At 35.5% G+C, this 115343-nt stretch carries 93 protein-coding genes, 4 tRNA genes, 1 pseudogene and 1 other annotated feature (1 of these 99 running past the window's edge); of the genes and pseudogenes, 53 read left to right on the top strand and 45 right to left on the bottom strand.

The window, feature by feature from the left end; translation table 11 throughout:
* The 4 genes from dusA to ACGH47_RS07845 all read left to right on the top strand — a co-directional run.
* A protein-coding gene (dusA, locus tag ACGH47_RS07860) for a tRNA dihydrouridine(20/20a) synthase DusA (RefSeq protein ID WP_267359622.1) crosses the window boundary here: on the top strand, positions 1-200 show its 3' portion. The gene continues 763 nt to the left of window position 1, outside the view; only the last 200 of its 963 coding nucleotides appear in the window; the start codon falls outside the window, past its left edge; it ends in the stop codon at positions 198-200.
* Positions 201-310: 110 nt separating this feature from the next.
* Positions 311-2326, top strand: a complete 2016-nt coding sequence (rep, locus tag ACGH47_RS07855) for a DNA helicase Rep (protein ID WP_411623144.1) — start codon at positions 311-313, stop codon at positions 2324-2326.
* A gap of 298 nt (positions 2327-2624) precedes the next feature.
* A tRNA-Arg gene (locus ACGH47_RS07850) sits at positions 2625-2701 on the top strand.
* Positions 2702-3835: 1134 nt separating this feature from the next.
* A complete protein-coding gene (locus tag ACGH47_RS07845; RefSeq protein WP_267350741.1) occupies positions 3836-4135 on the top strand; it encodes a DUF6694 family lipoprotein in 300 nt (99 codons plus the stop codon).
* Positions 4136-4222: 87 nt separating this feature from the next.
* Here ACGH47_RS07845 and ACGH47_RS07840 read toward each other — a convergent pair whose 3' ends face one another.
* The 8 genes from ACGH47_RS07840 to ACGH47_RS07805 all read right to left on the bottom strand — a co-directional run bounded on the left by ACGH47_RS07840 (position 4223) and on the right by ACGH47_RS07805 (position 18546).
* Entirely contained in the window at positions 4223-5086 is an 864-nt protein-coding gene (locus ACGH47_RS07840; RefSeq protein ID WP_411623143.1) for a hypothetical protein, read from the bottom strand.
* Positions 5087-5596: 510 nt separating this feature from the next.
* Positions 5597-10540, bottom strand: coding sequence for a DNA repair ATPase (locus ACGH47_RS07835; RefSeq protein WP_411623142.1), 4944 nt, complete (start codon positions 10538-10540; stop codon positions 5597-5599).
* A gap of 119 nt (positions 10541-10659) precedes the next feature.
* Positions 10660-12771: a hypothetical protein gene (locus ACGH47_RS07830; RefSeq protein ID WP_411623141.1), complete on the bottom strand. Its 2112-nt coding sequence runs from the start codon at positions 12769-12771 to the stop codon at positions 10660-10662.
* 30 nt (positions 12772-12801) lie between these two features.
* Positions 12802-13455, bottom strand: a complete 654-nt coding sequence (locus tag ACGH47_RS07825) for an OB-fold-containig protein (protein WP_065558192.1) — start codon at positions 13453-13455, stop codon at positions 12802-12804.
* Between the two features lie 73 nt (positions 13456-13528).
* Positions 13529-14221, bottom strand: coding sequence for a PspA/IM30 family protein (locus ACGH47_RS07820; protein ID WP_267350749.1), 693 nt, complete (start codon positions 14219-14221; stop codon positions 13529-13531).
* 36 nt (positions 14222-14257) lie between these two features.
* On the bottom strand, positions 14258-14887 hold the full coding sequence (locus ACGH47_RS07815) for a YjfI family protein (RefSeq protein ID WP_267359604.1): 630 nt from the start codon (positions 14885-14887) through the stop codon (positions 14258-14260).
* A 367-nt stretch (positions 14888-15254) separates the two neighbouring features.
* Positions 15255-17558: a TonB-dependent receptor domain-containing protein gene (locus ACGH47_RS07810; RefSeq protein WP_411623140.1), complete on the bottom strand. Its 2304-nt coding sequence runs from the start codon at positions 17556-17558 to the stop codon at positions 15255-15257.
* A 136-nt stretch (positions 17559-17694) separates the two neighbouring features.
* Positions 17695-18546, bottom strand: a complete 852-nt coding sequence (locus ACGH47_RS07805) for a hemin ABC transporter substrate-binding protein (protein WP_411623139.1) — start codon at positions 18544-18546, stop codon at positions 17695-17697.
* Positions 18547-18885: 339 nt separating this feature from the next.
* Between ACGH47_RS07805 and hutW the strand changes: the two are divergent.
* The 8 genes and pseudogenes from hutW to ACGH47_RS07765 form a co-directional block, all read left to right on the top strand.
* Positions 18886-20199: pseudogene (hutW, locus tag ACGH47_RS07800) on the top strand (heme anaerobic degradation radical SAM methyltransferase ChuW/HutW); the annotation flags it as partial.
* A gap of 125 nt (positions 20200-20324) precedes the next feature.
* Complete coding sequence (gene hutX, locus ACGH47_RS07795; RefSeq protein WP_065558198.1) at positions 20325-20825, top strand: heme utilization cystosolic carrier protein HutX; 501 nt, start codon at positions 20325-20327, stop codon at positions 20823-20825.
* Between the two features lie 18 nt (positions 20826-20843).
* Positions 20844-21482: an NAD(P)H-binding protein gene (locus ACGH47_RS07790; protein ID WP_411623138.1), complete on the top strand. Its 639-nt coding sequence runs from the start codon at positions 20844-20846 to the stop codon at positions 21480-21482.
* Positions 21483-21588: 106 nt separating this feature from the next.
* Positions 21589-22515 (top strand): FecCD family ABC transporter permease, encoded by a 927-nt coding sequence (locus ACGH47_RS07785; RefSeq protein ID WP_411623151.1) that lies wholly within the window; start codon positions 21589-21591, stop codon positions 22513-22515.
* 16 nt (positions 22516-22531) lie between these two features.
* Entirely contained in the window at positions 22532-23305 is a 774-nt protein-coding gene (locus ACGH47_RS07780) for a heme ABC transporter ATP-binding protein (RefSeq protein WP_411623137.1), read from the top strand.
* An 84-nt stretch (positions 23306-23389) separates the two neighbouring features.
* On the top strand, positions 23390-24391 hold the full coding sequence (gene zntB, locus ACGH47_RS07775; protein ID WP_065558201.1) for a zinc transporter ZntB: 1002 nt from the start codon (positions 23390-23392) through the stop codon (positions 24389-24391).
* Between the two features lie 377 nt (positions 24392-24768).
* Positions 24769-25038: a GNAT family N-acetyltransferase gene (locus tag ACGH47_RS07770; RefSeq protein ID WP_411623136.1), complete on the top strand. Its 270-nt coding sequence runs from the start codon at positions 24769-24771 to the stop codon at positions 25036-25038.
* A gap of 15 nt (positions 25039-25053) precedes the next feature.
* Positions 25054-26946, top strand: coding sequence for a DNA topoisomerase III (locus ACGH47_RS07765; RefSeq protein ID WP_411623135.1), 1893 nt, complete (start codon positions 25054-25056; stop codon positions 26944-26946).
* An 84-nt stretch (positions 26947-27030) separates the two neighbouring features.
* Here the strand turns inward: ACGH47_RS07765 and ACGH47_RS07760 are convergent, their stop codons facing one another.
* Positions 27031-27720 (bottom strand): hypothetical protein, encoded by a 690-nt coding sequence (locus tag ACGH47_RS07760; protein ID WP_411623134.1) that lies wholly within the window; start codon positions 27718-27720, stop codon positions 27031-27033.
* A 699-nt stretch (positions 27721-28419) separates the two neighbouring features.
* Here ACGH47_RS07760 and mgtA point away from each other — a divergent pair.
* Entirely contained in the window at positions 28420-31128 is a 2709-nt protein-coding gene (gene mgtA, locus ACGH47_RS07755) for a magnesium-translocating P-type ATPase (RefSeq protein ID WP_411623133.1), read from the top strand.
* Between the two features lie 476 nt (positions 31129-31604).
* On the opposite strand, the gene ACGH47_RS07750 is transcribed toward mgtA, so the two are convergent.
* On the bottom strand, positions 31605-31817 hold the full coding sequence (locus tag ACGH47_RS07750) for a YdcH family protein (protein WP_411623132.1): 213 nt from the start codon (positions 31815-31817) through the stop codon (positions 31605-31607).
* 106 nt (positions 31818-31923) lie between these two features.
* Between ACGH47_RS07750 and ACGH47_RS07745 the strand changes: the two genes are divergently transcribed.
* Positions 31924-33441, top strand: coding sequence for a helicase HerA-like C-terminal domain-containing protein (locus ACGH47_RS07745; protein WP_411596577.1), 1518 nt, complete (start codon positions 31924-31926; stop codon positions 33439-33441).
* Positions 33442-33511: 70 nt separating this feature from the next.
* Positions 33512-34594, top strand: coding sequence for an AI-2E family transporter (locus ACGH47_RS07740; protein ID WP_267350769.1), 1083 nt, complete (start codon positions 33512-33514; stop codon positions 34592-34594).
* 21 nt (positions 34595-34615) lie between these two features.
* On the opposite strand, the gene bcp is transcribed toward ACGH47_RS07740, so the two are convergent.
* Together bcp and hemL are read right to left on the bottom strand one after the other, a co-directional pair.
* The gene (gene bcp, locus ACGH47_RS07735; protein WP_065558209.1) at positions 34616-35092 is read right to left on the bottom strand and encodes a thioredoxin-dependent thiol peroxidase; all 477 of its coding nucleotides are present in this window, start codon (positions 35090-35092) and stop codon (positions 34616-34618) included.
* A gap of 70 nt (positions 35093-35162) precedes the next feature.
* On the bottom strand, positions 35163-36458 hold the full coding sequence (gene hemL, locus ACGH47_RS07730) for a glutamate-1-semialdehyde 2,1-aminomutase (RefSeq protein ID WP_267380637.1): 1296 nt from the start codon (positions 36456-36458) through the stop codon (positions 35163-35165).
* 157 nt (positions 36459-36615) lie between these two features.
* Between hemL and erpA the strand changes: the two genes are divergently transcribed.
* Positions 36616-36954, top strand: coding sequence for an iron-sulfur cluster insertion protein ErpA (erpA, locus tag ACGH47_RS07725; RefSeq protein WP_065558211.1), 339 nt, complete (start codon positions 36616-36618; stop codon positions 36952-36954).
* A gap of 393 nt (positions 36955-37347) precedes the next feature.
* Here erpA and ACGH47_RS07720 read toward each other — a convergent pair.
* Both ACGH47_RS07720 and ACGH47_RS07715 read right to left on the bottom strand, forming a co-directional pair.
* Positions 37348-37435 (bottom strand) — tRNA-Leu (locus ACGH47_RS07720).
* A 203-nt stretch (positions 37436-37638) separates the two neighbouring features.
* On the bottom strand, positions 37639-37944 hold the full coding sequence (locus ACGH47_RS07715; protein WP_065558212.1) for a hypothetical protein: 306 nt from the start codon (positions 37942-37944) through the stop codon (positions 37639-37641).
* Between the two features lie 772 nt (positions 37945-38716).
* On the opposite strand from ACGH47_RS07715, the gene hcp reads away from it, so the two are divergent.
* The gene (gene hcp, locus ACGH47_RS07710) at positions 38717-40387 is read left to right on the top strand and encodes a hydroxylamine reductase (protein ID WP_411623150.1); all 1671 of its coding nucleotides are present in this window, start codon (positions 38717-38719) and stop codon (positions 40385-40387) included.
* Between the two features lie 173 nt (positions 40388-40560).
* Positions 40561-40977, top strand: a complete 417-nt coding sequence (locus ACGH47_RS07705; protein WP_267350772.1) for an Rrf2 family transcriptional regulator — start codon at positions 40561-40563, stop codon at positions 40975-40977.
* Between the two features lie 55 nt (positions 40978-41032).
* On the opposite strand, the gene ACGH47_RS07700 is transcribed toward ACGH47_RS07705, so the two are convergent.
* Positions 41033-41683: a DUF421 domain-containing protein gene (locus tag ACGH47_RS07700; RefSeq protein WP_081298988.1), complete on the bottom strand. Its 651-nt coding sequence runs from the start codon at positions 41681-41683 to the stop codon at positions 41033-41035.
* A gap of 316 nt (positions 41684-41999) precedes the next feature.
* Here ACGH47_RS07700 and ACGH47_RS07695 point away from each other — a divergent pair, with 316 nt between their 5' ends.
* Positions 42000-42209, top strand: a complete 210-nt coding sequence (locus ACGH47_RS07695; RefSeq protein WP_065558216.1) for a hypothetical protein — start codon at positions 42000-42002, stop codon at positions 42207-42209.
* 302 nt (positions 42210-42511) lie between these two features.
* On the opposite strand, the gene ACGH47_RS07690 is transcribed toward ACGH47_RS07695, so the two are convergent.
* Positions 42512-42784 carry a DksA/TraR family C4-type zinc finger protein gene (locus ACGH47_RS07690; protein WP_065558217.1) on the bottom strand — a complete coding sequence of 91 codons (273 nt, stop codon included), beginning with the start codon at positions 42782-42784 and terminating at the stop codon, positions 42512-42514.
* Positions 42785-42884: 100 nt separating this feature from the next.
* Here ACGH47_RS07690 and msrA point away from each other — a divergent pair, with 100 nt between their 5' ends.
* Genes msrA through msrB form a run of 3 tightly spaced genes read left to right on the top strand, consistent with a single transcriptional unit; the run spans position 42885 to position 44469 of the window.
* Positions 42885-43433, top strand: coding sequence for a peptide-methionine (S)-S-oxide reductase MsrA (gene msrA, locus ACGH47_RS07685; RefSeq protein WP_267350773.1), 549 nt, complete (start codon positions 42885-42887; stop codon positions 43431-43433).
* 3 nt (positions 43434-43436) lie between these two features.
* On the top strand, positions 43437-43961 hold the full coding sequence (locus ACGH47_RS07680; RefSeq protein WP_411623131.1) for a cytochrome b: 525 nt from the start codon (positions 43437-43439) through the stop codon (positions 43959-43961).
* 58 nt (positions 43962-44019) lie between these two features.
* A complete protein-coding gene (gene msrB, locus ACGH47_RS07675) occupies positions 44020-44469 on the top strand; it encodes a peptide-methionine (R)-S-oxide reductase MsrB (protein ID WP_267350775.1) in 450 nt (149 codons plus the stop codon).
* A 78-nt stretch (positions 44470-44547) separates the two neighbouring features.
* On the opposite strand, the gene lptG is transcribed toward msrB, so the two are convergent.
* Positions 44548-45612: an LPS export ABC transporter permease LptG gene (lptG, locus tag ACGH47_RS07670; protein WP_411589731.1), complete on the bottom strand. Its 1065-nt coding sequence runs from the start codon at positions 45610-45612 to the stop codon at positions 44548-44550.
* An 11-nt stretch (positions 45613-45623) separates the two neighbouring features.
* The gene (gene lptF, locus ACGH47_RS07665; protein WP_267350777.1) at positions 45624-46727 is read right to left on the bottom strand and encodes an LPS export ABC transporter permease LptF; all 1104 of its coding nucleotides are present in this window, start codon (positions 46725-46727) and stop codon (positions 45624-45626) included.
* A gap of 143 nt (positions 46728-46870) precedes the next feature.
* Between lptF and ACGH47_RS07660 the strand changes: the two genes are divergently transcribed.
* The 13 genes from ACGH47_RS07660 to ACGH47_RS07600 all read left to right on the top strand — a co-directional run bounded on the left by ACGH47_RS07660 (position 46871) and on the right by ACGH47_RS07600 (position 63887).
* Positions 46871-48352, top strand: a complete 1482-nt coding sequence (locus ACGH47_RS07660) for a leucyl aminopeptidase (protein WP_411623130.1) — start codon at positions 46871-46873, stop codon at positions 48350-48352.
* A gap of 18 nt (positions 48353-48370) precedes the next feature.
* Positions 48371-48826: a DNA polymerase III subunit chi gene (locus ACGH47_RS07655; protein ID WP_411623129.1), complete on the top strand. Its 456-nt coding sequence runs from the start codon at positions 48371-48373 to the stop codon at positions 48824-48826.
* A gap of 144 nt (positions 48827-48970) precedes the next feature.
* Positions 48971-51829: a valine--tRNA ligase gene (locus ACGH47_RS07650; protein ID WP_411623128.1), complete on the top strand. Its 2859-nt coding sequence runs from the start codon at positions 48971-48973 to the stop codon at positions 51827-51829.
* Between the two features lie 281 nt (positions 51830-52110).
* A tRNA-Lys gene (locus tag ACGH47_RS07645) sits at positions 52111-52186 on the top strand.
* Between the two features lie 199 nt (positions 52187-52385).
* Entirely contained in the window at positions 52386-52718 is a 333-nt protein-coding gene (locus ACGH47_RS07640) for a DMT family transporter (protein ID WP_065558273.1), read from the top strand.
* Positions 52719-52999: 281 nt separating this feature from the next.
* Positions 53000-53719, top strand: a complete 720-nt coding sequence (locus ACGH47_RS07635) for an epoxyqueuosine reductase QueH (RefSeq protein WP_411623127.1) — start codon at positions 53000-53002, stop codon at positions 53717-53719.
* 256 nt (positions 53720-53975) lie between these two features.
* On the top strand, positions 53976-58250 hold the full coding sequence (locus ACGH47_RS07630; protein ID WP_411623126.1) for an acyl-CoA dehydratase activase-related protein: 4275 nt from the start codon (positions 53976-53978) through the stop codon (positions 58248-58250).
* Between the two features lie 65 nt (positions 58251-58315).
* Positions 58316-58924 (top strand): CDP-alcohol phosphatidyltransferase family protein, encoded by a 609-nt coding sequence (locus ACGH47_RS07625; RefSeq protein WP_411623125.1) that lies wholly within the window; start codon positions 58316-58318, stop codon positions 58922-58924.
* 13 nt (positions 58925-58937) lie between these two features.
* A complete protein-coding gene (locus ACGH47_RS07620; RefSeq protein WP_411623124.1) occupies positions 58938-60689 on the top strand; it encodes a bifunctional alpha/beta hydrolase/class I SAM-dependent methyltransferase in 1752 nt (583 codons plus the stop codon).
* Positions 60690-60701: 12 nt separating this feature from the next.
* The gene (locus ACGH47_RS07615; RefSeq protein WP_411623123.1) at positions 60702-62018 is read left to right on the top strand and encodes a phosphatase PAP2/dual specificity phosphatase family protein; all 1317 of its coding nucleotides are present in this window, start codon (positions 60702-60704) and stop codon (positions 62016-62018) included.
* Positions 62005-62490 (top strand): hypothetical protein, encoded by a 486-nt coding sequence (locus ACGH47_RS07610; RefSeq protein ID WP_411623122.1) that lies wholly within the window; start codon positions 62005-62007, stop codon positions 62488-62490. The genes ACGH47_RS07615 and ACGH47_RS07610 overlap by 14 nt, the downstream gene beginning before the upstream one ends.
* Before the next feature lie 58 nt (positions 62491-62548).
* A complete protein-coding gene (locus ACGH47_RS07605) occupies positions 62549-63487 on the top strand; it encodes a phosphatidate cytidylyltransferase (protein WP_411623121.1) in 939 nt (312 codons plus the stop codon).
* Between the two features lie 136 nt (positions 63488-63623).
* On the top strand, positions 63624-63887 hold the full coding sequence (locus tag ACGH47_RS07600) for an HPr family phosphocarrier protein (RefSeq protein ID WP_065558280.1): 264 nt from the start codon (positions 63624-63626) through the stop codon (positions 63885-63887).
* 124 nt (positions 63888-64011) lie between these two features.
* Here the strand turns inward: ACGH47_RS07600 and ACGH47_RS07595 are convergent, their stop codons facing one another.
* Both ACGH47_RS07595 and ACGH47_RS07590 read right to left on the bottom strand, forming a co-directional pair.
* The gene (locus ACGH47_RS07595) at positions 64012-65373 is read right to left on the bottom strand and encodes an APC family permease (protein ID WP_411589746.1); all 1362 of its coding nucleotides are present in this window, start codon (positions 65371-65373) and stop codon (positions 64012-64014) included.
* 732 nt (positions 65374-66105) lie between these two features.
* Positions 66106-67791: an amidohydrolase gene (locus ACGH47_RS07590; protein ID WP_411623120.1), complete on the bottom strand. Its 1686-nt coding sequence runs from the start codon at positions 67789-67791 to the stop codon at positions 66106-66108.
* A gap of 148 nt (positions 67792-67939) precedes the next feature.
* Here ACGH47_RS07590 and matP point away from each other — a divergent pair, with 148 nt between their 5' ends.
* From matP to cysB, 3 genes are all read left to right on the top strand, one after another.
* Entirely contained in the window at positions 67940-68404 is a 465-nt protein-coding gene (matP, locus tag ACGH47_RS07585; RefSeq protein ID WP_220215114.1) for a macrodomain Ter protein MatP, read from the top strand.
* A 29-nt stretch (positions 68405-68433) separates the two neighbouring features.
* Positions 68434-71034 (top strand): type I DNA topoisomerase, encoded by a 2601-nt coding sequence (topA, locus tag ACGH47_RS07580; protein ID WP_411623119.1) that lies wholly within the window; start codon positions 68434-68436, stop codon positions 71032-71034.
* Between the two features lie 169 nt (positions 71035-71203).
* Complete coding sequence (gene cysB, locus ACGH47_RS07575; RefSeq protein WP_411623118.1) at positions 71204-72175, top strand: HTH-type transcriptional regulator CysB; 972 nt, start codon at positions 71204-71206, stop codon at positions 72173-72175.
* A gap of 82 nt (positions 72176-72257) precedes the next feature.
* On the opposite strand, the gene hisIE is transcribed toward cysB, so the two are convergent.
* The 8 genes from hisIE to hisG are packed head-to-tail and all read right to left on the bottom strand — an operon-like array spanning position 72258 to position 79326.
* The gene (gene hisIE / locus ACGH47_RS07570) at positions 72258-72884 is read right to left on the bottom strand and encodes a bifunctional phosphoribosyl-AMP cyclohydrolase/phosphoribosyl-ATP diphosphatase HisIE (protein WP_411623117.1); all 627 of its coding nucleotides are present in this window, start codon (positions 72882-72884) and stop codon (positions 72258-72260) included.
* Entirely contained in the window at positions 72878-73654 is a 777-nt protein-coding gene (gene hisF, locus ACGH47_RS07565) for an imidazole glycerol phosphate synthase subunit HisF (protein WP_411589751.1), read from the bottom strand. The genes hisIE and hisF overlap by 7 nt, the downstream gene beginning before the upstream one ends.
* Entirely contained in the window at positions 73636-74388 is a 753-nt protein-coding gene (gene hisA, locus ACGH47_RS07560) for a 1-(5-phosphoribosyl)-5-[(5-phosphoribosylamino)methylideneamino]imidazole-4-carboxamide isomerase (RefSeq protein ID WP_411623116.1), read from the bottom strand. Before hisA ends, hisF begins: the two co-directional genes overlap by 19 nt.
* 2 nt (positions 74389-74390) lie before the next feature.
* Complete coding sequence (gene hisH / locus ACGH47_RS07555; RefSeq protein WP_220215109.1) at positions 74391-74978, bottom strand: imidazole glycerol phosphate synthase subunit HisH; 588 nt, start codon at positions 74976-74978, stop codon at positions 74391-74393.
* The gene (gene hisB / locus ACGH47_RS07550; RefSeq protein WP_411623115.1) at positions 74978-76045 is read right to left on the bottom strand and encodes a bifunctional histidinol-phosphatase/imidazoleglycerol-phosphate dehydratase HisB; all 1068 of its coding nucleotides are present in this window, start codon (positions 76043-76045) and stop codon (positions 74978-74980) included. The genes hisH and hisB overlap by 1 nt, the downstream gene beginning before the upstream one ends.
* Positions 76046-76053: 8 nt before the next feature.
* Positions 76054-77112: a histidinol-phosphate transaminase gene (gene hisC / locus ACGH47_RS07545; RefSeq protein WP_411623114.1), complete on the bottom strand. Its 1059-nt coding sequence runs from the start codon at positions 77110-77112 to the stop codon at positions 76054-76056.
* A 9-nt stretch (positions 77113-77121) separates the two neighbouring features.
* Positions 77122-78423, bottom strand: coding sequence for a histidinol dehydrogenase (hisD, locus tag ACGH47_RS07540; protein ID WP_411623113.1), 1302 nt, complete (start codon positions 78421-78423; stop codon positions 77122-77124).
* A 3-nt stretch (positions 78424-78426) separates the two neighbouring features.
* Complete coding sequence (gene hisG / locus ACGH47_RS07535) at positions 78427-79326, bottom strand: ATP phosphoribosyltransferase (protein ID WP_220215105.1); 900 nt, start codon at positions 79324-79326, stop codon at positions 78427-78429.
* 38 nt (positions 79327-79364) lie between these two features.
* Positions 79365-79490 (bottom strand) — a sequence feature (His leader region).
* Between the two features lie 241 nt (positions 79491-79731).
* On the opposite strand from hisG, the gene ACGH47_RS07530 reads away from it, so the two are divergent.
* On the top strand, positions 79732-80022 hold the full coding sequence (locus tag ACGH47_RS07530) for an isochorismatase family protein (RefSeq protein WP_411623112.1): 291 nt from the start codon (positions 79732-79734) through the stop codon (positions 80020-80022).
* 179 nt (positions 80023-80201) lie between these two features.
* Here ACGH47_RS07530 and ACGH47_RS07525 read toward each other — a convergent pair whose 3' ends face one another.
* On the bottom strand, positions 80202-80612 hold the full coding sequence (locus tag ACGH47_RS07525) for a DoxX family protein (RefSeq protein ID WP_220215103.1): 411 nt from the start codon (positions 80610-80612) through the stop codon (positions 80202-80204).
* 660 nt (positions 80613-81272) lie between these two features.
* Here ACGH47_RS07525 and ACGH47_RS07520 point away from each other — a divergent pair.
* Positions 81273-81920, top strand: coding sequence for a DUF421 domain-containing protein (locus tag ACGH47_RS07520; protein ID WP_411623111.1), 648 nt, complete (start codon positions 81273-81275; stop codon positions 81918-81920).
* A 74-nt stretch (positions 81921-81994) separates the two neighbouring features.
* Here ACGH47_RS07520 and ispE read toward each other — a convergent pair whose 3' ends face one another.
* Together ispE and lolB are read right to left on the bottom strand one after the other, a co-directional pair.
* A complete protein-coding gene (ispE, locus tag ACGH47_RS07515) occupies positions 81995-82828 on the bottom strand; it encodes a 4-(cytidine 5'-diphospho)-2-C-methyl-D-erythritol kinase (protein WP_411623110.1) in 834 nt (277 codons plus the stop codon).
* A 12-nt stretch (positions 82829-82840) separates the two neighbouring features.
* Positions 82841-83458: a lipoprotein insertase outer membrane protein LolB gene (gene lolB, locus ACGH47_RS07510; RefSeq protein ID WP_411623109.1), complete on the bottom strand. Its 618-nt coding sequence runs from the start codon at positions 83456-83458 to the stop codon at positions 82841-82843.
* Positions 83459-83627: 169 nt separating this feature from the next.
* Between lolB and hemA the strand changes: the two genes are divergently transcribed.
* The 4 genes from hemA to ACGH47_RS07490 all read left to right on the top strand — a co-directional run bounded on the left by hemA (position 83628) and on the right by ACGH47_RS07490 (position 85739).
* Positions 83628-84899 (top strand): glutamyl-tRNA reductase, encoded by a 1272-nt coding sequence (hemA, locus tag ACGH47_RS07505; protein WP_411623107.1) that lies wholly within the window; start codon positions 83628-83630, stop codon positions 84897-84899.
* A gap of 37 nt (positions 84900-84936) precedes the next feature.
* On the top strand, positions 84937-85194 hold the full coding sequence (locus ACGH47_RS07500; RefSeq protein ID WP_411623106.1) for a DUF1289 domain-containing protein: 258 nt from the start codon (positions 84937-84939) through the stop codon (positions 85192-85194).
* 116 nt (positions 85195-85310) lie between these two features.
* Positions 85311-85553 (top strand): zinc ribbon domain-containing protein, encoded by a 243-nt coding sequence (locus ACGH47_RS07495; RefSeq protein ID WP_267359936.1) that lies wholly within the window; start codon positions 85311-85313, stop codon positions 85551-85553.
* A gap of 99 nt (positions 85554-85652) precedes the next feature.
* A tRNA-Leu gene (locus ACGH47_RS07490) sits at positions 85653-85739 on the top strand.
* Between the two features lie 474 nt (positions 85740-86213).
* Here ACGH47_RS07490 and dsdA read toward each other — a convergent pair.
* From dsdA to ACGH47_RS07475, 3 genes are all read right to left on the bottom strand, one after another.
* Complete coding sequence (gene dsdA, locus ACGH47_RS07485; protein ID WP_411623104.1) at positions 86214-87545, bottom strand: D-serine ammonia-lyase; 1332 nt, start codon at positions 87543-87545, stop codon at positions 86214-86216.
* A 22-nt stretch (positions 87546-87567) separates the two neighbouring features.
* On the bottom strand, positions 87568-88905 hold the full coding sequence (dsdX, locus tag ACGH47_RS07480) for a D-serine transporter DsdX (protein ID WP_411623102.1): 1338 nt from the start codon (positions 88903-88905) through the stop codon (positions 87568-87570).
* A gap of 399 nt (positions 88906-89304) precedes the next feature.
* Complete coding sequence (locus ACGH47_RS07475; RefSeq protein ID WP_411623100.1) at positions 89305-90189, bottom strand: LysR family transcriptional regulator; 885 nt, start codon at positions 90187-90189, stop codon at positions 89305-89307.
* Positions 90190-90327: 138 nt separating this feature from the next.
* Between ACGH47_RS07475 and ACGH47_RS07470 the strand changes: the two genes are divergently transcribed.
* Positions 90328-91290, top strand: coding sequence for an aldo/keto reductase (locus tag ACGH47_RS07470; protein ID WP_411623149.1), 963 nt, complete (start codon positions 90328-90330; stop codon positions 91288-91290).
* A gap of 81 nt (positions 91291-91371) precedes the next feature.
* On the opposite strand, the gene ACGH47_RS07465 is transcribed toward ACGH47_RS07470, so the two are convergent.
* Both ACGH47_RS07465 and ACGH47_RS07460 read right to left on the bottom strand, forming a co-directional pair.
* Positions 91372-92094 (bottom strand): hypothetical protein, encoded by a 723-nt coding sequence (locus tag ACGH47_RS07465; protein WP_411623099.1) that lies wholly within the window; start codon positions 92092-92094, stop codon positions 91372-91374.
* A gap of 14 nt (positions 92095-92108) precedes the next feature.
* Positions 92109-92882: an RHS repeat domain-containing protein gene (locus tag ACGH47_RS07460; RefSeq protein ID WP_267350857.1), complete on the bottom strand. Its 774-nt coding sequence runs from the start codon at positions 92880-92882 to the stop codon at positions 92109-92111.
* A gap of 242 nt (positions 92883-93124) precedes the next feature.
* Here ACGH47_RS07460 and ACGH47_RS07455 point away from each other — a divergent pair, with 242 nt between their 5' ends.
* From ACGH47_RS07455 to ACGH47_RS07440, 4 genes are all read left to right on the top strand, one after another.
* Positions 93125-93949, top strand: coding sequence for a MetQ/NlpA family ABC transporter substrate-binding protein (locus ACGH47_RS07455; protein ID WP_411623098.1), 825 nt, complete (start codon positions 93125-93127; stop codon positions 93947-93949).
* 417 nt (positions 93950-94366) lie between these two features.
* Positions 94367-95296 (top strand): hypothetical protein, encoded by a 930-nt coding sequence (locus tag ACGH47_RS07450; RefSeq protein ID WP_411623096.1) that lies wholly within the window; start codon positions 94367-94369, stop codon positions 95294-95296.
* Positions 95297-95578: 282 nt separating this feature from the next.
* On the top strand, positions 95579-96490 hold the full coding sequence (locus ACGH47_RS07445) for an endonuclease/exonuclease/phosphatase family protein (RefSeq protein WP_411596614.1): 912 nt from the start codon (positions 95579-95581) through the stop codon (positions 96488-96490).
* 185 nt (positions 96491-96675) lie between these two features.
* On the top strand, positions 96676-97581 hold the full coding sequence (locus ACGH47_RS07440; protein ID WP_411623095.1) for an endonuclease/exonuclease/phosphatase family protein: 906 nt from the start codon (positions 96676-96678) through the stop codon (positions 97579-97581).
* Between the two features lie 40 nt (positions 97582-97621).
* Here the strand turns inward: ACGH47_RS07440 and ACGH47_RS07435 are convergent, their stop codons facing one another.
* Positions 97622-98572 (bottom strand): arsenic resistance protein, encoded by a 951-nt coding sequence (locus ACGH47_RS07435; RefSeq protein ID WP_411623094.1) that lies wholly within the window; start codon positions 98570-98572, stop codon positions 97622-97624.
* 604 nt (positions 98573-99176) lie between these two features.
* On the opposite strand from ACGH47_RS07435, the gene ACGH47_RS07430 reads away from it, so the two are divergent.
* Positions 99177-101090 carry an enterotoxin gene (locus ACGH47_RS07430; protein ID WP_411623093.1) on the top strand — a complete coding sequence of 638 codons (1914 nt, stop codon included), beginning with the start codon at positions 99177-99179 and terminating at the stop codon, positions 101088-101090.
* 479 nt (positions 101091-101569) lie between these two features.
* Entirely contained in the window at positions 101570-103909 is a 2340-nt protein-coding gene (locus ACGH47_RS07425; protein WP_411623092.1) for a TonB-dependent hemoglobin/transferrin/lactoferrin family receptor, read from the top strand.
* A gap of 67 nt (positions 103910-103976) precedes the next feature.
* Here the strand turns inward: ACGH47_RS07425 and ACGH47_RS07420 are convergent, their stop codons facing one another.
* The 7 genes from ACGH47_RS07420 to nikA form a co-directional block, all read right to left on the bottom strand.
* Positions 103977-104720: an SDR family NAD(P)-dependent oxidoreductase gene (locus tag ACGH47_RS07420; protein WP_411623090.1), complete on the bottom strand. Its 744-nt coding sequence runs from the start codon at positions 104718-104720 to the stop codon at positions 103977-103979.
* Between the two features lie 151 nt (positions 104721-104871).
* Positions 104872-106197, bottom strand: a complete 1326-nt coding sequence (locus tag ACGH47_RS07415; protein ID WP_411623089.1) for an MATE family efflux transporter — start codon at positions 106195-106197, stop codon at positions 104872-104874.
* 3 nt (positions 106198-106200) lie between these two features.
* Complete coding sequence (locus tag ACGH47_RS07410; protein ID WP_411623088.1) at positions 106201-106980, bottom strand: ABC transporter ATP-binding protein; 780 nt, start codon at positions 106978-106980, stop codon at positions 106201-106203.
* Positions 106981-107847, bottom strand: coding sequence for an ABC transporter ATP-binding protein (locus ACGH47_RS07405; RefSeq protein ID WP_294827413.1), 867 nt, complete (start codon positions 107845-107847; stop codon positions 106981-106983). It abuts the gene before it with no gap.
* Positions 107840-108673: a nickel/cobalt ABC transporter permease gene (gene opp1C / locus ACGH47_RS07400; protein WP_411623087.1), complete on the bottom strand. Its 834-nt coding sequence runs from the start codon at positions 108671-108673 to the stop codon at positions 107840-107842. The genes ACGH47_RS07405 and opp1C overlap by 8 nt, the downstream gene beginning before the upstream one ends.
* A complete protein-coding gene (opp1B, locus tag ACGH47_RS07395; protein WP_220217247.1) occupies positions 108670-109614 on the bottom strand; it encodes a nickel/cobalt ABC transporter permease in 945 nt (314 codons plus the stop codon). The genes opp1C and opp1B overlap by 4 nt, the downstream gene beginning before the upstream one ends.
* 24 nt (positions 109615-109638) lie before the next feature.
* The gene (gene nikA / locus ACGH47_RS07390; protein WP_411623086.1) at positions 109639-111204 is read right to left on the bottom strand and encodes a nickel ABC transporter substrate-binding protein; all 1566 of its coding nucleotides are present in this window, start codon (positions 111202-111204) and stop codon (positions 109639-109641) included.
* 295 nt (positions 111205-111499) lie between these two features.
* Here nikA and ACGH47_RS07385 point away from each other — a divergent pair, with 295 nt between their 5' ends.
* A complete protein-coding gene (locus ACGH47_RS07385) occupies positions 111500-112822 on the top strand; it encodes a DEAD/DEAH box helicase (RefSeq protein ID WP_411623085.1) in 1323 nt (440 codons plus the stop codon).
* Positions 112823-112839: 17 nt separating this feature from the next.
* Complete coding sequence (locus ACGH47_RS07380) at positions 112840-113175, top strand: YggL family protein (RefSeq protein ID WP_220217244.1); 336 nt, start codon at positions 112840-112842, stop codon at positions 113173-113175.
* Positions 113176-113260: 85 nt separating this feature from the next.
* On the opposite strand, the gene ACGH47_RS07375 is transcribed toward ACGH47_RS07380, so the two are convergent.
* Positions 113261-114853 (bottom strand): ABC-F family ATPase, encoded by a 1593-nt coding sequence (locus ACGH47_RS07375; RefSeq protein ID WP_267359707.1) that lies wholly within the window; start codon positions 114851-114853, stop codon positions 113261-113263.
* Between the last annotated feature and the right edge of the window lie 490 nt (positions 114854-115343).

The raw sequence follows: 115343 nt of genomic DNA, 5'->3' as shown, positions 1-115343 counted from the left end.
CGGCAATACGATGTCTTTATCCTTATATCGAACAACAACTTTTACAAGGTGCTCAACTTAATCACATTATGCGTCATACATTGGGTATTTTTAATGGACAAAAAGGTGCAAAACAATGGCGACGCTATCTTAGCGAAAATGCACATAAAAAAGGGGCAGGGATTGAAGTTGTCGAACATGCTTTAAACTTTATTCAGTAACATTGTCAGCGTCATCCTGTTGTTATGGTTGTTTAAAAATTAAGCGTAATTGCAGGTGACAAGCAAATCGTTATATACTATTAAGCCATTTTCATAAAGGTCTAAATTCTGTGCGGTTAAATACAAGTCAGCAACAAGCTGTTGAATATGTTTCTGGCCCTTGCCTGGTCTTAGCCGGTGCAGGTTCGGGAAAAACACGGGTTATAATAAACAAAATTGCTTACTTAATTCGTGTTAAGGAATATTTGCCACGCCATATTGTTGCTGTGACTTTTACTAATAAAGCCGCGCGTGAAATGAAAGAGCGTATTGCTCAATCACTCAGCAAACAAGAGGCAAGAGGGCTTAAAATCTCGACTTTTCATACACTGGGTTTGGATATCGTTCGTCGAGAATATAAACATCTTGGCATTAAAGCTAACTTTTCTTTATTTGATGATCATGATCAAACGGCATTACTCAAAGAACTGACTCAACAATGGTTAGATGGTGATAAAGATCTCATTAACCAACTACGTTCAACTATTTCGAATTGGAAAAATGATATTGTCGACTCAACAATAGCCATGGCTAGGGCTCAAACCAACAAAGAAAACTTATTTGCTCATTGTTATCAGCTTTATGAAAAACAATTAAAAGCTTGCAGTATCTTGGATTTTGATGATCTTATCTTATTGCCTACCTTATTATTAAAAAATAATGAAGAAGTTCGAGAAAAATGGCAAAATCGAGTTCGTTATCTACTCATTGATGAATATCAAGATACTAATACCAGTCAATATGAATTCATTAAATTATTAGTCGGTAATCGAGCCAAATTTACTGTTGTAGGCGATGATGATCAATCGATCTACTCATGGCGAGGAGCCCGCCCTAAAAATTTAGTTTTACTCCAACAAGATTTTCCTAATCTAGAAGTTATAAAACTCGAACAAAATTATCGATCTTCCGGGCGAATTTTAAAAGTTGCCAATATTTTAATTGAAAATAATCCCCATATATTTGAAAAAAAACTATTTTCAGAACTGGGTTATGGTGAAGAGCTTAAAGTTATCTCTGCCGATAGCGAAGAGTCCGAAGCGGAAAAGGTGATCAATGATTTAATTGGTCATCGATTTGCGAATAACAGCCAATATGGTCAATATGCAATTTTATATCGTGGAAATCATCAAGCCAGATTGATCGAAAAAATGTTAATGCAATACCGGATTCCTTATCGAATTTCGGGGGGGACTTCCTTTTTTGCTCGAACTGAAATTAAAGATCTCATGGCCTACTTGCGATTATTGACAAATCCCGATGATGATAATGCGTTCATACGCATTATCAATACGCCAAAACGTGAAATAGGGCCAGTCACGATCCAAAAACTAGGGGAATGGGCAAATCATCGAGCTGTCAGTTTATATCAAGCAAGTCATGATATGGGACTTACGGAAGTATTATCTGGCAAACGAATGGAAACGCTACAACTCTTTATTCAATGGTTTGATTCACTAATTCAAAAATCCCATAATGAACCCATGGAAGCTATTCACGAGTTACTGCATGGAATCCATTATGAAAGTTGGATTTATGAAACATCGCCTTCACCAACCGCAGGACAAATGCGAATGCGCAATGTAGAGCAATTAATCAGTTGGTTAAATGATATGTTACAAGGTGATGACATTGACGAAGGCATGACACTTGAACAAGCTGTAGCAAGATTTACCTTACGGGATATGCTAGAACGCAACGAATCCGAAGAAGAACTCGATCAAGTTCAGCTTATGACGCTTCATGCATCTAAAGGACTAGAATTTCCTTATGTTTATTTGGTCGGCATGTCTGAAGGGGTTTTACCGCATCAAAACAGTATTGATGAGGACAATATAGAAGAAGAGCGCCGTCTTGCTTATGTTGGCATTACCCGTGCACAACAAGAACTCACTTTTTCCTTTAGTCGTCAACGCAAACAATTTGGCGAAACAGTTTACGTAGAGCCAAGCCGTTTTTTGCTGGAACTTCCTCAAGATGATCTCAATTGGACAGATGAACGAACAAAATTATCCCCTGAGAAGAATATGCAACAAGGACAAAGCAGACTTGCTATGTTAAAAGCGCAGATAGCCAATGCTAAATAAATATCAATTACAATTAAACTTGATTCGAAAAAATTTAAAAACAGGCGGAAAAAAGCAGATAGAAATTTAAAATTAAAATTTCCAAATAGAAAATGTTTAAGTGATCGATAGAAGTTAAATAAAACCGATAAACAGGTAACCTAAAAATACCGTTATAACGATTAGCAAATATAGACAAATAAAACGATAAATTGATGATATTTTGATAATCTAAGCAGACAAACGACTAAAAATCATTGACGGATCGAAATAGCTTTATATAATACACAGCGTTAAATCAACAAATCAATGATAACATGTCTCCTTAGCTCAGCTGGATAGAGCAACGGCCTTCTAAGCCGTAGGTCACAGGTTCGAATCCTGTAGGGGACGCCATTTCATCAATGACTCACAATGCCCGACCACGATTAAATCCCATTGATACTTGATTTTTAGAATTTTTAACACGATCTAATATGATTCTATAGGATTGACAACACCAATCTATTAACGGTGTCGTTACGGTATATTCTAATTCAGCAACAAAAAAATACTGTAAATAGGCTAATTGTAAAAGCCATTGAATCTGCAAAACCTAGGATAAACATCCAGTAGAACAAGCCAAATAATCCACCTAAATTCACCACGTATGTGCAAAGTAAGGTGAAAATTAATTTCGCAGTTTATTAACTCATAAACTTTCTAAAACCTATCTTTGATTTTCACATTAACAAAATTTTTTTAGTCATAATCATCTCTAAAAAAGCCCTCAAAAGAAGGCAAAGTATATAAGATGCTCGCCTTTTCGAGCTATCAGTATTCATAAATTCACCCGTAAATAATTTTGTGAATAATGTATTTGGCTGTATAGTGTGCTTTATTTATACACGAGAAACAGATATGAATATATTTAAGAGATTAGTGAAAGGTGATCTAGGCCTAGCTGTAACTTTTTGGGTGTTCGGTGTTTTATTTAGTGTGATTCTAATTGTAATTTATTTTGCAATTACTTCTATTTTCAACGCATATCACGTTCCAACATCGTTTAGAATTAGCGTAATTTTATTTATTTATTCAATTAATTTTTTAAATTCGATTATGGTTCTTGTTGGTTTATTTAATCTATTAAAAAATAATGGCGTTACTTATTGGAGAGTGATAGCTTTGGTTGTCTGGTTATGCGCGACAGCATATTCAGTCTATGATGACAGCTGTGACATACTACATTTAGTTACGCAGTAGCCTTACAACCGTTTACACCTGTATTTTTAACCTGTAAACACACTGAAGTGTTATAAATCGCAATTACCAGCAGTTCCCTAAAATATTAAGCCAACAGTTGAGGCTGATTGACTGCCGTTAATTTTGGTCCGCCGAGCATTTGGTGCATGAATTTGCGTTTTCTTCGATGATAATACAATGATAAGGGCATTATTACCTATTTATTTTTGTTGGATAAAATAATCGATATTCCTTCGATGGCTAATTTTGTATAATTAAAAAAAATCAATTAACAAAAGGAAATTATACATGTTCAAGAAGTTACTAGCTGTATTTGTTGTTAGTTTTGTTTTAGTTGGATGTGGTGATGGTTCACCTAAAGTTGACGCTTCATCTAAGTCAGCATTTCAAACATCAATGAAAGAAATATCGGAAACTTTAAAAGGAGAGGATAGCGATAATTTCAAAAAGGCAATATTTAACATTGTTTTCGCCGCTAGTTTTGAAACTGGAGGTGACGAAGCTAAAATTCAGCAAATATTGAAAGAAAAACTTGATGGTAAAACGGCAAAAGAAATCCTAAAAGAGTATAGCAAAAGTCAACCATAGTAAAAGATTAAAAGCTCGTTAAAAGCGAGCTTTTTTGGGAAAAATAAATGACTAAAAAGTAAAAATATATAATTTTGTCATGATTACCTATCTTATTACTTCTAATGGTGCATTAGGATAAGGGCGATGGAGATAGATTTGATATGAGTAAATATCATTTTTATCTTCTGCAAACAGCGGAGTTTCGCCTTTTTTGTCTTCTAATGTCACTAATCTTCCATTTCCATAAAACATAATATTATAATTTTTGATCGGTTGTATATTTCCTATACTTTTAGATAATCTATTGTCTATATATTGTTCATCTTCTTTAATTAATTCAGTATCATTATATAATGATTTAAAGACTTCGGAATCTCTTACTTTCATAATGGCCAAGAAAGATTTTTTATCGCCTTTATTAATTATATTAGCTAAATGGTTATAATAATCTACGACTTCTTTAAGTAACTTATCCTTATTTTCTTTTCTCAAATCTATGCTGTGTTCCCAATTTTTTAGTTTGTACGGAACATCAATATTGAAAATCCATTCTTTGGTGATTAGTGGCATTTCTGCATGTGGATCATCCAATTTAAATTCGTAAATTAAAGTCGATTTTTGTTCTGAATAAGATGAATATCCATTATTATATTTATAAATACTTAATGTTAGGTAATCAATACCCAATTTATCTACCGTTTTATTTCCATCATTTGGTAATAAGACAATTTGTAATTTTTGTTTTCCCGATTTTAATATAAGATCATTAATAATTAATTCACTATCACTCGAACCTGCTAAATAATTTTTTTCCAAAACCATGTTATTTATGTAAGATTCATACGGATTACCGGAAGTAACTTTTAAAGTATAGATAGTTTCTTGAATTATTTGTTTATCTGTTTTTTGTGCTTGTCCGCAAGAAAACAGAAAACTACTAAGTAAAAAAACGTTTATTAATTTTTTCATGATTACCATACCTTCAACTCATTGCTACCTTGTGGCATATATAAAAAAATACCTCATCCTCATAAGGAGACGTCATTTTTTCTAAAGATTCTTAATTATAATTACCCTTAAATTTAGATGAAAAGATATCGATAGGTACGGAAAAATCGAGGTGTCTAATATCAAAAGGTTTTCCATTGATGATTTTAGAACTTTTTGGTTGCAGGACTTGATTGCATCCGATCCTCAAAATAGGTCATACAAATAATAAGTTTTTTTAAGTAGCTTCAATGTATTCTTTTCCGGAATTATAAATTTTTCTTTCATTAGATAATTTAATATGTTTTCTTTATATAAGTTATATGTTTTCCTTAATACTCATTTGTATATTTTTATCGTTATTTTAGCCCTCCAAAAATTATTGTCTGGTTTAATTGTTTATCAATTTTGTTTTAACCTAATTGAATCATGATCATCATTTCTAACAAAAAGCGGAAAATTAATTTCCGCTTTTTTAATAAAATAACCAGTTTATAACTTTAATGCTTGAACACTTTGTACTAAGTCAGCTAGTTGGGTAACAATTTGGTTACCGGTATTCGCTTCGTCACCACCTAGTGTTTTATTGCGCATAAAGTCAGCTTTGATTTGTTGCCAACGTTTAGTTTGTTCTTTTGTTAACACCCCTCGAATTTCAGCAAGTTTAAGCAGATTTTCTTCTGCGCCGTTGGTCAGCAGTTGTGCCTCGCCCAAGTAGTGATCTTCAATAATTTGATTGAGTTCTTCATCATTCATTACGGAAGAAATTTTTTCGGCTAATTTGTTCATGTTTCGATAACTACCTTGTAGCTTGAACGGCGGTTCTGTTCGGTACTTATCGGATTGCGCTGCGCTAATAATGTATTGCTGATTGACTTTAAAGACCACTTCTCGAATTTTCAGTAAATGACGCAGTACGGCTACAATTTCGCTAATTTCCGCTTGGCTATAGGCATAGCTAAGTTCGTTGGTGTTAAGCGGTTTTCCTTGCGCATGGTCGATAAACTGATATAGGTCATTAAGATCACGTAGTGCCAATGGCGATAATATTGGATTTGATGTTAAGCAGTTTTCAATGTAACTTGATGAAAACACTTCATCCATGCCACCTAAAACTTCACCTAAGTTATAAATATCTGCACGGTTGGCTAACATGTCAGGGATTTTGAAAACCTCACCCGATTCGGTATAAGGGTTGCCAGCCATAATGACACAGAATTTTTTACCCCGTAGGTCATAGGTTTTGGTTTTTTCTTTCCATACCCCTTCAATTCGGCGAGAACCATCACATAACGAAATAAATTTTTGTAAAAATTCTGGGTTAGTGTGTTGAATATCGTCAATATAAAGCATGACGTTATTACCCATTTCGAGCGCTAAATTGAGTTTTTCAAGTTCTTGTCGTGCGGTGGCATTTGGCGCTTGCTGTGGATCGAATGATAATACGCTGTGTCCTAGTGCCGGGCCGTTAATTTTCATAAATATTAAGCCAAGTCGATTAGCCACATATTCCATTAAGGTTGTTTTACCGTAACCTGGTGGCGAGATAAGTAGTAATAACCCCATTAAGTCAGTACGGCGACTTTCACCGACAGTGCCCATTTGTTTTGCTAAATTGTCCCCAATGATTGGTAAATAAACTTGGTTGATTAGTTTATTACGCACAAATGAACTGAGTGGTTTAGCTTTGAATTCTTCAAGATGTAATTGCTCACGTTGTTCATCCAGCACTTCTTGACGCAGGCTTTGGTAATGTTGGAATTGCGGTATAACGACACGTGATTGTTTACGCATGCGACTAAAGAAGTCATCAAGATTGATTTGTAACACCCCTTGCGTAATTGAAGGGTGTTCACCTAATAAATCATTGACGGTGATATCAAGTTCAATTTCGCTGATTGCTAAAGTGATGTTACTTTCTTTATCCAACATGCATAGTAAAGTGGCTTCGGCAATGTATTCACTCAATTTTTGATATTGGGGTAGGGTACAAAGCCCTTTAAACCAACTTTCAATAAGATTCCAACGGTCAGCCAGTCGTTTTTTAAGATTTAATTGCGATTGGTTAAAATCACTCCACATGTGCGATTCTTCTAATCGAGTATTTAATCCTTCATATAAATAATGGCTATATTTGCTTAACGTAAATTGTTGTGGAATTTCAGCTAAGACATAGCTTAAGTATTCGCTTGCCTGTTTAATATGGTAAGGTTCATGTTCGATTGGCTGTTTTTGTAAGAATAGAGTGAGTTCAACCGATATTTCGTTTTGTAGATTTTTTAATCCTTCTTCATGTCCGAATAATGCTTGTATATCCTTACACGTTTTGGCACGTTCTGGCCATAATCTGACGATATCATTTTTTTGATTATGATACCAAAACAGTATCGCCACGCTACGTGCTAATGGATTGTATCTAAGTAGTTTGGCGGCTTCACCAAGAGGGATGATTTTCGATAATATTTTTACCGCATCGTGATCATGTATCCCTTTTTCATAACCTTCTCGATAGCGTAAGGCAGCGTAGTCACGTACCGTTTTATTTAGAATTTCGGGTTGATTAAGTTGGCTGATTAAATCTTCATAACTTAAATTATGTTCTTTTTTTAATGCCGAGTTGATGATCGAATAGGCAAGATACTCTGCTCGATAGACAGTAGGGGATTCAGATTCAAGCGAAATAGTCCAAAAAGGTTGATAACTTTCTAATTTTGGATGGACTATTTTTTCTTGGTAATCGGTACCCGTTAATTGTAAGTAAAGATGATGTTCTTTTGGTACAATGGTTAGGTCAAGTTCTTGTGTGTTGACGCTAAATTTATGTCTTGGCCCTAATTTAATGACATTTCCACCCGATTCAAAAATTTCGGATTTGTCACGTAAAGAACGTATTGCTTGATCTCTGGCACTTTTGAAGCGTGATTCAATATCATCAGCTTTGACATTATCAAAAAGTGCACGTAATTTTTCGACTATTTCACGAATTTTCAGCGCTAAAGGATCGGCAACAAAAAAGGCATTGAGTTCGTTTTGATCTGAAAATTTAGCGGTTCGTCTTGGAATACTGTCTAAAATTCTATCAGCAGCAGTGAGTAGCGATTCCGTTCGTCTTGTTCGATCTTCCAGTAGCGCTTGTTTGTGCGTTTCGAATGATTCTAAAATTTCTTCACGTTTTGCCAGTATGTCATTTAAAAACTCTTCACTTTCGCTAAACTGATTTTCCAGTTCTTCAAGTTGAACTAATAGCCTTGATAGTTCATCGTCACATTTTTCAGGTGTGGTGGCTAAGCTTAATGCACTGGCAATACTTTGACTAAATAGTTTGAATTGCGCACCAAATTGCGCCACCATTTCAACGCTGGATAGATTTTTCCGTTTTTGGTTAATGCGTGCTTTGGTTTGATTGAGTTTGGCATAAACTTCGGCGATCGATTCAATGATTTTGGTTTGTAGTGTTACATCATCAAATTTTAATGATGCCATTAATTGTGAAAGCATATCTAAGTTTTCAGACATTTGGTCAGCGGTTTTTATCGGTTCGATAAGCTTGGCGACTGTGTCCGCTTTAGTAAGATACTTTTCAATTTCATCTATTTGGGTGATGAACGGTTCGAGCGCTTTGTCACTGCCTAAAAATTCGGCTGTCGCTAATGAAACGATAGATTGGCGTTCTTTTAAGGCTTTTTCCATTATGTCGATCTGATTCAAATCAATATAACGGTAGGTTCTTAATGTCACTAAACTACCTAACTGCATTTTTATCGCATTTAGCGCATCGACATATTCTTGTGTTTCTTGCCAGCTGTCGGGATAGAGTTTGGCTAATAAGTCTTGTTGATTTGAAATCGCTTCACGCATGGCGCTTTCAGATTGTCGGCGTATGCTTTCCACTTTTTCATATTCATCTATCACTAATTCACTCGTTTGTATAATGTTACGTAGTACAGGCGTAAAAGATAGATTTTTCTCGTCGTTGAGCCAAAAATAGCTGTCAAATAACCGTTTTGTGTCTTCACTTAGTTTGCTGTATAGTTGGGATGAAACCGATTGGTTATCAATTTCACGTGCAATAAAGTAAAGATCTGAAATCCCTCTGACCAGTTCCGCATTACCAATCTTGCCTAAAAAACTGTTGTTAGTTGGTTGTGTTGCTGCAAATTCGTCACTATAAAAGGGGGTTTGCCAAATTTGCATTGGATGAACACGAGTCGGGTCATTATTTTCACCTTCAAATACCACCATTCGACCGTCTTCAAACACTGCATAACCATGACCTAAAATTGGATTATCAAGTTTTCGTTCGATCATGTTGTAGTTGAACAATGCTAAGCGACCTGAACTTGGTTCATAAAATATGTAGAGAACATCTTCGCCATTGGGTGAACGTCTGATACGTCTAAATCGCATACCCGACCTGGATTGATCGAAAGTTTTATATTCCCCATTTTGTAGATAATATCCACCAGGAAAGATCACACCATGATCTTCCGGTAGCTGAATACAGGCTTGTCCAATAAAATCGATACGTTGGGCTTTTTGAGTGAGGGTGTTATAGATTAAATAGCGCCAGTTTTCTTCACGATACGGTAAGACTTTTAGCAAAATTAAGGATCCGACTTTTGCGTATTCAATTTTGGCATCGTTAATGGATTGATTTTTGTCGAGTACTTCTTCACTGTAGATTCCCAGCCCGTCATTGGTGTTGTTTTCACATTTTATGGTTAAGTCACCGCCAATGGTTTCAACAAAGACTGTATCTAAAATATTTACATGAGGGAATCGTCCATTGACGATATTGTCACGTGTGGTTTCAATCCATTCAAAATCGTAAGCTGGTGGTAGCGCTATATCACGTTCACCACGATTATCAATGTAATCAATGGTTTTTTTATCACTCGAAATTGACCAACGAAAAACACGAATGTCACTGACTCGCTCACCAATTTGGAAACTGGCAAGTAGCTTTCCATCTCGTTCAACTAATTGAAGTAATTGTGCATTTTTATAATAGGTGTAGAGTTCATTAAAATCTTGAACAAAACGATCAATATTTAAAAAGGTATTGGATAGATCAACCGAATCGGCTTCGTAATTGCTATCTCGTTCTACAAGTTGATAAAGCGAAAATACGTCTTCGATTTTGGTTTCTTTTTTTAATCCTAGAAAGACGTTGTAACCAAAAAGTAACCAATCACCAAATCGAACGATGTCTCTGGCGATACAGTTATTTTCAGTTCTGATGCGAATACGTCCGATAATTGACATGTCACTTTTGCCAAATTCGGTCAGTCGTTGTTGGTTTAAGACTTCGGTTTTTTGGTTTAGTTCTTGTCCTAGCGAAGTCAAACGTTTACGAAGGATTTCATAAGCACCGCCTTCGGCGACCGCTTTATCGAGTGTTGTTTGTTGTTCGTTTTCTTGTTCTATTTCTGCCATTTTTAACTCTTGATCATTATCCAGAAAGGCGACAGTTTTCGGTAGGCTATGATTGCCTTACCGAAAACAGTTGATAGTAATAATGTTGTTTTAACCATTATCAGTAAAGTGCAGTTGGGTTAGCTGTCACTTTCTTTATTACTATCAGATGGTAAAAATTGTTTAGCTAAAGCTTTTAAGTCAGTATTTTTTAATGTGTCTTTGATATCAATGTCTTTATTTCCGGATAGACGTGATAAGACTGATTGTAGTGCAGATTGCAGAACAGGGCTTTGGTTAACTGTTCCTTCAATTGCTTTACCTACGCTAATGGCTTTCGAGAAGCTGTTAAAGAAGTTGTCATTACCGCCAACAATTTCAATATTTGCTTTACTAAATGCAGCTGCAAGTACGTCTGCTTGTTCTTTAGCGATTTCTTTATTCGCTGCAATTGCTGCCATTGCTTGTTCAAAACCTTTTTCGAGTGCCAAGCGGAACTCTTCGTGATTTTTAGATTGTTCACTCATGGTGCCCATTGCTTGGAATTTTTCAATTAAACCATTTGCTTCAGCAGTTAGGCGTTCACGTATGATCAGTGCTTCAGCCAGACCTTGTTCTTTCATTGCAGCGGCTTTAGCAAATCCAATGCGTTCATCACCACGTGCTTGAGCAGATAGTTTTTCTTCCAATATTTTCGCTTCGGTCAGACCTTGTTTTTCAGTTGCTGTCGCTTTCGCTTCAATGACTTTTGCTTCAGATAATCCTTTTTCTTGATTTCCTCTTGCTTCTGCTAATAAGGTTTCAGCGGTAATGTTGGCTTTGACTAATCCTTCTTTTTCTTCCGCTTCGGCACGTGCTTTACGTACTTTTGCTTCAGCAAGTCCAATTGCTGCTTCTTCTGCTTCAATACCTTGAGCAAGTTGTTTTTTCGCTTCGGCTTGTTTTGCAGCAGCTTCAAGTTCGGCTTGTGCCATGGTGCTAAGTTCGACCGCACGATGTTTCGATGCTTGTTCATCCGCTTCGGCTTGTTTAACTTGTTTGACTAATTCTTGCTCTGCTCGTGCTTCGGCTTCGATAATTGTTGTTTGTTTTTCTCGATCCGCTTTGGATACTTCACGCACTTCTTTGATGTTTTCTTCTTCAATCGCAACGGTTTTTTCAACGGCAACACGTTCACGAATCACATTGGCAATATGTTTCTTTTCTTCTTCAAGAACTTTATCTTTTTCGATTCGTTGTAATTCAACTTCACGTTCACGAGCGACGATTTCAAGTGAGCGAGCACGTTCAACACGTTCTTCTTCAATGGCAATTGCACGTAAGCGGTTTTGTTGTGCAACTTCTACTTCACGTAGACGATTTTCTTCACGAACTTCAATTTCTTGTTGCGATTGAATTCTTGCTTGTTCGGCTTTTAATCGCTCTTCTTCTTGAACTTTTAATGTTTCAGCTTGTTCACGTGCTCGAATCGTTTCAATTTCACGTTTTTGACGGGCTTCGGCATCGGCTTGTTGACGCTCAAGTTCTAATTTAGCTTCAATCGTTTCTGTGTCTTTTTTCTTTAAGGCTAATTCAAGATCTCTTTCTCGTTTGTTGGTTTCATCTTTATGGATAGCGGTGATAGCCGTGATTTTATTAATCCCTTCTGCATCAAAAATATTATCCGGATCAAGCGATTTAATCGGTGTTTGCTCTAAGTAATCGATAGCGACATCTTCTAAAGCATAACCGTTAAGATCTTTTCCAATCACATCAATGATTCGTTCACGGAAATTCATCCGATCTTCAAAGAGTTTGGCTAGTTCGAATTGTTTACCAACCGTTTTTAACGCTTCCGAGAATTTAGCACTAAATAGGGTGCTGACGGCTTTTTGATCTGATGCACGATCAACGCCGATCGATTTTGCCACTTTTAACACATCTTCTGTGGTTTCGTTGACACGTAAATAAAAGGCAACACAAATATCTGCACGTAGATTATCTTTACAGATTAATCCGTCTTTGCCTCGACGTTCCACATCAAAAGTAATCAATGATATTTTCATAAATTCTTTTTTGTAGATTACAGGATAGACTAACGCGCCAGTAAAGTGTACCTTCGGTCTTGACGTCATATCGTTAACAATAAGTGCAGTACCTTGCGGCACTTTTATATAAAATGCTTTGAATAATAAGAAAAATCCAACAATAACAAGGAATATAATTCCGATTGTTAACAAGAAAAATATGACTGTATCTTGATTGATTGACATGATTTGTTTTTCTCCAAAAAAATAATTTTGTTATCCATTAAACTCGTCGAGGCTAATAATTTCATAGCTATTATTTGTTTTATCATAGCTTAGCAAAATGGCTTTATCGCCACGTTTGAATTGATATGATTCGTTACATCTAACTTGTAAGATTAGACCTGCTCCACCGTCTTCATACGTTGCTTCACCTTTGGTTTCGCTGACAGTACTGGAACGGATTTCAACAGTTTGACCTAATAATGATTGATGACTATTGGCTGTATTGAGTTTGCTAAAAATAGGGCGTAGAGGTTTTATTGTAAATGCGGTTAAGTACACCGCCGCGATGAAGGCAGTTATGAAAATTATTAATCCTAATAAGTAGTAAATTAGCGCATAATGACTAATTGGTATCATGAAAAAACGAAAAGAAAAATAGCAGATTGACCATCCAAATAAAGAGATTAGGGTAATGACTAATGTCATGGGGACTTCGTTGAATCCTAACTTCATGAGTAGGCCGCTAAATCCTGAAGCTGGATTATCAGTTGATAGTTGTTTGACATCTATATCAAAATCAATGTCTAAGCAATCAACCGTTAAAACGCCAATTGATGCAACCAACCAATACAGTACGCAAATCGTGACTAATCCACTAAAGATGACGACTGGAAAAGAAAAAAAGATTCCCCAGAATAGATCCATTATATTTCCTTAAATTTCATTCTTCCAAATAGCTATATTTATAATTTTTAAGTTTAAAAAATAAATAACTATTTTAGTTTGTTTGTTTTTCTTTTAATCTGGCTAAAATTGCCATCGCGCTTTGATTGCCTGTTTTAATTCCTGCTGCTTCGAGCTTGTTATCAAGTGAACTTTCATTTTCTGCTGTTGCCAGTTCATTTTTTGCTTCAATAATGGCAGCATTTTTTTCCTGACGTTTTTTGATACGTTCTAAAGAATCTAACGCCGTTTGTAATTTAGCGGTCGAACTTCCATAACGTTGAGCAATCGCAGTTTGAGCTTTTTGCACGCTTTCGGTCGCTTTGACAATATCAACTTGTTGTTTTAAATTGCGAATGTTAATTTCAGTTTGTGAAATGGTTTGACGCAAGTTTTTTACACTGTCAGAAAAATAGGTCACCTGTTTTTGGTAGTTATCATGTTCGTTTTCAAGTGTCACTAATTTTTCAGCAATTTCTAATGCAAGTTCTTCATTATCTGAATCTAATGCTTTTACTGCGTAGCCTTCGTATTCAGTAATTTGAGTTTTAACTCTTTTTGCTTCTTTTTCCGCTATTTTTTGTTGAGCAAGAACGTTAGCTAGCGACTCTTTTGCTTGTTTAAGTTCTGCATCGGCGTCTCGGATTTCTTGATCCAATATGCGCAAAGCTTGGGTATCGATAATGGATTCACCGGCTTCGTTAATACCGCCTCGTAGTGCCGTAATCAGTTTTTTGAAAATGGTCATTGTTTAATCTCCTTATTGTTGATATTTATTCTGTAGTTAAATATTAAAGTAATGTTCGTAAGCTTCGGTCGCTTTGATCACATTATCGGATAAGGTTTCTAATTCATAAATGACATTACTTAGTATCGATGTCGCACTAAGCGCACCATACATAATATAGTTAACTGAGCCATCTCCCGTTTTTTCAATCGCAATGGTTGATAATGGGAAAAGTTTACGAGTGCATAAAATTTCTTCGTTAAATTGGGATTGTTGTTTAATTATATTAACAGGCCAAAGTAGCGCTTCAACAATAATTTGTTGATTTGATACACTTAAAAATAGTGGTAAGTCACCATATTCATGCATGATAATATGCAAACAAGCATCAACACCATCAATGATTTCGATACTTGCAGAACCTTGTTTAACTAATTCAGAATTGTTTAATTCATCATAAAGATCTGTAATTAACCAAACTTTATTATTTTTCATTTCATTATATTCCTGTTTATCATTAAAACGCTGGTTGTTTATTACCAAAGGTTGTCGAAATTGCTTTTCAATGTCGAGTAACCTTGAAGTATTTTCTGGCAAAATCCAAACTTCTTTTTTGATTAAGCCCTGATCACGCAGACGTTGTCGATACTGCTGCTGATAAAAAGCTGAGCTTTTTGTCTCTTTCATTTTTTTCATAAAAATTAGTTAAGATTTTGTTAGTGTTTAATGTGAACAATATTATCATAAAAATATTACATGTAAATATTACATGTAATATTTTTTATGATGATTATTTATTCATGAAAAATTGAGTTATTTTTAAATAATTATTTGATTAATTGTACTTTATTAATAGTTGTCTGTTGAGTAGCCATTAACGATAGGATAATTAATCTTTATTAAGCGCAGTATTATCAAATATATTTAATAAGTGTTCAATTTAATTTGTTGTTTTTTTTAGTTTAATATAGTTTTAAATTATATTAATCATTTTTTAACAAAAAAACCCGCACAAGCGGGTTAGTTGTCAATGTTATTTAGTAACAAGGCTGTTTTAAAAATCGATATCTAAGCCGAGTTGGAATGTTCGACCTGGTGCAGTAAATAGGTCGAGGTATTTACGATCGGATGTACGATATAACTTGTTATTACTTAAATAATCCCAGTATTTTTGGTCAGTAAGATTATAAATACCACCACTTAACTTGACGTTTTTAGTGATGTTAACATAGCTGGTTAAGTCAATGACACCATGTCCTGCGATTCTAAAATATTCTTCTTTTGAATCAGGAATGGGGTTACCATCATTGTTATAGGATTCCCGTGAAGTTGGGGTGGTTTTTTTGCCTTTTTGGAAAGTTGCATTAATTGCAATACCATAAAATTTATTTGGATCATCCCATGCTAAACCAATGGTACTTTTGAGTGGGGCAATAGAGTCCATTTCAATGTATTTATCACCTAAATAGCTCGATTTTGATTTACCTTGGTTGTAGCCAATTGCAAATTTAGCTGTTAAGCCATTAGCTTGGTCGAACCATGAACCAAAATTAAATTCACTGCTTAATTCAGCACCATAGATATACGCTTTATCACGGTTTTCAGCTTGATAAACCAGTCGATTACCGGTTCCGACAAAATCTTTTTTATAGCGAGTGTAAGCGATAAAGTTTTTGTATTTATTGTAAAAAGCTGCCGTTGATAAGGTTATTCCTGTCATGGGATGACCTTTAACACCTAATTCAAAATTGTCGCTTGTTTCGGTTTTGAGATTAGAGTCACCAACCAGTACATACATGGTGCTATGCGCTAAATAAGAACCATAAAGTTGATTTTGGTTTGGCATTTGTGCGCTACGCTTATATTGAAGGTAAGCTGTAAAATTAGGATTGATGTCGTACATCAAAGCGAGTGAAGGTAATAGTTGAAAATCACTGTTACTTTTATATTGTTGACTTAGTTTAGATGCATCAGCAATGGTGACAGCCATATTTTCTAAATGACGTGGCTTTGTTTTTTGATAAATTGCTCGAATGCCAGGTACTAAGTAATAGTTATGATGATCATTAATATTGAAGGCGATTCGGTCTTCAATAAATCCACCAAGTTGATAAGTACGGCTGTCAGCTTGGGGTTTAGTGTAATCTCCGTCAGGGAAAATCTTTCCATATCTTGGTTTGGCTGATGTATAAAATGGCGATTCGTCCTCACTCCATTTACCATTTAAACCAGCACTTATTTTTTGATTATTATATTGTTTTAGCAAGGTGGTAATAAAATTATAGGCTTTAGTATTGTAATTGGTTTGAATGTTATATTGACCATTTGTTGTGTGATTTAGATAAGTGCTGTCATACACATTCGTGCGTTGATAATTTAATTGCGTTGTCAGGCTATCTATCCAATTAATATTGGTTGGTGTCCATATATCTTTTATCGCCAAATTGAAGCGGTTGTTTTTACTTCGTTGCTTATCATGCGATTCAATTTTTTTACCATTTTTGTCCCATGTATCATAATGAGAATGTTTAGTTTTATTATTGTAATCGATAGTTGTGTTAAGTTGATGCTCATCAGTCATTTGCCAGCTGAAACCCGCAAGGATTGAATTTGAATGGTAGTTTTCCGGATAGTTATTAATTGAGTTTCCGTAATTTCTTCCTTGCTGTCCATCACGACGACTTAATACGATAATTCCGTTTAGTTCATCATCACCGCCTGCTAATGTGATACCTTGATGATAGCTTCTGTCGGTGCTGTCATAATTATTTTGGAATCCAAAATAGCTGGTTTTTCCGGGATAGAGGTAATAGCTAGCAGTTTTAGTTTGAAACGACACCGATCCACCAAGTGCATTATTGGCATTACTTACCGAAGTTGCGCCAGATTGAATATCGACTTTGTTATACATATAGGTATCGATGTAATCGCGTCCTATTCCATACGAGCCAAAACCCGCTCGCCCGACAGAATTAACGCGTCCTTGTGCAATAGGCAGTGGCATTCCGTCAATATCGATAGAAACGCGATTAGCATCTAATCCTCGAATGTTGTAACCTGTAAAGCCTCCTCTGTCCCAACTACTTTTACCACTGCCAGAACCCGATATGTTGCCCGATGCTGAAATCAATGGTTGGTAGCGCATAAGCGTGCCAAAATTAGTCCCGCCGTCTCGTCGAATATCTTGTTCGGAAATTTCAGTATTGATACCCGGCTGTTTGATTGATTCGTGTGCCGTTACTGTCATGACATCGTTGATTTTTTCATCATCATGTTTTTCAGTTGCTATGGCAGGCATAACGAATGTTAAGCCTAAAGCTAGTGTGCCCGTTTTTTTTAAATTCTTAATGTATAACATGTTTAACCTTCAATCTTACTAATCTAAATTAAATGATTTTTATCATTCGTTAAAAACAGTTTTCGTGATGTTTGATTGTTTTATCGTTACTGTTAAATGCCTTTAATGCTGAATAATCTAAAGTACTTTCAATTGATTATTCTGGGTAAAAAATTTGATAAAGCTGGGTAGCAACTTCATCCACTCGTGGCCCAATGCCAAAAAGATAACTGTCATCAATGGTTTTAATTCGATTATTTTTGTAAGCCGATGTTTCGGTTATGCCAGATATCGTTTGTAATTTATTCATACCCCCTAATTGTTGTATGGAATGGCTGTTTAATAAAATAACATCAGGATTCATCGCAATTAGCGATTCGGCGCTGTAATTTTTATAGCTGTTATGCGTCGCTAGATTTTCACCGCCTGCAATGGTGATTAAGGCGTCAGCAGTGGTATTTTTACCGGCAATGGCATTACTTCCTCCCATTGTCATCATGAATAATACTTTGGTTTTTTGGGGATGCGTTTTAATCTTGTCTTGTAGCTTGGAAAGATGGGTTTTTATTTTTGTAATTAATTGATTACCTTCATGTTGCTTGTTAAGTTTTTGAGCAATTTTGTCAATGTTTTGATAAAGTAATTCAACCGTACCGGGGACGCGTGGTAATGCCAATACGTCAACGTTAGCTTGATGCATTTGTGTTAAAACGTTGTCGGGTTCAATATCATTAAAGGCAATAAATAGCGTTGGTTTAAGCGATAATATACCTTCTATGTTGAGCAGTTTCCAATATCCAATTTGGGGTAGATGTTGAGTTGTTGCCGGATACGTACTGGTTTTATCAACACCGACCACTTGTTGATCTTCTCCCAAAGCATAAACAATCTCTGTTAACGATCCCCCAGCAATGACAATTCTTTGATTAGCTGAACTGATATTTATTAAACCTGATAATGTAAGCATAAGTAAAATAACACTCAGGTTTGTATATATTTTTTTAATCATTACATAATTCCTATAGCTAAAATACAGTTGCATTACACTATATTGAAAATGAGAACTATTATCAATAGTGATATGGTGATATTTTTACGTTTTAGTTGGATATTCGCTTTAAAACTAAGGGGAATAGAGTAAGAACAATGAATGTTATAAGTGATTATTTTGTTAAAAATGGCAAAAAATTGAAAAAAGGAGATTCAAATTGGTAGTAAAAGAATCTCATCACTCATTGAAAAAATAAAAATATCTATCAAAGTATCAAATGGTTAATAAAAAATTAAATAAAATATATTGATAAATGATAATAATTATTATTTAATCTTTACAGAATATTTAATCAGAATGGCAGTTATGAAATCTTTAGATGTTAGTCCTTTTTATGCGTTAAATTCAGCACTTCCTTTTAAGGATCGCTGGGCGGTTATGCCCTTACAGGCAAGTTTACCCGTTGCCCCACACGAAATTGAACAAAAATGGCAAGAAATTCAAAATGCTGATTTGCGTGGTCGAAAGCGTCTTATTTATATTCATATTCCTTTTTGTGACATTCATTGTCAATTTTGTGGCTTTTATCAAAACCCCTTGCGTAAATTTGATACAAGTACTTATATCGATTATTTATTGAAAGAAATTTCATTGGAAATTAATAATAAAGCCATGCAATCCGCCCCCGTTCATGCCATTTATTTTGGCGGTGGTACGCCTTCGGCTTTAGCTGCTGGGCAATTAGCACGCGTTATCCGTTATCTTAAGCAATATGCGCCTTTAGCCCCCGATTGCGAAATTACGGTAGAAGGGCGTATTTCTGATTTTGATGATGAAAAAGTGGATAGCTATATTGAGGCGGGTGCTAATCGATTTTCAATTGGCATACAAACCTTTAATACGACAATCAGACAGAAGTTAGGTCGTCAATCAACAGAACAAGAAATTATCAAAAATTTTGAGCGTATTGCTTCACGTGATAGTGTGGCATTAGTCTGCGATTTGATGTTTGGTTTACCTAATCAAACTATTGAAACTTGGCAACGTGATCTTGAAATCGTCAATGATCTTCCGTTAGATGGTGTTGATCTTTATTCACTAAATTTACTACCTACCACACCGTTAGCAAAAGGGGTAGAAAACAACCGTATAGCGTTGCCGTCAGTAAGTGACAAATGTCATTTTTATCATCAAGGTGCTGAGTTTTTAGCTAAACAGGGGTGGGTTCATTTGACCAATGCGCATTGGGCTAAAACAAGTCGTGAACGTAACTTGTACAACTTTTTGATTAAGCAAGGTTCGCATTTTTTTGGTTTTGGATCGTGTGCTGGTGGTAAATTAGATACGCATTCGTATATGCTTCATCGTGACTTAAACCAGTATTATATGCAACTTGATCAGGGCAAAAAACCCCTAATGATGTTAACAGGTAAATCCTTATTAGGGGATTGGTTACATCAATTACAAGCAGGCATTGAGAAAGGTCGAGTGGATTTGACTAAATTGACCGAGCATAGTCATTTATTTGATCCTTTAATTAAACAGTGGCATCAAGTTGGTTTACTTCAAGATGAGGATCATTGTTTACGACTGACATTATCTGGTCGTTTTTGGTCAAGCAATATTTTACAAGCTTTGCAGCAGTTGTTATTACAACTGAACAACCCCGAACATATTGAATTACAGCATAAAATGGCAAAGGCTAAACTAGCAATGAAAGGTCATCCTGCTATGCCTGGTGCACATTCTGAAAAGAAAAATAATCAACCTATTTCACATCATTAAAGGATATTAACATGGTAGATAAGCAAACTCATCTCAGTAATCTTTCAACTTATATGCAAACCAATCCCGAGGAGTTATTAGAAAAAATTGCTCAAGATCATCAAGTGACTTTGACGCAAGTTATTCAAGCCTTACCGGATGCGAAAATTGTTGATGGTTCTTATTTTGATATGATTTGGGATGAAGTGACAACTTGGGGCGATGTGTTATTTTTGATCCATACCGGAGATGTGATTGCTGAAATTTCAGGTGAATTACCGCCAGGTTCGCATAGTCAAAAATATTTCAATTTACGTCATCAAAAAGGATTAAGTGGTCATATTAAAGCTGAACATTGTCAATATATTGCTTTTATTGAACGTAAATTTATGAAAATGTCGACAGCTTCGATGATCTTTCTTAATCATATGGGACAATCAATGTTTAAAATTTTTGTGGGTCGTGATGAAAAACATCAGTTAAAACAAGATCAGTTAGAAAAATTTAGAGCATTAGCAAATAAAATTAACTAATGTTGAGATGATAATAGCATGAAAACAATATTAGTTTTTGGTGTCAGTCCAAAATTGGGTACGGGTTATCAGATTTGTCAGTTAGTTAAACAGTGCCAACCAAGTTGGCGTTGTATTGCATTGGTACGAGACGAAACTTTTGCCAAGCAGTTAAGTGAGCAAGGTATTGGGTGTCATGTCGGTGATGCGACCGACTCATCTATGGTTAGCCAGCTTTGTGCATTAGCCGGACCTGACGCCACAATTATTTCAACACTGGGTGGGGAAACCGGAAATTATCTAGCACAACGTATTATTATTGATTGTGCTGAACAAGCCAATATAAGGCAGATGGTGTTAGTCACATCCTTAGGTTGTGGTGATACATGGTCAACATTATCTTTACGAGCTAAACAAGCGTTTGGACATGCGGTACGTGAAAAATCGTTAGCGGAAGTTTGGTTACAAACTAGCACGCTAAAATACCTTATATTAAGACCGGGTGGATTACAAAATGGGGAACTAACAGGTAATGCAAAATGCTATTTTCAGCAAGAGGTACATGGACTGATTCATCGTATCGATTTAGCGAAAGTCATTATTGATAAAATAGCGCATCAGCAACTTGATAATAAAGCTTATACTGTTATTGATCCGAATCTTAAATTTGAACATTAAAATAGCATGAATGTAATTAAATCCATATTTTTAGCGAGGATAGTGAGTGCAACGTTATAGTCATCGTTCATTGTTATGGGGACTGTTTATCGTGCTGTTGGTTTTGATGGTTTTATCAGCTAATACGGGTGCTTTAACATTTCCAGTTTCTCAGTTATTGTCATTATCATTTGATGATCCATTGATGAATATTTGGTTGAATATACGTTTACCTCGTATTTTATTAGCAGTGATTGTCGGTATGGCATTAGCAACTTCAGGCGCTGTCATGCAAGGATTATTTCGTAATCCTTTAGCGGATTCAGGTTTGTTGGGCATCAGCAGTGGCGCTGGTTTATTGGTTGGTTTGTCAATTTTATTTCCGACTATCTTTCCACCAATTATGATGCTGTATGGAAAAATGTTTGCTGCTTTTTTGGGTAGTTTATTCATCTGTTTTCTGATCTATCTTTACAGTCTTCATGCCGAGTGTAATTTGGCCAAAATGGTGTTGTTGGGTGTAGCAATCAATGCCATTATCGGAGCAGTAATGGGATGCCTAAGTTATATTAGTGATGAAGCACAATTAAGACAAATGTCACTTTGGTCAATGGGGCATTTGGGTAAAGGATCGTGGGAATTAGTGTTAGTTGCTACTTCGTTAATTATCCCTGCTTTGTTAGCCATTTTGGTCCTTTCTCATCAGCTCAATATATTGCAATTGGGGGATGAAGATGCGCACTATTTAGGTATTAATGTTATTCGTTTGAAGCAATATTTGTTGGTGTTTAGTGCCATTTTAATCGGTACATCGGTTGCAGTAAGTGGCATTATTGCCTTTGTTGGTTTGGTGGTTCCTCATATGATTCGATTACGTATTGGGGCTAATCATAGTGTGTTATTACCTGCATCGGCATTGGCAGGTGGCTGTTTATTACTTTCTGCCGATACTCTGGCAAGAACGGTTGTTGCACCGACTGAAATACCGGTAGGGTTATTGACAAGTTTAATTGGTGGACCTTATTTTCTTTGGCTCATTTTAAGGCACAAATAACGGGTATAATTTGACGATGTTGACAGCAAAAAACTTAACTTTTTATTGTGGTACTCGGTGTTTAATCGATGATGTGTCTTTAGATATTCAAGCTGGCGAAATTGCCATTATCATTGGTCCTAATGGTGCAGGTAAATCAACTTTATTACGGCTTTTAACGGGTTATCAGACACCATCATCTGGCGATATTTATCTTTTTGATAAAACGATGACACAATGGTCTGCTAAGCAATTAGCTAAAGTGAGAACGGTGATGTTACAGCATAGCCAGATGACGTTTCCTTTTACGGTAAAAGAAGTGGTGGCAATGGGGCGAGCACCTTACGGTAAACTTCATTTCGAGCAAGCCATTCACGAAACTATGCAACAAACTGATTGCTTGAAGTTGGCTAACCGTGATTACCGTAGCTTGTCAGGCGGAGAACAGCAACGTGTCCAATTGGCTCGCGTTTTGGCACAATTATGGCAAGAGGAGCCAACTGAAAAGCTACTTTTTTTAGATGAACCCACTTCAGCATTAGATTTGTATCATCAGCAACATACATTGCGATTATTAAAGCAACTCGCCAAAGAACAGCAACTGGCAGTGTGTTGTGTGTTACATGATCTTAATTTGGCTGCCTTGTATGCGGATAAAGTGTTGCTTCTTAGTCAGGGAAAAATCGTTAAGCAAGGTGTACCTGCTGAAGTATTAACTGTTGAAAATATTAATCATTGGTATGGGGTTGAATTAGGTATTATTCCGCACCCTAGTAATGCTATGGTTCCGCAACTCTATTTAATGCCTTAATTTTGATAAATTAAGTTAATCAATCGCTCCATTTTTAAGCAATTTCAGTATATAATTAAGAAAACTTAACAAATGGGGCTTATAATGACGAATGAAAATAGTGAAAATTCCGTTCCTGTTTCAGATCTTATATCAGCAAAACCTGTTTTTAGTTGTCAATTTGATGGTAAAGGTAAAGCCAATCCTTTAAGTAATGATTGCCAAGCGACGGTGCAAAAGCCATGTTGGATCCATCTGGATTTTGCTAAATCCGAAACGATTAAGTGGATTAATCAGACAAAATTGATTCCGGATTTAGTGAAAAATGAGTTAATTAAACCCAACCAAATATCGAAAGAAATTCGTTTTGATACGGGTATTTTAGTCGTATTAAAAGGTGTCAATTATACGCCAAATGAATTACCCGATCCGATTGTAACCTTCCGTTTTTATATTACCGATAATCTAATTGTTTCGACCCGACATCAACAAATCGATGCGATTTTCCAATTAAAAGATAATTTAGAAAAAGGGATAGGGCCTGTTGATGTTGCTGATTGGTTAATTCAAGTATCCGAACTCATTAGTGATCAAGTCAATTTATCATTTGATAGTGTACATAACAAAATTGTTAAACTTGAAGACTTAGTATTAAATCAGCGAATTCTTTCACATAAAGAAATTGGTCGAGTACGTAAACAGTTGATCATTCTTCGTCGATTATTATCTCCGCAGCGGGATATTTTTGTTAAAATTTCAACCGAAAGGATTTCTTGGATTGATGATAACGATCGCCAACGTCTACATGATATTTCTAATCAACAAAGCCACTATGTGTCAGATATCGATAGTTGCTTATTGCGTCTTGCCTCGATTATGGAGCAAATTAATAGCTTTTTGGCAGAATCGACCAATAAACGAATCTATTTAATGTCACTATTTACCATTATATTTACACCAATCACGTTTATAACCAGTTTACTTGGTGTCAATCTTGCCGGTATTCCTTTTAGTGAGCATCCTTGGTCTTTTGTTGGGTTAATCTTGATTCTTATTGTTATTTCTATTGTGTCTGCCATTTGGCTTAAGTTCAAAAAGTGGTGGTAAAAACCCGTTTTAAAATCACGACAACTAAAAAATGATAAAGCTGAATCTTGTAACATAATTAATCAATTAAATGATATTTTAAAAGCTTTAACATGCATTGTTGACGAGGTATTGGCAAAGTGATAAGTGTTGTGCTTTCAATCTTAGTTGATTTCAGCCTTGTGATAAGATTATAAATAACAACTGTCCTCTTTAGGGTATTAGGATTACTTAAACAGACTAAGCTTAGTCCTGTTCTTTTAATGCATTGTAAAGATTAGGTTATTTTTGTGTTTATTGTTGAGAATGATTTTCTGCAAATTATTGCGCTTGAATGGCGTTAAGACTTATGTAACAATTTTCAACCTTATTGAGCATTAATAACAGACTCAGCAGGATTGGAAATTTTAAAGGATAATATGATAATTTATGGAGCCTTACCGTATTTGGCCTATCACACTGGTTTTAAGATTGAATGGTACTCGACAAAGCAAAAAAGTCGAAAAGAACAAGGTTTGATGTGTTTAGACAAACATATTTTAATTTGTTTTTATTGTCGCATTCTGCCTTGTAGGGATGCTGACAAGGCATTGTTATTGAAGATGTTAAATCATTTAAATTTTAGCGTTAAATCATCCTATCAAACTTATTTTGTTTCAAATTTATGATTAAGACTAATAATTATGCAATCTAATCAAACTTATCGTCTGTTTATTGCTGAAAAGCCCAGTCTAGCAAGGGCTATTGCCGATGTTTTGCCTAAACCACATCAAAAAGGAACGGGTTTTATCAAAGCCGCTAATGGCGATATTGTGAGTTGGTGTATCGGACATCTTTTAGAACAAGCCACCCCAGAAGTGTATGATGATCGCTTTAAAAAATGGGTGATCGATGATCTTCCGATAGTTCCGGAAAAATGGATTTTGATGCCAAAAGGGAGTACAAAAAGCCAATTTGATATTTTAGTCGAATTGATTAAATCTGCCGATCAGATTGTACATGCAGGCGATCCAGATCGAGAAGGGCAATTATTAGTCGATGAAGTTTTGAATTATTGTCAACTCACACCCGATAAACGCAAAACAATTAAGCGTTGCTTGATTAGTGATTTAAATACCAGTGCAGTTGAAAAATCGCTTGAACAATTACGCAGTAATCAAGATTTTATTCCGCTCTCTACGTCAGCGCTTGCAAGAGCCCGTGCTGATTGGTTGTATGGTATTAATATGAGTCGTCTTTGTACGCTGGTGGGGCAACGAGGCGGGTATCGAGGAGTGTTATCCATTGGACGGGTACAAACGCCTATTCTTGGTTTAGTGGTAAGGCGTGATTTAGATATTGAAAAGTTTGTTCCCAAACCGTTTTATGAAGTTTTTGCTGTACTTGAAACCCAGCATAATGAAATATTTAAGGCCAAGTGGCAACCTAGTGAAGCTTGTGCTCCCTATCAAGATGAAGAAGGGCGAGTTTTAGTCAAAGCATTAGCCGAAAATGTTTGTCAAAGAATTAAAGATCAAACCGGTATTATTGAGAAAGTCAGTAACAAAAAGAAAGAAGTTGCACCGCCTATGCCATTTAATTTATCCGCTCTTCAAATTGAGATGGCTAAAAAAAGTGGATTAAGTGCACAAGATGTGCTCGATATTTGCCAGTCATTATATGAAAAGCATAAACTGATCACCTACCCGAGATCCGATTGCCGTTTTTTACCCGAAGAGCATCTTAACCAAATAATCAGTGTAAAATTAGCAATGGAAAATAATTGCCCGGATTTACAGCCTGCTATTGAAAACGCTGATTTTAGTCTGCGGACAAAAGCTTGGAACGATAAAAAAGTTGAAGCGCACCATGCCATCATTCCAACACAGCGCAAGGCTAAAATGGACAATTTAACGGATAATGAAAAATTAGTTTATCAGGTGATTGCAACCCAATATTTAGCACAATTTTATCCTGTATATAAATACGCTGAATTACAAATTGATGTTGATATTCAAGGTGGAAAATTTATTGCTAGAGCAACGCAAATGCTTGAAGCAGGCTGGAAAGCGTTGTTTGGAACGAAAACTTTACAAGCTGATCAATCCGAAGCGGATGCAGAGAGTAATGGATTGTTAACTAAATTAGTGAAAAAAGGGGAGGCAGTGCAATGTATCGATGCTGAACTTATCAGTAAAGAAACACAACCCCCTAAACCTTTTAATGATGCAACTTTACTTTCCGCAATGACAGGTATTGCAAGATTTGTTAAAGATCCAGAGATTAAAAAAATATTGCGGGAAACCGATGGTTTAGGCACAGAAGCAACCCGAGCAGGAATAATAGAACTGTTATTTAAACGTCAATTTTTAACACGACAAGGCAAAACAATTCGTGCCACTCCAGTTGGACGTAAGTTAATTTTATCGTTACCAGATATTATGTCTATCCCCGATATGACTGCGCATTGGGAACGACAATTAGATGAAATCAGTAAAAAGGCGTTTTCTTACCAACAATTCATGAATCAGTTAAATCAATCATTGCTTGAACTTGTAGAGCATCTTAAAAATGCCCGTTTAAATATACGTGCTTAGTTCCCATATAACTATTAAGGCGACGTAAAGCTTAGATTTGTCGCCTTATTTATTACCACAGCAGATAAAACCTTCGAAATTGGGTTATGATTGATGCGATTCTTCTTTACTCATTATGGATTTATCAAAACCAGGATTACTATTATTACTTTCTTGAATAATGCGAACTAGTTGGTCATTAGCACGCTTTAAAAAAGTGTCGTCTTTCAAAATCAATCGATAGGTATTAAGCCTTTTTAAAGGTGCTATGGCGAACTGAGTTGCAATCAGTAAGATAATTAAAATGGTTATCGCGGCAATGATTATATTAATTATTGAATTTGATCTAAAAACGGTATCAAGATTCGATATCACCGTAATAAAAGCGAGAATGAACCCAACACATAATAGGATGACTTCTTTAACTAAAAAAGGATTGACTGCCGTTATTTTATTTTGTCTGATACAAAAGTATTGGGTTAGTGAATTTAATTGTAATAAATTGATGATGTTTTTAATGTCAGCATTAATTAACGAAATTGCGATTCTTTCTTTATTCATGTCACCGGTTTGATAAAAACAGACCTTGTCCCAAAGAAGTTTACTTTTAATATTATTCAAGTAATCCTTTTGGTATTTTGGCTTAGGTGTCTTTTCTAAAATATCAGCATATATAATGATATTATCGAGGTATTGATTGGGTGATCTTTTTCGATTGAAAAACCATAAAAATGAAAGTGCGAAAATGATCACGAAATTTAACCAATTAGTGTCGAGTAATGTTATGAGTTCCACTTTCGTTTTCCTTGCGTTGAATAGTATTAGTTATTGTAAATGATATTAAGTTTTGTGTGTATTATTTATATACAAAAAACCATTTATTGGGGCGATAAGTGCTGTTTTTAAGCTGTTATGACCTTTTTAAAGGATTATTGGTTGACTTATTTTGGCTAAAGGCGTATAAATTGCCCGCCTTTGAGCTTTTCTTACTTTTTTAACTATTAGGTGGTTAAAAATGAGGGTTAAGAAAAGTTGAAATACAAAGTGTTGAGTTCAATTTTATAGGAGAACTATGGACGCTCAATCGGGTCACCCCATATATGGGGAGATGTATTCAAACACAAATCATTATCGGTTAATGAACCTGTCTAAATAATCATTTTTTCAGTTCACGCGCCGAAATTGATCGAACGGTAACGGTGAACGATATGCAATTTTTTACACGCTATCACACAAATTCAAAACATCATGGTGCGCACATCTTAATGTTGTGTTCATTACTTTTTTCAGAAAAACATTTAGAACCACCGAGTTGTATCTAATTCTTAATTAAATTATCTCGCTAAATTATTTTTTGCTCAGCCATCGCTTTGAGTGCGGTCATGCTGTGGCATTAAAGTCTTAACTATTCAATTAGTTACTTTGCTTATTGTTATTTTTTAACAGTGAGTAGGCATATTTTTGTCTAAAAAATTATGAATATAGGTACATAAGATGACCAAAAACACTACAAAAATTCATTCACAAACAAGCTCAGATATTAAAGCAATTCATGAAGCTCAACATAGCTTAGATAGCATTTTATCTAAATTTCAATCGAGCTTGTCCGGTTTAACGCAAGAAAATGCAAAATCAAGATTAGAAGAGTATGGTAAAAACGAAGTAGCCCGAGAAAAAGTCCCTTCATTATTTATGCAACTATTAATGGCGTTTAATAATCCATTTATTTTTGTGTTACTTATTTTAGCGGTGGTTAGTTTTGTCACGGATTTCTGGTTACCTTTACAAAAGGGGGAAGAAACCGATCTAACTAGTATCATTATCATTTTAACCATGGTTTCATTAAGTGGTTTATTGCGTTTTTGGCAAGAGTTTCGATCTAATAAAGCCGCTGAAGCGCTCAAATCGATGATTCGAACAACGGCAACGGTATTAAGACGTCCGCATAAGGATATGAATCCTGAACATTTTGAAATTCCGTTAAGCGAGATTGTGCCTGGCGATATTGTCTTTTTATCGGCAGGGGATATGATTCCTGCGGATATCCGCTTAATTGAATCACGGGATCTTTTTGTCAGCCAAGCGGTACTGACAGGTGAATCTATACCTGTTGAAAAATATGACACTTTAGGCGCCGTTTCACAAAAGACAACCGATGAAATTAATGCATCGGATATTGATAAAGATAATGTTCTTGATGTGAATAACGTCTGTTTTATGGGGACGAATGTGGTAAGTGGAACGGCTAAGGCAATTGTGGTTGCCACAGGTGCAGACACGCATTTTGGCTCATTAGCTAAATCCATTGTTGGTTCCCGTGCTGAAACGTCATTCGATCGAGGTGTGAATAGTGTTAGTTGGTTACTGATCCGTTTTATGCTTATTATGGTGCCAATTGTTTTTGTGATAAATGGTATTTCAAAAGGAGATTGGGGCGATGCGGCTTTGTTTGCTTTGGCGGTAGCGGTTGGATTAACCCCTGAAATGTTGCCGATGATTGTCAGTGCTAACCTGGCTAAAGGTGCGGTTGGAATGGCAAAGCGTAAGGTTGTTGTGAAACGTCTTAATGCGATTCAAAATTTTGGTGCAATGGATATTTTATGTACCGACAAAACGGGTACATTGACACAAGATAAAATTATCCTTGAACATCATCTTGATAGTCATGGTCAAATTGACCCAGCTGTATTAGAACTCGCTTGGTTAAACAGCTATTATCAAAGTGGTATGAAAAACCTAATGGACAAAGCCATTATCCGTTTCACTGAAGAGAAAACCAGTGTTAAAAAAGTCGGGGTTGGACTTTATAAAAAGATTGATGAATTGCCATTTGATTTTGTTCGTCGTCGTTTATCGGTTGTGGTGCAAAATGGTAATGATGATCATTTGATGATTTGCAAAGGTGCCGTTGAAGAGATGCTGTCTATTTCTCGTTATGTTTATCAAGACGGTGAATATTTGCCATTAGATGAAAAACGCAAACAAGAGTTAATCGAACTTGCTCATAACTACAATAAAGAAGGATTCCGAGTTTTAGCGGTGGGATTAAAAAATATTTCTGCTTCACAAACAAAAACGCAATACAGTGTCCAAGATGAGACTGATCTTGCAATTCGAGGGTTCTTAACGTTTTTAGATCCGCCAAAAGAGAGCGCATACGAAGCCATTTCTGCATTAAATGAACATGGTGTAGGGGTAAAAGTTTTAACTGGTGATAATGAAATTATTACCATAAAAGTGTGTCGTGAAGTGGGTCTAGAGCCAGGAACTCCCTTACTGGGTACCGAAATTGAAAAAATGGATGATGATGAACTCAAAGAACAAATTGAGCAACGTACTATTTTTGCTAAATTAACACCTTTACAAAAATCACGAATCATCCGTTTATTACAAGAAAATGGTCATACAGTGGGCTTTTTAGGCGATGGTATCAATGATGCGCCTGCATTACGTGACGCCGATGTTGGTATATCGGTGGATACTGCAACCGACATTGCGAAAGAATCAGCGGATATCATTTTGCTTGAAAAGAGTTTAATGGTGTTAGAAGAAGGGGTAATTTGCGGTCGAGAAACATTCGGTAATATTATGAAGTATTTGAATATGACTGCCAGTTCAAACTTTGGTAATATTTTTTCGGTGTTAGTTGCCAGTGCATTTTTACCTTTTTTACCTATGCTAGCAATTCATTTGTTGATCCAAAATTTATTGTATGATATTTCACAATTATCATTACCTTGGGATAAAATGGATGATGAGTTTTTACAAAAGCCTCGTAAATGGGATGCGCAAAATATCAAACGATTTATGATTTGGATTGGACCAACATCTTCTATTTTTGATATTACTACCTATGCGTTAATGTGGTTTGTGTTCAGTGCAAATAGTGTCGAAGTACAATCATTATTCCATTCTGGTTGGTTTATTGAAGGGTTACTTTCACAAACTTTAGTTGTGCATATGTTAAGAACACAAAAAATTCCATTTGTTCAAAGTACAGCAGCGTTTCCGGTCATTGTGATGACATTATTGATAATGGTCGTAGGTATTTATATCCCATTTTCTCCAATAGGAAGTTTGATTGGTCTTGCTCCTTTACCTTGGTCATATTTCCCATGGTTAATTGCCACACTACTATCTTATTGTTTTGTTGCGCAGTTAATGAAACGAATTTATATAAAACGTTTTGGGCAATGGTTCTAAATTTGTTGGTAGCGCAAGTAGGCGATATGGAAGTCGCTTACTAAATAACCAAAATAATTGGTAATACCGTTAATTTATGCTAAAGTAACTACCATTATTGGAGATGGCGAGTATTTTATACAAAATACCTGATAAGGATATTGCTAGTCACTCTTTAAAAATTCCATACATTTTCGTGGTGTGATAACTATAACAAAAAGAGGAAATTAAAATATGAAAACTCCACATAAAAATATTATTGTATTGATTAAAAATCGTAAAAAAAGAACGACAAAAGAACAATTAAACAAGTAAAAATTCGCTTTATTATTAAATTTTTTAGTTTTTGTTTTATCTGTTATCATCATAAACCCCTTGTTTGGGGTTTATTTATATTTATTGCTTTTGATAAAAGCACCTACATCAACATTGTTTTCACAACACTAATTTTTTGAATAAAGATTGACTAATACGCTATTGATGTTTTTATCCCGTATTTATGCTTGATTTTTTAAGATTGTGTGTATTTCATCTTTAAGTTTAAGTTTCTGTTTTTTTAAGTTTTCGATAGTTTCGGATGTGTCGATTTTGATACCTGACTCAATATTTTTAATTTTTTGATCCAAAGCATTATGTTGATCAAATAATTTTTGAAATCGTAAATCTGTATTTTTTAATTTTGAAATTAATTCTCGATATTCTGGAAACATAGTGGCTCCTTAATGTTGGCTAATGAATGGTTAAATCGTCGATATTGCATTCTTAGCTTACAATATTACTGATTGTTTTAATAGCAATTTAATGAGGATTTAATGTATGAGTGAATCTATCGTTATAGCCAAAAGCAATGGCAAGGATTTATCTATTATCAGCGCATTAGCCAATCGTCATGGTCTCATTTCTGGTGCAACAGGTACCGGTAAAACAGTGACGCTTCAAAAAATGGCAGAGAGTTTTTCTCATATAGGTGTACCGGTATTTTTGGCTGATGTTAAAGGGGATTTGACCGGTTTGGGTGAGAAAGGGATTTTAACAGATAAACTTAAAGCACGCCTAACAAGCATTGGGGTAACTGATTGGCAACCTGAAGCCTCGCCCATTGAATTGTGGGATGTGTTTGCTGAAAAAGGGATTCCGGTGCGAAGTACCGTTTCGGATATTGGTCCAATTTTATTAGCACGATTATTAAATCTTAATGATATTCAATCAGATGTATTACAACTGGTATTTAAAATTGCCGATGACAATAATCTTTTATTACTGGATTTTAAAGATTTACGAGCCTTAGTGCAGTTAATTGGTGATAATGCAAAAAAATTTACGTCTGAGTACGGCAATATTTCTTTATCATCGATTGGTGCCATACAACGCAGTTTATTATCGCTTGATCAAGAAGGGGCAGAATATTTTTTAGGTGAACCTATGCTTGATATTCAAGATTTAATGAAAACCGATGCCAACGGTCACGGTATGATTAATATTTTAGCTGCAGATAAATTATATAACTCACCTAAATTGTATTCTGTTTTTTTGTTGTGGTTGCTGTCAGAACTGTTTGAACATATGCCTGAAATTGGTGATCCTGATAAACCTAAATTAGTCTTCTTTTTTGATGAAGCGCATTTACTATTTAATGATATTACCCCCGCTTTATTACAGAAAATTGAGCAGGTAGTCAGACTGATTCGTTCTAAAGGCGTTGGTATCTATTTTGTTACTCAAAATCCTACCGATATTCCCGATACCGTTCTTGGTCAGCTTGGCAATCGTGTCCAACATGCGCTTAGGGCATTTACGCCTAAAGATCAAAAAGCAGTAAAAGCCGCGGCTCAAACTATGCGAGCTAATCCCAATTTAGATACCGAAAAAGTGATTATGGAATTAGCTGTCGGCGAAGCCTTAATTTCTTTTTTAGATGAGAAAGGGCGTCCTAATATGGTTGAGCGTGGTTTTGTTATTGCACCAAATTCTAAAATTGGTCCAATTACACCTGAAAAAATTCCTGAGATTATTAAACAATCGCTATTTTATGATAAATATGCTAAAACTGTCGATCGGCAATCCGCTTATGAGAAAATAAAAGCAGGTTTTTCATTGGATAATTCAGCTAACGTTCAATCAGCTGATGATGATAATTCAACAGAACCAGCTGAAAAATCCAGTAGTGGTGGTTGGTTAGATATGCTAAGTTCTCTGTTTTTTGGTCATAAAGGCCCAAGAGGTGGTCAACAAGATGGCTTTGCGCAAAAAGTTGCTCGAAGCGCAACGCGACAAGTAGCCAATGAAATCGGTCGACGCATTACTCGTGGTATTTTAGGTGGATTTAAACGGTAAATGCATTGGGCTTATAATTTATCGTATTGAAACTTAATCTAATATAAACAGCAAAATAGGAGTGTTTGCAATGTTTAAATTGTTTGTGGAATGGTATAAAAGACGATTCAGTGATCCGCATGTGGTATCGTTGATAGTGGTTTTAGTCTTCCTGTTTTTAATTATTTATTTTTTTAATAAAATTCTTTTACCCGTTTTCATTGCAATCGTGCTTTCCTATTTGCTTGATACCCCAGTCAATTTTTTGTATCGAAAGGGCATTCCACGCACTTTTGCGGTTATCATTGTATTACTCATTTTTCTTCTTGTTGTTTTAGCATGTTTTATGATTCTGGTACCTTTAGTTTGGCAACAAAGTATTAGTTTGATAACCAATATTCCAAACATGCTCAATTTTGCTAATAAGTTTTTGACATCACTGCCGGAACACTACCCCGAACTGATTGATGTTGGATTATTTGATTCTATTATTCAAGGCATTACTAGCAGAGTCGTGCAAACCGGAAATTCGTTATTACAATTCTCTATTGTTTCCCTGTTTGGTCTTGTTTCAGTTGCAATTAATGCCGTGCTAGTCCCTATTATGATGTTTTTCTTTTTGAAAGATAAAGCAAAAATATGGGGATATTGTTCTCGTATTCTGCCTAAAAATCGAGGAGTGTTAAATAAAGTCGCCGCTGAAATGGATACGCAAATTGCTAACTATATTGTAGGCAATGTTTTGCATATTCTTATTCTAGGTATTAGCGTGTATATTCCATTTTGGTTTTTTGGTTTAGATTATGGATTATTATTGGCGGTAATTGTTGGGCTTTCGGTGTTGATTCCTTATATTGGGATTATTATTTCAAGTATTCCGGTTATTCTTATTGCTCTATTCCAATGGGGCATCAGTCCAGAATTTGGGTATTTGATTTTCTTTTATGTGCTTATTCAGGCTTTAGACGGTAATTTGTTAGTTCCTTGTCTATTTTCTGAGAAATTGAATCTTCACCCATTAGTAATTATTTTAGCGGTGATTGTATTTGGTGGATTATGGGGATTTTGGGGAATATTTTTTGCTATCCCACTTGCCACTTTAGTCAAAGCAATTATTAATGCTTGGCCAAATCCGGATGAGATTAATAGTTTTGATAAAGTAAAAGCAGATTAGGTTAATCTGCTTTTAAGATGTCTATTTTGAGTGGTTTTTGAGGTAATCTAAAACCACTTCATGGTGATTACTGGTTTTGAAATCATCAAAGACTTTTTCGATTTTTCCATCAGTCCCAATTAAGAAACTAATACGGTGAATGCCGTCATAGGTTTTTCCCATAAACTCTTTTTCACCCCATGTGCCAAAAGCTTCACATAATTCATGATTTTCATCAGAAAGCAACGTAAAGTTTAATAATTCTTTTTCTGAAAATCTTGATAGCTTTTCTGGCTTATCTGTACTAATGCCAATGATTACCACATTGTATTTTTTGAGGTCATCAGCACAATCCCGTAAATTACAAGCTTGAACTGTACAGCCAGGTGTCATGGCTTTGGGATAGAAATAGATCAACATACGTTGACCTTTAAAGTCTTTAGAGCTTATTAGCTCTCCATCTTGGTCAGGCAACGAAAATTGAGGTGCTTTTTCACCTTCTTTAAGTGGATTAACCATAAATTAATTACCTATGTTAATAGTTTAATATTTTAATCGCTAATGGTATCAAAAACTTTGTGTCATCAATTTAACTTATCTTACTAAAAAAACGACTTGCTGCATCAATAGTATGATTGATTTCTTTATCTGTGTGCATAAGTGACATGAAACCTGCTTCAAAAGCTGACGGTGCAAAGTAAACACCTTCAGTGAGCATATGATGATAGAATTTTTTGAATAATTCAATATCACAATTCATTACATCTTGATAACTGCTTACTTCGGAAGCATTTGTAAAGAAAAATCCAAACATCGCACCCGCTTGATTGACCGCAAAAGGAACTTTATGCTGTCTGGCAGCGGATAAAAGTCCGTTTGTTAGCGTTTTAGTTTTCTCCTCTAATTCTTGATAAATACCTACGTCCATCAATTTGGTTAAGGTTGCATATCCGGCTGCCATGGCAACAGGATTACCCGAAAGCGTACCAGCTTGATAAATTGGTCCGGTTGGCGCTAATTGTTGCATGATATCTGCACGACCACCAAATGCGCCCACAGGCATTCCCCCTCCAATGATTTTACCTAAACAAGTCAAATCGGGGACAATGTCATAATAATCTTGCGCTCCACCTAGTGCTACCCTAAATCCTGTCATCACTTCATCAATGATTAACAATGCCCCATATTCATCACAAAGCGCTCTTAATCCTTGTAAAAACGATTTTTTAGCCGGGATACAATTCATGTTGCCGGCAACGGGCTCAATAATAATCGCGGCAATTTCATTTGGATATTGTTCAAACTGTTTTTTAACTGATTCAAGATTGTTATAATCACATACTAAAGTATGCTTAACAAAATCATTAGGTACGCCGGGTGACGTCGGATGTCCAAAAGTAAGGGCTCCTGATCCTGCTTTTACCAATAGATAATCAGCATGGCCATGATAGCATCCTTCAAATTTAATGATTTTATCACGCCCGGTAAAACCCCGTGCCACGCGTATTGCACTCATGGTTGCTTCAGTACCTGAGTTGACCATGCGTAGCATCTCTATCGATGGCATAAGTTCAGTGACTAAATTGGCTACTTTAGTTTCAATTTCGGTCGGAGCACCAAAACTGAGTCCATTACGCACAGCGTGAATGACTGCGTCAGCTACGTCTGGATCATTGTGTCCAAGGATCATTGGACCCCATGAGCCTACATAATCGATATAGGCTTTTTCATCAACGTCATAAATATAAGCACCATTGGCACGCTCAATAAATAAGGGTATTCCACCCACGCCATTAAAAGCCCGTACTGGTGAATTTACGCCACCAGGTAAAACGGATAAAGCTTGATGAAAGAATATTTCGGATTTTAATGATTTTGTAAACATATGTTGTATTCTCATTGAAGAAATATGGTGGTATTTATTCATAGTTTCAAAATTATTTCAAGCAACTAAACAAAAATTTAAATAATAGAGTTTTTCATTTTGTAATTTCTTTTTTACACAGTATATAATAAGCAGATCAAGACAGTAGGAGAATAAAATGGGCAATGCTTTACCAATTAATTTTACTGATGCTGCAGCGAATAAAGTAAAAGCGTTAGTCACCGAAGAAGAAAACCCAAATCTTAAATTAAGGGTTTATATTACAGGTGGAGGATGTAGTGGATTTCAGTATGGGTTTACTTTTGACGAGAAAGTAAACGAAGATGATTTAGCCATAGAGAAAAATGGGGTATCGTTGGTTATCGATCCTATGAGTTTACAATACTTAGTTGGCGGTACCATTGATTATGTAGAAGGATTACAAGGCTCACGTTTTGTGGTTGATAATCCTAATGCAACAACTACTTGTGGTTGTGGTTCGTCATTTAGTGTTTAATCTTCAGACCCAAAAATTTTGGGTCTGCGTTCTAAGCAATAATTCATTTTAGAGTTGTTAATATCATAGATAAAAGTTACTCCAATAACATTTCCTTACCAAACTAATCTTGTCACTAAAAAGTTTAATTATAGCGCTATTTTTTGAGCATACTCAGCCGTTAGCTATTGATCCATTAAACATTATGGATGATTACATTATTTTTGTTCAAGCAGTGGATCTGACTTATCTAAAAAATTGAATTTTATTAAACAACTAAAACATCTTTAATTAAATGATTGATAAAGTTTTTTAGTAAAATGTTGATATAAGTTAGTAATAATATGCTTACAAAGGTGTCGTTAAGACAGTGATAAAATAAGTCGATGAAAGAAGGATAAAGAGAGATAGATGTGGTGCCCGGGGCGAGACTTGAACTCGCACGGCCAAAAAGGCCGAGGGATTTTAAATCCCTTGTGTCTACCGATTTCACCACCCGGGCTCAAAACGATTCGTTAAAAATAAATGCGTTTCGAATGCAGTGCATTTTACCCATCTTAATTTCTACGTCAATAGAAATTTAAAAAAAATTGATTAACCGCTCAATGTTTATCATATTTCTGTTTTATTTTAGTCTGTTTCTCTATAACCTTATCGTTGCGTTATAGAATTATTCTGTAAAAGTTGGTCTTGATTAATTCCTTATTAGGAATCTAATTTATTGGTGATCCATTTAACTAATTTCATTTTCCTTTCTCTTGAACAATAGACCCAATAACCTTTTATCACTGAGGGTATAGTTAATTTTATCAGCCATCTGTCATCTTTTTCGATATCATTAGGAAGAACAATGTCCCGTAACACAATATCGATGTCTGAATTAAGTTTTTTTACAATCCAGTCTGATAACGTCATATTGGCTTTTTTGGCTAATTTTTTCCATTTTATAAATTTTTTTTTCTGAGTATGAAAACAAAAACTTATTTGTTTAGTGTTTGAATCAGTAAACATATTTCTTTCCTGTTAAAACTTTATTAATTTTAAGATTTTAACCTCTATTCCTTAATAGATTAACGCATACTAGGTTAAGATTTTATTTTTGAGATTATTTTTTTGTTTTTAATGGCATTAAATTGATGCTTAAATAACAACAATTACTTGTCATTTGACTGGGTTCGGTCAACTTGAGGAACAACCAAGGATATTTACTCCATTAACATTTGATGTCATCTTTTATGGTTTGTATTTATAACAAACTGCTTACCCGTCTAAGTATATTGTAGTTCACCTTTTTTATAATGACATGAATATCAATTAATATTTAATCAATAATTATGCATGATTAAAATAATCGGTTTAGCATTATTTCTGATTTTAATCACTTAATCAAATTTATTTTGGCGATTAATATTTGATATTTCTTACATGTAACCTATTGAATTAAGTTAAAATAAGTAAATAATTTTAATATTTTATTTAAGAAATGAATGGAAAAGCAAATTTTCGATCTGACTTGAAAACCGATTTTTATCGAAATCATCAGACAATATCCTAACTAGGCTTAGGATGAGCGAAGCGTTTCTAGTATTCCTTAATTGTAATTATCAAACTGTCTATCTTTTAAGTGGTATAACAATATGAATTCTGACTCTTAGTTTCAATATAAGTTCAAATTTTTCATGTTTATTAAAAAAATTAAATTGGTAAATTCACTTTTCTTTTTTATTTTAAACATGTATTTTATATACCTGTTTTAGTAAGAGGAAAGAAAACAGGAGTAATGATGTTTTGTATTCAGTGTGAGCAAACAATAATAAAATCAAATGAAAAAGGGTGTAGTTATTCTAAAGGAATGTGTGGTAAAACAGCAGAAGTTTCTGATCTTCAAGATGTTTTAGTCGCCAGTTTGCAAAAGGTTTCATTTTGGGCGGCCATTTGTCGTAGACATGACATTGTGGACAGACAGATCGATAGATGGTGTGCACAAACATTTTTCTCAACGTTAACTAATGTGAATTTTGATGCAGACAGAATGTTGGCGTATCTTGCAGAAGCCGATATCTATTCTCAAAAATTAGAACAGCTAGCCAAAGTTGCTGTACTACAATTTAATGAACATTTACCTGCGTTAACCTATGTAGCCCAATTAAATTTTCCTAAAACTAAGCAAGAATTATTGGATTTTTCTTCTTTAGTGATGTTAAAGCACGATCAAGATAAAGTCGGAAAGGATGTCATTGGACTGCGCTTATTAGCACTATATGGATTGAAAGGTGCAGCTGCTTATATGGAACACGCTGCTGTTTTGGGGCAATTTAATCAAGATATTTACACCGAATATCATGAAATGATGAGTTTTCTTGGCGATAATCCTTCTGACATTAATAAATTATTTCAATTATCCATGCAAATAGGACGATTGAATTATAAAGTAATGGGGATGCTTGATGCCGGCGCTACCAATACATTTGGCGATCCTATCCCGACTAAAGTCAATACTAGACCTGTTGCAGGTAAATGTATCCTTGTCTCTGGTCACGATTTTCATGATTTGCGTTTGATATTAGAACAGACTCAAGATAAAGGCATTAATGTGTATACACACGGCGAAATGTTACCGGCTCATGCTTATCCTGAATTAAAAAAATATTCACATTTAGTTGGAAACTACGGTACAGCTTGGCAAAATCAACAGACTGAATTTGCTAATTTTCCTGGCGCTATCGTCATGACGTCTAACTGTATTATTAATCCTTTTACTAAAGGCTATGCAGAGCGCATCTTTACCCGAAGCATGGTAGGCTGGCCAGGTGTCACTCATATTGAAACAGATGATTTTAGTTCCGTTATAGAGTGTGCATTGAACCAACCCGGATTTGATTATACGGAATTAGAGCATTTTATTACTGTCGGCTTTGCCCGTAATACTTTATTAAATGTAGCACCAACGGTTGTCGAACAAGTTAAAGCAGGTAATATTAAGCATTTCTTTTTAATTGGTGGATGTGACGGCAGTAAAAGTGAACGGCATTATTATACCGAAATGGCAAATCAAGTCCCTAAAGATAGTGTTATTTTAACTTTAGGTTGTGGTAAATATCGGTTTAATATGCAAAATTTCGGCAATATCAACGGCATCCCTCGATTAATTGATATTGGGCAATGTAATGATGCTTATTCCGCAGTGCAATTAGCATTGGCGTTGGTTGAAGCTTTTGGATGTGGCGTGAATGAATTACCATTGACTTTGGTTTTATCATGGTTTGAACAGAAAGCTATAGTTATATTATTGACATTATTGTCGCTAGGTATCAAAGGAATTTATGCAGGGCCTTCAATGCCTGAATTTTTAACCGACAATATATTGAATATTTTACAAGATAAATTTGATCTTCGTATGACTTCTCAAGCCAGTAAAGATCTAAATCAAATACTAAATTATTGTGCAGCATAACAAAACTTAAACTGATTGTTATCCTCATGTTGTTGATGAGGATAACACCATGATAATTTAGTTTTTTAACTTGGTAATAAAAATTCAATTAGTCATAAAAAGAGGGTTAATTTAATCATTGATATTGCCTATAATGTGAGATGATAAGTTTTTTAAGTAGATAGGAAAAATCAGTGCAATTATCAAGTTTTACCGATTACAGTATACGTGTGCTTCTTTATTTATCCACGGTAGATGGTGATCAGCTAGTCAGTATCGCAGATATTAGTCATTATTTTAAAATTTCTAAAAATCATTTGGTTAAAGTCGTTTATAATTTAAGTAAATTAGGTTATGTCGAGACCAAGCAAGGAAAAAATGGTGGCATTAAATTAAAAATAGAAAAAAAACTGATTAATATTGGTACTGTGGTTAGACAAATAGAACCGCTAAATCTTCTTAATTGCAGTTTATCATTTTGTCATATCAGTCCTGCTTGTCGTTTAAAATACTATCTGTCGGATGCTAAAGAAGCATTTTTGAAAGAGCTCGAAAAGTATACGATAGAAGATATTATGGATCCTAATGTGCAATTAAATAACTTTAACTAACAAGTTTAATTAGCTAAAGTTAATTTAATTAGGTGGTTATTTTTTTAAGTGGGTTTTAAGCTGACTTATCTTCAGTTTTATCATATGGGTAGATGATGAGTTTATTATCAAACCATTCTGCACAAAAAATGTCTTCGACTTTTTCATATCCTTGTTTATGGATTTCCTGCATGAGCCAATCTTCATCTTTTTTGAGTTGTTCAAGATTATCTTGACTAATACAGCCATTTTCGATGATCAGTTCAGCAATATCTTTTTCACCTTTCTTAATAATGGTTAGCGAACCATTTAATTCATACCAAACTTGTTTTAATTGACTAAATGAGGATATTCCTTGTATGTTCACTAAAGTTTCAAAATCACGTACAGGCAAGTTTGCCTTGGCAAAATTATCTGTTAATAATTTTCCGTTTTTAACTAACTGAATTGCTTCACCGTCAATCGCATCTCTTAATCGAGAATTTTTTGATTTAATAAAGCGAATTAAAATTAATAACGCTGCCCAAATTGCGACAAGCCCAGCGGCTTCCCAAGCTGAAACGGTTGGACTGAGTAAAGCTCCCCCGACTAACGCACCGATTACCATACTACCAACCTGATCTAACTGAGACATCGGGGCAATTTGACTTTTACCCGATAGTTTCACGTAAATAAGTAAAATGATGAGTGCAAGTAAAAATTTCGGTGCCATTTGTAGTAAATACATTTCCAACCTCCAAATTAAAAAGTTATTTTAAGTGGCATTGATCCATGCCTTTTTAGAGAAATAAAAAATTAAATTTAAAATGGTCGAGATTAAATTTAGTGAGTTCTAATTTATGAAGAATTTTTGTTAAAAACGTGTTTTTTCTTGAAATGCAGGTTTTATTATATCTGATTTTTGAAAAATTAATGAGAAAATTATTGTCAGTTGGATTGTAAATTAATCAAATCTAAACTTGATTTTTTACTGATAGACGTTTATATATAATAGTGATAAGTAATGTGCTTATCACTAACCTACAACATACGAGGAGCTAATAATGGTACAAAAATTTGCTTCATACGGTAGTGATGTTTCAGCTGGCACTTATAAGTGTGCTGATTGCGGTTATACTTTTTCCAATCAAAGTAAAAAATCCTTGCCACCATGTCCGGATCATAACAAAAAACCACATATCAAAAATGGTTGGTATATTGTTTCAGGACAGGGCGATTCAGTAAAAGATCCTCATCCAGATAAAAAAAAGTAGACGACCATTGCTAAAATACATTCGCTATCTATGTGTTTTGGTTATGAATAGTATAAAAAAAGGAGCGTTGCTTGTTTTTCTACTTATGAAAGCTGCATGATGAAATCAGTAACGCTCTAATCATGATTTAATCCTTATCTTTATATGTAAGCTGATCTAAAAAAAGTGATTAACTTAAAGGTGTTAATAAGCGCAAAACGTGTTATCTTTTATAAGATAACGATTTTATTAAATCGAAATAGTTGCGGATTTTCAGTTTTCAACATCACAATGAGTTTTATAATTAGGCAATAAACAAAATATTAACGTAGTTGACTGTCTTTGCTGCCTCGACGATTATATAAAATCGCCGCTTTAGCAGACTGTTTATCCAGTTCTTGTTGGCAGTTTAAACAATATTGTACGCCAGGTAATGCAAGCTTTCGTGCTTTTGGAATAGGATCACCGCATTCAATGCAGAAATCAGCACTTTGAGCACCTTGTTTAAGTTGGCGTCTAGCATTTTCGATAGCATCTGCAATGGTGCTTTCAATTTGTTGATTAACGGCATCGTCAGATGCCCAACCACTAGCCATATTCGATCCTCCTAAAACTGAGATGGTTAGCTTGTGAGATGGTGATTTTTTAAGCTTTTTCAAGGGGTGTCTTTTAAAATCATTTTTATTGGAGATTATTATGCAACAATATGAGCAAGCAACATTCGCCGGCGGTTGTTTTTGGTGTATGGTCAAACCGTTCGATCAATACGAAGGTGTTATTAGTGTGGTGTCGGGTTATACGGGTGGGCATGTAGTAAACCCTACCTATGAACAAGTATGTCAAGGTGATACCGGACATACTGAAGCCGTTCAAATTACGTTTGATCCCAAGAAAATTAGTTATAAAAAGTTATTAGATATTTTTTGGCAACAAATTGATCCTACGGATCAACATGGTCAGTTTGCTGATCGAGGAGATTCTTACCGTCCGGTTATTTTTTATCATAATCAATTCCAACATAATTTAGCACTAGAATCGAAAAAAGAGTTAGAGGCAAGTGGTCGTTTTACTCACCCGATTCAAGTCGCTATTGAACCCGCTGTCGCTTTTTATCCAGCTGAAGAGTATCATCAAGACTTTTATAAAAAACAGTCACAACATTACAATCGTTATTATCAATTGTCTGGGCGTTCGTCATTTTTGTCACAGCATTGGCAAGATAAATCTAAACCTAAAAGTGAGTAAGTTATGCAAGATTACCCTCAGTATCGAAGTCAACAAAAATTAATACATTGGCTATCAGCAGTGCTAGTTATATTAGCGTTTTTGCTGATTATGTTTAAAATCATTCTATCTCATTTTTTGGGAGGGATGCCGAATATCTATTTGTTACATAAATCAATTGGTGTTTTAGTCTTCATTGTAACAATATGGCGTATTAAAGTAATTATCCAATATGGTATCCCTGATGTTTTAGATAAACATCAAAGATTACAGCGAATTTTATCAAAATCTACCCAAGGCTTTATCTATATTTTTCTGTTAATTGTTCCGTTATCTGGGTATTTGATGAGTAGTCTCCCGCTCAATGTTTTTGGTCTTGTTTCCATCCCTGCTATCGATATGCCAAATGAGTTTTATCTGTTTTTCCATAGCACTCATTTAATCAGTTCATATTTGCTAGCCGTATTAATTTTGGTACATATTCTCGGAGCTTTATATCATTACTTTTGGCTTAAAGATAAAGTTTTACAATCGATGTTGGCAAAATAGTTAGCTTTAAAGGCTGTTTTGCTAATTAAGTTCTTCAATATTAGCTATTAGGTGACTTATGAATAAACTTACGAAAGACCAAGCCATTTCTAAATTAACCGCTATGCAATATCATGTGACGCAACAAAATGGCACAGAACCACCGTTTGAAAATGAGTTTAATGATAATCATGAAGAAGGATTATATGTCGATATTGTATCCGGTGAACCTTTATTTACTTCTTACGATAAATTTGATTCTGGATGTGGTTGGCCAAGTTTTTCTCGTCCTGTTAATGATCATCATATTCTTGAAAAAGCAGATAACAGTTATGGTATGCATAGAACCGAAGTCCGATCTGTAAAAGGGGATTCTCACCTTGGGCATGTTTTTAATGATGGGCCTAAAGCGTTAGGTGGATTGCGTTATTGTATTAATTCTGCTGCTTTACGTTTTATTCCGGTTAATAAACTGGTCGAAGAGGGGTATGGGGAATATTTATCTCTTTTTGAAAAACATAAATCTTGATTTCCTATCATTCATTTATTGAATGATAGGCGTTAAATGGTAAGTAAAAAGAGCAACAAACATTTAGGGTATGTTGGTTTAATTTCTTCTTTTAAATAGTGCATAACTTATCAGTAAAAAAACAAAACTGGTTATTAACGATCCTATGATTGGATAGATACCAATAACGATACTCATTTGAGCAAATAAGTTATCGGCTATGTAGAAAATAAACCCAAAACTAATGCCGATGATGACCCTAACACCCGTTGACACACTTCGCAGTGGGCCAAATATAAACGAGAGGGCAAGTAACATCATGACAGCAACAGAGACCGGTTTTATGATTTTTTTCCAGAAAAGTAAATCATAATAGCTCGTATCTTGTCCCGAGTTGTGCAGATATTGTGAATATTTATAAAGTCCTGTAGCAGAAAGCGAATCAGGATCAAAAGCAACAATGTTCAATTTATCCGGCGTGATGTTAGTTTCCCATTTCATGGACATCAGATTTGTCCCATTTACTTTAACCGGATCACTAAAGTCATTTCTTTCAACTTGCGTTAATGTCCATTCATTTTTTTTAAATATGCCATAATCAGCATGGGTTATAGACAATAATTGATTATTATCTGTCGCATAAATTGAAATATCGTTAATGGAATTATCGTCATTAACACGACCAATATAGATATAATTGTTTCCATCTTTTGCCCATAAACTACCTTGTTCAGCTAATAACGAATTGCCATATATTTTTACAGAACGCATATTACGGGCAGTTTGTTCACACTCAGGGGCTACCCATTCACCGATTGCCATAGTAATAATCACTAATGGTATAGCCGTTTTCATAACGGCTTTTGCAATTTTAAAACGGCTAAAACCAGACGTTTCCATAACGATAAGCTCACTTCGAGATGCCAGTAACCCTAATCCAATTAAGGCGCCTAACAATGCTGCCATTGGAAAAAAAGTTTCCAGATCTTTAGGTGTCATTAAGGCCGTATATATACCAACTGAAAAAGCATCATAATCACCTTTTATTCTTCTGAGTTGGTCTATAAAACGAATAATCCCTGACAAGCTAATAAGTAAAAACAGGCTCAGACCTATTGAGCTTAAAATTGTTCTACCAATGTAGCGATCTAAAATCGAAAACACATTTTTCCCCTTTATGATTTACTGAATTTTAGACGAAGTTTACGCATGAAGATGCTATCCCAGCAATTTAATATCAATGCAATAATAAAATAGGTAATATTAATTAAGTAAAACCAAAATTCAGCATCCATACGGCCTTTCCCAGCATTTGCTTTTATTGAACTGGCTAACAGAAAATAGACCAAATAGAGCAGTAAAGCGGGTAAGATTTGCGAAAGCCTGCCTTGCCTTGGATTTGTGACACTCAGTGGAATAACTAAAAAAGCCATTAATGGAACGGAAACAATCAGTGTTAACCGCCAATAAAACTCAGCTTTGGTTTTGGGCGTTTTCAGCGTTTGCAATTCAGTTAATCCGAGCTGTTGTACATCAATTTTTTCATCATCACTATTCATATCCAATTCTTTAGGTTTGATAATTCCCAAATAATTATGAAAATTTGATATACGAAAATCTTGTAATTGTATGTTTCCTTCGTAACGATTGGCGCTTTCTAACGTAATAATTTGATTGCCTTCTTTGTCATGGCCGGTTTTGCCTTTATTCGCAATTATGATCGAGGGTCTTTCGTTATCTTTAGTTTTTACTTTAGCGATAAAAACATTTTCTAAATTGTTATTATTGACATTACCAATATAGATGACCGAATTTCCGTCAGGAGTTTGTTGAAATTGTCCGGATAATAATCCCGCTAAACTTGGATTTAATTTTGCATTTTCAATTAATTGACTTTGCTTGATATTTGACCAAGGCCCGAACCATAAAGTATTTAGCATTGTTAATGAGCAGGTGAAGATACATAGTAAAAAAACGACTTGATAAGTGACATTTTTTTTCACGCCGCAGGCATGCATAGCAACCATTTCACTGTCTGAATATAAGCGGCCAAATGTAATAAGCACCCCTAAAAAAAGACTTAAAGGTAAAATTAAATCAGCCATATTAGAAATACCCAAGACTAACAAGGGCATGATTAAGTCACGAGGAATATTTCCTTCGATCGCGCTCGATAAAATTTTAATTAATTTTTGAGAAAAGAAAATAAGGAGCAAGATAAACAAAATAGCACCTTGTGTTTTCAATGTCTCTTTAACTAAATATCGACGAATTATCACATTTTACCTATACAAAATTAAACGTTTTTTCAGATCTAATTATTATAAACTGAAATAAGAGTAATTAGTTATCTTTTTGTTGCTATCCCATGATGAATCGATAAAATATTACTATTCGCATTATCTTTTATACGAGAAACATTATGGAATTCTTAATCAAAAACAGTCATACTTTAACGAATCAAAAAACAGAATGTTTAGTTATTTCAATAGATTCAGGTAAGAAACAATCAGACATTGTTAATGAAATCGATGAATTGACTCATGGCATGATTAGCCAACTTATTAAAAGTGGTGATATTAGTGGTGAATTAGGAAAAACCACTCTGTTGTACCCTTGCATAACTGGTTTTACTCAAAAGTTATTATTGGTTGGCTGTGGCAAATGTAAAGAATTTGATTTTTCAAAAGCCAAAAAAGTGATTCAAAATGTGGTGAAAGAGCTAGTTGCTAAAAATATTAAGAGCATCACTTGGGATTTACTAACCGTCAATACTGCCTATAGTTCAATCATTGCAAAACAATTACCGCAAATTGTGAACGATATAACGTATCACTTTGATCTATTCAAAACGGAAAAAGCACCCAAACTGAATCTCGCTAAAGTTAATTTGATTTATGGTGATAAAGAACAAACGCAATCGATTAGTTGCAATTTACAACAGGGTAAAATTATTGCTGATGCTATCTTGGCTACAAAAACGCTGGCTAATATGCCTTCAAATATCTGTAATGCACGATATTTAGCAGAACAGGGTAAATTGCTAGACAAAACTTATGAATCATTAAAAACGACGTGCTTAGGTGAAAAAGAGCTCGCTAAATTAAATATGAATGCTTATCTAGCTGTAGGTCGAGGTTCACAGAATGAATCGATAATGACAGTTATTGAATACAACGGTGCAAAAGACAAAAAAGCGCAACCTATTGTTTTAGTCGGTAAGGGATTAACGTTTGATTCTGGTGGTTTGTCAATTAAACCAGCTGCAAGTATGGATGAAATGAAATACGATATGTGTGGCGCAGCTACCGTTTATGGCGTAATGCAAGCTGTAGCAGAATTAAATTTACCAATTAATGTGGTTGGTGTTATGGCTGGATGTGAAAATATGCCCGATGGTAATGCTTATCGTCCTGGCGATATTTTAACGACAATGTCAGGTACAACGGTTGAAGTGATTAATACCGATGCAGAAGGTCGTTTAGTTTTATGTGATACACTAACTTATGTTGAGCGTTTTAATCCAAAAGCGGTGATTGATATTGCAACGCTAACTGGTGCATGTATTGTGGCTTTAGGACATCATTATACGGGCGTGATGGGAAATGATGAAAAGTTAGTAACACAATTAGTGCATGCATCCAACAAAGCGGATGATAAAGCATGGGCTTTACCAATGGATAATGATTTCCAAGATCAGATTAAATCAACGTGTGCCGATATTGTCAATGCTGGTGGGCGTGATGGTGGTACGATTACAGCGGCATGTTTCTTGTCTCGTTTTACTCAAAAATACCATTGGGCACATTTAGATATTGCGGGTACAGCATGGAAATCAGGTGCAAACAAAGGTGCGACAGGGCGACCGGTTGCTATGTTGATTCAATATTTGTTAGATCAATAAGACGGCATTACTATTTTTATGAAAAAAGTGATTTTCTATCTGTTAGAAAACCAAACAGAAGCAAGCGAAACAGGCATATTGTTTTATGAAAAACTCGCTTGCCAAAAAATTGTCGAGGCATGGCAAGCAAAACAAAGAGTGTTGGTTGCTTGCCAAGATCAAGTTCAAGCTGAACGTATCGATGAATACCTTTGGCAACTGGATACCGATAATTTTGTTCCTCATAATTTAGTCGGTGAAGGAATGAAAGGGGGATCACCTGTTGAAATCTGTTGGCCTCAAAAACGTAGTAGTGGTAATCGTCAATTATTGATTAATTTGCAGGAACAATTCCCTGAATTTTCTGGATTATATCATGATATTATTGATTTTGTGCCTGTTGATGAACGATTGAAATCACTTGCTAGAAATAGGTATAAAACGTATAAAGAAAGTGGTTTTAATCTGAAAACAATACCCATATTATGTATATAATGGCTAGTATTGCTATGCTTGGTCATTAAGTTTTCAAACAGCAAATTTAATACTTTATGATAGTATTAAGCCAATTTATTGTTTTTCTATTTTATTGTAAAATAGTTCCATTTTTATGCCTTGAATTAGGATTAATGCATTTATATGAAAAATTCGACTTATAATCCACAAGAAATCGAACAGCCCATTTACCAACATTGGGAACAGAGCGGTTATTTTAAACCCAACGGTGACAAATCCCAGCCTAGCTATTGCATAGCGATTCCACCACCTAATGTGACAGGTAGTTTACATATGGGACATGCGTTCCAACAAACGATTATGGATGCGTTGATTCGGTATCATCGTATGCAAGGTCATAACACATTATGGCAATCTGGTACTGACCATGCCGGTATTGCAACGCAAATGGTGGTAGAGCGTAAAATTGCAGCCGAAGAAAGTAAAACCCGTCATGATTATGGTCGTGAGGCCTTTATTGAAAAGATTTGGCAATGGAAAGCCGAATCTGGGGGAAGCATTACTAAGCAAATGCGTCGTTTAGGTGATTCGGTTGATTGGGATCGTGAGCGTTTTACCATGGATGAAGGTTTATCTAATGCCGTTAAAGAGGTATTTGTAAGGCTTTATCAAGAGGATTTAATTTATCGTGGTAAACGTTTAGTAAACTGGGATCCGAAGTTACGTACAGCTATTTCTGATTTAGAAGTTGAAAATCGTGAAGTAAAAGGGGCTATGTGGCATTTGCGTTATCCCTTAGCTGACGGTGCCAAAACTGCTGATGGCAAAGACTATTTAGTGGTTGCAACTACTCGCCCCGAAACGCTATTTGGGGATACCGGTGTGGCTGTTAATCCTGAAGATCCGCGTTACAAAGATTTAATTGGTCACTATGTGATATTGCCTTTTGTTAACCGTCGTATTCCGATTGTTGGCGATGAACATGCTGATATGACCAAAGGTACCGGTTGTGTAAAAATTACACCTGCGCATGATTTCAATGACTACGAGGTCGGTCGTCGACATCAATTACCGATGATCAACATTTTTACATTTGACGGTGATATTCGTGCACAAGCTGAAGTTTTTGATACCAATGGTGAAGCAAGCGATATTTATTCAACTGATATTCCGTCTGAGTTCCAAAATTTAGAGCGTTTTGCAGCACGCAAAGCGGTCGTTGCTGCATGTGAAGCTCAAGCTATTTTAGAAAAAATCGAACCGCATGATTTAACCATTCCTTATGGGGATCGTGGTGGAGTAGTGATCGAACCAATGTTAACTGACCAATGGTATGTTCGAGCTAAAGTGTTAGCTGAGCCAGCTATTGATGCGGTGAAAAATGGCGATATTCAATTTGTACCAAAACAGTACGAAAACATGTACTTTTCTTGGATGAATGATATTCAAGATTGGTGTATTTCACGTCAATTATGGTGGGGACATCGTATTCCTGCTTGGTATGATGAGCAAGGTCGTGTGTATGTTGGACGAGATGAAGCTGAAGTTCGACGTGAAAATAATTTATCTGACGATATTATTTTATCTCAAGATGAAGATGTACTTGATACGTGGTTTTCATCTGCGCTTTGGACATTCTCAACGTTAGGTTGGCCAGAAAATACGGATGATTTAGCAACTTTTCATCCAACGAATGTTTTAGTTACAGGCTTTGATATCATCTTCTTCTGGGTAGCTAGAATGATCATGATGACCATGCACTTTATTAAAGATAAAGATGGCAAACCTCAAGTTCCGTTCAAAACAGTCTATGTGACAGGCTTGATTCGTGATGAAGAAGGGCAAAAGATGTCTAAATCTAAAGGAAATGTTATCGATCCTTTAGATATGATTGATGGGATATCACTTGCTGATTTACTCGAAAAACGTACTGGTAATATGATGCAACCTCAATTGGCTGAAAAAATAGCCAAACGTACGGAAAAACAGTTTCCAAACGGGATAGAAGCACATGGTACTGATGCATTACGCTTTACTTTAGCGGCGCTTGCATCAACTGGGCGAGATATCAATTGGGATTTAAAACGTTTAGAAGGTTATCGTAACTTCTGTAATAAACTTTGGAATGCTAGCCGTTATGTGCTAATGAACACCGAAGCCCATGATTGTGGTTTCAAAGGTGGCGATCTGGCTTATTCATTAGCGGATAAATGGATATTAGCTGAATTTAACCAAACCGTAAAATCTTATCGTGAAGCTTTTGATACTTATCGATTTGATTTAGCTGCTAATATTTTATATGAATTTACGTGGAATCAGTTCTGTGACTGGTATTTAGAATTGACTAAATCAGTATTAGCCAATGGTGGACAATCCGAACAACGTGCTGCCCGTCATACCTTAGTCACCGTTCTTGAGGCATTATTACGACTTGCACATCCAATTATTCCTTTTATTACAGAAGAGATATGGCAAAGTGTTAAACCATTAATGGCGATTAAAGCCGATACCATTATGTTACAGCCGATGCCTGCATTTGACAGCAAGCATACGGATGACCAAGCCGTTGCGGATATTAACTGGATTAAAGATGTGGTTATTGCTGTTCGTAATATTCGTGCTGAGATGAATATTGCACCAAGTAAACCATTGCAACTATTGATTCGTAAAGCTTCGCCTACAGTTCATCGAATCATTAGTGATAATATCAATTTCATTGAATCGTTAGCCAGATTATCCGAAATTGTCTTATTAGATGAGGGTGAAACGGGGCCATTGTCAGTAACTAAATTGGTGGATGGCGCTGAGCTATTAATGCCAATGGCTGGCTTAATTAATAAAGACGATGAATTAGCGCGTCTTGAAAAAGAGATAGCCCGTATTGACGGTGAAATAGCCCGTATTACCGGTAAATTATCGAATGCCAATTTTGTAGATAAAGCACCGGCAGCAGTCGTTGCCAAAGAGAAAGAAAAACAACAAGGTTATATTGATGATAAAACCAAGTTGCAAGAACAATATCTTGCAATTAAAAATTTATAGTCTTGCCAATAAAATCTCTCGCTAAATTAGCGAGAGATTTTTTTACCTTGCTACATAACTGCTTATCGATGACATCTGAAATTGTATGTTAACTGATAGCTATCAAGGTTAATAAAGTACTACCACAATAAAATGATACATCTTGTATGTGCAATTAGACCATGTAGCCGTTAAGGTAAGAAATGATATATTAAGATTAATATCAATGTTTTACAAAAAAAATTTGTATAGCTAATTTGCTTTTGAATTAAGTTTACTATATACTTCGAAAATACTTTTATGGGTTGTTAGCTCAGTCGGTAGAGCAGTTGACTCTTAATCAATTGGTCGCGGGTTCGATCCCCTCACAACCCACCATTTAATATTCCTTTTTCATAATTTTCTAGCTTTGATAGCTTTCAAGTTTACCTGTTTGTTCAAATTAGCATGATGAAATGAAACCATAATTAAGCTTTAATATTATTGATTAAGGTGTGATAGGTTAATAAAACATCAGAACGTTAAGGTTTTAAACTTAACCAATAAATTTGTTTTTCAAATGACTATAGGTATTATTATGAATGCATATCTTTATCTTTTTTTCGCTATTATTTGTGAAGTTATCGCTACATCTTCATTAAAATTATCGAATGGGTTTACCCATCTTATTTATTCTATTATTACAATTGTTGGTTATAGCGCATCATTTTATATTCTTTCCTTAGCATTAAAAACCATTCCCGTAGGTATTGCTTATGCGATTTGGTCAGGAATTGGTATTGTGCTTATTAGTTTGATTGCTTGGATCTTTATGAAACAAACTTTGGACTTAGCGGCTGTAATCGGTATGGGATTTATCATGTTTGGGGTAATTATTATAAACTTATTTTCTAAAGTGTCAGGGCACTAATATTATTGATATCGATTTTGAGATGAATAATTAATCAGTATAACAGTTTGTTTTAATAAGTTAATCAATGAACAAGGTTAGATGATTGAATAAACTTCAGGTTTAATGACTATTGAGTAAAAGCACGCTATTGACGTCATAATTAGATTATCAAAAAGTTTTAGTTATTACCTTTGTTTCAGTATAAAAAATTACATGCTAAGCTTGAATGGTTGCGTTTATCGCTATATCATAGCGCAGCTTAAAAAGACTTTAATCATCAAAATTATAAACGAGTCATCATGTTAATTAATGCTAAAAATATACTGGAAAAATTAAATCCTCATAACAAAATCAATTACGATTCTGTTTTACAAGAAGTCATCGCAGATTGGCAGCACGAAGCAGTTCGCCCTAAATTATTGATTCATAGTTGCTGTGCACCATGTAGTACCTATGTTTTAGAGTATTTGGCACAGTATGCTGATATTACTATCTATTTTGCCAATTCGAATATTCATCCAAGAGTTGAATATGAACACCGTAGTCTGGTTCAACAAAAATTCATCAACGATTTTAACCTGAAAACAGGGCATCATGTCCAGTTTTTAGAAGCACCTTACCAACCGGCAGAGTTTGTTAAACAAGTTGGGCATTTGCGTGATGAACCCGAAGGAGGAGAGCGTTGTCATCTCTGCTATAAAATGCGATTAGATTTGGCAGCGATTAAAGCGCAAGAATTGGGATACGATTATTTTGCTAGTGCATTGACGTTAAGTCCTAAAAAAAATAGCCATAAAATCAATCAACTGGGTTTTGAAATTCAAGAAATTTTTTCGGTGAATTATCTACCTTCTGATTTTAAAAAAAATAATGGTTATAAACGTTCTATCGAGCTTTGCAAAGAATATGATGTCTATCGACAATGTTATTGTGGTTGTATTTTTGCTGCTAAAGCGCAAGGCGTCGATTTAAAAAATGTTATTGCGATCGCTAAGCAGGGATTAGAAAAAATGCGTTAATACATATTATTATCCTCATAAAAGATGCCAAAAAATAGTTAGTTCACCCTATTAAAAATGGTTTTAGCTAACTATTTTCTATGATAGAAATTAATTTAATAGGATTTTAAAAACGCAACTTTAAAACAAGATATTTTTTAACCAAATTGATTAAAAAAAAGTAAGATTCGGCTATAATTATTACACATAAAAAATAAAGCGATATTGATTATATCGATTAAAAAGTAATGGATGCTTTGGGGATTATGTGCTGCTTATGTCAAAATTATTTAAATTTGGTTTAGATGTGGGTTCCACAACAGCGAAATGTGTTGTACTTGATGAGTTTGACAATTTTGTTTATACCAATTACATTCGTCATAATACACATATTGTGGCGACAGTCCTCGATTTACTTAATGAAATTAAACAGAAGTTTGGTAATAATATTTGTCTATCCGTCAAGGTAACGGGTTCGGCTGGTATGGGAATATCTGAAAAAGCCGATATTCCTTTTATCCAAGAAGTGGTGGCGGCATCTGAAGTTGTGCAGCGCAACTATCCCGAAGTCAGAACCTTAATTGATATTGGCGGTGAAGACAGTAAGATGATTTTCTTCTTTCCCGATCGCCCGCCCGATATTCGAATGAACGGTAGCTGTGCAGGTGGGACAGGGGCATTTATCGATCAAATGGCAACGCTATTAAACACGCCTGTTCAACAATTTAATCAACTCGCTCAACATCATGACAAAATCTTTCCAATTGCTTCTCGTTGTGGCGTTTTTGCCAAAACCGATGTCCAAAATCTCATTAGTCGTAACGTCTCAAAAGAAAATATCGCCTTTTCTGTTTTACATGCTGTTTGTATTCAACTCGTTAATACCTTAGCACGTGGTTATGATATCGTTCCTAAAGTGATGTTAATTGGTGGGCCATTTTCCTTTATTCCAACCTTAGGTAAAGCAGCGCTTAATACGTTGAAATTAGATGAAGATCAGCTAGTTGAAACGCCTTATCCAACATTGTTGTCTGCTTGGGGGGCGGCAATTCATCCGATTGAACGTGCTGAACTTTCAATTAATAGTTTTATCGAGAAATTAAATGCTTCAACAAAAATTGCAGTGAATCAATCTTTTCGATTATCTCCTCTTTTTAATGAAGCCTTATCATTTGATGACTGGAAAAAAAGACGGAAATATATCGATATTCCTCGATTAAATATCGTAGATTATAAAAAGCAAAATTCTTTTTTGGGCATAGATAGTGGTTCAACGACAACCAAAATTACGTTAATTAGTGAAGATGATGAACTACTGTTTACTTATTATGCCCCCAATAACGGTCATTCAATTAGTGCACTGATTAAAGGATTATCTCAATTAAAAAAAGAAATTGAGACATCCAATAAAGATATTGTGATTTTGCGGACGGGTGTCACCGGTTATGGCGAAGAGTTATTAAAAGCCGCATTTGGTATTGATGATGGTTTAGTTGAAACGATGGCGCATTTTGCCGCAGCAAAGCATATTGATCCAGATGTCAGTTTTATCATGGATATCGGTGGTCAAGATATGAAAGCCATTTTTATTGCCAATGGTGTGGTTAATCATATCGAACTTAATGAAGCTTGTTCATCAGGGTGTGGTTCATTCATTGAAACTTTTGCTAAATCATTAAACTCAAATACCATTGATTTCGCCGATGCGGCCTGTCAATCAACCCATCCTTGTGATTTAGGTACACGCTGTACTGTGTTTATGAATTCTAAAGTTAAACAAGCCCTACGCGAAAATGCCACCATGGGGGATATTTCGGCTGGACTTGCGTTTTCAGTGATTAAAAATGCAATTCATAAAGTGCTTAAACTGCACGATATGCGTAAATTAGGTAATAATATCGTCGTGCAAGGTGGAACTTTTAAGAATCCTGCTGTTTTTCGAGCCTTAGAACAATTAACCGGTGCGCAAATCACCAGCTCAAATATCCCTGAATTAATGGGCGCCTATGGCTCGGCTTTAGTGGCAAAAAATCATTTTGTTGAAAATAATACACCTTCACAATTTATTGGGCTGGATAACTTAGCAAAAGCTGAAGATAACAAAGCGAAACCTTCTCGCTGTAAGGGGTGCGAAAATAATTGTGATATTATGATCTACCGTTTTGCCAATGGGCAAAAATATTATTCCGGTAATAAATGTGAACGTTTCTTAAGTAATAATCAATATAAAGATAATCATGCCTTTAACATGCTTGATTATAAAAACGCGCTCTTGTTTGATCGAATCACTGTCGAAAATCCTCAAGCAAAAATTAATATAGGCATACCTCGTGTTCTCGGACAATATGAAAATTTTCCTTTTTGGCATACGTTATTGACTCAAAGTGGTATCAACGTAATACTTTCACCTTATTCGACTCATAAAATTTATGAACAAGGAGCAGGTACAGTGATGTCTGATAGTATCTGTTTTCCTGCTAAATTAGTACATGGGCATATTATGGAATTAGTTGGTCAAAAAGTGGATCGTATTTTTATGCCTATGGTCGTATTTGAATCATCCCAGTTTGATAATGCAGTAAATAGTTTTAATTGTCCTATTGTGAGTAGTTATGCAGAAGTCATACATAGTGCTATCAATCCAGAATTAAAATATGGTATTCCGATTGATTATCCTGTGATGAATTTCACGGATGTGAAGTTACTCAAAAAAAGTTGTGTTCAATATTTACGGTCATTAGGTATAGCGAAAAAAGTCATTGATAACGCCTTTTCGGCAGCATTAATGGCACAGTCCCAGTTTAAACAGAATCTTTACAACAAAGCGATTGAAGTATTAGATAATGCCAAACAAACAGGGCGATATGTATTTATTTTAGCAGGACGGCCTTATCATAGTGATAGTTTAATAAACCATAAAACACCTGAAATCTTAAATGCGCTTGGTTGTGATGTGATTACTGAAGATTCTGTATTAGGTGGCATTAGCCAGTTATCGCCAGAACTTCAAATTTGTTCACAATGGAGCTACCCGAATCGTTTATATGCTGCCGCTTCATTCGTTGCAGAGCAACCCAATAATATCCAATTTGTTCAACTTAATTCATTTGGTTGCGGGCTTGATGCTATTGTTACCGATGAATGTAAAGCAATTTTAGAATCAAAAGGTAAAACCGGTACGATAATTCGTGTTGACGAAATTACCGCAACGGGTTCTGTCAGATTACGTTTACGTTCCATTATTGAATCGATACGAATGAATCATCAGCAACCTTTAAAAACAGATGAACGTAAAAAAACGGCTATTTTTAGCAAGCAAGATAAGCAGCGTCGAACCATTTTAGCACCGTTTATCTCCGATTTTTATTCTCCGCTTTTAACGCCAATTTTTGCGTTATCGGGTTATAAACTGGAAACATTACCTAAGCCAGATAAGCGTTCAGTCGAATGGGGATTAAAATACTGCAATAACGAAATCTGCTATCCGGCAACAATTATTGTTGGGGATATTATTAAAGCACTGCGTTCAGGAAAATATGACCGTAATGATGTAGCAATAGGGATAACTCAAACGGGTGGACAGTGTCGAGCGAGTAGTTATTTATCGTTGATCAAAAAAGCGATGATCAGTAATGGTTTTGAAGATATTCCCATAATTTCACTTAGTACTGGAAATATTAATGAAATAGAACAACCTGGCTTTAAGCTAAATTGGTTTAAAACATTACCGATAACTTTTTTTGCGATGCTTTTTGCTGATTCACTATCAAAAATGTATTACGCCATTGCGCCAAGAGCGAAAGTTAAACAACAAGCTGATCAGCTTAAAGCGCTTTATATGCATAAATTGCAACAACTTATTCAACAAAAGCAAGGTAAAAAGGCCATCTTCGAACTATTAACGCAAGCCGTTGTACACTTTAATCAAATTGAAACACACCATAAAAATTGTCCACAAATCGGTATAGTGGGCGAAATTTACGTTAAATATAATAGTTTTGGTAATCAACACAGTGTTGAATGGCTAGTTGAGCAGGGTATTGAACCGGTTATTCCACCAATGATTGAGTTTTTTGCGCAATGTTTTGTTAATTATGATAGTAATGTCAATAATTATCTCTCATCAAAGAGTTATATCTCTTATCTAATATCCTTTTTTGAAAAGATTGCACATCGGTATATTGATAAAACAAATAAAATTTTGTCCCAATTTAAGTATTATCAACCTTTCCATAGTATACGTGATATGTCTAAAAAGGCTGAAGAAATCTTAAATCTGGCGAATCAATATGGTGAAGGTTGGTTGATTCCTGCTGGCATCATGACATTTGCTGAACAGGGAATTAACAATGTTATTAGCCTGCAACCGTTTGGATGTATTGCAAATCATGTTGTATCTAAAGGTGTTGAAAAACGAATGCGAGATCTTAACCCAAAACTTAACTTACTCTATTTAGACTTTGATGATGGTGCAGGTGAAGTTAATGTGCTTAATCGTTTGCATTTTATGGTAAGTTCATTAAAGTATACCCAGTTACAACGGATTGTTTAAATGTTAAAGTACATGACGATTCAGTGTAAGTAATAGTAAAAAGATAATTTATAAAAGGATTGTTTGTGTTATCAATTTATCAATTAAAATCACGATTTCAATCGTTACTTCGTCCCTGCGTTGAGAAATTCTATAGTGCGAACATTACCGCAAATCAGGTCACTTTATTCGCTTGTATAGGCTCTATTTTTATCGCCTTGATTGTGAGTTATTTTATTGAATATCTTTGGCTATTTTTCTTAATTCCAGTATGGATGTTTATTCGAATGGCGCTCAACGCCATTGATGGCATGTTAGCACGAGAGTATCATCAAAAATCTAATTTGGGCGCATATTTAAATGAAATAACGGATGTTATTTCCGATTGTGCGCTATTATTAGTATTTATTCAGGTGCCAAGTGTCAATACTGGTTTAGTGATATTGATTGTGTTACTGTCTTTTTTAACTGAATATAGTGGTGTTTTAGCGTTACTAATTGGTGCATCCAGACGGTATGACGGTCCAATGGGAAAAAGCGATAGAGCTTTTATTTTTAGCTTAATCAGTTTAGGTATTGCTACCGGTTTGTTACCATTGAATTGGATAAATGCGTTATTAGGGATAATTATTTTTTTACTCATATGGACGACTGTGAATCGAATTCGAAAAGGTTTGCAAGAAGCTAAAATTTAACAAGGAGTTGTCGATGCGTCAACAGCAACAAAAAACATTCACAAGCCATGATGGTTGCCAAATATTTTATCGCTACTGGCCTGCAATAGATGGCGATATCCAACCCAATCAAGCGATTGTGCTTTTTCATCGTGGACATGAACATTCTGGTCGAATAGCGCATCTTGCCGACGAACTTGAATTACCTAATTTTCACATTTTTGCATGGGATGCCCGAGGTAATGGACAATCAGAAGGTAAACGAGGCGATGCCCCCAATTTTGCTACGCTGATCAAGGATGCGAATGCTTTTATTGAACACATTATCCAAGAATATAGTTTAAGACAACAAGATATTGCAATTATTGCACAAAGTGTGGGTGCCGTCATTGCGAGTGCTTGGGTGCATGATTATAACCCCAATATTCGAGCCTTAGTACTAGGAGCGCCTGCTTTTCGTGTAAAACTTTATGTTCCTTTGGCCGTGCCTGGTTTAAAATTATTATATAATCTGAAAGGTAATTTTTTTGTTAATAGTTACGTTAAATCTGGATTATTGACTCATGACAAACAACGAGCAGAATCATTTAATCAAGATCCATTAATCACTCGACCAATTTCAGTCAGATTGCTACTTGATTTATATTCTGTAGCTGATCGTATTGTTAAAGATGCTAATGCAATAACAGTGCCGACTCAAATACTTGTTTCTGGTTCTGATTTTGTTGTCAGACGCAAACCTCAGAAACAGTTTTATGAAAATTTAGGTACCACTCAAAAAGAATTTCATATCTTGCCTAATTTTTATCATGACACGTTTGGTGAACAAGAACGCCATATCGCTATTGAAAGAGCAAGGCGTTTTATTATAGGGTGCTTTGCAAATCAACCGAATATTCCTTCTTTGGTTAACGCAGATCTTGTCGGTTACACTAAGCAAGAAGCCGATAATTTATCATTGCCTGTGAAGGGAATAGTTAAACCTCTTTACTGGAAATTCATCAAAGCTAATTTGAAATATGCCAGTAAAATTTCTGATGGTATCAAACTTGGAGTTGAAACTGGGTTCGACTCAGGTAGTACATTGGATTATGTTTATCGTAATCAACCTTCAGGAAGTTCAAAATTAGGTCAGTTTTTTGACTATATTTATTTGCAATCAATGGGTTGGCGAGGAATTCGGCAACGTAAAATACATCTTGAAGAATTATTAAAATTAGCCATATCGCAATTACAAAAACACGATAATATCGTCAATATTGTTGATATAGCAGCAGGTCATGGACGTTATGTTCTTGAGACAATTAGTCAATTAGCCATGAAACCTGATTCAGTACTCCTTAGAGATTATAGCGATATTAATATTCGTGATGGTCAAAATTTGATTACTGAATTAGGCTTAAGTCACCTTGTACAGTTTGAAAAGGGCGATGCTTTTAACAGACAGCAGTTAGCTGACCTATCGCCTAAACCAACATTAGCTGTCGTTTCTGGTTTGTATGAATTGTTTAGTGATAATTCATTATTACGTGAATCTTTATCGGGTTTAGCGGATGCTATCCCCAAAGGTGGATATTTAATTTATACCAATCAACCTTGGCATCCTCAACTTGAGTTTATTGCCCGAGCATTAACTTCACATCGTGACGGGCAGCCATGGATAATGCGCAGACGCACACAGCTTGAAATGGATCAACTTGTCATGGCAGCAGGCTTTCGAAAAGTCACAATGCGTATTGATCAGTGGGGGATTTTTACGGTGTCATTAGCTCAGCGCATTGATTAATTGATTAATGTTATGATGAAGCAGTGTTCTATTCAATTAAACATTAAAAAATGTTTATGGCTTATCGGGTTAACAGTATTCTTCTTTGCTAGTTACAATTTTAGCAATGCATTCACAGCTGAACGTAATGATGTCAGTAGCATTGTTTTTGATTGGGAAACGCTCATACCACTTTGGTCATGGACGATTGTGCCCTATTGGTCGATAGATTTAATGTATGGACTTGCTATATTACTAGCAAAATCGAATCAGTCATTAAAAATACTTTGCTTTAGATTATTAACCGCACAAATTATTTGTGTCTGTTGTTTTCTTCTTTTCCCACTTAAATTCAGTTTTGATCGTCCAGCTATGGACGGATTTTTTGGTTTACTTTTTGATTTTCTTATGGGATTTGATAAACCTTTTAATCAAGCCCCATCATTACATATCACATTACTTATTATTTTATGGCAGTTCTATGCTAATTATTTTCAGACTTTTTTCCGTAATATTTTGCATATTTGGTGTTTGTTAATTGCGCTATCGGTATTAACAACCTGGCAACATCATTTTTTTGATATCCCAACAGGTGTATGGGTAGGTTGTTTGTGTATTTGGTTATGGCCTAATAATGGAATATCGCCATTAAAATGCACGTCTTTATCAAAACAGTACCGTTGGGCTTTTATTTATTGTTGTTTAACTCTGTTAACCATGGGTTTGGCCATTTATATGAAGGGGTGGGGACTTTGGCTATTTTGGTTTTCTGGGGCATTTTTGTTGGTCGCGCTTAATTATTTATTGATAGGTGCAAAAGGATTTCAAAAACAATCTAACGGACATTTTTCACTCGTCGTTATTATATTATATTTGCCTTATTTTATCATTATGTGGATCAATTCACGTTTATGGACGTTTAAGCACCAACCAAACAATTTCATTGAAGATAACGTTTTTTTAGGTAGAATTCCTTCAACCTACAATCTGAAACACAATCAATTTACAACTATTGTTGATTTATGTGCAGAACTGCCGATAGGTCAATTTAAAGGTAATTATATGCTAATGCCAATTTTGGATATGACACCGCTCACGCAAGCGCAATGTCAAATGACGGCTGAAATCATTGAACAATATCGACTCCAAGGTCGATTGTTAGTCTGCTGTGCATTAGGTTATTCAAGAAGTGCGACAGCAGTTATCGCGTGGTTGTTGTGGACTAATCGAGCCAAGAATGTTGATGATGCGATAGCTAAGGTAAGAACATGTCGGCGTAATATTGTTATTTCAACCAGACAACGGTTAATATTAATAGAATGGAGCAGAAATCTACATGCTGAAATCTGATCATAATAGAAAACAGTTTCAGACCAATCAAACTGAAATTGTGACATTGTGTAGTTTGCTTTCTTTAAGTAAGCTAATTAATATTTTTTCTGGGTTATTAACAATTTCTGCTCTGGTCATTGGCTTTATTTATCTGTTAATTAATGATTCAAATCTGATAAGTTTAATCTGTTTTTTTGTTTTTATTTTAGGTTTAATAAGTCAATATTATGCACTTAGGACTACTTTCGATATCAAACTTTTTGAATATTTGACGCCATATATCCATGAACCCTCAATAGTGTTGAAAGAGTTAGATCATGCGCTTGTAAAATTAGGTTTAATTAAATCTGATTTTTCTAAATCTCGAACAATGTATGAGCGCGAAAAAGGGACATTACGACTTTTCAAAATTCAAATAGTGACAGTGATGATCCAACTTTTACTCTTTATGGGCGGATTTGCCAGTCGTATTATTTATAATTTATTGTAAAATGATTTCAACATTCATTTTTAAAGTATTAAAAAAAATCAGCAATTTGAGGAAATAGATGTCTAACTATCAATACCATACTTTATTGTTATTTTTGGGCGTTACTCTATTTTTAATCGTTGCGTCGTTAATTGGTCTCACGTTAAAACATCGAATTCGATCACCTAATCGGGTTATTGATAATTTAAATACTCGCATTAATGCGTGGTGGGTCATGGTAGCGATTTTAGGTACTGCTTTTTTGATCGGAAAATTAGCCGTCATTTTTTTATTTTTCGTGGTATCGGGTTTAGCATTACGAGAGTTTCTTAATCTGACCAGTATTAGCCGAGATGATTATTACGTTTTAATATTTGCTTTTGGAATAGCGTTGCCGGCGCAATATATTTTAGTTGCTGTTTCATGGTATGGTCTATTTAGCATATTCATTCCAGTATTTGGTTTTTTAATTCTTTCTATTTTAGCCACAATTACCGGATCCTCATTTAAATTCTTAGACAGAACGGCCGAAGTACAATGGGGATTAGTCATCACCGTATATAATATCTCTTGTGTGCCTGCCTTATTGTCACTCCAAATTGATAACTATCACGACCGAAATTTATTACTTATTGCTTTTTTGGTGTTAGTTGTTCAAATGTCAGATGTTTTGCAGTATGTCTTTGGTAAATTATTTGGTAAACATAAAATTAGCCCTAATTTATCACCATCCAAAACAGTGGAAGGATTTATTGGTGGCATAGTTACAGCCAGTTTTATTGGTAGTTGTCTGTTTTGGATTACGCCATTTAGTTTTATTCAAGCTGGTTTAATTTCACTCATGATCACCTTGCTAGGATTTTTTGGCGGATTAGTTATGTCTGCCATAAAGCGTGATAGGGGGGTAAAAGATTGGGGTAACCTAATTGGCGGACATGGTGGTGTACTTGATCGTTTTGATTCAATCTGTTTTGCAGCGCCTGTTTTTTTTCATGTAGTTAGATATTATTGGGCATAAAATAGTATTAAGTTTAAATTAATAAAAAGCTTTGTATAAATTATAAAAATTTATATCTAAAAATGAGCAAAACAGATTATTTTATGATATAAATACTAGGTATTGTATTAACTTAAGATAGAAAGAAGGACTTAGTATGTTAAAAGAGCAAATGGTAGTAAAAAATTCAACCGGTCTTCATGCGCGCCCAGTAACGGCATTAGTCAAATTAGCCGGTCGCTATAAATCATCAATTGAGCTTGTTTATAACGACAAAGCAATTAAACTAAAAAGTATGATGGGGCTGCTAGGAGCAGGTGTAAAAGGTGGTTCAACTGTTGAAATCATCTGTGATGGAGAAGACGAGCAAGCTGCAATGGATGAAATCCGCGAATTATTTGCTACTGGTTTTGGTGAATAATTGATAAATCTTTATCAAAACAGAATGTTATAAACATATATATTCCGTCGACTTAGGTCGACGGAATGGTTTTAAAAGGGCGAGAACTGAATACTTTTAAGTAGAACTATTTAAAAAAATTAAGCTAATCTTTGATGATTGAATTTAATTCGTGTGGATCAATAGATGGCAATAATTTTGTAAAACCCTTAGTTAAATATATCAGATAGAAAAATCCAATAGCGAGCCAAATTAAACCAACTATCATGGCTGTCGCATCTAAACTAGTCCACAACCATAAAGAAAGTAAAACACCAATTGCCGGTAAAAGACCATATTTGATGATTAACGCGAATGTTTTGGTTTGACCTTCACCTAAATAGCTTTTAATTACACATAAATTGACAAAAGTAAATGCGACTAACGCCCCAAAGCTAATCATTGAAACAACCAATGTTAAACTTAACACCAACGATAATAATGAAAAACATGCTACAAATATTATAGATAAATAAGGTGTTCTAAAACGAGGGTGGATACGATAAAAGATCTGCTTTGGTAATACGCCTTCACGACCCATTGCATAGAAGATCCGTGAAACACTGGTTTGTGCAGTCATTGCAGAGGCAAACACACCTGTTAAATAAGCCGCTTGGAAGAAGTTATACATAAACTCTCCACCTAACCGGCTAATATCACCCACACGACGAACAACTTCTAAACTTGCGGTATCTTTATTTTCTGCAAAATCAGTCCAATTTGGATAGGCTAAATGAGCACAATAAGAAACGACTAAAAAGATACATCCAGCAATAAGGACAGTCCAGATAATTGCTCTTGGTAGCGATTTTTGGGCATCATTCGATTCTTCAGCTAATGTCGCAATAGCATCAAACCCTAAAAAAGCCAAACATAATATTGCTGCACCAGATAGTAATCCGCTAAAATCGCCAGCATTAACTGATAATGGTTTCATCATAGCATCAGGCGTTAAATTAACGTTTGTAAATGTCAAAAAGATAAATAAACCGATAAAAATCATTTGAATGATGATCAAAGTGAAATTAACCGAATTAATTAGTTTAATTCCCAAATAATTGAGTAAACTTACGCCAATTAAAGATCCTAAAACAAATACGGGTGCAGGAATCGCTGGAAACGCTTCGTTTAAATAAATACCTAAAACCAAATAATTTAAAATTGGTAAAAAAAGGTAATCTAAAATTTGAGCCCAACCAACCAAAAAACCGACTTTTCCACCAAAAGTACGTTGTACATACGAATAGGCTGAACCAGCAATTGGTAGCTTATTGGCCATACGGCAATAGCTCAATGCTGTGAAAAAGATCATTGCTAGAGTGATAATATAGGCTATAGGTAAGTGTCCATTACTTGTAACAGTGACTTCCCCATAAGTGGTAAAGATCCCCAAAGGAACCATATAAGCTAAACCAAATGCAATCAATGCAGGTGTGGTTAAAACTCGTTTCATTTTTATTGCGGACATGACTAACTTTGCTCCTCTGTCCCAAAAAACAATAAAAAACTACTAAGTATAGTTTTGCCTTTTTACCCGCTAAAAGCGGCAGGGAATTCTCCCATATTATTATAATTATGCAAGTTAATTTTTATTATATTGACATTAAATTATGCAAATTTTGAATTAGATCATTCAATATGAATTATTTCTAAACAAATCTTAATAAAAATAGATTATTTAAACTCGTAGGCGTGACCTATATTTAGGTTCAGCGTTCTATTATAGATAAGCATAGAAGGATAAGAAATTGAAAAAGCCAAGGTAATTTGTTCATAAAATATATTGTATTTTAAATTGGAGAAAAAGAGATTATTGTGGATTTGATATAAAGTAGTGAAAAAAATATTTTTAGGAAAATTATTGTTTAAAGTTTTCCTAATAAGAGTGATATTTTGGATGAATGTTTTAAAATGTAAGAAAATTTGAATAAAAAGTAATTTTGATTTCCCTTGTTACAGATATGCAACCAAAGCATTTACCATTATTCTTACTTTCAGTACTGATTGCTAATGTATATAGTAATTAAATTATTAAAACTAACAAGAAACTAATTATCCGTTCTAGGTGGGGAACAGCTTGCTTATCAGCTAACGTACCTATTATTCATATAAACGATAAAGACGTAATGACTAAACAAAAATAAAGCCAACGGTTAGGTTGGCTCTATTTTTTAAAACAATCTATCTAAAGCTATAGTTTTTACGAGTCTTGTTGATAAACTGTTTTACCACCAACAATAGTCGTTAATACTTTCACATTTTGCATATCGGTTGCTGGAATGGTAAATGGATTGCGATCTAAGATGATCAAATCAGCAAATTTACCTTTTTCAATTGAGCCAATATAGTCATCTTGTTTTAGCACATAAGCAGCGCCAATGGTTGCGCAGCGTAAAACTTCGGTCGCGGTTAAATTACGGTCACTGTTTAAACGTGGGTGCTGTGCATCAATTTGTCGGGTCATGGCTATTTGAAAATCATACCATTCATTTAATGGATCAATTGGCCAATCGCTACCAAAGGCGCAGTTGACGCCTGCATCGATATATTGCCCGTGGGCTTCTAAACCGTAATAGCGCTTTTCGCCAAATAGTGTTTGGTATTGTTCAACCATAGCCGCACTACAGCCTGCCCATTGGAATGAAAACACTACACATGCATTTAATTGCTTATACCTTGCATATTGATGCGCAGCACTAAGTTCATTGTGCGCCGTGCTAGGGCGGATATCGGCATCAGGTAATGCTTGGCGCATTTTTTCAATTGCATCAAGCACTACTTCAATGGCACCTTCACCAACAGTATGCATATGAGGATGAAAACCGGCACGAGAGGACTCTAAAATTAAAGCATTTAGCATCTCAGTTGAATAGTACAAATCACCATAACGATCTTTTTCATCTTCAAGTTGATAAGGTTGTAATAGTCTTGCTGTCATTAATGGTGCTTGCATTACCCCGTCAACAAACAGTTTAGTATGTGAAATTTTAATACCGGGCTTAGGTTGCCAATTTTTATCATCATAACGGTTTGCAAACTGTTTAACTTTTTCGAGTAATGCCGGAATAGCTTCAATGGATGTCACATCATCTGGCGGTAACTCTCGTGCACCAAATAACCGAATGGTAAGTTGATCTTGCTGTTGCAACTTCAAAAAGGCATCGGCTTGCGTTTCAGTTATCCGTGCGTCCATCACGGCTGTTACGCCTTGTTTGTTTAATTCTGCCTGTGCTAATTTAGCAATATGTGCGGCTTGTTCTTCCGTCAATTTTGATATGCTATCAAAAGCTCGCATAGCCGGTGCATCTTCTAAAATGCCATTAAGTTCACCGTCTTGTGTTCTGCCTATTTTTCCATCTGTCGGTTCGGGTGTGTTTCTATCCAAACCAAATTTTTGCAACGCAATACTATTAGCAACTAACGTATGACAATCGTTAGAAAAAAGGATTACCGGTCGCTGAGTATTGAGTTTATCCAGATCGAAGCGGGTAATATCGGTACCAATTGGTAACACTTCTTGCCTTAACCAGCCTCGAACTTGTAGCCATTGTGTGCTATTATTCTGACTGTCTTTATCCAAGTGTTTTTGAATAATTGCTAAAGTATCCTCAACGGTTAAACTTTGATAATTCAAATTACATGAGGTCAATTGCATGCCACCCCAAAAAGTATGAAGGTGTGAGTCGATTATCCCCGGCATCATCGTTTTACCATGAAGATCGTAAATTGCTGTATCATTATCAACATAGTGATGGCTATTTATTTCATCTGTGGAGCCAGTTGCTATTATGTAACCATTTTTGATTGCTATCGCTTCACAAACTGTATCTTTTTTATCTGCTGTATAAATATAGCCATTAATATAAATAACATCAGCTTTAACCATTATTTTTGATTCCTTAAATAAAGAACGATATAAAAGGTGAACGATACCAGATTTATAAAAAATTTGTCAAATGCAATAATTTTCTTTATTGTGTAAAACGATTATGCTACATATAATCTCTATAGTTACAGCGTCACAAGGTGAACAAATGAAATATCAACAACTCGAAAACCTTGAATGTGGTTGGAAGTGGCACTATTTAGTAAAAAAACATCTAGAGGGCGAGCCAATAACTCGCTATATTGAAAAAAGTGCTGCTCAACATGCCGTAAATGAGTTATTACTGTTAGAACATAATCCAACAAGCGTTGTTGATTGGATAAAATCGCATTTGAATCCCGATCTAGATAATCGCATGAAGCAGACTATACGGGCAAAACGAAAACGACATTTTAACGCAGAACAACAATATACACGGAAGAAGTCCATCGATTTGGAATTTTTAGTTTGGCAACGCTTAGCGAATTTAGCTAAACGCCGTGGTTGTACATTGTCACAAACCATTACGCAACTAATTGAAGATGCTGAGCAAAAAGAACAATATGCGACAAAAGTATCAACAATAAAAGATGATTTACTGTCACTTCTTGATGTGAAGCGTAACAGTAAATAACACAAACTACAGGATAAATAGGTTTAATTATGGGAAAATCCCTTGTTATTGTGGAATCACCAGCTAAAGCAAAAACAATTAATAAATATCTTGGCAAAGAGTATGTTGTAAAATCAAGTGTGGGGCATATTCGAGATTTACCCGTTAGTGGTAGTAGCCAACGCTCTGAGAAAACGACTAAAGATAAAGCCGAGAAGAAAGTAAAACGCTCAGAAAAAGAAGCGTTAGTCAGTCGCATGAGCGTGGATCCTTACCATGGTTGGAAAGCACATTATGAGATTCTACCCGGTAAGGAACGTGTTGTATCAGAACTTAAAAAATTAGCTAAAGATGCCGATATGATTTACCTCGCAACCGACTTGGATAGAGAAGGGGAAGCTATCGCCTGGCATTTAAAAGATGTGATTGGTGGCGATGACAATAAGTACCGTCGTGTAGTATTTAACGAAATTACGAAAACAGCCATTAAAAATGCATTTAATAAACCATCTATGTTAGATATGGATCGGGTAAATGCTCAGCAGGCTCGTCGCTTTATGGATCGGGTTGTGGGCTTTATGCTTTCGCCATTACTTTGGAAAAAAGTGGCTCGAGGTTTATCCGCGGGGCGTGTCCAATCGGTTGCTGTTAGACTTGTCGTTGAACGTGAGCGTGAAATTCATGCCTTTATTCCCGAAGAGTATTGGGATCTGTATGCTGATTTAATGACCCAGAATAAAGCGCAATTAACGTTACAAGTGACACATTATAAAAATGAAGCATTTGAGCCAAAAGATAAAGTAGCGATCGATATTGCATTGGCTGAACTTAATAAAAGCCAGTACCATGTTACCAATATTGAAGAAAAACCAACCAAAAGCAATCCGACAGCACCCTTTATTACCTCCACTTTGCAACAGGCAGCAAGTACCCGTTTAGGGTTTGGTGTTAAAAAGACGATGATGTTAGCTCAGCGTCTTTATGAAGCAGGTTACATCACCTATATGCGTACGGATTCAACCAATTTAAGTCAAGATGCATTGACTATGGTGCGTGATTATATTGGTCAGAATTTTGGGGATAAATACCTGCCAAAATCTGCCAATGTTTACAGTAGTAAAAAGAATTCGCAAGAGGCGCATGAAGCCATTCGTCCATCTGATGTAACAATACTGGCTGATAAGCTTAGCGATGTTGACGCTGATGCGTGCAAACTCTATCAACTTATTTGGCGACAGTTTGTTGCTTGTCAAATGACCGCTGCCGAATACAATTCCACCACAATCACTGTAAAAGCGGGAGATTTTATTTTAAAAGCGAAGGGACGTACATTACGCTTTGATGGTTGGACAAAAGTGCAACCTCAATTATCAAAAAATAGTGACGATAAAATTTTACCGGCGGTTAATGTTAATGACAAATTGGATTTAATTAGCTTAAATCCGAATCAACACTTTACTAAACCACCTGCACGTTATAATGAAGCGTCATTAGTAAAAGAGCTTGAAAAGCGTGAAATAGGACGACCATCAACTTATGCAACGATCATTTCAACTATTCAAGATCGGGGCTATGTACGTTTAGATAATCGTCGTTTTTATGCTGAAAAGATTGGTGAAATTGTTACAGATCGCTTAAATGAGAATTTTAATGATCTTATGAGCTATGATTTCACGGCACGCATGGAAGATGCACTGGATGAAATTGCCAATAAAAAACAAGAATGGCGAGAAGTACTCGATCAGTTTTTTAGTGATTTTAGTAAACATCTGGAAATTGCTGAACAAACGCCAGACAAAGGGGGAATGCAATTAAATCCTTTAGTCTTAACGCCAGAAATAACCTGTCCAAATTGTGGACGTGAAATGGGCATTAAAACGGCTGGAACGGGTGTGTTCCTTGCTTGTTCCGGTTATGCATTACCGCCTAAAGAGCGTTGTAAGCAAACAATTAACTTAATCCCTGAACATGAAACCCTAAATATTTTAGAAGAGTCAGAAACAGCCGAAACTGATGCGTTAAGAGCTCGTAAGCGTTGTCCTAAATGTCACACGGCAATGGATAGTTATCTGCTTGATAATGAACGAAAACTACATATTTGTGGTAATAATCCAATTTGTGATGGATCGCTTGTTGAAAAAGGTAACTTCAAAGTCAAAAGCTATGAAGGCCCTATTATTGAATGTGAAAAATGTGGATCTGAAATGCATCTCAAATCAGGACGTTTTGGTCTATACATGGGATGTACCAATCCAGATTGTAAAAATACGCGTAAGATCTTAAAAAATGGTGATGTTGCACCGCCAAAAGAAGATCCGGTCGATTTGCCTGAACTTAAATGTACTAAGTCAGATGCACACTTTGTACTACGTGATGGTGCATCGGGAATCTTCTTGGCTGCACACAATTTTCCAAAATCAAGGGAAACACGTGCACCATTGATTGAAGAGTTACAGCGTTTTAAAGATCGTTTACCCGAAAAATTTAAGTATTTAACTGAAGCACCAAGTAAAGATCCTGATGGTAACCCATCTATTGTGCGTTTTAGTCGTAAAAGCAAACAGCAATATGTCACATCAGAAGTAAATGGCAAATCAACTGGTTGGGTAATGCAATACGTCGACGGCAAATGGATCAATAGTAAAAAATAGGTAAGAACGCCTGAATGATTGTTAATATCATTCAGGTTAAGTATACGTTTTAGTATAAAGTCGTGAGTTTGTTTGTGCTAAAGTGTGAAAGGAATTACCTTATAATTTCCCTCTTTTTTAATACGTATTAATCAAGAGGGAAGTGTATAGAGTTAAAGGAGCCTTTGTCATGAAATTGCAACAATTACGTTATATTGTCGAAGTGGTGAACAACGATCTCAATGTTTCGCTAACCTCCGAAAAACTTTATACATCGCAGCCTGGTATAAGCAAACAGATTAAATTATTAGAGGATGAATTAGGCGTCCAAATTTTTACCCGTGTAGGAAAACATCTTTCAGAAGTGACACCGGTAGGCGAAAAAATCATTGCATTAGCTAAAGAAATCCTCAATAAATCGAAAGATATCAAAATCATTGCTAAAGAGTTCAGTCAGCCAAATCAAGGTTCTTTAACCATCACAACAACCTATACGCAAGCCCGTTATACCTTGCCAGTTGTCATCCAAAAGTTTATGCAACAGTATCCACATATTATTTTGCACATGGAGCAAGGATCGTCTAAACAATGTCTATTGCAAGCGCAAACCGGTCAAGCTGATTTTGCGATAATTACCGATCTTTCGCAGTTAAGTGATGATATGATCGCTTTACCTTGCTACCATTGGAATCAAGCTGTGATTGTCATGAAGGATCATCCTTTGGCTAAAAGTAATATGATTTCAATTGAAGAGTTATCAAAATATCCTTTAGTCAGCTATGATTTTTCTAATGATGGATCAGATTTAAATCAGGCGTTTATTAATGCCAAACAATTACCCAATATTGTATTTAGCACAACTGATGCGGATTTAATTAAAACTTATGTTAAATTGGGTGTTGGGGTCGGCATTGTAGCGAAAATGGCAGTCAATGAAAACATCGATAGCGATTTTGTCGTGCTTAATGCTGGTCATATATTTCCTTATAGTACAACTTATATTGCCTTTGCTCGGTCACTCTTTTTACGTAGCTATATGTACGATTTCATCAGTCAATTTTCACCCCATTTAAATAGACAAACGGTCGATAGACTGATTCTTTGTGATAACAATGTTGAAGTACAAGCTATGTTTAATGGTGTGAAATTGCCAATTTGTTAGGTCATTGATGACTGACATTCGGTAAATTATTCCGAATAAATATTGAGTAAAGTGCGAGGTTTTCGCACTTTATTGTATCGTTTTATTTGTGTCTAGCTTTTAGTATACCGATAACATCTTGAAGGGACAGATTTTGATCTTGTAATAAAACTAACAAATGATAGATCAGATCCGCTGACTCATTTTTAAGTTCTTCTCGGTCATGTACGGTGGCAGCCAGTGCGGTTTCAACGCCTTCTTCGCCCACTTTTTGCGCTATACGCTTGGTGCCATCATGATAAAGTTTTGCGGTATACGATGACTGAGGATCGGCATTTTTACGTGCAGCAAGCAACTGTTCTAATTGATATAAAAACCCCCATTCCGTTTTTGCCTTAGCAAAGCAACTGTTGCTACCGGTATGACACGTAGCGCCAATTGGATCAACTAAAATCAGCAGGGTATCATTATCACAATCGGTTGAAATGTTTTTTACATTTAAAAAATGTCCTGAGGTTTCGCCTTTCGTCCATAGCCGATTTTTAGTTCGAGAATAGAAGGTTACTTTACCAGTAGTTTGGGTTTGTTTAAGGGCTTCTGGCGTCATGTAGCCAAGCATTAATACATCACCTGAAACATAGTGTTGAATAATAACAGGCATTAAGTTATTTACTTTTTGCCAATCAAGCTGACTCGCGTCTAATTGGTTGTCTGAATTGGAAACTAACATAATCGAATCTCTACTCCGTGGTTAGCTAAATACTGTTTAAGTTCTGCAATATTGATAATTTGTTTATGAAATACTGACGCAGCCAAAGCACCATCCACACCAGCATCTTGAAAAGCATCTAAAAAGTGCGCCATTGTGCCTGCACCACCTGAAGCAATTAATGGAACATGACAAATTTTGCGTATCGCTTTGAGTTGTTTAAGATCATACCCATGACGAACGCCATCTTGATTCATCATATTGAGTACGATTTCACCGGCGCCTCGTTTCTGCACTTCCTTAACCCAATCTAGGGTATTCCATTTGGTTGCAACGGTACGTTTTTCATCGCCCGTAAATTGATAGACATGGTAGTTGTCAGTTTCTTGGTCGTACCAAGTATCAATCCCAACTACAATACACTGCACACCATAACAATTGGCTAACTCCGTAATTAAATCGGGGTTAGCTAAAGCAGGGGAGTTAATCGATATTTTATCCGCACCAAAGGTTAATATTTGCCCAGCATCTTCGACGGTTTTAATACCGCCAGCCACACAAAAAGGAATATCAATCACTTCTGCAACTTTGGCAACCCAACTTTTATCGACCACACGCCCGTCAGAAGATGCTGTTATGTCATAAAAAACCAATTCGTCAGCACCTTCTTCAGCATATCTTTTGGCTAGAGGTACAATATCGCCGATGATCTCATGATTGCGAAACTGTACCCCTTTGACCACTTGACCGTCACGAACATCTAAACAAGGGATTATCCTTTTTGCCAGCATGAAATTGCCTCCTGAACTGTAAATTTACCTTCAAGCAATGCTCGACCGACAATCACACCGGCAACACCACTTTCTTGTAGTGCTTGAACATCTGTTAATTGTCCGATTCCCCCCGATGCTTGAAACGCGATTTGTGGAAATTGTTGACTTATTTCTTGATAAAGTTTGACATTGGAACCACTAAGTGTCCCATCTTTAGATATATCGGTACAAAGCACATGTTTCAAACCATAAGGTAGATAATCGTCAATCACCTGCTCAAGTGTTTGGTTCGAATTCTCTTGCCAACCATGAATAGCGACATATTTGTTACCTTGCTCATCAATTCGTACATCGAGCGCTAACACTAATGCATCTGCACCATAAGTGTTAAACCATTGCTTAACGAGTTGAGGTTGTTTAATGGCTGTTGAACCGATGACTACTCGAGTGGCGCCGGCGGCAAGTAGGGCTTTAATATCGTCTTCTGTACGAATACCTCCACCGACTTGAACGGGAACTTGTACACCAGCAATTAAGGTTTTAATCAAGGATATTTGGCGAGTGTTGGGATCTCTTGCGCCGGTTAAATCAACAAGATGTAATAGTTTGGCTCCTTGTTTTTGATAGTCTTGTAATCTCAGTAGTGGGTTATTGCCATAATCACGTTTGAGATCATAATCACCTTGATGTAATCGAACAACAGTGCCATCGATTAAATCCAGTGCAGGTATGATAGTAGGATAGGCACTCATGACTACATCTCCAGAAAGTTTTTGAGCAATTTTGCACCGGCTAAGCCAGAACGCTCGGGATGAAATTGTACACCGTAAAAGTTGTCTTTTTGCACGGCAGCGGTAAAGTTTTCGCCGTAATTGGTTTCTGCAATAGTTGCTGAGCATAATGGCATCGCGTATCCATGAACAAAGTAAAAATAAGCACCATCTGGAATATCTCGAAATAGATGATGTCCGGCTTTCGGGTAGACTTTATTCCACCCCATATGAGGCAGTGGTAGTCCACAATCGGGGATTTTAATGACTTTTTCGTTTATTATTCCCAATGTATCAACATGACCTTCATTACTGTACTGAGCCAATAATTGCATGCCAAGGCAAATACCTAAAACAGGTTGAGTACACACTTTAATAAGCTCGACTAAGTTGCGTTCTTTTAATTTCTGCATTGCAGCTGAAGCTGAACCAACACCCGGTAACAAAAGCTTATCAGAGTTAAGCACGATATCAGGTTCCAGACTGATAATAGGTTGGTATCCTAATCTTTCAATCGCATATTTAACCGAAGAAAGATTAGCGCAACCCGTATCTAAAATCACAATGTTCATTACAACACTCCTTTTGAACTGGGTAATCTGTCACTTTCGATTTTGATTGCTTGTTTTAACGTTCGGGCAAAAGCTTTAAATAGACTTTCCACTTTATGATGATCGTTATCGCCTTCGGTATCGATATGTAGGGTAATACCCATGGCATAACTTATGGAGTAAAAAAAGTGTTCAACCATTTGCGTACTCATATCGCCCACCTTTTGATGAGAAAATTGCGCATTGAATTTCAAATAAGGACGACCAGATATATCCATTGAACATTTCGCTAAACATTCATCCATAGGAATTACCGACGCATAGCGAGCAATACCTCGTTTATCGCCAAGGGCAATTTTCAACGCTTCGCCTAAAGCAAGTCCTGTGTCTTCAATAGTATGATGATCATCAACATGCAAATCACCTTTCACTTGGATATTAAGCTTAATTCCTCCATGGGTCGCAATTTGGTCTAGCATGTGATCAAAAAAACCAATGCCAGTATTGATTTGGCTTCCACCCTGTCGGTCTAACCAAACTTCAACCAGTATGTTGGTTTCTTTTGTGTGTCGTTCAACTTTTGCATAACGATCGGCTGTTGTTAATCGTTGCGCAATCTCGCTCCAATTTAAATGTGTTGGATGATAATGGAGTCCATTAATTCCCATATTTTCAGAGAGTTGTATATCTGTGACCCTGTCACCTATCACATAGCTATTGGTTTTGTCTAATTTACCGCTAGACAAATAAGGTAGCACTAATTGAATTTTGGGTTTTCGACATTGGCAATTATCTTCAGGAAAATGCGGACAGATAAGTACTTCTTCAAAGTTCACGCCTTGTGATTGAAAGATTTGCATCATTAGATTATGTGGACCATCAAAATCAGCTTGTGGGTAGCGACTGGTTCCTAGTCCATCTTGATTGGTCACCATGACCAATTTAAAGCCTGCGGCTTGTAGTTTGAGTAACGCCGGTATGACATTAGGCTCAAAAGCAAGCTTTTCAAAACGATCAACTTGGAAATCAATAGGCGGTTCAGTAATTAAGGTACCATCCCGATCGATAAATAAATATTTTTGTAACATGATGACTCCTATTCTATCGTTTTAAGTGCTGTTATAACCGCATCACATTCAACTTGAGTACCAATGGAGATGCGTATAATGTTTTTTTGACCCATTGATTTACTTTGATCGCGTAAAATAATTCCTTGATTCCAAAGGTTAGTAAAGACATCTTTATCATCTTGAAATTTAACACACAAATAGTTAGACCAGCTTGGGTAAACTTTTTCAACCAGGGATAATTGGGTGAGTTGATCGGCAAATTTTTGTTTTTGGTCATTAAGGTATTGAACATTTAACTTCATCGTATTGATACCGTCTTTACTCAGTGCTTGTGCGGCAATATCTGCTACAGGTGTGGCTAATGGATAAGGGGCAATGACTTTTTGAAGAGTATCAATGACGGGTTTGTTCGCAATCGTAAATCCACAGCGTAACCCTGCTAATGCAAATGCTTTAGATAAAGTTCGTAAAATCACTAAGTGTGGATAATTAGTTAGCCAACTGACTACCGATGATTGTGGTGAAAATTCAATATAAGCTTCATCAATAACAACTAAAGCACGGTCTTGGACCATATTAAGCAGGGATTTAATATCTTCAGCGTTGATTAAATTACCAGTTGGATTATTCGGTGAACAGACATAAATTAACTTAACATTCTCAAGATTTTGTTCAATACCGTTAAGATCGAGTTGCCAATCTTTTGTTGTCGGAACGATCTTAGTTTTTATACCCAATGTTTCAGCACTAACTTGGTACATACCATATGTCGGCGGACAATATAAAATACTATCTTGTTCAGGCTCGCAAAATGCTCGCATCAAAAGTTCAATCGCTTCATCTGCTCCTCGACTGACAAGTAATTGATCAGGTTGTACACCGGCATATTGTGCATAGCCCCTGATCACTTGCTGTGGTTGCGGTTCCGGATAACGATTTAATGTTTGCTGTGTTAATTCAAAATCTGGCGCAATAGGGTATTCATTCGCATTGAGCCAAACATCACCTTGACCGCCAATACGTCTGGCGGATTGGTAGGGTGTCAATTTTTGTACGTTTTTTCTCACTAATTGATTAATATCCATTTGCTATACCTACCTTTGATTCGTTTGATTTAATACTGCTAAACGCAATGTAACCGCTTGTTTGTGTGCTGTGAGTTGTTCTGCTTGCGCCATTAGTTCTACTGCGTTACCAATGGCTTTTAACCCTTCAGGTGTTAACTTTTGAACTGTCATCCGTTTTTGAAAGTCAGCTAATCCTAAACTGGAGTAGGTAGCAGTGTAACCATAAGTCGGTAATACATGGTTAGTACCCGACGCATAATCGCCAGCTGATTCAGGCGACCAGTCACCAAGAAAAATAGAGCCAGCACTGGTTATCTGATCGACAAGTTCATCGGCATTTTGGGTTTGAATGATTAAATGTTCTGGCCCATAACGGTTACTGATTGCAACGCAATGTTCTAAATCTTGAGTGACAATAAGTCGACTTGCTTGTAACGCTTTCTCGGCAATAGCTTGCCGTGATAATTGTGCAAGCTGCTTATCGACTTCTAATGATACTGCTTGAGCCATTTTTTCATCGGGAGTAAGGAGTACAACTTGTGAATCGGGGCCGTGTTCAGCTTGTGATAACAAATCAGCAGCAATAAATGCAGGATTAGCTGAACTATCTGCAATAACGAGCACTTCGGATGGCCCCGCAGGCATATCAATTGCAGCACCATCAAGGCGTTGGCTAACCTGACGTTTTGCTTCTGTTACATAAGCATTACCGGGACCAAAAATTTTGTCTACTTTAGGCACAGACTCTGTACCAAATGCCATGGCAGCAATAGCTTGGGCACCACCTAGTTGATAAATTTCGGTAACGCCACACAGCTCAGCGGCATATAAGATCTCATCCGCTATTGGTGGGGGGGAACACAGTATCACTTTGCGACAACCTGCAATATTAGCAGGTATGGCAAGCATCAATACGGTAGATAACAACGGCGCAGATCCCCCTGGAATATAGAGCCCAACTGAATTGATTGGTCGGGTTACAAGTTGACATTTAATGCCGGGCATTGTTTCAACAGTTACTGTCTGTTTAACCTGCGCTTGATGAAATTTTTTAATATTGTTAACGGCTAATTGCATAGCTTGTTTTAAATCAGGATTAACCCGATCGATTGCCATTTTAATTTCACTGTTGCTTAATTTAATCTGATTAATTTGAACTTTATCAAACTTGTTACTTAAGGCTTTTAACGCTTCGTCACCATATTGCTTAACTTGATCTAAAATATCTGCAACAGATTGACTAATTGAGTCTGATGCAGTCATAGCTGGACGAGTCAATAAAGCGGTTTGTTCTTGTTCTGAACATTGTTGCCAATAAGAGAGTTTCATACTTTACTCCATCATCTTTTCAATTGGTAATACAAGAATTGAGCTTGCACCTAATGCTTTTAGCTTTTCCATGGTTTCCCAAAATAGCGATTCACTACTAACCATATGTAATGCGACTCGATTTTGTTCGCCAGTAAGCGGTAATATTGTTGGATTTTCAGCACCCGGTAACAAGGCAACCACTTGATCTAATACCTGAGTTGGGGCATGTAACATAATATATTTGGATTCGCGAGCTTGTATTACCCCTTGAATACGTGTCATGACTTTATCAATCAGCGCTTGCTTAATTGGTGGCATTTCGCCTTGTCGTTGAATTAAACATGCTTTGGATTGATAGATAATTTCGATTTCTTGTAAACCATTTGCCTCAAGGGTGGCGCCACTTGAAACTAAATCACAAATTACATCAGCTAATCCTGCTCGAGGGGCAACTTCTACCGAACCGTTTAACAAACAAGTTTTAAATGTCACATTGTATTCAGCAAGATAACGACGAAGTAGGTGAGGATAAGTGGTGGCAATACGCAAATTATTTAAACATTCAGGGCCGGTATAATCGAAATCGCGAGGGGCAGCAATGGATAACCGACAACCGCCAAAATCTAAACGACGTAATTTCTTGTACTGAGGATTTTGCCCTTCCGCTTGTCTATCAAGTACTTCTTCTTCTAAAACATTTTCACCCACGATACCAATATCGACCACACCGTCGATAACCAGACCGGGAATATCGTCGTCACGAACACGTAAAATATCGATTGGCATATTTTCAGCAAATGCGATTAAGCGTTGTTCTTGAAGATTAATTTTAATGCCACACTGTGCCAGCAATTTTTTTGATTCATCACTTAAACGACCAGATTTTTGCATCGCAATGCGTAAACGCGAATTATCCAACATATTATTCTCCAACTTATCCAAAAAATTTATAAACCACAAACAAAAAACCCTCGGAAGTTTGATCTTCCGAGGGTTTTCTATTTGCTTTCGCGATATCACCGGAAGACCAAATGTCTTCCAGCACCAATCGCCCGAAGACTATTCAGGAATGATGGTGATGATGATGTTTAGTAATAAAAGCGCAAAAACAATTCATAAAATAAAAACCATTAAGTTGATTTATTAATCTAATTTCTGAACAAAATATAACATAAAAAGTCTGCTCGCAACTGTTTTTTTGTTTTTTTATTAAATTTTTGTAAATTTAAATTCTGTTTCAACAACGTATAAATTGTTTCTATCACAAAGCGATATCATCTTAATTTTTCGAAATTTATAGAGTATATTTTTCAGCGTGATTATGGGGTGATAATTTTTTCAACTACTGATTTACACCAAAAATTACAACAATACTCAGTCAAACAACTGGTCATTTGTGGCATGATGAGCCATATGTGTGTGGATTCAACTACTCGATGTGCCAATGAACTTGGTTATCAACCGATATTAATTCATGATGCATGTACAAACCGTGATCTTGAATTTAATGATGAAATCATCCCCGCTAAAAAAGTCCATTATAGCTTTATGTCAGCATTGGTAGGATTTGCAAACGTTATCAATTGTCATGAGTTCATACAAAAAAAGATAGATTAAATTTTGAAAAAACAGAATGATTTGATTGAATGTCAAAGGCGCTGGAAAAACTCTCTATTATTTAATACTGCCAACGAAATAAGTTTATTTTATTGATTATATTTCAGGAAGATATCGTTTATGTTTATGATATCTTCCTAATCAATTATTGCATCAATAAAAACGATTTATTCAAACGACTATTCAATAAGTTCAGAATATTTTTGACCTAAAACGCTATAACGACCATTGCCTAATAGTGCAAGACTAAAAGCGGTAATGACCATAAAAGCAGGGTATTCCCAACCACCACCGGTATTGCTGAATGTCCATCCATTATTAAAATGGATAACGGTGATAATGAGTAATTCAATAATGGCTAAAATAGCAATGACACGAGTTAATATACCAACTAACAGTAATGCACCGCCACCAATTTCAAAGACAATGGCGATATAACCAACAAAATCGGGAAATCCAAGCGATTCAAAATATTGTGCTGTACCAGAGGGTGTAAAGACGAGTAACTTAGTGAAACCATGAACCAAAAACATCACACCTAAAGCAATACGTAAAAATAGAGCAGCCAGATCAGTTTGATTTTGTCTCATTTTTATTTTTCCTATATTAAGTTAGAAAATAACTTCAATTGATAATTGTAAAAAATTATAAACAATGCTATTACTTGGTTAAAAATAGGATAATACAACATAGATTGTCTCATAAACGGTAATAGTTAGTAAAGTTATACCTGTTCGATTTATAAAACATTATCTGAATGAAAAGATGAATTTGCTTTTTTCTGGCAAGCTCTACATAGACCAAATCGTTTATATTAAATCATTAATCAAATAGGTAAAAAATGTGATTATTTAAAATGTTAGTCAAAATACGATTTTTTAAATCAATGCGTTAATATTATTGATTACTAAAGTTATATTCGTGATGGTGTATTTCATCCTTAATTGTTATAAAACAATGAGCGGAATATTGTCATCGATTTAAACCTATATGGTGAAAACTTTATTCTCTACGTTGCGTTATCATCGCAATAATATATTAAACTGTTAAATTGATAATGTAATAGTAAAAAGCGCAGTTTTATCTGAAAAGTTTGTGATACAATGCCTTAACTATACTTAATGATTCATTTCTAACGTTAAATAATTAATACTCTCTTTTCTAACTTTAAATATTTAATACGATTCCAGTCCTTTTAAAGATTACTATTTTATGCATATCGTTCAATAGATTATTGGAGTAATACTAAAATGAATTACTATGATTTTTTAGTCATTGCCTTAAAATTATTGGTGGTCTTTATTTGCATTATTTTGTTTTTAAAAATTACCGGAAAAACATCATTGTCTCAAATGTCGAGTATCGATTTTATTGGTAACATGATTTTGGGTGGTATTGCCGGCGGTATCATCTATAACCCTAAATTAACCGTTTATGATTTTTTAATTGTATTACTCATGTGGACGGCAATAATGTACACCTCGAATTATCTGAAAAAAAATAGCCAAAATGCCAAAGCCTTTATTGTTGGTAATCCGATCGTATTAATGGATAAAGGCAAAATAAAGTTGGATGCTTTCACATCAGTAAATCTGGATATATCAAGCTTTGCCGTACTATTGCGGATGAAAAATATCTTTAATATCAATTCTGTTGAAAAAGCGATTTTGGAGCCTAATGGACAATTAACGGTCGTTAAAAAAGGAGATAAAGATATTTCAGCTATCGTCTTAGAAAATGAAAAACCAAGAAATGATGTTTTAGAGGATTTGGGTAAAAGTGAAGCATGGTTAAAATCGAGATTATCTCGACAGGGGTATAAAACTTATCAAGGTTTGTACTGTGTTGAATATTATAATCGACGCTTGTATGTGATTCCTAGTGATTCTGTGGATTAAATGATTCAGAACAATAATATTAAATCCCTTAACCATTTCGTTAAGGGTTAATAACCGTGAATGAAAATTTTGATTTAATTGCTATAAAGCGGAGAATTGTTTAACGATTTAGTCACAAAACTTTTTACATCAAAGTCTATCAACGTATCTTGTAGCTTTTCGGCTTCTGCCTTTGATTGACATTGCGTAAAAACACAAGCGCCCGTGCCAGTTAATCGTGTTGGAGCAAATTGCGAAAGATGAGTAATGATTGCGTTTACTTTTGGATAACGCTTGCGCACCACCACTTCACAATCGTTACTAAATTGATCTAAGGATAGCAATTCATTAACGCTTCGAACAGGTGTACCTCGCTTAAGATCAGGATCGTTAAACACCTTGACTGTTGAGATTGCAATATTAGGGTAGGTGACCAAATACCAATATTCCGGAAATTCAACCGATTGCAACTGATCGCCAATTCCTTGTGCTAATGCTGTGTGACCATAGATAAAAATTGGTACATCGGCTCCGATATTACGACCAATCTCGATCAATGTTTGGCGTGATAAATTAAGATTCCATAATTGATTAAGTGCAACTAACGTCGTTGCGGCATTCGATGATGCGCCACCCAGCCCACCACCCATAGGAATTATTTTATCAATCGCAATATCAATCCCTAACTCATGTCGACCAGTATAAGATTTTAGTCGTTGGGCAGCGAGAGTAATTAAATTTTTATCTGAAGGGATATCACTAAATTGAGTGACTAGATTAATTTTATCATCTTCACGACGATTGAAAGATAATCTGTCACTCATATCGATAAATTGAAATAGTGTTTGTAAATTATGATAATTATCAGGACGACGCCCAGTAATATATAAAAATAAATTTAATTTAGCGGGTGAAAGCCATTGATACATGAAAAATCCTTATTACCGTAAAATCCAATTATCAATTTTTAAGCGTACTCGTTCATTATCATGATTAAGTTCAATCATTGCGGGCAGATCTACCGATTTATTATTAAAAGTTTTCGTCATGTAATTCGATATTTTTAATAGCCACTTTTTGTCTTGTTGTAAAAATTCGGTTGATGCTAAACGCCCCGAATTATCGATTTTATCGTTGATACTGTCGTTAGAAAATCCCTTAAGCCAATTATGTAATGAATTTAAAGGCACATCGATCCTGGCGATTTTATTCATCAAACTTTCAACATTATAATCAGTATAATGCTTGCCATTTTTGTCGATCACTTCTGCATAATCCGGTTCTGCAATTAGTGTTAAAATGTTGGTTCCAACAGGTGTAGTAAGTTTGATTTCATAACGATCTATCGATTTTTGAACAATAAAAAAACGTCCATAACTTCGAGAGTTTTCACTAAAATGAGCAATACTTCCATTAACTTGAAAAGCATTTATTTGCTTAAGATCTTGTTGGTGAAGTTGCCATTGTTCTTCAATGGTTGCTGTGTCTTTATATTTGGTAACTTGACAGGCTGTAAGTAACAAAGGCAGTAAGATCAAAGCGTATTTAAATTTAAACATAATTGCCTCTTCAATGTTAATCAATAATAGGTAAAACATTATAACTGATTATTAAAAGAATAAAAAAGGTAATGAGAAATTAACGTTTTCAAATTTTCATGTATAATAACCTTTTATAAAGGTGCTATAAATCGTCATATCTTACAAACAATTATATAAGAAAATTGCAATGTCAATCACTATATTAGGTGTCAATCATAAAACGGCACCCGTGTCGCTGAGAGAAAAACTCGCTTTTCCCAATGAAATTATTGATAAAGCATTATACAGCTTATATCAACACCCTTTAGTTGAAGGATGTGTGATCTTATCAACCTGTAATCGCACAGAAATTTATCTTAGCTTTGAGCACCAAATTGACTATTTAAGCTTAAAACAATCTGTAGAAAGCTGGCTAGGGCAGTTTCATCATATTGACATTCAACATTATCACGACATGCTTTATTGGAAACAAGGACAGCAGGCAGTTGAACACTTAATGTCTGTTGCATGTGGTATTGATTCAATGGTGCTTGGAGAACCCCAAATATTAGGTCAAGTTAAACAAGCTTATCGTTATGCCCAGCAAAATAATAGCTTGTCACTCAAATTAGAGAAGCTATTTCAAACGGTATTTCGTGTAGCGAAAATAGTACGAACAGAAACGAAAATAGGCTCAAACACGGCTTCCGTTGCTTATGCCGCCTGTCTTATAGCCCGAAATCTTTTTAAAACAACACAAAATTTAAATGTGATGTTAGTTGGGGCGGGTGACACAATTGAACTTATTGCTCGTTATTTAAAACCACATCGATTCAATCATGTCATTGTAGCTAATCGAACTCGAGAAAAAGCCCTTAAACTAACCGCACTTATTGATGCCGAAATTATCTCTTTACCTGATATTGCGAATCGTCTTAAAGATGTAGATATTGTCATAAGTTCAACAGCGAGTCCGCTACCTATTATTGGTAAAGGAATGGTAGAGCGAAGTTTATTGGCAAGAAATAACTGTCAAATGCTGTTTATTGATTTAGCGGTTCCTCGAGATGTAGAAGAAGAGATCAGTAAACTTGACCATGTACATCTTTATTCGGTCGATGATTTGCAAAAAACAGTTGAGAACAATCTACAACAACGAATGGTAGCAGCTCAAGAAGCACAACACATTATTCGAGAGCAAGCCGAACATTTTTTAGATTGGTTAAAAACGCGTTCTGTGATTGATTATGTAAAACAGTATCGTCAAAATGCTGAAAGTATTCAACGTGAACAAGAAGAAAAAGCTTTAAATGCATTTCGGCAAGGTGAGAATATTGAAGATGTGCTTGCTGAATTTTCACGTCGGCTAACCAACAAACTGATTCATGCACCAACCCAAACATTACTCAATGCATCAACACATGATTGTGATGACTGCTTTAAAATTCTGTGCAAAGGATTTGGTTTAAAAGGGCATTAACTAACATATATTATTTGTTTACAGGAAATATAACGTATTGGATCAGATTGAATTTTTTGATATACCCAGTCCATGTAAGCGTGTTTGTGAAACCGATAAACAAGGGTATTGTATAGGCTGTTATCGGTCAAGAGAAGAACGTTTCAGCTGGTTAAGCTATACTGATAAACAAAAAAAGGAAGTATTACGTTTGTGTCTACAACATGCTTATAAGCGTCGTTATTTAGCCATGCTTCAGCAAAAATCTCCGTCTAAACAACGCTCATCACAAGTTGAGCTTGATTTAATAGAATAATTTTATGCGCTTTATCATACAATATCTTGTAATCTTGACTTAGTCAGAGTAGGATTTTTAGGCATTAGGTTAGGTAAGATTTAATCACAATAGTTAATTTAATCGAGATTTTAAAAATGAAAATGTGTATTGCATGTGGCATGCCAATGACTTCAATTGCTGATTATCCTTTGCATGATCTATCTAAAAGTTATTGTAAATATTGTGCCAATCAGGATGGTACCATGAAAACCTTTGACCAAAAATGGCATGAAGTGACTTTACGGTATGCCAATAACCATAATATTGATTATTCGATAGCAAAACAAACTGCTTATACTATTTTGAAAAAATTACCGGCGTGGAAGCGTCGTTGGTAGTTGATTTTTTAGGCATTCAAAGCACATTATCATAATATCAGTTGCAGTTATTGCAAAGCTTAGTATAATTGCCAACGTTTACTTATTTACACTTCTAATGCCAGTGTGGCGAAATTGGTAGACGCAGCGGATTCAAAATCCGCCGCCCTTAAAAGCGTGTCGGTTCGAGTCCGACCACTGGCACCAATTCAATCCATAAACTCGTTCTTGCTACAACAGTTTTGACGATAACAGTTCCTGCGATAAATATTTGCAGCTGACTTTGACAGCGTTTTAAAAAATAAGCAAATATTACAAAAATAATTCATTTAATTTGAAAGCAATACGTTCCTAAAAAGTTAATCATACTTTTTAAATATCGTCGACTTATCCTTATATTCTCTTCTTATATCTTTATTCGCTCACATGATAAGGAATATCTAAGTGATTTGGATTTTATTTTATCATGCCGATCTATCACCAAATCCAGAATATCGTGCCACAATTTCAGCTTATATGCGTTTATTAAACGCTGTTATCTGTTATCATCGCTTAGATTAAGTCGCTAGGCTCTCGTTTTATTTTACTGTGAATAAAATAATGTTGAAGTGTTAAAGAATAATAAGCATGCGTTTCATGACAGATAAATATCATCATTTGATATTTATCTGCCATGGTTAGTTAGCTGGCGTCGGCATTAAGATATTTTTGCATCTCCTCTGCTGGTACCATTCCGCCACCTGTTGCCCAAACCAGATGAGTAGCATGTTGTAGTTGTTGCGGTGTTAATTGCAGACGTTGCTGATACTGTAAATCGTGATTTACTATGATAGCGCCTTTCATACCAGCAAGAGCCGAAGGTTCTAATTGAATATTTTCGGTTTGATTGAGTAAAGATAATAAATCATACATCTCTTGGTCTGACAACGTATAATAACCGTCTAACAAACGTTCCATTGCTCGACCGACAAAGCCTGATGCGCGTCCTACCGCCAGACCATCTGCCGCGGTTAGATTATCAATACCGATATCTTGCACTGAAATCTTATCGTGTAAGCCGGTATAAACACCTAGAAACATGCAAGGCGAGTGGGTGGGTTCAGCAAAGATACAATGGACATGATCACCAAACGCCATTTTTAAACCAAAAGCTACACCGCCAGGTCCGCCGCCTACACCACAAGGTAAATAAACAAATAAGGGATTTTCACGGTTAACGACAATGCCCATATGGTCAAATTGTTGTTTTAGACGTTCGCCAGCAACGGAATAACCCAAAAAAAGGGTTTTAGAATTTTCATCATCGATAAAAAAACAGCTAGGATCCGACTCAGCGGCTTTGCGACCTTGCTCGACAGCGACGCTGTAGTCATCTTCATATTCGATCACATTCACGCCATTAGAACGTAACTTCTGTTTTTTCCATTCTCTTGCATCAGCTGACATATGAACACTAACATTAAAGCCCAATTTGGCGCTCATGATACCAATCGATAAGCCAAGATTACCCGTTGATCCTACCGCAATACTATATTGGTTGAAAAACTGTTTAAATTCATCAGAAAACAGTTTGCTGTAGTTATCTTCATAAGATAATAAACCTTGCTCAATGGCTAATTTTTCTGCATGCGTTAAAACCTCGTAGATACCTCCGCGTGCTTTTATTGAGCCGGAAATAGGTAAGTGGCTATCTTTTTTCAACAGTAACTTACCAGCAATATTTTGATTGTAACGTGCTTCTAAGGCTGTTTTCATATGATCTATTTCAACTACATCAGATTCAATAATGCCTTTTGTTGCTAAAGTTTCTGGAAAAGCAATGGCTAAATAAGGGGCAAATCGTTTTAAGCGATTGCTTGCCTCGGCAATATCTTGTTGATCAAGTCCCACATAATTTAATCCTATTTCTAATGTTGTAATATTAGGATTAAACCAGTAACAGGGTTCAAGTTTAATCAGTTTATCAACTAAAGGATTATCTTTGATAAGACATTCAATTTCGATTTGATTCATTTTGACTCCTTATGTTGAATGATTAAATCATACCTGATAATAAAAATGTGCAAAGTAACGCAACGACGGAAGCGATAAAAGTAGCACTGGTATAATATTTGAAGATTTCAGTCATTGTTGCGCCACAATATTGTTTAACCAGCCAAAATAATGAATCGGTCACAATTGTACAACCAATTGCACCTGAGCCAATTGCTAATGTGATAATTTCGGGACTGACATTAGGATACATGCTAAGCATAGGTGATACGATCGCTGTGGCTCCCATCATAGCAACCGTTGCAGAACCGACCGCAGCATGCAAAATAATGGCAACGAGCCAAGCTAATAAGATCGGATGCATATCTAATTGCGATAATATATTGGCTAAACTATCACTTAATCCACTAGTTTTTAAAATACTGTTAAATGCACCTCCAGCTCCGATGATTAGCAGAATATTAGCAATAGATGAAAAGCAATTTTCGGTATGATTTAATAATTTACTCATCCCTATATTGCGTCTAAGACCTAAAACATAATAAGCGACAAATGCACCAATAAACATTGCAGTAATAGGGTTTCCAATAAATTCCAGCGTTGCATACAAGGACGTAGTCTTATCAATATTTAACTCTGCTGTGGTTTTGATCAGCATTAATATTATGGGTAATAATACTGTAAACAACGTAGCAGCTAAGGAAGGTAATTCGTCTTCGGTACGCACTTTTAAATCAGAAAACTCTTCAGGGACTTTTTTAAATGGCATCTTATTTTTAATGATTCTTAAAAAAATGGGCCCCCCCACTAATGAGGCAATAAGTCCAATTAATAAGCCATATAAAATCACACTACCAATATCTGCCCCTAAAGCATTAGTAACATATAATGCGGCGGGATGAGGAGGAACAATACAATGCACAGCCATTAAAGCGGTACATAATGGAATAGCTAACATTAATAGCGAAGTCTGCGTTTTTTTGGCTATTGAAAAAGCTAAAGGAATAAGAAGCACTACGCCTACTTCAACAAATAGGGTAATACCACAAATTAAACCCACTAATACCATGATGACTTCGGGAAATAACCAACGACATTTTTGCAAAGTTATCCCAATGCTTTCTGCTGCACCGGATACTTCCATCATTTTGCCTAGAATCGTACCTAAACCAATTACGGCAGCCAAAAAACCAAGTGTTCCACCGATACCATCTTCAATTGCACTTATCATTGTTAATGGTTTCATGCCCATTAATATGCCCACATAAAAACTCGATAATAGCAGGGCTAAAAAAGGATGAAGCTTCAATTTTACAATACTGATAACTATTAACAAAATACTACTAATCAACACACCTAAAACCCATATTTGTGAATCCATCAAGAGCTCCTGTTCAATTAAAAAGTAGGGGGGATATTAGATTTTATGCACTCACGGCTGACAAATGATAAATAATCATGTTTGCATGAGTTGAATTCAGTTGAAAAAGTAGTCTGTATAGTGAAATTAATGATTAACTAATTAAATTTAATTGATTAAATTTAATTAAGCAAATGACATAAATAAGTAAAGAAAGTGCATAAAATGTGCAATAATGATCATTACATTACTAAAAAATGAGTTGTTTTTGATCATATATTGATCTGATCAATAAGGTTGAGCATTTTAAACTCACGCTTATTTTATCATTAGTCTATTGACGTAATATGTTTATGACTTAAATAGGACAACAAATGGGTACAAGATGCATTATGGGATTGGATACCACAACTCATTGAATCATTTGTATTTCAATGCATCTAACACTAATTTAAATACATTTGAATGTCCTTTTCGGCTAGGGTAATAAATGTAAAAGGGTTCGTAAGTAATAGCAAATTCTGTTAATAATTCTATCAAACTGCCTTCAGCTAGTTGTTTTTCAACATTGGGTCTACCCATCCAGGTAATGCCTAAACCATCTAATGCAGCCTGTTTGCGTAAATGATTGTTAATCGCAAATTGGGATGAAGGTTGGTACTTAATGATGTGTCCTTGATCCGTAAATTCCCATGTTAATTCTGTTGCGTGCTGGGCTGAAATGCGAAAACCAATTAGTTGATGCTGATCCAAATCTTTAATACATTTAGGAATCATTCTATTTTTAAGATAATTGGGACTTGCCACTAAAGCCATTGTTAAAGGTTCTGAAATTTTTACCGCAATCATTTCTTTAGGAAGATCATCACCAATACGACAACCCATATCAAATCCTTGCTTAACAATATCAACCCAATTATTATCGCAAACAATTTCTATTTTTACTTGAGGATAATTTTTTAATAAAGGTATTAATTTAGGATAAATAATACTTTCAACCGCAAGGCTCGCGGCATTGATTCGAATTGTTCCGGAAGGTGTATTAAGAAACTGTCCTAATGCGCTGACTTCGTCATTAATTGATTGATATAATGGAGCTAATTGTTTGTAAAGCTGCTCACCAGCTTCCGTAAGAGACATACTGCGCGTGGTACGATTAAAAAGTCTTAAATTAAGGCGTGTTTCTAAATTTCGCATACTATGACTGAGTGCTGAGGATGAAACACCTAACGATTTAGCCGCTTTAACAAAACTCTTTGCTTCAGCGATAATAATAAAATAATTTAGCTCATTAAAGTTATGCATATTGACCGTATTGATGAATTTAATTCATGATACTATAAAAGAATCGCTGGTTTATCTCAATGACATTCCGTTTTAGAATAAATTTAACAATGTTCAATGCTCACTATTACAATTAGGTTGGGAAAAAGAGGGGATATGATGGAATATGTAAAACTAGGCAATACCGATATTGAAGTGTCACGATTTTGTTTGGGCTGTATGAGTTTTGGCGATCCTGCCAGTAAAATGCATGCATGGACACTTAATCCAAGTGAGAGTGAAGCGATCATTCAGCATGCGTTAAATTTGGGTATCAATTTTATTGATACAGCCAATATTTATTCAGCAGGAACCAGTGAAACGTATTTAGGTCAAGCAATCAAAAAAAATATTGCTCGTGATAAAGTTATTTTAGCCACCAAAGTCTATTTTAATGACGGTCACTTATCAAAAGGGGCAATTGAAAAAGAGATAGACGGATCACTTAAACGATTAGGTACGGATTATATCGATTTATATATTATACATCGTTTTGACTATACCACACCAATTACAGAAACAATGGAAGCATTACATAAGTTGGTTCAAGTTGGAAAAGTTCGAGCACTAGGTGCTTCTGCGATGTATGGCTACCAATTTTATAACATGCAACTTGTTGCTGAGCAAAACGGTTGGACGAAATTTGTCTCGATGCAAAATCACTATAATTTATTGTATCGTGAAGATGAAAGAGAATTAATTCCAATTTGTAAACAATTTAATGTTTCATTAACACCTTATAGTCCTTTAGCTGCTGGTCGTCTTGCTCGATTAGAGTGGACGACTGATACGTTACGTAGTAAAACGGATAAAACCGCTATCGAAAAATATGATAGTACCCAACAAACCGATACTAATATAGTAAAAAGAGTACATGAACTTGCTGAAAAATATGGCGTAACAATGACTCAAATAGCATTAGCATGGCAGTTTGCGAAAGGCGTTACCTCACCGATTATTGGTGCGACAAAAACAAAATACTTAGATGATGCAGTTGGGTCGTTAAACGTCTCGTTAACCCCAGAGGATATCACTTATCTTGAAGAGTTATATATTCCGCATCGAATTGTAGGCGCATTATAAGTGAGCAAGTAGGTCAATTCTCCTTAATAGCATTATTCAGTATTAGGGAGAATCATATTAAATTAGCTTATTTGCACACTTTTAATAGTCAATTTTTCGTGAATTAAAATAAGTAAAATTCTCATTCATTTTTAAACAATATGACTTCGTCCAATCACCTTGTTCATTATATCCATAAAAGGAACATCTTTTTGTCTCTGTTGGTTTGGACTCTTTGTCATCAAAAAATTTAATGATAACTTTATCTAATTGATTTTTATCGTTATATAAAAATATCTTTTCTTCGCTTGACGTGTAAACATTGGCTAAATCCATTTTTAAGATATAAGTATTAACAATTCGAGAAATATTTCCATTTTCATACTGAATATCACTGATCGTCGATGGATTGGAAATACGCTCGATTTTTATTATTCTATTTTGATCATCATAAGTTGAAGACCATTCGATCTTTTTGGCTAAATCTTCTAAATGCAAAAGATTCTGCTTATCATCCAATTCCATATTTAAATCCAAATCATATTGATTATCTATCGAAAAATGGCTTTTTTTCGTCGTATAGTCGTTTGTGATCTTCACATGATCAATATCAACTGAGACAATGAAACCTTTATCATCTGATAGATATTGTTGGCGATCGCTGCCAATAATCTTTTGTTGCCTAATCAGTTTTGAATACGGAATATTCTCAACACTACTAAACAATAAATAGTTGTTAGTGAGCTCAACATTACTCAGTTTTTCATTTTTATTGCAACCAAATAGAATGATTGATAAACCACATACGAAAATGATCCTTTTCATTGCTGTTTCCTTCATTAGTCATAGTATTCGAAAGAGCGTAAAATAAATCGCTTTGTTTCTTCTTGTTCGTTTAAACAATATAATTTTGTCCAATCACCATACTGGTTAGGATCATCGTAAACGCAGTTTAATTGCTCTGTGGGGATTAATTGATTGTGTTCATTGCTTTCATATTGACCATTTTGAGCAATAAAAGCATGTTCGACGCTATTAATGAGCTGCTTCTCTGCATTATAAAAGTATTGCTTTTTATTGAGGTAAAGTGGAACGATATTTGCTTCATCTGTTTTATCAAAAATTTCATAGTCTCTTTCAACAACTAATTCATTTTTATAAGTAATTTGATTAATAAATAGATAATTGGAACCACCAATAATGCTGTTTTCAAGTTTCACAACTCGTCCTTGTTCGTCATAGGTTGAGCGGATAACTTCGTTGCCGGATGAGTCAGTTATCGAAACAATGTTTTGTTTATCATCAACATTAATTTTGTATTTTGAAAGTTCCTGATTTTTGATCATATATTGTGACTGCTGATAATCAAAATAGACTTTTTTATCGTTCAAATTGTAAAAGGTGATCAAACCATCTGCGTTCGTTTCAATCGTACCAAAATAACTTCCTTCAAACCGCTGCTTTTTAATCAGTTTTGAGTGAGGAGCAACATCATATTGACCATTATTAATATAATTATTGATGATGATTTTAGAATCGCTTTGCTTATTATCACATCCTAACAAAGTCAATAGTAAGCAACTATAGATGAGGGGGATTATATATATTTTCATGCTTTTTAATCCTTTATATTTATTTGAACGTCCTGAATGACGAATATATTTAACCACAAATAGATCAGCGATTAAACAGAAAATTTATATATCTTAATCGAATAATGATATAAACTTTAAGTATTATCAAATTGAAAGCTTGATAATTATAATCCTAAATATCCTATCGTTATAAAAATAACACACATTAACAAAGAGTTATATTTTGTAAATATTGCAAACACAATCCAGAAGGAATGATAATGAAAAAATATTTATATTTACCTACCTTAATATTATTGGGGCTCGTGTTGATAGGTTGTGACACAGACAAAAGCAAAGACATAAAACAATCAGACAAAAAAGAGATCATAGTTGGATTACCCCCTAGTATGCACAACATTTTAATGGAGCGAGTGGTTAAGCCCGAATTAGAAAAAAAAGGCTACAGCGTCAAATTGATCAATTTTAGTTCTTTGCGGGATGCCAATACCGCGCTGGTTGAAGGGAGTATTGATATGAATGCTGCACAGCATCAAGATTATCTTGACGTCTATAACAAAGAGACCCATAACGACCTTGTCTCTTTAGTACACATTCCTTCCATATCTGCCGCTCTATTTTCACAGAAACATCATTCAATCAATGATATTGCATCCAATCAAATCATTGCAATCCCGAATGATCCTTCCAATACTTCTCGATCATTATTGTTGTTACAAAAAATAGGGTGGATCAAGCTTAAACCAGACACACAATCAGGCATAATCACCTTAAATGATATTATAGAAAACAGCTATAATTTAAAATTTAAAACGCTTTTATCAGAAATTATTCCGCGAGTACTTGGCGAAGTTGATTACGCAATTATGCCAGGCGGTGTGGCATGGTTGAGTAAAGTGCCAGCTGATAATATATTAATTCAAGAAGAATTATCGCCCAATTTAGAGCTAATGGTTGTCGTTAAAAAAGAAGATCTCAACACGGCATGGGCAAATGACGTTAAGCAACTTTACCAATCCGATAAACTTAAAAAATTTATTGAAGAAGATCCGGACGCTAAAGGTCGATTTATTTGGCCAAAATAGGATAGTTAAAAAACAACCAATATCTTTAGGTGGATAAAAGATATTGGTTTTATTATAAAATCTAATCATTTAATCTTATCAGCATTTGAAATTTACCTTCACTTCATTTTGCTTTAAAGTTATTTTCAACGCATTAAATAACAGCTAATCATGCTATGTTAAGTTTTTTAGGGTTATAAAGTGACATTAGGGTCTATTAAACAAATCGTTATTTTTTTCACTTAACATTATTTAAATTTAAAAAAATTTTTTTCATTTTTTATTAAGAATATTCATTCCAATATTTACAATTTTTTCTTTTTTTAATTTATTTATCTTATTGATTATAAATGAAATGTTTGTAATTTTTTGCGTGGTGTTTATATATGATTGTGGTAAAATCGCAATCCCCAAAAAAGATAAAATGAAATAAAAGTAATGACTAAAATTAAATATTTTTTAATTGTTGTTTGCAGTTTGGCTTTAGTCGGCTGTTTTGTACCAAGTAAAATTCAAACTATGATCGATAATCCAACTTCGAACGAAATAAAAGTAACCATTGATGGAACTGAACACGTTATTCCTCCAGTTTCAAAGATCGCTTACTCTTTTGAATTTGGTAAACATACTCTAGTTTATAACCAAGAAACTTTAAATATTCTGGTAAAACCCAATCGAAAGAATGAACTTAATATCATTAATCCAACATTAAATAATTACGTAATAATGAACTTCTATTTTATCGACGAAAAAATGAAACCTGCTGATTATGGTATGCTGCTAATGTCCAAAAAATCAAGTATGACCACTGTATCAATAATGTATGATGGAAAGGTAAAGGAAATAGAGTTACCTCTTAGTGTGACCAATGACTTATTTATTGATCAAAGCGAATATTGGTGGAAATATGATCTTGACAAACCTGTACCAGAGAAAATAACGATCAGGGACTCTACCAAATTCTCGACGATAAAAAAAATATACCGGGAAGCGGAGTTTTGGAAAATTGCGCCAGAATATGTAGAAGAATTAGATGATTATGATATACCTTTAGATAGAGTAAGTTTTGTTGAACGTACACCTGAATTAAACAAATTACCGACGTTTTCTATTCCTGATATTGCTTTAAATTCTATCGCTTGTGAACAAGGACGTAATGATATTCAAGCAAAACTCAATAATTGGCAGCAAATTTTAACCTTAACAGGAAGTGATTTTAGTGAAGGTTATAAAGATTTTAAATCAACAATAATCGATGCCAACACCGAAGCTTTCAAAAATTGTGATGGTTATAGTGAAGCATTAAATGATATTGCTGAAGCACTTGAATCAATTAGCGATTTGAATTTTGTTATCTTGCAAGAATAAAAGGAATTGAAGTGTTGATATAAGCATTAAACTTCGTCTTTTTTGTGTTAAGGCATAAAATAATTTTTACTCATTTTATGTCTTAATTTTCAAACAATAATCAATAAAAAATCTATTTTTATAAGGAATACTTCGTTGATTGCTGACTGATTCGTCATAAAAAACACTAACCTAGATAAAAATATATTGATATACATCACAAAAATCAGAAAAAAATATTTTTTTAAACCTCAATCAACCTCATACTAATAACCAATCTTAATTAAAGAAAGGTATATCATTATGATTAAAAGGAAATTAAAATTAGCAGCCATTATCAGTAGTTTTATCCTAAGTACTTCAACTGTTTTTGCTTCAATTGACGATGTGAAAGACCTTAAAATCATTAGTTACAATGTCTATAATGGTATGAAATTAGACGAAACAGACGGAAAACAGAAATTTATCGAATGGGCAAAAGCACAAGATGCCGATATTATTGCCTGGCAAGAAATGAATTTTTTTACTCGTGAAAAGCTTGAAAAATTTGCCGCAAGTTATGGACATAAATATGCGGTATTATTGAAAGAAAAACCTGATGATGCCGCTTTTTTCCCTGTCGCCATAACGTCAAAATATCCTATAGTCAATGTTGATAAAGTCGTGGATAATCTATGGCATGGTGCGCTGTATGCTGATATTGGCAATTATCATTTTGTTATTACCCATATGAATCCATTTTGGACAGAAAAAAGAATTGATGAAATGAACTTAATTATCGATTCTATCAAATATAGCCGTGATCCAAATGGTAAATGGATTATTGCTGGTGATTTAAACTCTTTTTCACCTGCGGATAAAGAAACCTACGATAAAAGTAATCTGTTAAACGATATCAAAGAAAAACAGAAACAAAGACCGATATTAGAAAATCTTGTTAATGGACAATTAAGTTATACCGTTCAACAAAATTTATTGGATGCAGGGTTTATTGATGCATTGAAAATTACAAATAAAGAATTTATTGCGACAGCACCAACCAAAGTATTTTACGATCAAGCTTCAACACCGCTGCGTTATGATTATATTTATATATCCCCCCCATTAAAAAACGACGTTATTGAGGTTAAAGTCTTAAAAGACGATTTTACGGATAATTACTCTGATCATTATCCTGTACAAATGATCATTAAAAATAAATCATCACAACCATAATAGTGAAAGCCATGTATCACTGCATGGCTTTTATCAGTCATTTTTATATGACAGTATTTTCCAATGATAATCATTAAGTTGTGATTGTGATCGCAACATGTCCATTTAAATTCAATTAATATCAAAAAGATCATCGAATAATCTAACTCGAATTGATGAAATCAAAAAAGTTGTAGGATAAAGATATGAAGAAAAATTGTTTAGTACTGACTATAGTAAGTTTGTTTTCGTTATTTTCATATGCATTGGCAACAGAAGATTTAGTGATATCACAATATCAACATTCGCCCAATAAAGTGTATACCGGTAAAGATCAACCAGAAATTACCATTGCAAATTTCAACATTGCAGGCGGGCTTAGAAAGCATAAGGTTAATTTAGATTTAGTTGCTAACGCGATTAAAGCAATGGATGCGGATATCATAACTCTTGAAGAAGTCGATCAAAATACCACACGCAGTGATGGCTTAGATCAAGCAAAAGTAATAGCAGAAAAAACGGGCATGTACTATCTGTTTGGCAAAGCAACGGACATGAAAGGCGGTAATTACGGTAATGCCATATTGTCTAAATATCCAATAGTAAAAAGTAAAACTTTTTTGTTACCCTCTGGTGATTTTGAACAAAGATCCCTGATGTTAAGTCAAATTAATGTGCCGGGCTTTGATTCGCCAATTTATGTGTTTAATACTCATTTTGATTGGCATGAAGAAGATGAGGTAAGAATGTCACAAGCACGTTTTATTAATAGTATTGTGTTTGATGATCTGGACTTAGATGATGAATTTCCAAATTTAGTATCTGGAATTATGGTCTTATTAGGCGATTTTAATTCTGTTAAAAATGATAGAGTCATTAAAGAGCTTGAAAAATACTGGACTTTGGTAAAACAAGAAAATGTCGATACTCGCACTTGGCCAGCAGGAAATCCTGGATTAGATTTAGATCATATTTTTACAAGTCGAAATCAAATATGGCAAGTTGAGCAATTCATTATTCCCAATGATGGCAATGAGTGGAATGGTATCAAATGGCCACTTGTAAGCGACCATATTCCAGTGATCGCTAAATTAAAATTGATTGAGCAATAAAAAATGGAAATGGGCATTTAGCCCATTGTCTTTTAAGCATTCATTTTAGTTTAGCAATAATATAAACATAAACTAGCTCGCTGATTAATTCGATAAGTGTTTGTGTTACGATGATTGCCGGTAAAATAGGTATTGCATTAGGTATGGCTAACGCTAAAGGTAAAATGACTAGCGCATTTCGAGTACCGGCACTAAAAGCTATCGCTCGACTTCCTGCGACGGAAACATGAAAACACCGACCAACTAACCATCCAACTAAAGGGGCGACAATAGCAAAAATTATATAAAATGGAATAACGGATACTACGACTGATAAATTACCTTTCAGCTGAGGTAGAACTGCCAAAATAACGATAAAAAGCGTTAATGCCGTGGCTGGAACGGGTAATATATTTAACCCATATATCATTTTTTTGCCTGTGTGATTTCGTACAGCCCAGACTTGCATTAAGGTAGCTAAACAGAAAGGAATGACCATTAACCAAATAAAAGCATGGATAAAGGGTTGGAGGTGAATGAGCTGGTTGACCTGTTCGCCAATCATAAAAGTTAAGTAAACAGGCAGAAAAAACATTTGTAACAACAATAATAAAGGTGTTGCCATCAATAATAAACGGGCATCTGCGCGTCCAAGATGAGAAAAAGTGACAACATAATCAATACAAGGGGCAAGTAACACAAGTAATACGCCCAGTCTAAAGAAAGGTTCGGAAGGTAGAAATAGCGCTAATAATCCAACCCCAACAGGTATAATAACAAAATTTGTTATAAGTAATGCCAACATAAATCGCTTATAAGACCAAAACTGTTTAATCTTAGTCACAGGAACTTGTAAGAAAGTAACAAACAACATGAATGCTAATACTGGATTGATAAACATGTCGAATATTGAGGTGTTGTCTAAACAAAATACCAGACCAATAGCTATCATCACCACAGAAAAATAAATAGCTATCTGATTTTTTTCTAAGTTATCTTTGATTTGTTGCATAGTGTCATTATTCATTAAGCAATAACGAACAGATAGCATATCAGAAATCAACAAATTCAAAGAATGTAATATTCATGCCAATAGATACAAACAGTTATCATTGTATTTCGATTCAATTCAAATTATTTGATTAATTATTTAGTTCAAATAGCTAATTTATTGACAGCATCTAAATGGAAGATACCTTGGATTTATTATCCATATCACTATTTTGCTTAAATTTATCACTTAAAATCATTATAGCGTTGACAACAAATGAATTTTTGTTGAACTACGCATTCAAATTGGCAAGCATTTATCAAAAATGCGATCTTTGTCACATCAGATAATAAAAGCAAATTCGCTATCTAATTATCAGCGATCTTTCATTGTTGAACTCGGTACAAACAATCTTATCTCTATTTTAGGAAAAAAAATGGCATCGCAATTCAACATGAAGCCAAATTAGCTTTTCATTTTGAGACAAATAAAAGCTTTTTTTAAGAATTTCAATCCACCTGTAATCTGCAATCAAGATCACAATTTAGCATCACTCAAATACCTATACTGATATTCATATTTCGGTCAATTTTTTTGTCGAATTTTTATCAATCAGGAGGTCGTAATGAAAACGTATGTCAAAAATTGGATCACAATTGGGTTACTCAGCGCATTGGGTTTGTCTGTTGATGCGGTGTGGGCTAAAGAATATCAATTAACAGGGCAGCATACCCAAATCACGCTATCTGATAGTGGCAATCAACAAAACGTCACATCGTTTAATATTACTAATCCCGTAACTAATGATTCAATCACTGTTAATACGCTATTTGAGATCACACTAAATTCGGGGCAAAGATTGACCGATAAAGATTTCCACTTAGATAATTTACAACAAAAAGACAATCAAATTTATTTAAATTTCAGTGGTCATGATATTGCGATTCAAACCCTATTGATTCTCAATGATGATAAACATTTTGCCAGTTATGAACTGCAAATCACCCCTAAAAAACAGGCACTTTCAATGTCAGACGTTTCTTTAATGCCGTTTCGTTCTCAAGCGCCATTTGTTTACGGCTCTGTTGTCAGTTCGCCGATTATTAGTGATACCTTTTTTATCATTCCCGAAAATCCATTAACCAATACCGTTGCCTATGAAGGTGGTGTGTTGCAAAAAATTCCGCAAGCGATCCCGTTACAAGTCAATCATACCTTGAGTTACAAAACCTATATTGGTACTTATGAAAAAGGGCAATTAAGACGCCATGTAAATGAATTTCTTAATCAAGTTCGCCAGCGACCATATAGCCCGTACTTACATTATAATTCTTGGCTAGATATCGGATTTTTTAATCCCTATACTGAAAAGGAAGCCCTGTTACGAATCGAACAATATGGTAAAGAATTAGTTGAAAAACGTCATGTTACCCTAGATGGTTATCTGTTTGATGATGGTTGGGATAATTTAACGGGTAACTGGGGATTTGGTGATAATTTTCCGAGTGAATTTAAAAAATTAAAAACCGCATCAGAAAAATATCACGCCGCGCTGGGTATTTGGTTGTCACCTTGGGGTGGATACAATAAACCACGTGATACTCGTGTTGCCAATGCATTAAAACTGGGTTATGAAACCATGGATGGCAAACTCGCCTTATCAGGCCCTAATTACTATGCTAATTTTCATAAACGAATTTTAGAATTAATCCAAAATCAGAACATTACCATGTTCAAACTCGATGGAACAGGTAATGCAGATAAAGTGATCGCCGGCAGCCAATTTACCAGTGATTTTGATGCTGCGATTCATTTGATCCAAGGTATGCGTAAAGCTAATGATCATTTATATATTAATCTAACAACCGGTACACAAGCGACGCCGTCTTGGTTATTTTATGCCGACTCTATCTGGCGAGGTGGCGATGATGTCAATTATTATGGACCCGGTAGTAAAGTTCAACAGTGGTTAACTTATCGTGATGCGGAAACGTATCGTTCTATTGTTTTAAAAGGTCCCTTGTTTCCATTAAATTCACTTATGCTGCATGGTATTGTATACGCAAAACAAGCAAAACATTTGCAACAAGAAACCGAAAATGACTTTGCTGATCAAGTTTGGAGTTACTTTGCAACAGGAACGCAATTACAAGAAATGTACATTACGCCTGAACTGATGACAACAAACAATTGGGATACGTTAGCATCGGCTGCTAATTGGGCAAGAGATAACCAAAACGTGTTATTCGATACCCATTGGATTGGTAAAGATCCCACAAAATTAGGGGTATATGGTTGGGCGGGATGGACGCAAGATAAATCCATTATTACTTTACGCAATCCGTCAGATAAACCGCAAATTTATTATCTTGATTTACAAAATGATTTAGAGTTGCCGGCAAAGGCAAGTTCACATTTTAAAATCAACATTGATTATCACAGTGAATCTTATGCGCAAAAACCAACGAGTGTGGATAAAACGGCATTAATCACTCTTGAGCCTTTCGAAACAGTTGTCATGTCGCTAATTCCACAATAATTACAATATGCCTTGTCTGCAAATACAAGGCATAAAATTAAGCTCAAAATAGTCGTTTGAAATGTCAAAGTTTAAAACGGGCTTAAAACGAATGGAACAAAAAATAATCTAATGAAACTATTTACAATAGTAAAAAAGCTCATTTTGAACTGATATAATTTTTTCATTCAGGTTTCCTGCTTATCTGATAGGGAACCTGAAAATTAACATCAAATCGATACAACGTTTTTAACATCACTCTCCATTTCGTTGCTTTATTTTGATAATAAACATGAAAACACTAGGTTGTTTTAACCGTTAAATAAAAATAATTTTGTTAACGTTTTCAACCAAAATTTATACATATTTTTCTGTCTATTTTTTGACAAACCCAATATACTTGCCAAACCTATATTTGATAATGATTATCATTATTATTTGTAAGGTTAAATTTAGAGATGTGTTAAATGATTTAATTGTTTTTTATGAAGGAATGAAACATGAGTTATAAAAAGGTAAGTATCTTATTACTCTTTATGAGTTTTTCTTCACAAGCTGAGTCTGTGTTTGAAGATAAAGATACAAAGCAAAATATTGATGAACCGAATAAACCATTAACGAAGAACAATATGGTTAATCGTGACGATATAGACGATGTGATTACTGTCATTGCCGGCTCATCAACGCAAGATGAATTAAAAAAAATAAATAGTGTTATTGCGGGACGATCAACACTTTCATCAGGGCTAATAGAACAAAAACAATCCGATAATGTTGCCGAATTGCTCAATACTTTACCCGGTGTGAGTGCTGCCGGTTCAGTTAGGCCAGGGGGGCAAACCTTAAATATATGGGGTTTTGGTAAAGTTGAAGATGTCAAAATTATTGTAGATGGTGCACAAAAAGGATTCCAAAAATATCAACAAGGATCGATTTTTGTTGAACCAGAACTTCTTAAACAAGTTGAAGTTAACAAAGGTCCACACGATGTGAAGTTTGGGAATGGCGGCTTTGGTGGCGTGATAAAAATGGAGACTAAAGATGCGATTGATCTGCTTGACCCCAATCAATACCTTGGCGCATTAATCAAATACAGTTTTCATTCAAACAATCATCAGAATATGGTGACTGGTGCAGTTTATGGTAGAACACAAGATGACATGTTTGATGGTCTTATTTATTACACCAACCGAGACAGCGGTAATTTTAAACGCCCCGATGGCTCAAGATTTGAGTTTTCAGAAGATGACATGGATTCCTACATGGCGAAACTCAATTTTAGACCTAATGAAGAACACACTTTTACTCTATCAGGTATACGTTCAAAACGAGATTCATGGCAACCTTGGGCTGCCAAATATGTCGAAAAAATGACACCTCCAACCGCTGCACAAATTAAAAAATATGGATATAAAGCAGCTTGGTTAAGAAAATTGGTAAAACGTGATCAACAAGATGAATCCGCCCAATTTAAATGGAATTATCAGCCAACTTATAATCCGTTAATTAATTTGACGTTACACACCACTTATTCCAAAACCAAACAACATGATACTCGTCCTAATAAATACAATCCGGTGGCTTCATTAGGGACAATGGGTAACGAAAGTTGGGTTAGCTATACCGATAAAACTATCGCACTTGAAAATGTCAGTATTTTTAACACCGGCGCTATCGATAATGCATTAAAAATTGGATTACAAGCACATCTACATGATCGTGATACGTTAATGTATTACAAAAACTATGCTAAAAAGCCAAATTATCACAATGGTTATTTCCAACCGGCTTACATGCCTTCTGGTAAACAGCAAACTTATAGTTTTTATATTCAAGATGAACTTTCGATTAGTGATTTTGTCTTATCACCCAGCCTTCGATATGATTATGTCCGAAATCACGGTAAAAAGAATTATGCTTCAGCGTATAACGATCCCGATCCTCGTTATGGTCATGACTATTCACCCGTGACCTATTCAGGTTGGACACCACGCTTTGGATCCTATTGGCAAACCACCCAAAATGTCGGATTTTTTGGGGACATCAGTTATGCATGGCAAGCGCCAACAATTGATGAAAGCTATGAAGTCCAGTTCACTCCTAAAAATGGAGGAAGCGGTAAAATTTCGGCAACCAGCCGTCATTTGAAAAAAGAGCGGAATTTATCAATTCGAATTGGGAATATTCTCGATTTTAATAATTTAATACTCGAAAATGATAAGTTACAAGTTCGTAGCACGTTATTTAGACAGCGTGTCACCGATGAGATTTTTGTTACTCGAGGATTCAATGGATCAATATGCGGTCCAGGCAAAGCGTGTCCGCTTGGGCAGGCAAATTATCGTAATATTCCGGGTAAAATGATTGTCAAAGGTTTTGAACTTGAAACGTTTTATGACAGCAAATATTGGTTTGCAAGTGTGACCTACTCAATCCAAAAAGGAGAACGAGATACAGCACCACAAGCACCATGGATGCATCATAAGACCTATGTCGCAACGATTGCACCACGCACCGCAACATTAACAACGGGGTTTAAAATTCCGGACTGGAATGTGAGAGCAGGGTGGAATGCCCAATTTGTACGAAAACAAGATCGCACAGGATTAGAAGATAGAAATCATGACGGATTAAATGATCTGGGCGCTTATGGATTAGGGCGATCGTCGGGGTATTCAATACATAATCTTTTTGCAAGTTGGCAACCGACTTTTCTGCCTAAAGCCGAAATTAAGCTAACCGTTGATAATCTATTTAATAAAGATTATCGACTTTATTTAGGCGAAAACACCTATGGACTCGCCCGAAACTTTAAAGCGAGTGTTTCATACCGATTCTAAACTTCATTTAAATGTGAATACTGCCAGTTTACTGGCAGTTTCAATAAGTCATCAGTGCTGAATCTATCTACCATTTGCCTGCCGTTGAGCCACCATCAACGACCATAATTGTACCGGTAACAAAATTAGAATCCGTTAAATACATGACGGCATTGATAATATCTTGAACCTGCCCAATCCGATTGACAGGAGCCATAGATTTTAACACTGCTTGAACTTGGGGATCGGTAGGATGCATTGGGGTCTCAATAATGCCAGGTGCAATACCGTTAACCATAACATGGCTTGATGCTAATTCCAATGCTAAACCTTTAATGGCACTATTAATACCGCCTTTGATCATAATCGGTAACAAAGCCGGTACAGTCAAATTAGGTTGCATAGCAATGGCAGCAGTAATATTAATGATATGCCCTGACTGATTGGCTATCATATGTTTAGCAGCTGTCTGAGCAGGGTAGAAAAATCCTTTAAGGTTAGTATCAATTAGGGTGTTTAAATCATCTTGTGTATACTCAACGGCGGGTTTAGATATAAATATGCCTGCATTATTCACTAAAATATCGACTTTACCAAATCTTGCAATAGCGTGTGAAAAAAGCAATTCTGCCGTTTGCGGCTTTGCAATGTCCCCAGCTACAAGTAATAAATTATCAGGTTCGCCTAATTTAATCGATGCTTGTTCTAAACGAGCTTTATCTCGACCATTGGCAACGACATTGAAACCTCGCTCAAGATAGGCTTTCGCTAACGCAAAACCAATTCCACTTGAAGCACCAGTCACAATAACGGTTTTGTTTCCTTTATTCATCGAATTTAATTCCTGTTTTGACTCACATTACAGATGATTATATAAGAGTTGAATTGAAATAGAAATTTGATTGCAAAAAGTAAAACAATTTACAAAATTCTAGATCGAACAGTAAATAGAATGAAATCTATTTACTGCTGGTTTGGTTAAATCAACGCATAAGATATCGTTTCGAACGATTAATCCAAATCACTAAAAAGAGTGTGCGTCCTAAACTAAATAAAATATAGGAAAACCACAAACCATTATTACCCCATATTGGTACAAAAATAGATTGAGCGATTAACCAAAGTAAAAGGGCAAGGATCATGGAATCACGAATAGAAGATGTATAACTGATGCCTGAAAACACCCCGTAATAGATCAATCCGCCAGCAACCACAACCGGAAAAATAACTAACCAATAATGGTATTGTAGACAAAGATTAATGATGTCATTTTGATTGGTTAATAATCGGATTATCGTGGTGTCAAAAGCAAACCAGATTGCAATTAATATTACCGGACAAATCACACACGCTTGTAGTGACCAACGCAAGGTTTGTTGGTATAACGCCATATTTTGCGTGCCTTTAGCTTTACCACTAAAGACACTTGACGCATTAGCAAAGCCATCAAATAAATACGCCATTAAGTAATGGATTTGAAACAGTACCGCATTGGCTGCCAACACTTCAGTACTAAAACTTGAACCAATCGAAATAAAATGATTTGTCACAACTAACAGGCAAATAGTTCGAATCATTAAATTAGTGTTAACTAAAATTACCCCTTTTAATGACTGCCACGATAGAATCGATTTCAAATCCGTTTTTTGTTGTGATTGGGGTAAATAGCGACCAATAAACCCGATCCCTAACAACGTACAAATCACTTGCGCACTGAGTGTTGCAAATGCCACGCCTTGAATATCCCAATGAAAGCCCCAAACAAAAATGACCGCCATAATAATATTGAGTAAATTAATCAACACTTGCAAAAACAGCACAGCTTTTATTTTGGACATCCCCATTAACCAACCAACCAGCACATAGTTAATCAGTACAAACGGGGCTCCCCAAATTAGGATCGAAAAATAGATATCTGCGTAATGCCTAACTTCTTGATTCGGCTTGATGATTTGCATTGAAGCACCGAAAATAAATTGCTGAAAAACAATAAATAAAATGCCTAAAACAATCGCAATAAACAGGGGGCGAATTAACGAAGAACGCAGTAATAGAGGATCATCTAATGCTTGTGCCGCAAATCCGGTAGTACTCACACGTAAAAAACCAAATAACCAATAAATGGTATTAAAGATCACCGCACCAACGGCAATGCCTGCAATAAAAGCAGGATTGGGTAGATGACCGACCAACGCAGTATCAACTACGCCCAATAATGGGGTTGTAATAGTTGAAATAATAAAAGGGATAACCAATGCTAAATAATCGTTAAAACGATAACGTTTATTAACGGCGGATTGTGTTGTCATAGATTAAAAACCTAATATAGAGTCAAGAAGCTGTTTGGAATAATCATGACGGACATTACTCAATTGGGCAATATCGTCAACCTGTTCTACAATTCTTCCTTGATAAAAAAACATCACTCGATTACACAAATACGTAATCGTGGTTAAATCATGAGTAATAAAAATACTGGTTAAATTTAACTGTTTTTGTAAATCAGCCAATAACGATAAAATCTGCGTTTGAACAGAAATATCTAACGAACTGACTGCTTCATCAAACAAAATAAATTGCGGATGACAGGCGATCGCTCTGGCTATGCAAATTCGTTGCAATTGACCGCCACTCATTTCATGAGCAAACCGCTGACAGAATGAATGATCTAATCCAACTTGTTCCAATAATTGATCTATTCGTTTTTTTCGTGCTGTCGATGATAACTTTTCGTAAATATCAAGGGGTTCAGCAATAATATTAGCAGCCGTAAAATAAGGATTTACCGAGGCATTATAATCTTGAAATACAGCGCTAATATTACGTCGCTGTGATGAGCATTTCCATGCTCGTTTCGCAATATCTTGCCCGTTAAATAGGATCTTACCCGTATCGGGTTTTTCTAAACCTAAAATAAGCTTTCCAAGTGTGCTTTTGCCACTGCCACTTTCGCCAATAATACCCAGACATTCGCCCTGTTTTAACGAGAAAGAAACATCATTAATGACCATGTTCTTCTTGCGACTAAACAGACCTTGATGAGGTTGTAAAAAGGATTTGCTTACCTGTTCAACTTGCAATAATGCAGACATTTAAGCACTCTCCAATGTCGGAATAAACATTTTAGGATAAACCACCGAATCAAATTTAGCTAATAACTGTTTGCGCGCGCTGATTAGATAACGGGTGTAATCATTTTCAGCATGGTAAAAGATTTGATCTCGACAGCCTTGTTCAACAATTTTACCTTGTTGCATGACAACAATATGATCGGCAATATGATGAATCACGCCTAAATCGTGTGAAATAAAAATCATGGCGGTAGTTGATTGCTGCTTGATTTGTTCAAACATTTTCAAAATATGGAACTGACTAATCGAATCTAAAGCGGTTGTCGGTTCATCAGCAATGATCAATTCGGGTTTTAGCATTAATGCAATACCGATCATGATTCTTTGTAACATTCCACCACTCAATTGATGAGGATACTTATTATAAATCTGTTTGGGATCGTTTAAACCGATTTCTTTAATCATGGTTAGTGTTTTGGCAACGGCATCCTTTTTGCTTAAGGGAAGGTGTGCTTGTAATGTTTCGATGACTTGTTTGCCGATACGATAAAGCGGATCGAAAGCACTCATTGGATGCTGTAAAATGATCGCGATAGTGTTACCCCGAATCTGACGCAGTGTGTCAGCTGATTGGGTTAAAAGATCGCCTTTCACTTGTCGATTTAACTGAGGTTGTCTAGGATTAAAAAGGATTTGACCTTCGACTTTAAAATAGGGTTCTAATAACCCCATGATCGCTTTACTGGTTAAACTTTTACCACTACCACTTTCGCCGACAATGCCTACGCATTGGTGATGTTCAACATTAAACGAAATGTTATCCAATAACGTTTGACCATTATCAAGGTTAACCGTGAGATTTTTAACCTCTAACAGGGGGTTACACATGTGTTTTTTCCTTCGGATCTAAAATATCTCGCAAACAGTCACCTAATAGATTAAAAGCCGCCACGACAACTAAAATAGCTATCCCCGGATAGACCATTTGCATTGGATGTTGAATCATTACATTCTTGGCTTCACTAAGCATTAATCCCCATTCGGCAGTTGGTGCTTGCACGCCCAATCCAATAAAAGAGAGCGCCGAAATATTCAAAATGACCCAGCCTGTATCGAGCGTGGCTAACACCACTAATTCCGACATAATATTAGGTAACAAATGACGGCGAATAATAAAGCTGTTTGGTGCACCAATGGCACGTGAAAATAAAATATAATTTTTTCGACTGTATTTAATCACTGAACTGCGGATCATTCGGCTGTACCATGCCCATTTCACCACGATATTAGCAATAATCACGTTTTCAATCCCCACACCTAGCACTCCGACAATCGCTAAAATCATGACTTGACTAGGGAAGGAGAGCATAATATCGCAAAGGCGCATAATAACTTCATCAAGTTTGCCTCGTTGGTAACCTGAAATTAGCCCGATGATTGAACCGACGATAATGGTAATTGTCATGGTTAATAAGGATAAAAAGAGAGTCGAACGGATTCCATAAAGTAAACGAGAAAAGATATCTCGACCTAAATGATCACAGCCTAGCCAATGTTCAGCTGAGATACTGGCATATTTGCGGACAATACGAACTTTATTTGGATCAAATGGGGCAATATAGGGCGCAAAAATACCCAAAAGAATGATGATGGAGATGATCATCAAACAGCATAATGCCATTTTATTTTTCATCAACTGTCTTGTTAAACTCATGCTAAATCCCCACTATTTTGTAATCGAGGATCCAGCCATTGATGCACCACATCAACAATAAAATTACACACGACAAATAAAATCGCCATAACTAAAATATAAGCTTGAATAACAGGATAGTCCCGATTCATGATAGCGGCTATACATAAGCGCCCAAGTCCCGGCCATGAAAAGATATATTCCACAACAAACGAACCGGCAATCAATTGTGGAATTGTCATACCCAGTGCGGTAATGGTGGTATGTAATGAATTAACTAAGACATGTTTTAAAATAATCGCCCGTTCCTTTAATCCTCGACTACGTGCATAAAATACAAAGTAATTCTGCATATTTTCCAGCATATTATTACGAATAAAGCGAATATAAGTCGCAATATAAACAAAAGATAAAGTTATTGTCGGTAAAATAAGATTTTGCCATGTGCCATAACCATTTGTTGGTAACAGATCTAAATAATTAGCAAAAAACCAAATACACAGCAAACCAAGCCAATAACTAGGCATGGCGGTACCAATAAAAATGAGGATTCGAACAACATGATCGAAGACTGAGTTAGCAAAAATAGCACATAACACGCCTAGTACTAAGCTAACGAATAAAGTAAGAACAAATGATGACACTGCCAAAAGTAAAGTTGGGGTTAAACAACGAATCATTTCATCCCAAACTAATCGATCCCGATGAACGAATGAACGTCCAAAATCCAGATGAAAAGCATGATATAACCAACTAAAATATCGAGACCAAAAGGGCTCATTTAACCCCAGCTCTTGGCGCATACTTTCGATGGCTACAGGCGTTGGCATAATCTCATTTAAGCGTAAAGCAACTTCAGCAGGATCAGAAGGGGCAAGGTTGATCAGCAAAAAGGCAATGAACGAGATACCGATCAAAATCGGTATCATCATCAATAAACGTTTAAAAATATAATGTAACATTATGACTAACTAACTATAACGCAATTAATAGTGCATTTTCTCAAAAGGAATATCAAATTGTGATGGAGCAAACTCAATGCCTTTAAGAGATTTAATAGCAATAGCTCGATTGCGTTCATAAGTTAAAGGAATATAGACCGCTTGTTTATGCAATGTCTCAAGCACATAACGATATAGGGCTTGGCGTTCTTGCTCGTCCGTTGAAATCAATGCTTTGCTAATGCTGGCATCAATTTGAGGCTTTTCTTTTAAGCCTTGTTGAGCCATATAATCCCCATATACTGGTAATTTCATACCGGATAAAAAGGATTGCGGATCATAAGGCGTACCCCAAGAAATATCGAATACCATATCAAAATCACCGGCTTTTTGGCGGTCACGATAGCCTTGTTCTTCTTCACCATGAATATTCAGTTTTAATCCAACTTGTTCAAATTCATCTTGCATATATTGGGCGATGGTTTTTTGTGAAGCAGTATTACTATCATAATACAGTGTGATTTCGAACGGTTTGCCGTCTTTTTGGCGATATTGTTGACCGTTGGCTTTTGTCCAACCTGCTTTATCCAAAAGTTGTTGTGCTAATTTAGTATCGTATTGATAAGGTTTTAATCCAATATTGGCATAAGGGATATTGGTCGCCATTAGAGTATCAGCCGGTGCTTCACTGTGATTAAAAATTCCTTCTGAAATATCATTTTTATTAATAATATGCTCAATTGCCTGACGCACATTAACATCACTCAATGCCGGGCGAGTCGTATTCATCAACACGATACGGCTTGAAACAGGTTTAGACATCAATGTCTGAAACTTATCCATTTTCGAAAAACGCTCGAAAGAATCGGCATCCACCATATTTTTGCCATAAATCAGATCGATTTCACCTTTTTCAAGTGCCATCAAACGGCTTTGATTATCCGCAATCACCTTCATAGTTACGGTTTTAAGTTGCGGTTTGTTCCCCCAATAAGTGGGATTGGCTGTAAAAATGGCATACTGATCTTTTTTATGATCACTTAACACATAAGGCCCCGTACCAATATAAGAATTAACGCCATTTTTGGTTTCACCATTTTTCATGGCATTAGGCGATATAAAACGCATAGGGCGGGTGACGGCAATCTCAATCAAAAATGGATAGTAAGGTTCAGACAGATTGACTTGTAGGGTATAATCATCAAGCGCTTTAATATCGGTAATTAAACGCACCATTTCAAGCCAAGTATGACGATCTTTATTTGAAAGTACGGCATCCCAATTTAATTTAGCGCTATGCGCATCGAATTTAGTACCGTCGCTAAATGTCACATCTTGTCGAAGTTTGAACGTATAGGTTTTTCCTTCATTACTGATTGTCCAGCTTTCCGCGAGCCAAGGTGAAAAAGAGCCATCTTCGTTATAATGGACTAAAGATTCATACAGCATATTTTGAGCCCACATCTCACCAGAATAGAGGTGAGGGTTAAGATCACGAATATCGCGAAAGTTAGCAAAAGTGATATCATCTTTAGCGAAACAATTAAGGCTAGCTGAGGCTAATGCGAAAACCATTAACCATTTTTTGGTGCGGTTGAAATGTACTATCATGGGCAATCCGTTATGCAAAAGTTTTTAAAAAAAATCATTGATGGAAATAGTGTCAAAAATGTCGTAAATACAACGATTTTTAGCGCAAGAATAGTAGCACAAATGCAAATGATAATAAATATCATCTAGTCTATTTTTTAGCAAAAAACTTACGAAATTTTGTTAAAACAAATCTTAACAGAACGATTTCATCGCAATCTGATTAACAGGGATAATAAATAATCAAACAAAAGTAATAGAATTGCTTTATAATAACTAACGAAAATTTAATTTTTGTTTATTTAGGAAACATTTCATGTCATTTGACTCTCTTGGTTTAGATGCCAAGATTTTAAAAGCACTACAAGAACAACACTACACTCAGCCTACCCCCATTCAACAGCAAGCCATTCCGGTGATCTTATCGGGAAAAGACCTTATGGCAAGTGCACAAACGGGCACTGGTAAAACGGCAGGTTTTGGTTTGCCAATTTTGCAAAAGCTGATTGAACAACAAGCCAAAACGGCAAATCGCCCCGAAACAAAAAAGAAGAAACGCCCCCTTTATGCGTTAATTTTAGCGCCAACTCGTGAACTTGCTGCGCAAATTGGTGAAAACATCCGTGATTACAGCCGTCATTTAGCAATTCGTTCATTAGTGGTATTTGGTGGCGTAAGCATTAATCCCCAAATGATGAAGTTGCGTGGTGGTGTGGATATTCTGATCGCTACACCCGGACGGTTACTCGATTTAGTCCACCAAAATGCAGTTGATCTTGCAACGGTTAAAATGCTGGTTTTAGACGAAGCCGATCGCATGTTAGATATGGGTTTTATTCATGATATACGGCGAGTGATAGCAAAATTACCTAAAAAACGTCAAAATTTAATGTTTTCGGCAACCTTTTCAGATGAGATAAAAACACTAGCGGAAACGATTTTACATTCCCCTGAAACGGTTGCTGTCGCCAGAACCAACAGTACATCAACACAAATTACCCAATATGTTCATCGAGTAGATAAACGTCGTAAACGGGAATTACTGTCATACTTAATTGGTAAAAATCAGTGGCAACAAGTACTAATTTTTACTCGCACTAAGTACGGCGCTAACCATTTAGCTGAGCAACTCACTAAAGACGGAATTAAAGCTTCAGCTATTCATGGTAACAAAAGCCAAGGCGCCCGCACCAAAGCCTTAGCCGATTTTAAAACCGGACAAATTCGGGCATTAGTTGCCACCGACATTGCAGCCAGAGGATTGGATATTGAACTATTGCCTTATGTAGTTAATTATGAATTACCGCAGGTTGCTGAAGATTACGTGCATCGAATTGGTCGAACAGGGCGAGCGCAAAATCAAGGGCAGGCGATTTCGTTAGTCTGTATTGACGAACTGCCACAATTAAAAGCCATTGAAAAGTTAATCAAAAAACCAATACCCGAAATCCATACCGATGGTTTTGCTGTTGACCCAACCATTAAAGCTGAGCCGAAAACAAAATCTTCACCTAAAAAACGGCTATCGAAAAACGATCACATCACGCAAAATCGGTCTAATCAACACAATAAGCGTGGTGGTGTTAACCGAACAAAAAAACACGCTAACACAAATAATAAACAAAGTCATACTCATTAAAATAGAAGGATATTATCATGGTAAATCGCAGTCGACGTTTACGTAAAAAATTACATATTGAAGAGTTTAAAGAGTTAGGTTTTACTGTCAGTTGGTCTTTTGACGAAGGAACAAGTGAAGAAACCTTAGATAACATTGTTGATCAATTCATTCTCGAAGCTATCCAACCAAATGGTTTAGCATATGAAGGCAGTGGGTATCTAAATTGGAAAGGCATTGTCTGTACTCAAAAACTCGGCAATTGTACCGAAGCGCATCGGGACATTGTGACAAAATGGTTGGAAAGTCATGGTTTAAAAAATATCAAAGTCAGCCCGTTAATTGATATTTGGTGGGATGAATTAGATTTCTAATCGATTTTAAACCATATTTGATTAAGTTAGCTTAATAATTCAATAGCCACAATTGTGGCTATTTGTTTGCAATTCATTTAACTAATTATTCGATTCCTTGACTACGTAAATAATCTTCATAATTACCGGTATAATCAATTACTTTTTCTGGCGTAATTTCGACAATACGAGTCGCTAGCGAACTAACAAACTCACGGTCATGCGAAACAAAAAATAGGGTACCTTGATAAAGTTCAAGCGCCATATTGAGCGACTCGATCGATTCCATATCTAAATGGTTAGTCGGTTCGTCCATGACAATGATATTGGGTTTTTGCATCATCAATTTACCAAATAACATCCGTCCTTTTTCACCACCCGACAGCACTTTAACCTTCTTCTTAATATCATCTTGCGAAAATAATAAGCGACCTAAAACACTTCGTACAGCTTGTTCATCATCAGTAGGTTGCTTCCATTGGCTCATCCAATCGAACACGGTTAATTCTTCATCAAATTCGTATTCATGATCTTGAGCATAGTAACCGATATTAGCATTTTCTGACCATTTAATCTCGCCTTGCTCTGGCGTTAGTTCTCCCATTAAGGTTTTAATCAAGGTTGTTTTACCAATCCCATTGGTACCTAAAATGGCGACCTTCTCGCCGACTTCAACCATTAAATTAAGATTATTAAACAAAGGACCATTATCAAAGCCTTTGGTTAAATTCTCAACGACCAAGGCATTACGGAACAATTTTTTATCTTGCTCAAAGCGTATAAATGGATTTTGACGGCTAGATGCTTTCACTTCCTCCAGTTTAATTTTCTCAATCTGTCTGGCTCGAGATGTCGCTTGTTTAGACTTCGATGCATTGGCACTAAAACGACTAACAAAAGATTGCAGTTCACTGATTTGCGCTTTCTTCTTAGCGTTATCCGCTAATAAACGCTCTCGGGCTTGTGTTGATGCCGTCATATAATCATCGTAATTACCCGGATAAATACGCAATTCACCATAATCAAGATCTGCCATATGGGTACAAACCATATTCAAAAAATGGCGATCATGCGAAATAATAATCATGGTACTTTCACGCTCATTAAGCGTATCTTCTAACCAACGGATGGTATCAATATCTAAGTTATTGGTTGGCTCGTCCAGTAATAAAATATCGGGATTCGAAAAGAGCGCTTGGGCTAATAACACACGTAGCTTCCAACCAGGGGCAATTTCACTCATTAGACCATAATGCTGTTCAATGGGAATGCCGACCCCTAGCAATAGTTCGCCAGCACGAGACTCGGCACTATAACCATCCATTTCGGCGTATTGGGTTTCTAAATCAGCCACTTTAAAACCATCTTCTTCACTCATTTCCGGTAAAGAATAGATCCGATCACGTTCTTGCTTGATTTCCCACAACTCAGTATGCCCCATAATCACCGTATCTAACACGGTAAAGGATTCAAAAGCGAACTGATCTTGACGTAATTTACCTAATCTTTCATGAGGATCTAACGCCACATTACCCGAAGTTGGCACCAAATCGCCACCAATGATCTTCATAAATGTTGACTTACCGCTACCATTGGCGCCAATAAGCCCATAACGATTGCCGTTCCCAAATTTAACCGAAATATTTTCAAATAGCGGTTTACTACCAAATTGCATGGTGATGTTATTTGTACTTAACACTGATCTCTACTCTCTAAATGATTAAAGCTTTAACTTGATGCTTTTAATACCTTATAAGTTAAAGTTAAAAAAATGTGATTTAACGCACATTATGCCATAGTTTAAACCTTTTGAGGATCTTTGATATTGATGCTAATTTAGAAACAAAATGAAAACATTTATGAAAGATTATTAAAGATATTAAGCTGATTTTATGTGACTTTTTTCCTCTAAAATTACAAGAATCATTCATTTCAAAATCGACTTATCCATATAATTTAATTTGTTATTTTTATAAAAATAACTTGTAGATCTTGCAAAAAACTGTCATTTTAATTATTAAACTGATTATCAATCTAAGTTATTTAAAAAATATAGTTAAATAAATGTTAATTTTATTTTAAAATAATAAGAAAGTTTTTGTACCGATAACAAAAGTTTAGATAGTACAATTTGCATAATAAAAAGTATGAATGGAAATAGTCATGAAAGCTCATTTAGACAAATTTAT

The sequence above is a fragment of the Gilliamella sp. CG16 genome (assembly GCF_046635785.1).
Lineage (GTDB): Bacteria > Pseudomonadota > Gammaproteobacteria > Enterobacterales > Orbaceae > Gilliamella > Gilliamella apicola_I.
Note: the sequence above shows the minus strand (reverse complement) of the source record. Positions and strands in the feature narration are given on the sequence as shown.

Bases quoted from the DNA above. Each gene is read 5' to 3' on its own strand.
- ACGH47_RS07700 (WP_081298988.1), bottom strand. From the start codon at position 41,683: ATGTATTTACTACAAATGGCACCGAAATTTTTACTTGCACTCATCATT.
- ACGH47_RS07790 (WP_411623138.1), top strand. From the start codon at position 20,844: ATGAAAACAATATTAGTTTTTGGTGTCAGTCCAAAATTGGGTACGGGT.
- dsdA (WP_411623104.1), bottom strand. From the start codon at position 87,545: ATGAATCAAATCGAAATTGAATGTCTTATCAAAGATAATCCTTTAGTT.
- ACGH47_RS07425 (WP_411623092.1), top strand. From the start codon at position 101,570: ATGAGTTATAAAAAGGTAAGTATCTTATTACTCTTTATGAGTTTTTCT.
- hisA (WP_411623116.1), bottom strand. From the start codon at position 74,388: ATGAGTGCCTATCCTACTATCATACCTGCACTGGATTTAATCGATGGC.
- ACGH47_RS07820 (WP_267350749.1), bottom strand. From the start codon at position 14,221: ATGACCATTTTCAAAAAACTGATTACGGCACTACGAGGCGGTATTAAC.
- ACGH47_RS07520 (WP_411623111.1), top strand. From the start codon at position 81,273: ATGAATTACTATGATTTTTTAGTCATTGCCTTAAAATTATTGGTGGTC.
- hcp (WP_411623150.1), top strand. From the start codon at position 38,717: ATGTTTTGTATTCAGTGTGAGCAAACAATAATAAAATCAAATGAAAAA.
- opp1C (WP_411623087.1), bottom strand. From the start codon at position 108,673: ATGAGTTTAACAAGACAGTTGATGAAAAATAAAATGGCATTATGCTGT.
- bcp (WP_065558209.1), bottom strand. From the start codon at position 35,092: ATGGTTAATCCACTTAAAGAAGGTGAAAAAGCACCTCAATTTTCGTTG.
- ACGH47_RS07845 (WP_267350741.1), top strand. From the start codon at position 3,836: ATGTTCAAGAAGTTACTAGCTGTATTTGTTGTTAGTTTTGTTTTAGTT.
- mgtA (WP_411623133.1), top strand. From the start codon at position 28,420: ATGACCAAAAACACTACAAAAATTCATTCACAAACAAGCTCAGATATT.
- ACGH47_RS07745 (WP_411596577.1), top strand. From the start codon at position 31,924: ATGAGTGAATCTATCGTTATAGCCAAAAGCAATGGCAAGGATTTATCT.
- ACGH47_RS07405 (WP_294827413.1), bottom strand. From the start codon at position 107,847: ATGTGTAACCCCCTGTTAGAGGTTAAAAATCTCACGGTTAACCTTGAT.
- hisH (WP_220215109.1), bottom strand. From the start codon at position 74,978: ATGAACATTGTGATTTTAGATACGGGTTGCGCTAATCTTTCTTCGGTT.
- zntB (WP_065558201.1), top strand. From the start codon at position 23,390: ATGACGAATGAAAATAGTGAAAATTCCGTTCCTGTTTCAGATCTTATA.
- topA (WP_411623119.1), top strand. From the start codon at position 68,434: ATGGGAAAATCCCTTGTTATTGTGGAATCACCAGCTAAAGCAAAAACA.
- ACGH47_RS07750 (WP_411623132.1), bottom strand. From the start codon at position 31,817: ATGTTTCCAGAATATCGAGAATTAATTTCAAAATTAAAAAATACAGAT.
- matP (WP_220215114.1), top strand. From the start codon at position 67,940: ATGAAATATCAACAACTCGAAAACCTTGAATGTGGTTGGAAGTGGCAC.
- ACGH47_RS07525 (WP_220215103.1), bottom strand. From the start codon at position 80,612: ATGAGACAAAATCAAACTGATCTGGCTGCTCTATTTTTACGTATTGCT.
- ACGH47_RS07655 (WP_411623129.1), top strand. From the start codon at position 48,371: ATGAAAAAAGTGATTTTCTATCTGTTAGAAAACCAAACAGAAGCAAGC.
- ACGH47_RS07630 (WP_411623126.1), top strand. From the start codon at position 53,976: ATGTCAAAATTATTTAAATTTGGTTTAGATGTGGGTTCCACAACAGCG.
- ACGH47_RS07445 (WP_411596614.1), top strand. From the start codon at position 95,579: ATGATTAAAAGGAAATTAAAATTAGCAGCCATTATCAGTAGTTTTATC.
- ACGH47_RS07650 (WP_411623128.1), top strand. From the start codon at position 48,971: ATGAAAAATTCGACTTATAATCCACAAGAAATCGAACAGCCCATTTAC.
- ACGH47_RS07610 (WP_411623122.1), top strand. From the start codon at position 62,005: ATGCTGAAATCTGATCATAATAGAAAACAGTTTCAGACCAATCAAACT.
- ACGH47_RS07805 (WP_411623139.1), bottom strand. From the start codon at position 18,546: ATGATTAAAAAAATATATACAAACCTGAGTGTTATTTTACTTATGCTT.
- ACGH47_RS07605 (WP_411623121.1), top strand. From the start codon at position 62,549: ATGTCTAACTATCAATACCATACTTTATTGTTATTTTTGGGCGTTACT.
- hisD (WP_411623113.1), bottom strand. From the start codon at position 78,423: ATGAAACTCTCTTATTGGCAACAATGTTCAGAACAAGAACAAACCGCT.
- ACGH47_RS07690 (WP_065558217.1), bottom strand. From the start codon at position 42,784: ATGGCTAGTGGTTGGGCATCTGACGATGCCGTTAATCAACAAATTGAA.
- ACGH47_RS07420 (WP_411623090.1), bottom strand. From the start codon at position 104,720: ATGAATAAAGGAAACAAAACCGTTATTGTGACTGGTGCTTCAAGTGGA.
- ACGH47_RS07415 (WP_411623089.1), bottom strand. From the start codon at position 106,197: ATGACAACACAATCCGCCGTTAATAAACGTTATCGTTTTAACGATTAT.
- msrA (WP_267350773.1), top strand. From the start codon at position 42,885: ATGCAACAATATGAGCAAGCAACATTCGCCGGCGGTTGTTTTTGGTGT.
- ACGH47_RS07455 (WP_411623098.1), top strand. From the start codon at position 93,125: ATGAAAAAATATTTATATTTACCTACCTTAATATTATTGGGGCTCGTG.
- ACGH47_RS07780 (WP_411623137.1), top strand. From the start codon at position 22,532: ATGTTGACAGCAAAAAACTTAACTTTTTATTGTGGTACTCGGTGTTTA.
- ACGH47_RS07460 (WP_267350857.1), bottom strand. From the start codon at position 92,882: ATGAAAATATATATAATCCCCCTCATCTATAGTTGCTTACTATTGACT.
- ACGH47_RS07615 (WP_411623123.1), top strand. From the start codon at position 60,702: ATGATGAAGCAGTGTTCTATTCAATTAAACATTAAAAAATGTTTATGG.
- ACGH47_RS07495 (WP_267359936.1), top strand. From the start codon at position 85,311: ATGAAAATGTGTATTGCATGTGGCATGCCAATGACTTCAATTGCTGAT.
- ACGH47_RS07825 (WP_065558192.1), bottom strand. From the start codon at position 13,455: ATGGATCTATTCTGGGGAATCTTTTTTTCTTTTCCAGTCGTCATCTTT.
- ACGH47_RS07600 (WP_065558280.1), top strand. From the start codon at position 63,624: ATGTTAAAAGAGCAAATGGTAGTAAAAAATTCAACCGGTCTTCATGCG.
- ACGH47_RS07475 (WP_411623100.1), bottom strand. From the start codon at position 90,189: ATGCATAACTTTAATGAGCTAAATTATTTTATTATTATCGCTGAAGCA.
- ACGH47_RS07785 (WP_411623151.1), top strand. From the start codon at position 21,589: ATGGTTTTATCAGCTAATACGGGTGCTTTAACATTTCCAGTTTCTCAG.
- ACGH47_RS07435 (WP_411623094.1), bottom strand. From the start codon at position 98,572: ATGCAACAAATCAAAGATAACTTAGAAAAAAATCAGATAGCTATTTAT.
- ACGH47_RS07385 (WP_411623085.1), top strand. From the start codon at position 111,500: ATGTCATTTGACTCTCTTGGTTTAGATGCCAAGATTTTAAAAGCACTA.
- ACGH47_RS07635 (WP_411623127.1), top strand. From the start codon at position 53,000: ATGTTAATTAATGCTAAAAATATACTGGAAAAATTAAATCCTCATAAC.
- hemA (WP_411623107.1), top strand. From the start codon at position 83,628: ATGTCAATCACTATATTAGGTGTCAATCATAAAACGGCACCCGTGTCG.
- hisG (WP_220215105.1), bottom strand. From the start codon at position 79,326: ATGTTGGATAATTCGCGTTTACGCATTGCGATGCAAAAATCTGGTCGT.
- ACGH47_RS07590 (WP_411623120.1), bottom strand. From the start codon at position 67,791: ATGGTTAAAGCTGATGTTATTTATATTAATGGCTATATTTATACAGCA.
- nikA (WP_411623086.1), bottom strand. From the start codon at position 111,204: ATGATAGTACATTTCAACCGCACCAAAAAATGGTTAATGGTTTTCGCA.
- ACGH47_RS07765 (WP_411623135.1), top strand. From the start codon at position 25,054: ATGCAATCTAATCAAACTTATCGTCTGTTTATTGCTGAAAAGCCCAGT.
- ACGH47_RS07695 (WP_065558216.1), top strand. From the start codon at position 42,000: ATGGTACAAAAATTTGCTTCATACGGTAGTGATGTTTCAGCTGGCACT.
- hemL (WP_267380637.1), bottom strand. From the start codon at position 36,458: ATGTTTACAAAATCATTAAAATCCGAAATATTCTTTCATCAAGCTTTA.
- ACGH47_RS07640 (WP_065558273.1), top strand. From the start codon at position 52,386: ATGAATGCATATCTTTATCTTTTTTTCGCTATTATTTGTGAAGTTATC.
- ACGH47_RS07830 (WP_411623141.1), bottom strand. From the start codon at position 12,771: ATGTCAATCAATCAAGATACAGTCATATTTTTCTTGTTAACAATCGGA.
- opp1B (WP_220217247.1), bottom strand. From the start codon at position 109,614: ATGTTACATTATATTTTTAAACGTTTATTGATGATGATACCGATTTTG.
- ACGH47_RS07815 (WP_267359604.1), bottom strand. From the start codon at position 14,887: ATGAAAGAGACAAAAAGCTCAGCTTTTTATCAGCAGCAGTATCGACAA.
- cysB (WP_411623118.1), top strand. From the start codon at position 71,204: ATGAAATTGCAACAATTACGTTATATTGTCGAAGTGGTGAACAACGAT.
- ACGH47_RS07465 (WP_411623099.1), bottom strand. From the start codon at position 92,094: ATGAAAAGGATCATTTTCGTATGTGGTTTATCAATCATTCTATTTGGT.
- erpA (WP_065558211.1), top strand. From the start codon at position 36,616: ATGGGCAATGCTTTACCAATTAATTTTACTGATGCTGCAGCGAATAAA.
- ACGH47_RS07450 (WP_411623096.1), top strand. From the start codon at position 94,367: ATGACTAAAATTAAATATTTTTTAATTGTTGTTTGCAGTTTGGCTTTA.
- ACGH47_RS07840 (WP_411623143.1), bottom strand. From the start codon at position 5,086: ATGAAAAAATTAATAAACGTTTTTTTACTTAGTAGTTTTCTGTTTTCT.
- ACGH47_RS07440 (WP_411623095.1), top strand. From the start codon at position 96,676: ATGAAGAAAAATTGTTTAGTACTGACTATAGTAAGTTTGTTTTCGTTA.
- ACGH47_RS07410 (WP_411623088.1), bottom strand. From the start codon at position 106,980: ATGTCTGCATTATTGCAAGTTGAACAGGTAAGCAAATCCTTTTTACAA.
- ACGH47_RS07835 (WP_411623142.1), bottom strand. From the start codon at position 10,540: ATGGCAGAAATAGAACAAGAAAACGAACAACAAACAACACTCGATAAA.
- ACGH47_RS07470 (WP_411623149.1), top strand. From the start codon at position 90,328: ATGGAATATGTAAAACTAGGCAATACCGATATTGAAGTGTCACGATTT.
- ACGH47_RS07660 (WP_411623130.1), top strand. From the start codon at position 46,871: ATGGAATTCTTAATCAAAAACAGTCATACTTTAACGAATCAAAAAACA.
- hisB (WP_411623115.1), bottom strand. From the start codon at position 76,045: ATGTTACAAAAATATTTATTTATCGATCGGGATGGTACCTTAATTACT.
- hutX (WP_065558198.1), top strand. From the start codon at position 20,325: ATGGTAGATAAGCAAACTCATCTCAGTAATCTTTCAACTTATATGCAA.
- ACGH47_RS07595 (WP_411589746.1), bottom strand. From the start codon at position 65,373: ATGTCCGCAATAAAAATGAAACGAGTTTTAACCACACCTGCATTGATT.
- hisF (WP_411589751.1), bottom strand. From the start codon at position 73,654: ATGCTGGCAAAAAGGATAATCCCTTGTTTAGATGTTCGTGACGGTCAA.
- ACGH47_RS07430 (WP_411623093.1), top strand. From the start codon at position 99,177: ATGAAAACGTATGTCAAAAATTGGATCACAATTGGGTTACTCAGCGCA.
- ACGH47_RS07680 (WP_411623131.1), top strand. From the start codon at position 43,437: ATGCAAGATTACCCTCAGTATCGAAGTCAACAAAAATTAATACATTGG.
- ACGH47_RS07620 (WP_411623124.1), top strand. From the start codon at position 58,938: ATGCGTCAACAGCAACAAAAAACATTCACAAGCCATGATGGTTGCCAA.
- hisC (WP_411623114.1), bottom strand. From the start codon at position 77,112: ATGGATATTAATCAATTAGTGAGAAAAAACGTACAAAAATTGACACCC.
- lolB (WP_411623109.1), bottom strand. From the start codon at position 83,458: ATGTTTAAATTTAAATACGCTTTGATCTTACTGCCTTTGTTACTTACA.
- ACGH47_RS07810 (WP_411623140.1), bottom strand. From the start codon at position 17,558: ATGTTATACATTAAGAATTTAAAAAAAACGGGCACACTAGCTTTAGGC.
- ACGH47_RS07715 (WP_065558212.1), bottom strand. From the start codon at position 37,944: ATGTTTACTGATTCAAACACTAAACAAATAAGTTTTTGTTTTCATACT.
- ACGH47_RS07740 (WP_267350769.1), top strand. From the start codon at position 33,512: ATGTTTAAATTGTTTGTGGAATGGTATAAAAGACGATTCAGTGATCCG.
- msrB (WP_267350775.1), top strand. From the start codon at position 44,020: ATGAATAAACTTACGAAAGACCAAGCCATTTCTAAATTAACCGCTATG.
- dsdX (WP_411623102.1), bottom strand. From the start codon at position 88,905: ATGGATTCACAAATATGGGTTTTAGGTGTGTTGATTAGTAGTATTTTG.
- hisIE (WP_411623117.1), bottom strand. From the start codon at position 72,884: ATGTTAGTTTCCAATTCAGACAACCAATTAGACGCGAGTCAGCTTGAT.
- ACGH47_RS07380 (WP_220217244.1), top strand. From the start codon at position 112,840: ATGGTAAATCGCAGTCGACGTTTACGTAAAAAATTACATATTGAAGAG.
- ispE (WP_411623110.1), bottom strand. From the start codon at position 82,828: ATGTATCAATGGCTTTCACCCGCTAAATTAAATTTATTTTTATATATT.